This is a genomic window from Paenibacillus sp. FSL R5-0486, assembly GCF_037975155.1.
Taxonomy (GTDB): Bacteria; Bacillota; Bacilli; order Paenibacillales; family Paenibacillaceae; genus Paenibacillus; species Paenibacillus amylolyticus.
Genome location: NZ_CP150237.1, coordinates 4,210,010 through 4,325,352 on the forward strand (window position 1 = coordinate 4,210,010; position 115,343 = coordinate 4,325,352).

General features: G+C 43.8%; 88 protein-coding genes (1 of these 88 cut by a window edge). 23 read left to right on the top strand and 65 right to left on the bottom strand.

All coding sequences use genetic code 11. The features are described from left to right. The 3 genes from MKY01_RS18735 to MKY01_RS18745 all read left to right on the top strand — a co-directional run. A protein-coding gene (locus tag MKY01_RS18735) for an aspartate aminotransferase family protein (RefSeq protein WP_339283068.1) crosses the window boundary here: on the top strand, positions 1–88 show its final stretch. It extends 1,151 nt beyond the left edge of the window; 88 of the gene's 1,239 nt are visible here — the last part of the coding sequence; its start codon lies off the left edge, out of view; its stop codon occupies positions 86–88. Positions 89–364: 276 nt separating this feature from the next. Further along, the gene (locus MKY01_RS18740) at positions 365–1,414 is read left to right on the top strand and encodes an alcohol dehydrogenase catalytic domain-containing protein (RefSeq protein ID WP_339283070.1); all 1,050 of its coding nucleotides are present in this window, start codon (positions 365–367) and stop codon (positions 1,412–1,414) included. A gap of 70 nt (positions 1,415–1,484) precedes the next feature. Further along, the gene (locus MKY01_RS18745) at positions 1,485–2,222 is read left to right on the top strand and encodes an HAD family hydrolase (RefSeq protein WP_339283072.1); all 738 of its coding nucleotides are present in this window, start codon (positions 1,485–1,487) and stop codon (positions 2,220–2,222) included. Between the two features lie 142 nt (positions 2,223–2,364). Here the strand turns inward: MKY01_RS18745 and MKY01_RS18750 are convergent, their stop codons facing one another. The 8 genes from MKY01_RS18750 to MKY01_RS18785 all read right to left on the bottom strand — a co-directional run bounded on the left by MKY01_RS18750 (position 2,365) and on the right by MKY01_RS18785 (position 29,677). Continuing rightward, positions 2,365–2,547, bottom strand: coding sequence for a YjfB family protein (locus tag MKY01_RS18750; protein ID WP_017687882.1), 183 nt, complete (start codon positions 2,545–2,547; stop codon positions 2,365–2,367). Between the two features lie 53 nt (positions 2,548–2,600). Then, complete coding sequence (locus tag MKY01_RS18755; protein WP_339283074.1) at positions 2,601–2,828, bottom strand: hypothetical protein; 228 nt, start codon at positions 2,826–2,828, stop codon at positions 2,601–2,603. 280 nt (positions 2,829–3,108) lie between these two features. After that, positions 3,109–12,930 carry an amino acid adenylation domain-containing protein gene (locus MKY01_RS18760; protein WP_339283076.1) on the bottom strand — a complete coding sequence of 3,274 codons (9,822 nt, stop codon included), beginning with the start codon at positions 12,928–12,930 and terminating at the stop codon, positions 3,109–3,111. 18 nt (positions 12,931–12,948) lie between these two features. Next, on the bottom strand, positions 12,949–24,897 hold the full coding sequence (locus tag MKY01_RS18765; protein WP_339283077.1) for an amino acid adenylation domain-containing protein: 11,949 nt from the start codon (positions 24,895–24,897) through the stop codon (positions 12,949–12,951). 272 nt (positions 24,898–25,169) lie between these two features. Further along, a complete protein-coding gene (gene fabD, locus MKY01_RS18770) occupies positions 25,170–26,375 on the bottom strand; it encodes an ACP S-malonyltransferase (RefSeq protein WP_339283079.1) in 1,206 nt (401 codons plus the stop codon). A gap of 364 nt (positions 26,376–26,739) precedes the next feature. Beyond that, on the bottom strand, positions 26,740–28,005 hold the full coding sequence (locus MKY01_RS18775; protein ID WP_339283081.1) for a YncE family protein: 1,266 nt from the start codon (positions 28,003–28,005) through the stop codon (positions 26,740–26,742). Between the two features lie 176 nt (positions 28,006–28,181). Then, the gene (locus tag MKY01_RS18780; protein WP_339283082.1) at positions 28,182–29,039 is read right to left on the bottom strand and encodes a Cof-type HAD-IIB family hydrolase; all 858 of its coding nucleotides are present in this window, start codon (positions 29,037–29,039) and stop codon (positions 28,182–28,184) included. A 116-nt stretch (positions 29,040–29,155) separates the two neighbouring features. Continuing rightward, positions 29,156–29,677 carry a GNAT family N-acetyltransferase gene (locus MKY01_RS18785; protein WP_339283084.1) on the bottom strand — a complete coding sequence of 174 codons (522 nt, stop codon included), beginning with the start codon at positions 29,675–29,677 and terminating at the stop codon, positions 29,156–29,158. Between the two features lie 221 nt (positions 29,678–29,898). On the opposite strand from MKY01_RS18785, the gene MKY01_RS18790 reads away from it, so the two are divergent. Next, positions 29,899–31,056, top strand: coding sequence for a S8 family peptidase (locus MKY01_RS18790; protein ID WP_339283086.1), 1,158 nt, complete (start codon positions 29,899–29,901; stop codon positions 31,054–31,056). A 126-nt stretch (positions 31,057–31,182) separates the two neighbouring features. Here the strand turns inward: MKY01_RS18790 and MKY01_RS18795 are convergent, their stop codons facing one another. The 11 genes from MKY01_RS18795 to MKY01_RS18845 form a co-directional block, all read right to left on the bottom strand. Further along, entirely contained in the window at positions 31,183–31,581 is a 399-nt protein-coding gene (locus tag MKY01_RS18795; protein WP_047843450.1) for a RidA family protein, read from the bottom strand. 314 nt (positions 31,582–31,895) lie between these two features. Then, positions 31,896–33,338 (bottom strand): 6-phospho-beta-glucosidase, encoded by a 1,443-nt coding sequence (locus MKY01_RS18800; RefSeq protein WP_339283089.1) that lies wholly within the window; start codon positions 33,336–33,338, stop codon positions 31,896–31,898. A gap of 33 nt (positions 33,339–33,371) precedes the next feature. Further along, positions 33,372–35,285, bottom strand: coding sequence for a beta-glucoside-specific PTS transporter subunit IIABC (locus MKY01_RS18805; RefSeq protein WP_127547573.1), 1,914 nt, complete (start codon positions 35,283–35,285; stop codon positions 33,372–33,374). A gap of 445 nt (positions 35,286–35,730) precedes the next feature. After that, positions 35,731–37,668, bottom strand: a complete 1,938-nt coding sequence (locus MKY01_RS18810; protein ID WP_339283091.1) for a beta-glucoside-specific PTS transporter subunit IIABC — start codon at positions 37,666–37,668, stop codon at positions 35,731–35,733. A gap of 167 nt (positions 37,669–37,835) precedes the next feature. Further along, positions 37,836–38,675 carry a PRD domain-containing protein gene (locus tag MKY01_RS18815; RefSeq protein ID WP_036613486.1) on the bottom strand — a complete coding sequence of 280 codons (840 nt, stop codon included), beginning with the start codon at positions 38,673–38,675 and terminating at the stop codon, positions 37,836–37,838. 224 nt (positions 38,676–38,899) lie between these two features. Then, entirely contained in the window at positions 38,900–39,205 is a 306-nt protein-coding gene (locus MKY01_RS18820; protein ID WP_282321015.1) for a hypothetical protein, read from the bottom strand. A gap of 57 nt (positions 39,206–39,262) precedes the next feature. After that, the gene (locus MKY01_RS18825; protein WP_339283093.1) at positions 39,263–39,823 is read right to left on the bottom strand and encodes an AAA family ATPase; all 561 of its coding nucleotides are present in this window, start codon (positions 39,821–39,823) and stop codon (positions 39,263–39,265) included. Positions 39,824–39,988: 165 nt separating this feature from the next. Beyond that, positions 39,989–41,077 (bottom strand): acyltransferase, encoded by a 1,089-nt coding sequence (locus MKY01_RS18830; RefSeq protein WP_339283095.1) that lies wholly within the window; start codon positions 41,075–41,077, stop codon positions 39,989–39,991. Between the two features lie 140 nt (positions 41,078–41,217). Beyond that, positions 41,218–41,757 (bottom strand): GNAT family N-acetyltransferase, encoded by a 540-nt coding sequence (locus MKY01_RS18835; RefSeq protein WP_339283097.1) that lies wholly within the window; start codon positions 41,755–41,757, stop codon positions 41,218–41,220. Next, positions 41,732–42,205, bottom strand: coding sequence for a putative immunity protein (locus tag MKY01_RS18840; RefSeq protein ID WP_339283099.1), 474 nt, complete (start codon positions 42,203–42,205; stop codon positions 41,732–41,734). Before MKY01_RS18840 ends, MKY01_RS18835 begins: the two co-directional genes overlap by 26 nt. A 114-nt stretch (positions 42,206–42,319) precedes the next feature. Further along, the gene (locus tag MKY01_RS18845) at positions 42,320–45,049 is read right to left on the bottom strand and encodes a family 78 glycoside hydrolase catalytic domain (RefSeq protein ID WP_339283101.1); all 2,730 of its coding nucleotides are present in this window, start codon (positions 45,047–45,049) and stop codon (positions 42,320–42,322) included. 134 nt (positions 45,050–45,183) lie between these two features. On the opposite strand from MKY01_RS18845, the gene MKY01_RS18850 reads away from it, so the two are divergent. Continuing rightward, positions 45,184–46,053 carry an AraC family transcriptional regulator gene (locus MKY01_RS18850; RefSeq protein WP_339283102.1) on the top strand — a complete coding sequence of 290 codons (870 nt, stop codon included), beginning with the start codon at positions 45,184–45,186 and terminating at the stop codon, positions 46,051–46,053. A gap of 24 nt (positions 46,054–46,077) precedes the next feature. Here MKY01_RS18850 and MKY01_RS18855 read toward each other — a convergent pair whose 3' ends face one another. The 4 genes from MKY01_RS18855 to MKY01_RS18870 form a co-directional block, all read right to left on the bottom strand. Continuing rightward, positions 46,078–46,644 (bottom strand): hypothetical protein, encoded by a 567-nt coding sequence (locus tag MKY01_RS18855; protein WP_145322218.1) that lies wholly within the window; start codon positions 46,642–46,644, stop codon positions 46,078–46,080. A gap of 168 nt (positions 46,645–46,812) precedes the next feature. Then, a complete protein-coding gene (gene ascB / locus MKY01_RS18860; RefSeq protein ID WP_339283106.1) occupies positions 46,813–48,276 on the bottom strand; it encodes a 6-phospho-beta-glucosidase in 1,464 nt (487 codons plus the stop codon). A gap of 49 nt (positions 48,277–48,325) precedes the next feature. Continuing rightward, positions 48,326–50,245, bottom strand: coding sequence for a beta-glucoside-specific PTS transporter subunit IIABC (locus MKY01_RS18865; protein ID WP_339186843.1), 1,920 nt, complete (start codon positions 50,243–50,245; stop codon positions 48,326–48,328). A gap of 132 nt (positions 50,246–50,377) precedes the next feature. Then, entirely contained in the window at positions 50,378–51,232 is an 855-nt protein-coding gene (locus MKY01_RS18870) for a PRD domain-containing protein (protein WP_036613466.1), read from the bottom strand. Positions 51,233–51,504: 272 nt separating this feature from the next. Between MKY01_RS18870 and MKY01_RS18875 the strand changes: the two genes are divergently transcribed. Next, entirely contained in the window at positions 51,505–52,188 is a 684-nt protein-coding gene (locus MKY01_RS18875; RefSeq protein ID WP_339283107.1) for a hypothetical protein, read from the top strand. 484 nt (positions 52,189–52,672) lie between these two features. Here the strand turns inward: MKY01_RS18875 and MKY01_RS18880 are convergent, their stop codons facing one another. From MKY01_RS18880 to zwf, 4 genes are all read right to left on the bottom strand, one after another. Then, positions 52,673–53,776, bottom strand: coding sequence for a metallophosphoesterase (locus MKY01_RS18880; RefSeq protein ID WP_339283109.1), 1,104 nt, complete (start codon positions 53,774–53,776; stop codon positions 52,673–52,675). A gap of 246 nt (positions 53,777–54,022) precedes the next feature. After that, positions 54,023–55,441 (bottom strand): NADP-dependent phosphogluconate dehydrogenase, encoded by a 1,419-nt coding sequence (gndA, locus tag MKY01_RS18885; protein ID WP_036672842.1) that lies wholly within the window; start codon positions 55,439–55,441, stop codon positions 54,023–54,025. Between the two features lie 68 nt (positions 55,442–55,509). After that, on the bottom strand, positions 55,510–56,175 hold the full coding sequence (gene fsa / locus MKY01_RS18890; protein WP_036613461.1) for a fructose-6-phosphate aldolase: 666 nt from the start codon (positions 56,173–56,175) through the stop codon (positions 55,510–55,512). A gap of 36 nt (positions 56,176–56,211) precedes the next feature. Next, on the bottom strand, positions 56,212–57,735 hold the full coding sequence (gene zwf, locus MKY01_RS18895) for a glucose-6-phosphate dehydrogenase (protein ID WP_036613459.1): 1,524 nt from the start codon (positions 57,733–57,735) through the stop codon (positions 56,212–56,214). A gap of 112 nt (positions 57,736–57,847) precedes the next feature. On the opposite strand from zwf, the gene MKY01_RS18900 reads away from it, so the two are divergent. Beyond that, positions 57,848–58,732, top strand: a complete 885-nt coding sequence (locus tag MKY01_RS18900; RefSeq protein WP_036613457.1) for a LysR family transcriptional regulator — start codon at positions 57,848–57,850, stop codon at positions 58,730–58,732. Between the two features lie 98 nt (positions 58,733–58,830). On the opposite strand, the gene MKY01_RS18905 is transcribed toward MKY01_RS18900, so the two are convergent. From MKY01_RS18905 to MKY01_RS18935, 7 genes are all read right to left on the bottom strand, one after another. After that, complete coding sequence (locus MKY01_RS18905; protein ID WP_339283112.1) at positions 58,831–60,846, bottom strand: chemotaxis protein CheA; 2,016 nt, start codon at positions 60,844–60,846, stop codon at positions 58,831–58,833. A gap of 14 nt (positions 60,847–60,860) precedes the next feature. Next, complete coding sequence (locus MKY01_RS18910; RefSeq protein ID WP_017687852.1) at positions 60,861–61,286, bottom strand: chemotaxis protein CheW; 426 nt, start codon at positions 61,284–61,286, stop codon at positions 60,861–60,863. A 24-nt stretch (positions 61,287–61,310) separates the two neighbouring features. Further along, positions 61,311–62,900: a methyl-accepting chemotaxis protein gene (locus MKY01_RS18915; protein ID WP_127549461.1), complete on the bottom strand. Its 1,590-nt coding sequence runs from the start codon at positions 62,898–62,900 to the stop codon at positions 61,311–61,313. A gap of 558 nt (positions 62,901–63,458) precedes the next feature. Next, complete coding sequence (locus tag MKY01_RS18920; RefSeq protein WP_127549464.1) at positions 63,459–64,139, bottom strand: hypothetical protein; 681 nt, start codon at positions 64,137–64,139, stop codon at positions 63,459–63,461. A 207-nt stretch (positions 64,140–64,346) separates the two neighbouring features. After that, entirely contained in the window at positions 64,347–64,943 is a 597-nt protein-coding gene (locus MKY01_RS18925; RefSeq protein ID WP_076250084.1) for a cupin domain-containing protein, read from the bottom strand. 138 nt (positions 64,944–65,081) lie between these two features. Continuing rightward, positions 65,082–66,038, bottom strand: coding sequence for an aldo/keto reductase (locus tag MKY01_RS18930; protein WP_255319877.1), 957 nt, complete (start codon positions 66,036–66,038; stop codon positions 65,082–65,084). A gap of 135 nt (positions 66,039–66,173) precedes the next feature. Continuing rightward, the gene (locus tag MKY01_RS18935; protein WP_255319878.1) at positions 66,174–66,980 is read right to left on the bottom strand and encodes a helix-turn-helix transcriptional regulator; all 807 of its coding nucleotides are present in this window, start codon (positions 66,978–66,980) and stop codon (positions 66,174–66,176) included. 162 nt (positions 66,981–67,142) lie between these two features. Between MKY01_RS18935 and MKY01_RS18940 the strand changes: the two genes are divergently transcribed. Further along, positions 67,143–68,681: a hypothetical protein gene (locus MKY01_RS18940; protein WP_127549470.1), complete on the top strand. Its 1,539-nt coding sequence runs from the start codon at positions 67,143–67,145 to the stop codon at positions 68,679–68,681. 120 nt (positions 68,682–68,801) lie between these two features. Here MKY01_RS18940 and MKY01_RS18945 read toward each other — a convergent pair whose 3' ends face one another. Then, a complete protein-coding gene (locus MKY01_RS18945; RefSeq protein ID WP_339283116.1) occupies positions 68,802–70,364 on the bottom strand; it encodes an FAD-dependent monooxygenase in 1,563 nt (520 codons plus the stop codon). A gap of 125 nt (positions 70,365–70,489) precedes the next feature. Here MKY01_RS18945 and MKY01_RS18950 point away from each other — a divergent pair, with 125 nt between their 5' ends. After that, complete coding sequence (locus MKY01_RS18950; protein WP_339283118.1) at positions 70,490–71,128, top strand: TetR/AcrR family transcriptional regulator; 639 nt, start codon at positions 70,490–70,492, stop codon at positions 71,126–71,128. Positions 71,129–71,312: 184 nt separating this feature from the next. On the opposite strand, the gene MKY01_RS18955 is transcribed toward MKY01_RS18950, so the two are convergent. The 5 genes from MKY01_RS18955 to MKY01_RS18975 form a co-directional block, all read right to left on the bottom strand. Then, positions 71,313–72,665 carry a glucoamylase family protein gene (locus tag MKY01_RS18955; protein WP_127549476.1) on the bottom strand — a complete coding sequence of 451 codons (1,353 nt, stop codon included), beginning with the start codon at positions 72,663–72,665 and terminating at the stop codon, positions 71,313–71,315. 293 nt (positions 72,666–72,958) lie between these two features. Continuing rightward, positions 72,959–73,435 carry a hypothetical protein gene (locus MKY01_RS18960; RefSeq protein ID WP_127549478.1) on the bottom strand — a complete coding sequence of 159 codons (477 nt, stop codon included), beginning with the start codon at positions 73,433–73,435 and terminating at the stop codon, positions 72,959–72,961. 20 nt (positions 73,436–73,455) lie between these two features. Then, on the bottom strand, positions 73,456–73,833 hold the full coding sequence (locus tag MKY01_RS18965) for a DUF3784 domain-containing protein (RefSeq protein WP_127549480.1): 378 nt from the start codon (positions 73,831–73,833) through the stop codon (positions 73,456–73,458). A gap of 18 nt (positions 73,834–73,851) precedes the next feature. Then, positions 73,852–74,595 carry a hypothetical protein gene (locus MKY01_RS18970; RefSeq protein WP_127549482.1) on the bottom strand — a complete coding sequence of 248 codons (744 nt, stop codon included), beginning with the start codon at positions 74,593–74,595 and terminating at the stop codon, positions 73,852–73,854. Next, complete coding sequence (locus MKY01_RS18975; protein ID WP_127549484.1) at positions 74,595–75,902, bottom strand: SPFH domain-containing protein; 1,308 nt, start codon at positions 75,900–75,902, stop codon at positions 74,595–74,597. The genes MKY01_RS18970 and MKY01_RS18975 overlap by 1 nt, the downstream gene beginning before the upstream one ends. A gap of 805 nt (positions 75,903–76,707) precedes the next feature. Here MKY01_RS18975 and MKY01_RS18980 point away from each other — a divergent pair. Continuing rightward, positions 76,708–77,688 (top strand): serine hydrolase, encoded by a 981-nt coding sequence (locus tag MKY01_RS18980; protein ID WP_339283121.1) that lies wholly within the window; start codon positions 76,708–76,710, stop codon positions 77,686–77,688. Positions 77,689–77,771: 83 nt separating this feature from the next. On the opposite strand, the gene MKY01_RS18985 is transcribed toward MKY01_RS18980, so the two are convergent. Further along, positions 77,772–78,794, bottom strand: a complete 1,023-nt coding sequence (locus tag MKY01_RS18985) for a serine hydrolase (RefSeq protein ID WP_127549489.1) — start codon at positions 78,792–78,794, stop codon at positions 77,772–77,774. 143 nt (positions 78,795–78,937) lie between these two features. After that, positions 78,938–79,546 (bottom strand): TetR/AcrR family transcriptional regulator, encoded by a 609-nt coding sequence (locus MKY01_RS18990; RefSeq protein ID WP_127549491.1) that lies wholly within the window; start codon positions 79,544–79,546, stop codon positions 78,938–78,940. A gap of 169 nt (positions 79,547–79,715) precedes the next feature. On the opposite strand from MKY01_RS18990, the gene MKY01_RS18995 reads away from it, so the two are divergent. Continuing rightward, the gene (locus MKY01_RS18995; protein WP_339283124.1) at positions 79,716–80,654 is read left to right on the top strand and encodes an alpha/beta hydrolase; all 939 of its coding nucleotides are present in this window, start codon (positions 79,716–79,718) and stop codon (positions 80,652–80,654) included. Between the two features lie 141 nt (positions 80,655–80,795). On the opposite strand, the gene MKY01_RS19000 is transcribed toward MKY01_RS18995, so the two are convergent. Together MKY01_RS19000 and MKY01_RS19005 are read right to left on the bottom strand one after the other, a co-directional pair. Then, positions 80,796–81,524, bottom strand: coding sequence for a DUF1361 domain-containing protein (locus MKY01_RS19000; protein WP_127549495.1), 729 nt, complete (start codon positions 81,522–81,524; stop codon positions 80,796–80,798). 29 nt (positions 81,525–81,553) lie between these two features. Then, positions 81,554–82,090 (bottom strand): hypothetical protein, encoded by a 537-nt coding sequence (locus tag MKY01_RS19005; protein ID WP_127549498.1) that lies wholly within the window; start codon positions 82,088–82,090, stop codon positions 81,554–81,556. 421 nt (positions 82,091–82,511) lie between these two features. On the opposite strand from MKY01_RS19005, the gene MKY01_RS19010 reads away from it, so the two are divergent. Continuing rightward, positions 82,512–83,093, top strand: a complete 582-nt coding sequence (locus MKY01_RS19010; protein WP_235193902.1) for a spore coat protein — start codon at positions 82,512–82,514, stop codon at positions 83,091–83,093. Between the two features lie 241 nt (positions 83,094–83,334). Then, positions 83,335–84,288 (top strand): hypothetical protein, encoded by a 954-nt coding sequence (locus tag MKY01_RS19015; RefSeq protein ID WP_339283127.1) that lies wholly within the window; start codon positions 83,335–83,337, stop codon positions 84,286–84,288. A 99-nt stretch (positions 84,289–84,387) separates the two neighbouring features. Here the strand turns inward: MKY01_RS19015 and MKY01_RS19020 are convergent, their stop codons facing one another. Together MKY01_RS19020 and MKY01_RS19025 are read right to left on the bottom strand one after the other, a co-directional pair. Further along, positions 84,388–85,323 carry a sigma-70 family RNA polymerase sigma factor gene (locus MKY01_RS19020; RefSeq protein ID WP_339283129.1) on the bottom strand — a complete coding sequence of 312 codons (936 nt, stop codon included), beginning with the start codon at positions 85,321–85,323 and terminating at the stop codon, positions 84,388–84,390. Between the two features lie 31 nt (positions 85,324–85,354). Beyond that, on the bottom strand, positions 85,355–85,801 hold the full coding sequence (locus MKY01_RS19025; RefSeq protein ID WP_036672879.1) for a carboxymuconolactone decarboxylase family protein: 447 nt from the start codon (positions 85,799–85,801) through the stop codon (positions 85,355–85,357). A gap of 409 nt (positions 85,802–86,210) precedes the next feature. Between MKY01_RS19025 and MKY01_RS19030 the strand changes: the two genes are divergently transcribed. After that, positions 86,211–87,257 carry an aromatic ring-hydroxylating dioxygenase subunit alpha gene (locus MKY01_RS19030; protein WP_339283131.1) on the top strand — a complete coding sequence of 349 codons (1,047 nt, stop codon included), beginning with the start codon at positions 86,211–86,213 and terminating at the stop codon, positions 87,255–87,257. 462 nt (positions 87,258–87,719) lie between these two features. Here MKY01_RS19030 and MKY01_RS19035 read toward each other — a convergent pair whose 3' ends face one another. Together MKY01_RS19035 and MKY01_RS19040 are read right to left on the bottom strand one after the other, a co-directional pair. Then, entirely contained in the window at positions 87,720–88,541 is an 822-nt protein-coding gene (locus MKY01_RS19035; protein ID WP_339283133.1) for a cupin domain-containing protein, read from the bottom strand. Positions 88,542–88,694: 153 nt separating this feature from the next. Next, complete coding sequence (locus MKY01_RS19040) at positions 88,695–89,744, bottom strand: leucine-rich repeat domain-containing protein (RefSeq protein WP_339283135.1); 1,050 nt, start codon at positions 89,742–89,744, stop codon at positions 88,695–88,697. Positions 89,745–89,859: 115 nt separating this feature from the next. Between MKY01_RS19040 and MKY01_RS19045 the strand changes: the two genes are divergently transcribed. Next, positions 89,860–90,204 (top strand): hypothetical protein, encoded by a 345-nt coding sequence (locus MKY01_RS19045; protein ID WP_339283137.1) that lies wholly within the window; start codon positions 89,860–89,862, stop codon positions 90,202–90,204. A 91-nt stretch (positions 90,205–90,295) separates the two neighbouring features. Here MKY01_RS19045 and MKY01_RS19050 read toward each other — a convergent pair whose 3' ends face one another. The 7 genes from MKY01_RS19050 to MKY01_RS19080 are packed head-to-tail and all read right to left on the bottom strand — an operon-like array spanning position 90,296 to position 95,336. Next, a complete protein-coding gene (locus MKY01_RS19050; RefSeq protein ID WP_339283139.1) occupies positions 90,296–90,901 on the bottom strand; it encodes an SMI1/KNR4 family protein in 606 nt (201 codons plus the stop codon). Between the two features lie 21 nt (positions 90,902–90,922). After that, the gene (locus MKY01_RS19055; RefSeq protein ID WP_339283141.1) at positions 90,923–91,345 is read right to left on the bottom strand and encodes a hypothetical protein; all 423 of its coding nucleotides are present in this window, start codon (positions 91,343–91,345) and stop codon (positions 90,923–90,925) included. A gap of 32 nt (positions 91,346–91,377) precedes the next feature. Next, complete coding sequence (locus tag MKY01_RS19060) at positions 91,378–92,679, bottom strand: hypothetical protein (protein WP_253501217.1); 1,302 nt, start codon at positions 92,677–92,679, stop codon at positions 91,378–91,380. A gap of 21 nt (positions 92,680–92,700) precedes the next feature. Beyond that, positions 92,701–93,435 carry an SMI1/KNR4 family protein gene (locus tag MKY01_RS19065; RefSeq protein WP_339283143.1) on the bottom strand — a complete coding sequence of 245 codons (735 nt, stop codon included), beginning with the start codon at positions 93,433–93,435 and terminating at the stop codon, positions 92,701–92,703. Positions 93,436–93,480: 45 nt separating this feature from the next. Continuing rightward, positions 93,481–94,041, bottom strand: a complete 561-nt coding sequence (locus MKY01_RS19070; protein ID WP_100527293.1) for a hypothetical protein — start codon at positions 94,039–94,041, stop codon at positions 93,481–93,483. Next, on the bottom strand, positions 94,038–94,688 hold the full coding sequence (locus MKY01_RS19075) for a hypothetical protein (RefSeq protein ID WP_339283146.1): 651 nt from the start codon (positions 94,686–94,688) through the stop codon (positions 94,038–94,040). Before MKY01_RS19075 ends, MKY01_RS19070 begins: the two co-directional genes overlap by 4 nt. A gap of 39 nt (positions 94,689–94,727) precedes the next feature. Beyond that, a complete protein-coding gene (locus MKY01_RS19080) occupies positions 94,728–95,336 on the bottom strand; it encodes a hypothetical protein (RefSeq protein ID WP_315371776.1) in 609 nt (202 codons plus the stop codon). Positions 95,337–95,615: 279 nt separating this feature from the next. On the opposite strand from MKY01_RS19080, the gene MKY01_RS19085 reads away from it, so the two are divergent. Together MKY01_RS19085 and MKY01_RS19090 are read left to right on the top strand one after the other, a co-directional pair. Beyond that, a complete protein-coding gene (locus MKY01_RS19085; RefSeq protein WP_315371777.1) occupies positions 95,616–96,614 on the top strand; it encodes a multicopper oxidase domain-containing protein in 999 nt (332 codons plus the stop codon). Positions 96,615–96,670: 56 nt separating this feature from the next. Then, positions 96,671–97,372, top strand: a complete 702-nt coding sequence (locus MKY01_RS19090; protein WP_339283149.1) for a Crp/Fnr family transcriptional regulator — start codon at positions 96,671–96,673, stop codon at positions 97,370–97,372. A gap of 129 nt (positions 97,373–97,501) precedes the next feature. On the opposite strand, the gene MKY01_RS19095 is transcribed toward MKY01_RS19090, so the two are convergent. Further along, positions 97,502–98,224 carry a hypothetical protein gene (locus MKY01_RS19095; protein ID WP_017687819.1) on the bottom strand — a complete coding sequence of 241 codons (723 nt, stop codon included), beginning with the start codon at positions 98,222–98,224 and terminating at the stop codon, positions 97,502–97,504. Between the two features lie 177 nt (positions 98,225–98,401). Between MKY01_RS19095 and MKY01_RS19100 the strand changes: the two genes are divergently transcribed. The 6 genes from MKY01_RS19100 (at position 98,402) to MKY01_RS19125 (ending at position 102,199) form a co-directional block, all read left to right on the top strand. Further along, positions 98,402–99,103 (top strand): Crp/Fnr family transcriptional regulator, encoded by a 702-nt coding sequence (locus MKY01_RS19100; RefSeq protein WP_339283152.1) that lies wholly within the window; start codon positions 98,402–98,404, stop codon positions 99,101–99,103. 301 nt (positions 99,104–99,404) lie between these two features. Further along, on the top strand, positions 99,405–99,638 hold the full coding sequence (locus MKY01_RS19105) for a DUF2249 domain-containing protein (protein ID WP_036613358.1): 234 nt from the start codon (positions 99,405–99,407) through the stop codon (positions 99,636–99,638). 17 nt (positions 99,639–99,655) lie between these two features. Next, positions 99,656–100,030 (top strand): hypothetical protein, encoded by a 375-nt coding sequence (locus tag MKY01_RS19110; RefSeq protein ID WP_339283154.1) that lies wholly within the window; start codon positions 99,656–99,658, stop codon positions 100,028–100,030. Next, complete coding sequence (locus MKY01_RS19115; RefSeq protein WP_127549528.1) at positions 100,017–100,622, top strand: DUF2249 domain-containing protein; 606 nt, start codon at positions 100,017–100,019, stop codon at positions 100,620–100,622. The genes MKY01_RS19110 and MKY01_RS19115 overlap by 14 nt, the downstream gene beginning before the upstream one ends. 13 nt (positions 100,623–100,635) lie before the next feature. Then, positions 100,636–101,868 (top strand): hypothetical protein, encoded by a 1,233-nt coding sequence (locus MKY01_RS19120; RefSeq protein ID WP_339283157.1) that lies wholly within the window; start codon positions 100,636–100,638, stop codon positions 101,866–101,868. A 28-nt stretch (positions 101,869–101,896) separates the two neighbouring features. Continuing rightward, positions 101,897–102,199 carry a metal-sulfur cluster assembly factor gene (locus tag MKY01_RS19125; RefSeq protein WP_197997654.1) on the top strand — a complete coding sequence of 101 codons (303 nt, stop codon included), beginning with the start codon at positions 101,897–101,899 and terminating at the stop codon, positions 102,197–102,199. A gap of 226 nt (positions 102,200–102,425) precedes the next feature. Here MKY01_RS19125 and MKY01_RS19130 read toward each other — a convergent pair whose 3' ends face one another. The 9 genes from MKY01_RS19130 to MKY01_RS19170 form a co-directional block, all read right to left on the bottom strand. Next, positions 102,426–102,767: a cupin domain-containing protein gene (locus MKY01_RS19130; protein WP_339283159.1), complete on the bottom strand. Its 342-nt coding sequence runs from the start codon at positions 102,765–102,767 to the stop codon at positions 102,426–102,428. Positions 102,768–102,910: 143 nt separating this feature from the next. Further along, on the bottom strand, positions 102,911–104,869 hold the full coding sequence (locus MKY01_RS19135) for an ABC transporter permease (protein ID WP_339283161.1): 1,959 nt from the start codon (positions 104,867–104,869) through the stop codon (positions 102,911–102,913). Further along, positions 104,844–105,614: an ABC transporter ATP-binding protein gene (locus MKY01_RS19140; protein WP_017687815.1), complete on the bottom strand. Its 771-nt coding sequence runs from the start codon at positions 105,612–105,614 to the stop codon at positions 104,844–104,846. Before MKY01_RS19140 ends, MKY01_RS19135 begins: the two co-directional genes overlap by 26 nt. 189 nt (positions 105,615–105,803) lie before the next feature. Then, complete coding sequence (locus MKY01_RS19145; protein ID WP_339283164.1) at positions 105,804–106,802, bottom strand: sensor histidine kinase; 999 nt, start codon at positions 106,800–106,802, stop codon at positions 105,804–105,806. Further along, entirely contained in the window at positions 106,799–107,512 is a 714-nt protein-coding gene (locus tag MKY01_RS19150; protein ID WP_076328437.1) for a response regulator transcription factor, read from the bottom strand. The genes MKY01_RS19145 and MKY01_RS19150 overlap by 4 nt, the downstream gene beginning before the upstream one ends. An 83-nt stretch (positions 107,513–107,595) precedes the next feature. Continuing rightward, positions 107,596–108,570, bottom strand: coding sequence for a sugar kinase (locus tag MKY01_RS19155; protein ID WP_339287213.1), 975 nt, complete (start codon positions 108,568–108,570; stop codon positions 107,596–107,598). Between the two features lie 71 nt (positions 108,571–108,641). Then, positions 108,642–109,685, bottom strand: a complete 1,044-nt coding sequence (locus MKY01_RS19160) for an SPFH domain-containing protein (RefSeq protein WP_339283166.1) — start codon at positions 109,683–109,685, stop codon at positions 108,642–108,644. A 271-nt stretch (positions 109,686–109,956) separates the two neighbouring features. After that, positions 109,957–114,333, bottom strand: a complete 4,377-nt coding sequence (locus tag MKY01_RS19165) for a glycosyl hydrolase 53 family protein (protein ID WP_339283168.1) — start codon at positions 114,331–114,333, stop codon at positions 109,957–109,959. Positions 114,334–114,590: 257 nt separating this feature from the next. Then, positions 114,591–115,307 (bottom strand): YceI family protein, encoded by a 717-nt coding sequence (locus tag MKY01_RS19170; RefSeq protein WP_339283170.1) that lies wholly within the window; start codon positions 115,305–115,307, stop codon positions 114,591–114,593. Positions 115,308–115,343: the final 36 nt, after the last annotated feature.

Below are 115,343 nucleotides of genomic sequence, written 5' to 3' on the forward strand. Positions count from 1 at the left end.
TAAGGTTCGGCCTTCCCTTACCACAACCGAAGACGAACTGGTTGAGATTGTAGAGCGGCTGGATTCAGTGCTCGCCAGCGTTAATTAAAACATTTCAATGCAACTGTTCGAAGTGGTCGTTTCGGTTACGAATCGTTCTTATGATCGCTGTTATCCACGGATTTTCTTGATTTCCCTTTCCCAAGGGAAAAATCCATTGATAGCGTATGCTTCCGAAGCAGCTTTCTTTCAGAAAGCTTTGAGGCGAACGCTCCGCTTCTCCAGAATCGATTTCGTCCCCTTCACTACTTTCGTATCTTGTCTGAAACTGTTTTAAGATGAATCGCTATATTTATATTTTATATAATTACAAGGAGGTTATATCATGCTTGCATTGGTATACAAATCGGCTTGGGATGTGGCGCTTGAGGAACGGCCTGTCCCGGAAATTACAAAAGATAATCAGGTGTTGGTTCGTATTCGGGCGACAGGTGTATGTGGTACCGATCTCGGTATTGTCAGCGGCAAATATCATGCAGTTCCTTCTGTCATTCTCGGTCATGAGTCTGCCGGGGAAGTCATTGATGTTGGCGCTGCGGTAACGACATTACAACCGGGCGACCGTGTTGTGATCGACCCTACCTACTATTGCGGACAGTGTGACATGTGCAGAACAGGCAGACAAAATCATTGCACACATAAGTCTGTTACCGAGACAGGTGTGAGTGCTGACGGGACATTTACAGATTATTATGTGACCGAGGATCGCTTTTTGTACAAATTGAAGGACCATGTGAGCTATGAAGAAGCAACTTTGACGGAACCGCTCAGCTGTATGCTGACGGGGATTAATCAGATTCATCTACTGCCGAATTTCAGAACAATCATCCTCGGCGCAGGACCGATTGGCATTCTGTACAGCTATGCGCTCGCTTCCAAAGGGGTCACCGGCTGTCTGGTCGACATCTCCGAAGAACGCTTAGCCATTGCTGGTTCGATTGCACCTGATCGTTGGGAAGTTCATTCATCCTTCGAAAATGCAATAGAATCACTGTCACCCGCAACCCATCAGGTCGATATGATTGTTGATACAACGGGCGTTGTGGGCACACAAGTACTTTCCCAGCTCGCCAGCGGCGGTTATCTGATGCTGGTAGGTCTAAGAGATGGAACTACGTCCTTTAATCCAAAAGAAGTCGTGGACCGCAGTCTGAAAATTATTGGTTCCATCGATTCTCTGGGCACATTTGCAACCGCACATTATATGATTGAACAAGGGATTATTCCGGCAAAAAAAATCATCACCCACTCCTTCCCGTTGGAGGATTACGAAGAGGCTTTCCGCACACTTGGCTGCGATATTCAGGGACGCACACTTCAAGCTTCTTCACATGCTATTAAAGTAGTGTTGCAATCCAGTGGTTCCGGTTTCTAAGTGGAAAGCTAACCATGAATGAATTAAATTAGAGATCTATGTTTACACAATCCTGGAGGAGGAATACAACATGGTAACAAACCAAGAGTTTGGCGGACTGGGAGTGGCCGATGATGACATCATCCAAGCAGTCATTTTTGACATGGATGGTGTACTGATTGACAGCGAACCGATTTATTTCGAGATTGAGCGTAGCTCCTTTGCCCATTTTGGCGCAGTGATGACGGAAGAAGAACACCACACTTATGTTGGAGTTACGCTGGAATCCATGTGGCAGCAAGTATTGGACAAACATCAGCTGACCGCTACGCTGGAAGAAATATTTGCTTATCATCAGCATAATGTGATGCAAACGATGCTCGCCCATCCCAATTTGTCGGCAATGCCTTCCATGGAACGCTGGTTACGCTGGCTACATGAGCAACACGTACCCATAGCCGTAGCTTCTTCCTCTCCACGTGCACTGATCGATCTGATCATGGACAAAACCGGACTTGGACAATACTTTGAGATTCGAATGACAGGTGAGGAAGTTACGAACGGCAAGCCGGCACCAGATATTTTCCTGACCACCGCTGAGATGATTGGTGCATCCCCTTCAAATTGTCTGGTGATCGAGGACTCTCGCAATGGTGTTCAGGCCGCCAAAAGTGCAGGCATGCGTTGCATCGGATATCGTAATCCGGGATCAGGCAATCAGGACTTGTCCAAAGCCGATCTTCAGATTTCCAGTTACGATGAGTTATGGACATTGAAGAATACACTGCCCTTTGAAGGCAGATTGCCAAGCTTGTCAAAGTTTCGCTGAGAAGATTGTAATAAAAAGATCATAATTTCGGAATGTATTTAGAAAAAAAACAACCCAAACGGCTTCAATTCATTCGAATTGGAGCTGTTTGGGTTTTGCTTGCTGCAATGGGTGTTACATGAGGACACATGCTGTATTTCAACTAAACCGAAAGATCGAGACTTCCACCCAGATTGGGATGAGGAGCAGGCACTGACTTCAACATTTCTGCCATCTGCTGGCCTTGCTGCTGTGCCATGTCTTTCGTAATCGACATCACTTGCAAGCTTGCCGACTGCACTACTGAAGCTTGGCTCATCGCCATTGATAATGCTGCAATATCCATGTTCTGCACTCCTTTCACTTTCTGATTACATAGATGTACTTATTATATATCGGTCAGTAGAGAGGAATTGTTAAAAGGTCGATCAAAATGTATACGGAGGATTCTTTCGTTTCCACGATCTGTTGAATGAACATTCGCAATTTCAATAGTTGATCTGCCACGTTGGTGACATCACAATGTTGATCCGACCACGTCAGAAGCTTTATTTCTCCATCTACAGTAATTTTCCAGCTATCATCATTAACGGAGCATAAAAAGGGGATGCCATAAGTCATGAGCATGACTGAGGACATCCCTTATTAAAGTTATTTTATTCTAATGAACCTGGCACACGCTATTCGCTCTGATTTGCACAGGTCTGTGGTGTAACGAATCACAGAGACGTTATTTCGTCGATTGGGTCGTTTTTTAGGTTCTGACACCCTGATACGATGAAATAACGTTACTGAGGTTCGTTAAAGTTTGCCGTTCACATCGAATCTACTTCTTAAGACGCGTCAGATTCGTTAGCGCTTTGAGTGAGGAGGAAACTCACTTTTGGAGCGGACCATTACTTGTGCATTAATAACTGTTCGACGTACTCAACGCAAGTTCGTTTATTTTAACTTCCGGGTTACTTACCACCTGTTGAATCATGGAAATAAAGTGTTTTTGAATCTGTTCAACGGTAGATGGGTCATACACATTGGCATTGTACATCAATATGATCTTCATATTTTCATGAGGCTTGACGATCAAAGTAAAATCAAAACTATTGTGTTCTGTACCCCCAACATTCATAATCTCAAGCGGTGTTTCACCTTTCTGACCCAGACTCTCCATTCGGTTCTCTACCGGGAAGTTCTGATATACAACAACATGGTTAATCAGAGATTGTTTTTTCTTGGTCAGATTTTGAATATCATATAACGAATACGTATCATATGCATGTGACTCCACAGCTTGTGCCTGATTCCTTTTCATTAGAGATATAAATGACTCATCGACCTGAGCCTGGATCCGAACAGGAATTGCATTAATAAATAATCCAATCATGCTTTCGATCCCAGGAATGACAGGCGGTCTGCCCGATACCACACTTCCGAATACAACATCGTTGCTTTCATTGTATTGCTGCAACAATACACCCCAGACCGTCTGCACTAACGTATGGAGAGTAACATGCTGCTGTTCCGCAATCTGTTTCATTTGCTCGATTAGTACATCATCCAAATAACAGTTTAACGTTCTGGAATCCTGTCTTTCATGTTTCGGTTTGATTTTTTCTCCAGGCAATTTCGTTTGTCCTTCATAACCCTTCAGGTAATGAGTCCAATACGTTATTGCACCTTGATGATCTTGCTGTTCCAGCCATTCAATGAATTGACTATATGGGGTTAATAGAGTCACTTGAGGCTTTCTATTTTCCCGAATCGCAAAATAATTCTCAAATATCTCTTTGCTTACCAGAGACATACACCAGCCGTCCATCAAAATATGGTGAAAACTCCATATGACGCGGTATTCCTCATGGTTTGTTCGTAAAACAGACATACGTATTAGCGAATCTCGTTGTAAGTCAAATCCTCTTGCCTTGTCCTGCTCGATATACTCGTCAACATACGTTTTACGTTGCAGCTCACTTGTGCCAGCTACAACTTCATAGTTAAATTCAAATTTCTTCTCTTGATACACAATTTGAAGAGGGATGTCCACGAAATCACTGTAAAAATTAGTTCTTAATATCGCATGCCTTTGCATTAATTGATCCAAACTTTGCGCAAAAGAGGCAACATTCAAATCTCCATGCATATCAAACATGATTTGTACAAAGTAAGCGCCCGAAATTGGATTCCGTTCACTTTCGTACAACATTTCCTTCTGTAATGGTGTAAGTGGGTACACATTTTCAATTCGGCCGATGTGCCCAGTTTGCTCCACGATTTGATCCAATTGATCAATGGTTAATGACTTGCATGAAATATCACTTGGCGTCAGCTCGGTTTGTTCCTTCGTTACACAATGTTCAACGACTCTATTAAGACCTTCCTTATAGAGAAAAGCCAATTGCTCCATCGTTTCCCGGCGATATTGTTTTGAACTATAGTTAATGGACAGCGACAACCGCCCCTCTGTAACAATGCCATTGATATTCAGCACAAATGGTCTCTTGTTGTTTTCACTTACAGATGGCCCGCTGGAATAATGCGAGAATTTAATGCCATCTTGGCCCGAATCCTGATTCACCTGTCCCATATAGTTGAAACTAATTTCGGGATTTTTCTCTAACTTGAATCCTTCATTTCCATGTGACAAATACCTCGAAATCCCGTAACCAATGCCCTTGGTTGGGATCTGGCGCAGTCCTTCCTTGACGGTCTTAATCTTCCTTGATAAGTCAGCCCCGGACTCCATCGTAATCATAACGGGGTACATACTCGTAAACCATCCCACTGTACGCGTAATGTCCAGCTCTGGCAGGATGTCTTCTCTACCATGCCCCTCCAGATTTACGAGGATTTCTCCCATGCCTGTCCAATCATGAACAGCCATTCCTAATGCCGTTAGCAATATATCATTAATTTCCGTATGGTACGCATGATGTGTTTGCTTTAATAATTGCTCGGTTTCCGCTGCGGTCCAATGAATGGTGATCGTTTCACTATCTTTGCCAATCGTCTCATCACAATCCATATCTTTAGGCAGCGGGCTTAGCTGGGCCTGCTCCACTCGACTCCAGTATTGATTGTCTTGCTTCATCGCCGGGCTGTCTGCAAACGTCGACAATTGTTCTGCCCATTGTTTAAACGAGGTCGTTTTTTGAGGAAGCCGAATTTCTTCACCTCTCAAGAACTGATCTTGCCCTGTCTGAATATCTTCATATAAAATACGCCATGAAACCCCGTCTACCAACAAGTGATGGATGGCAATAAGCAGGTGATCCCCTTCAGCACATTGGAACAAACCAAGTTTGATCAAAGGTCCGTAAGACAGATCCATACCACTCTGAATTTCTTTTGCTTTATTTTCAATGAACGATGCATGATCTGCTACTGTTTTGAGGTCAACGATTTCAAGGCTGTATAATCCTTCTTCGTCTGCCCCTCGGTTCCACGCTTCATATCCGCCTTCAGGAGCTTGTCGATAAAGGATGCGGAGAGCATCATGCTGTTTCACGATCTTATCCATGATGCTGTGAATAAAGCGAACATCAAACCCTTTTTCACGAAAGAACATCATTTCCTGATTGTAATGATGTGCGTCCACCATATTTTGATCAAAGAACCAGCGCTGAACAGGTGTCAGCATCACTTGCCCCGTAACTTCCCCTTGGTCAGAAATAGTGCTCACAGATGTCACGTGTTCACTCAACTCCGCTACTGTCGGATAGGTGAAGAAATGCTTCATTTCCACTTTATACCCTGCTTGAAGCAGTCGTGAGGAAACTTGAATACATTTAATCGAATCGCCCCCGAGTTCAAAGAAATGATCTGATGTGCTAACCTTTTGAACACCAAGCACAGCTTCCCAGGCAGCGACGATTGCTTGTTCTACAGCGTTCTGCGGCGCCATATACTCGGTCCCTTTTTGCATATGTTCTTGTGGAGATGGCAATGCCTTACGGTCAACCTTCCCATTGGAAGTTAACGGTATATGCTCTAATTGAACAAAATAAGACGGGATCATATAATCCGGAATTTCATGAGATAATGCCATTCTGATTTTCTTCGCTGTCAGTGAGCTGTCGCCTTTCCAATACGCACACAACTGCTTCGAACCATCCTCATGCTCACGGGCAATAACGACTGCTTCCTGAATGGAGTCTATTTGCAAAAGCGCAGTTTCCACTTCGCCAAGCTCAATTCGGTAACCGCGAATTTTCACTTGATGATCGATTCGTCCCAGATATTCAATATTTCCATCCGGCAGCCATCTTGCGGCATCTCCTGTGCGATACATTTTCCCTTTTGTAATCGAGGGATGATCAACAAATTTCTCTGCGGTTAAATCAGGCCGGTTCAGATAACCTCTGGCAAGGCCCTCACCTGCTACAACTAATTCTCCCTGAACACCGATCGGTTGAATGCGCTGGTGTTTATCCAAAATATAGGTCTGCAACGTTGGGATTGGTTTTCCAATATTGCTCTTTCCAGCATGTATTTCAATGTCGGTTATTTCCTTATACGTTACATGAACCGTTGTTTCGGTTATTCCATACATATTAATTAACTGGATAAATGGATATTTCAGCTTCCATTCTTTCAATAACACGGGATTGAGGGCTTCTCCTCCAAAAATCACTTTTCTTAATTTCAGATCTGCTGCATGACCTGCCAGTTCTTCCTGAAGAAGATGATAGAAATACGTTGGCGTTTGATTCAATATCGTCACTTGCTCGTTTTTTAACAATTGTAGAAATTGTTCCGGACTTTTTGCCGTCATTTGAGGTACGATAACCAGTTTTCCGCCATAGAGCAATGCCCCGTACATTTCCCATACCGAAAAATCAAAACAAAAGGAATGGAATAATGTCCATGTATCTGATGCATTAAAATCAAACAAATTTTTACTATTGAACAACAATCGCACCACATTTTTATGTTCAATACATGTCCCTTTTGGTTTACCTGTCGTTCCTGAGGTATAAATTACATATGCCAGGCCTGTTGGTGTAGCAGTCATTCCCAAATTGGAATGATCTTCATGATAGGACTCAAGTAGATCCAGGCAAACGACCTCTCCTGCAAAAGAGATGCGTTCTTGCAAATGACTTTGCATTAATAATACATGTACACCCGAATCCTCAAGCATGTAGTTTATACGATCCTTCGGATATTCAGGATCAATCGGCACGTATGCGCCACCCGCTTTCAAAATCGCAAGGATTCCTACAACCATGTCTAGCGAACGATCAGCGATGATCCCGATTAACTGATCATTTTGAATGCCTTTAGCCTTCAACGTTCTTGCCAATTGGTTGGCTTTCTCGTTCAGCGTTTGATAGGTTAAATGTCGATCATCATATACAACCGCAACGTTTTCGGGAGTTCTTACTGCTTGTTCCTCAAACAGTCCATGAATCGTCTTGTCCATTGGGTATTCAGCCATAGAATCATTAAAATGTTCCAAAATTTGTGTTTTTTCCTGTGTTGTCGTCAAGTCAATGTCATGGATAGGGATAAGCGGATTGTTGACCACTTGCTCCAGCATTCGAATCAAATGCCCTTGAATGCGTTCTACGCTTGCGCGATCATAGACGTTAGCATTGTAATAGAACATGCATTTCATCGATTGGCCTGGTTTAATAATCAGGTTAAAGTCATAATTTGTTTGTTCATCTGCTTCTACATTCGTAATCCGAAGAGCTGTCTCTTCCTGATCCCCAAACTGTTCCATAATGCCCTGTACAGGATAATTTTCGAATATCAGGATATGATCAATCAAATTTTGCTTTTGCGATGTTTCCGCCTGAATCTCGTATAACGGATACGTGTCATGTGGATGCGAAGCCACAGCTTGTTCCTGATTCCGCTTCATAACCGCTGCAAATGTCTCGTTACCTTGAGTCTGAACGCGTACAGGAATGGTATTGATGAATAAACCAATGATTCGCTCAACTCCAACAATCGCCGCAGGTCTGCCCGACACCACGCTTCCGAATACAACATCCTCACTGCCGTTATATATCTGTAGCAATATTCCCCAGGCTGTCTGCATGAACGTGTTCAGCGTCACCTGATTCTGACTGGCCACTTGTGCGAGCTGTCCGGTTAATTCCTGACTAAGTGTACAAATCATATGCTCTGAATGATATTCATCACTCTTCGTAATTGAATGTTTTTTTGGCAAAGTGGTCTGCTCATCATAACCTTGCAGATAGTCACGCCAGTATTTCAGGGATTCTTCATGATCTTGGTTGTCCAGCCATTCAATATAGTGTTTGTATGGAATCGTACTCTTTGCCTCCAGTTTTCGTTGTTCCTGAATAGCAAAGTATCCATCAAACAACTCCTGGATTACAAGAGACAGGCACCAGCCATCCATCAAAATATGATGATAATTCCAAATGAAACGATAGGTTTGGTCATGCGTTTGCAAGATCGAAATACGCATTAACACATCCTGAGACAGGTCGAAACCTTTTATTTTATCTGCTCTTGTATATTCTGCCACGTATGCTTCACGATCTTTTTCATTCATCTCACGCAAATCTTCGTATGTTAGCCCATTCCGTTTATGACGGTATACCACTTGCAGAGGTCCATTATTCCATTTGCTATGAAAATTTGTTCTGAGAATCGAATTACGCTGCATCAACTGATCCAGACTCTTCGTAAATGCTTCCACGTCTAACGGACCATGAAGATCCAGCGTAGTTTGAAGGAAATACGCTTCCGATTTTGAATGAAGCAAATGATGAAAGAACATCCCATTTTGCATCGGTGACAAAGCATATATATCTTCGATTTCACCAATGTGTTCCGATTCTTGAACAAATCCTTCTAATTCTTCAATGGTAATTCCTTTTAACGTTAGATCACTTGGTGTACATTCCGGCTTCTCTTTTGTCACACAATGCATCACGATTTCTTGCAGATGATCTCTAAAATATGTTACCACTCGCTCCATCGTTTCTTTTTGATATTGGGTGCGACTATACCGAAGGGACAACGTCAATTTGCCTTCCACAATTAAGGCATTCATATCGATAAGAACATTTCTTCTGTGATTGTCGCTTGCTGTTGCTCCGCCTGGATAGGGAGAGATCTGCATCCCGCTATTCTGAAGATCCTGATCAAATTGACCCAAATAGTTAAAACTAATTTCAGGATTCAAGGTAAAGGGCGTTTCTTGCTGATGTGCACTTAAATATCGTAAAATACCATAACCAATCCCTTTTTTAGGGATTTGACGAATCATTTCTTTGTTTGTTTTGATGAAAAGAGACATATTTGAACTTGCTTCCATATCAAGTACAACCGGATACTGGCTCGTAAACCATCCGATCGTTCGTGTAATATCTAGATCCGGTAAAATTTGTTCTCTTCCATGTCCCTCCAGATTGACCAGCACTTTATCCATGCCCGTCCATTGGTGAATAGACATGCCTAATGCATGGAGCAGCAAATCGCTAATCTCCGTTTTATACGCACGATTCGCTTGTTTTAATAATTGTTCCGTTTCTGCCGCTGACCATTCTATCGTGATCTCTTCACTGTCTTTTTCCAGTGCATGATCCGCTTCGAAATCTGTAGGTAACGGCTTATAGGTTGCTTGTTCAATTTCATTCCAATAGGCTAGCTCTTGCGTTACCGCATCACCGTTCGCATACAACTGGAGCTGTTCTGCCCATAATTGGAATGAAGCCGTTTTTTGCGGTAGTTGAATCGATTCTCCATCACTTAATTGTTCATATCCCCTCGATAGGTCTTCAATCAAAATTCGCCATGAAACCCCGTCGATGACGAGGTGATGAATAACGATTAATAGATGATCTCCATCTGCACATTGAAACACGCCCAACTTCATCAAGGGCCCACGTTCCAAGGTAAACGTGCTTTGCATTTCATTTGCCTTCTTCTCGATTTCTTGAGACGGATCTGCTAATGACTTGAAGTCCATCACTTCAAGTGTATATAAGGATTCCCTTGCCAACCCTTCATTCCACGCTTCATAACCCTGTTCTGTAAAGCGATATACTGTACGAAGTGCATCATGATGCTCACTCAATTTATCGAATACACGGCGAAGTGTGACGTCATGAAAACCTTCTTTCCGATACAACATCACGGACTGATTATAATGATGGGCGTCTACCTTGTATTGCTCAAAAAACCAATGCTGGATTGGAGTCAGCATCACTTTTCCAGTGATGATCCCCTGTTCTGACAGGGTACTTATGGGTTGAACATAGGGAATCAAGCTTGCTATGGTTGGATTTTTAAACAGATGATCCATCTGCACCTGGTAACCTGCTTGATATAACCTCGAAGAAACTTGAATGGATTTAATCGAATCTCCTCCAAGCTCGAAGAAATTATCCAAAATCCCAATGTTCTCTACCCCAAGTACCTCTTCCCAGATCGATGCAAGTTGTTGTTCCATCATCGTTCGGGGTGCTTCGTACTCCATGCCCTTCAACATATGTTCTTTGGGAGCAGGCAGCGCTTTGCGATCGATTTTCCCGTTGGACGTGAGCGGCATCTGATCGAGTTCTATAAAATAGGACGGAATCATGTAGTTGGGTAGCTGCTGGGACAGCGCCTCCCGCAGTTCCCCGATCGTGATTGCATCCTCTCCTACCAGGTACGCACATAATTGTTTGGTTCCCGTTTCATCTTCTCTGGCTATGACGATGGCCTCTTTTATCTGGGTACTATTTAGAAGAGCCGTCTCCACTTCACCAAGTTCAATCCGGTGTCCACGAATTTTCTCTTGATGATCCACCCTTCCTATATACTCTATGTTCCCATCGGGCAGCCATCTTGCGAAGTCACCTGTCTTGTACATTTTTTCTCCCGAAACAAATGGATCATCCACGAATTTCTCCGCCGTCAGATCTGGACGGTTCAAATAACCTTTGGAGAGCCCTGCTCCTGCTACACATAACTCTCCCTGAACTCCAATAGGCTGCAATGCATTCCGTTCTCCTAAAATGTAGACTCTATTGTTCGCAATAGGCTTCCCGATTGAGATATTTTGATCTGCCGACTTGATCGACAGAACTGTGGATACAACACTATTTTCGGTTGGACCGTATTCATTACACACTTCGATGCGTGGATTGATGCGCTGCAATTTGTGTATTAAGGCAGGAACAATCTTCTCTCCCGCAGCCACCACATTTTTCATGGATGCCCAATCTTCTGCGTTCACTTGTTCCAATAGAGTCATCAAGAAACTGGGTGGACTTTGGATGTGCGTGATTTGCTGTTTTTTGACCATCGTATTGATGGCTATAGCATCTTTACACTGTTGCTGGTTTAACAAATACACTGTCGAGCCAGATATCATCGGACCAAAGAAATGAGTAATAAATGAATCAAAAACGAAAGGATTCAGCATTAATACCCGATCATCTCCGGTAAAATGATAAAAATCCGATTTCCATTGCAGGGAATTCACAATGCTGGCATGTTCAATCATTACGCCTTTGGGATGACCTGTTGTTCCAGACGTGTAGATCATATATGCCAAATCACTGGAGATCGCTCCATCGTCCAAATTTAAATGATCATCATAGTGATTTATTTCAGAATCCAGAATGACACATGTCCCCGCATAATGTTCCGGTTTCTGTATATGACTTTGATGCAGCAACCAAGCCACTTTTGAATCCTCAAGGATATAGTGAATACGATCTGCCGGATATTCCGGATCGATTGGGACATATGCCCCGCCAGCTTTTAGAATACCGAATAAACCTATGATCATCTCAAGTGAGCGCTCTGCCATAATGCCAACGAACTGACCCGCCTGCACCCCCTTAGCTTGAAGCAATCGGGCCAATTGGTTGGATTTTTGATTTAACTCTCTGTACGTTAACTGTCTATTCTCAAATACGACTGCCGGATGGTCCGGTGTTCGTTCCACCTGTTCTTCAAATAATTGATGCATCGTCTTGTTCTGTGGATACTCAACCCTTGTATCGTTAAAGTCATATAACAGCTTGTTTCGATGAAACTCTGATAACATATCGACATGACTTAACTCCAGATCAGGTTGGTTTAGAACTACGGAAAACAATTGGTCAAGATGTTCTACAATTTGTACCATATAATCGCGATCATAACGATCATCATCATAAACTAATCTTAACTGAATGGAGTCGTTCTTCAGATCAAAGTGGAACATTGTCGCCGCTTTTACGTTATTTTCATCAAGGGCAGGATGAATTTCATTCAACGAAACCAAGGTATGAATTAGTGGTACATGGTTCGAATCATACTGAACATTTAAACGTTCAACCATTTTTCTGAAAGGGATTCGTTGATGCTGAATGGCTTCGGTTAAACTGGTCTTCACTTGATTAAATAAGGATTTGAATGACATCACATGATTGATATTATTTTTTAAGACAAGAACCTTATTCGAGAGGGATAGATCAGTGTTCTTTTCTTCCATCGTTGGTATGCCAATAATCATCTTGGTTTCATTCGTGTATTTATATAACAGACACTGAACTCCCGTTAATAAGATCGTATAGATCGCCATAGGAGCATTTCGCGACATGGACTTGATTTTATATGAAACATCGGCTGACAAAGACTTATATATATCATTCTGGTGCTGCGTATCGTCTGGGTGTTTGGGGGTTGTCTTGCAATAAGGCAAATGAACAAGATGATCATCATCTTCAAATCGGCTTGCCCAATACGATTCCTGTTTCTTAAAAATAGACATACGGCACCCCGATCACATTTATATTTTTAGTTTATTTTTGAAATCTACTTCAATTAGATCAGCCAGCGTATCCCCATCTATTAATTCTTCAACCAATTGAATCTTCTTGATTTCAATACGAGGGTCGTTGGCAATGGTTGTTAATATGACCAACAGATTTTGTGACATCGCTTCAATCGTTGTTTTCTCAAATAAAATCGTACTGTATTCAAAGGCCACTTCTAACTTGTGTTGCAATTCGGTAACATACAACGTTAAATCGAATTTGGATACTCTCGTATTTGGAGCATAAGGCTTACAGGTTACTCCATCCATCTGAATCTCTGAAGCATCTGTATTCTGCAATACAAACATGGTGTCAAACAACGGATTCCGCCGAGCATCTTTGGTTACATTCACTTTCTCAATTAATTCTTCAAACGGATAATCCTGATTCTCATATGCGTTCAACATATTTTCTTTCACTTCCAGCAGATACTGCGTAAAAGTTTTATCCCCCGCAGGATAATTTCGAACAGCCAGTGTATTCACAAACATCCCCATAACCGGCTCCAGCTCAGCATGTGTCCTTCCTGCAATCGGCGTGCCCACGATGATATCTTCTTGTCCGCTGTATTTAGATAATAGAATGGTATAGGCGGCTAATAGAATCATATATAACGTTGTTCCTGTCAGAGCTTCCATGTTCCTTAAGCCTGGAAGGATGTCTTCCTGCAAAACAATGTCCAATACATCTCCCGCATAACTTAGGGTTTCAGGTCTTTCATAGTCTGTTGGCAGATCCAATAGCGGGATACTTTCAGCAAACACAGTAAGCCAATACTTCTCCTGCTTTTTCATCCGCTCACTATGAAGTTGCATTTGCTGCCATTCAGCATAGTCCTTATACTGAATTCGAAGAGGAGATAGCTCCTCTCCCTTGTAGAACTGGCTAAGTTCAGTCATCAGAAGATGCACGGATAGTCCGTCTGCAATGATGTGGTGGAGATCTACCAGCAATACATGACGCTCCTGCTGAAGTTCAATAAGTCCCACCCTCATAAGAGGTGCTTGCCCGAGATCAAATGTGCGAACAAACTGTTCAATTCGATCTTCGATCTCTTCTTCCGTTGACTCGATCAATTCAATTCCAAAGTTAACTTTAGGGTATACGATCTGTTTCGGTTCTCCGTGTATGACTTTGAATCCAGTCCGAAGCGATTCATGACGATGAATCAATTGTTGGAATGCTTCTTCCAATTTGATCCGATCGAGCGATCCTTCCAACATAAACATACCTGACATGTTGTACATGAGTTCCTTGCCGGCTTTGATGCTCATAATGTACATTCTCATTTGCGCCGAAGAAATAGGATAATATTCTTTTTTCTCCACTTGAGGAATGGAAACTGATACTTCCTGTTCCATTTGTTCAATAGATTGAGCCATCTGTTCAATGGTCTGCCATTCAAAGACGTTTCTTACCGATATGTGGATATTCAGCTTTTGATTGATTTTGGCGGCCAGCTTGGTCGCACGTAAAGAGTTGCCTCCTACATCAAAAAAACTGTCTTTTACACTGATTTTTTTCACGGCAAGCACATCCTGCCAAATAGGCAGCAACTGTTTTTCCACCCCAGTTTGGGGTTCTATATATTCACTTCCCGTTTGTATGTTCTCTTCTGGACTCGGAAGCGATTTGCGATCGATTTTCCCGTTCGCTGTGAGAGGCATGTGATCCAATTGTATAAAGTAGGCTGGAACCATGTAATTCGGCAACACCTTAGAGAGGCTTTGTTTTAACTCTCCCACCGTCAGCGTGGAATCCGCTGTAAAGTATGCACATAACGATTTGTCCCCGTGATCATCCTCATGTGCAATGACGATAACTTCTTTCACACACTCTAGATCTAACAGCGCCGCTTCGACTTCTCCTACTTCGATCCGGTATCCGCGAATCTTAATTTGGTGATCCATTCTTCCCAGATACTCGATATGGCCATCGGGAAGCCATCTCACCAAATCTCCCGTTTTGTACATTGTCGCTCCCTGGACAAACGGATCACGTACAAATTTTTCTGCTGTCAGCTCAGGTAAATTCAAGTATCCTCTACCAATCCCATCACCAGAGATACATAATTCCCCTACGACGCCTACAGGCTGAACTTTGCCATGTTTGTTCAATACATACAGGCGATTATTTCCTAATGTTCGACCAATCGGCAGGTGAGCTCGTTGATTCGCTGTATCCAAGTGTTCTGGAAGTACACGGTATGTCGCAACATCCACACAACATTCTGTTGGACCGTACACATTAATTATGGCTGGCGGCGTGATCTGATTGAGAGCAAATAATGATGTGATTTCATTTACACTTTGCTGAGAAAGAGCTTCACCGCCAATGAGCATATATTTTAGCGATATGCCTTGAACGTTTTTTGCCTTCGAAAGCAATTTCAGGTGCGCAGGTGTTCCGTCCGTCAAATCAATTTGGTGGTGCTGATAATAATTCATTAAATCTTGTCCATCCAGTACCGTGTCCTTGTCTACAATAAACAAGGCATGTCCTGACAGCAGTGCGCCAAAAATCTGCTTCACAGATGCATCGAAATAGTAAGGCGCAAGTAAAGCGACATGCATGCTGCTATGCTGATCATCTATAACTTGACTGTACAACGCTTTAACCAAGTGATGAACCTGACGATGTTCGATCATCACACCTTTTGGCATGCCTGTTGTGCCTGAAGTATAGATCACATAAGCCAACTGCTCGGAATTCCCTGCGGGTTCCAGATTCGACAGATTAGCTGCGTAGGTTTCTTTATCGTTCAAATCCATGATTTGGCCATTGAATGATACCAACTGCTTGAGATGGGTTTGCGTGACTAATAGTGTTGCCCCCGAATCATGCAGGATGTACCGGATACGCTCTTCAGTAGAATCCGGATCAATCGGTACATACGCCCCGCCTGCTTTTAGAATGCCAAAGATGCCAACGATCATCTCAATCGAACGATCTGTCAGAATACCTACAAATTGATCCTGCTGCACTCCCTCAGCTCTAAGCGTAAATGCCAACTGATTCGCCCGTTCATTCAATTGACGATACGTCCATCGCTCATCTCCAAAAGCGACGGCTAATTGATCGGGTGTCCGTTCCACCTGTGCTTCGAATAACTCCTGAATGGTCTGATCCCGGGAATATTCTATGTTGGTATCATTAAAGTCATATAAAAGAACGTTCTGCTCATGTTCAGACAGCATTTGAATATCGGACAAGGCAATATCAGGTTCGATCACAATGTCTCTGAGGATGTTGAACAGATGTGTTTTCATTCTGTCGATGGTATCCCGTTCAAACAGCTCCGTCTTGTAATTAAAGTGCATTTCCAGACACTCGTTATCATCCTCAACGATGAACATCAGATCATACAACGATACACCGACATTTAATTCTCTAACTTTAAAGCTGCAATCCTGTTCTTGCCGTTGATTCAACGCGGTATTTAAGAAGATATACATCGTATTGAAAAGTGCTGTCCCGGTTGTATCCCGATGCGTGTTTAATTTCTCTACAAGGTTGTCAAAAAGATAGTCCTGGTTATCCAATGCATCCAGGGATTGTTTTTTAATTTCCTCGAGATAGGATCGAAACGACTTATTTCCCACCGGCTGTGATCGAATTGCTACCGTCTGGATAAAGACACCTATCATATTCTCGACATCCGGATGGTTTCTTCCTGATGTTGGCGTACCTACAATCATGTCTTCTTGTGCTGTGTATTGATGAAGCAGCACATTATACGCTGCCAGTAACACCATAAACATCGTAGTTCCCGTTTGTTTCGCAAGCTTCTCCAGCGACTGCTTCAAGTGTGCGTCCAACACAAATGACAATCTTGAACCTGCCGAAGTCAAATGAGGTGTCCGAACAAAATCAGTAGGCAGATTAAGGTTCGGGAGTTCTCCTTTGAATTGATCCAGCCAATATTTTTCTTGCTGCTTATAAGACTCCCCCGCCAGAAATTCTTTCTGCCAAGCTGTAAAGTCTTTGTATTCAATCTCAATTTCCGACATGCTTCTTCCGTCATACGCATCAATCAATTCATTCGCAAGAATGCCAACGGAATAACCGTCCGATATAATATGATGCATCTCGATGAGAATCTCTGCATGGTCATCGTTTACACGAATGAATTCGGCACGTATTAATGGCGCTTTGGAGCAATCAAATGGTTTGGCAAACGCCTTAACATGTTGTTCGAATGAAGCAGAGCTTCCCTGAGATCGTTTCACTTCAAAATCAATCGTTGGAGCAATACGCTGGTAAAGCTCTCCATCCATCAGATGGAAACTGGTGCGAAAAGCTTCGTGACGGTGCACGATTTGTTCCAATGACGAAATCAATTTAGCTTCATCGATATTTCCTGTGACCGTAATATGGCCGCACATGTTCTGAAACACACTATTCGGCTCAAATTGATCCAAAAAGTAGATCCGCTGTTGTGCAGATGATGTCTCATAGAATTCCTTGACGTCCAATGCCTTAATCGGAATGAATGTTTCCTCGTTCTCGCCTGTAATCAGACTGGCCAGCTGCTTCAGACGTTGATTTTGGAAGAATTGAACGATTGAAATTTTATGTTGAAACTGCTCATGTACCTTGGATAGCATTACTGTCGCCTTGAGCGAGTTACCTCCGAGATCAAAAAAGTGATCATGTCTCCCCACTTGATCGAGGGATAATACGTCCTCCCAGATCAAAGCCAGCTTTTTCTCCACGTCATTGACTGGAGACTCGAATATGGCTGCATGATTAACGTGAGGAAGACGCTCCGTAACAAACCGATTATATATTTCCTGTAATTGGTCCTGTTGCTCGGATGAGAACAACGTCAAAGACGAAATTTCAGCCTCTGGATGACTCACCATTTTTTGCAGCAAACCCTTAAATCCTTCAGACCACAATTTCATCATCTCAGGTCCAATAAGCTCGGTATTGTAATCAAAATCCAGGTACAATTCATGGCTAACATCCGTAATATTAAGAAATAAATCGTAAGAAATATGTTTGATCGGATACGACATGAATCCAGTCTTGATATTTTCAAATTGGAGATGATGAATCGTTCTGTCCATATTGAATAAAATCCGGGTATCCGGTGCAGGCATATGAGCAAGCTGTTCGGATACGAGGGTCAATGGAACATGCTGATGCTTCATGACTAGAGCCAGCGTTTCCTTGAGCTCAAGGACATGGTCTACAACGGATTGCTTCGTTAACAAGGCATGATGAACAGGCACAATGTTGACACAGTTGCCAATGAGCGCATTTTTTCGCATATGAGACTGACCCGCTGTAGGCACGCCGATGACAAGGTGAGACTGCCCTGTTAGTTGATGCAAATATAAATGAAACGCTGCAAACATCGTTACAAACAAACTGCTCTTATTATTGATGCTTAACGTTCGCAAAGACTCTGTTAATTGATGATCCAGCTTGATGGAATATCTTTCACCGTCATATCCCTTGGGCACATCATCGGACGGTGCCGTTGGAAGTGTAATGTTGGGATAGGATAAGGAAAATTGTTCTTTCCAGAACTGGACTCCTTCGGTAAATGAGCCTTTTTCATGTTCAAGTCGTTGCCAGCTTAAATACGCTCGGAATGGAGTGGCTTCAGGTAATTGAACCGGAACTCCTCGGACCAGAGCAGAATAGGTATGTTCCAACTCTTGAATGAATACTGCAATCGACCAGCCATCTACAACAATATGATGAAATGTCAGCACCATAAGGTATTGATCAGTTGCCTTTTTAAGCAAGGTGATTCTAAATAGAGGTTCCCCAGACTGTAAATCGAAGGCTTCATTTGCATCGGCAGATAACCAATTGGAAATTTCCCGTTCTTGATCCTCACCCGCATATGCTGAGAAATCCAACCATGTACATCGAAGTTCCATTTCGGATATGATTTGTTGTGTTTCACGATCGGCATGAATGACTGTTCTCAGAGCTTCATGACGCTGTGCGATTTGATTCACGGCCTGATCCAGTGTGGAAGGTTTTATTCCACCTGTCATTTTTAAAATAACACTCTGATTTAATGCAGCATTCGCATTTTCCCCATGTAATGAAGTTAACAATAATTGTTTTTGCTCTAAAGAGAGCGGATATTCCGAAACAGGCGATTCACCAGGGATAAACCCCCACTCGCGTAGTTCATGGATCGTCTCTTTCACGATTCTGATTATCGTATCCATGTCACCCATGGAATGCACAGTTGATATAAAACAGTTACGGCCTTCCCAAATATATAAACCTTTATAGATTAAATGGTAGAAGAATAATTCCATATCCCCAAATGAAATAAATCTAAATAAAGATCCATAGTTCACCATTTGCATCGGTACATTCGCTGTTTTGAAAAACGCATTTAATTCTTTAACAAGATAATCTGTTTTTTCATTTAATTCTTTATATAAAGTTCCTGCTTCAGATTGAAGATACTGTAGTACCGTTAACATCACTCTCATCGTAAGAGGGTGTGTACAGAAGGTTCCACCGACAAACGTTTTCTTATCTGCGTCGGAAGGGTAAGAATCATCACCAAAGTTCCAGGTTCCACCATCTACCGGATTCATAAATTCAGCTTTACCCGCGACTATGCCAATAGGCAACCCGCCACCGACCACTTTTCCATACGTAACCAAATCTGCTTGAACCCCAAACCAATCCTGTGCTCCACCCAGACCAATTCTAAATCCAGTGATGACTTCATCGAAAATAAGTGCAGTCCCAGTTTGATTTGTTATTTCTCTAAGTTCCCGTAAGAATTGTGTTGGCTGCATATCAGGTCTTCGACTTTGCACCGGCTCTACAAGCACAGCAGCCAATTCACCACCCAGGTTCTGAATCAGATCCAGGGATTGCGGATGGTTATAATTAAGAATAATCAAATCTTCCATAGCGCTATTTACAATACCAGGAGCCATAGGCAGTGCAGATGATAAAGCATCCCCAGGATTCGCTACACCCAACACGCCGTCATGTGTACCGTGGTAAGATCCTGAAAATAATACAACTTTGGAACGCCCCGTTGCTGCCCGCGCTAAACGAAGTGCAACCATGACAGCTTCTGTTCCTGAATTATAAAATGCGACACGCTCTACACCCGTTAGCTCGGAAATTTTAGCTGCAACATCTCCTGCCAAGTCTGACATAGGGCCTAATGGAGGCAATTGTTCCTGGAGGCTGTCTGCTATTACATTTTGGATAAACGCTGGATTATGGCCAAATAGATTTACTCCAAATCCCATCGTCAGATCCAAATACTCATTCCCATCCATATCCCATAGCTTAGATCCCTCTGCACGCGTTGAAATGATGGGATACACCATTTCCTTCCAATACGAGCGAAATCCAGATACATTGCGATTATTCGCATGAACCAAACGTGTTTGGCCTGTTTTTAATTTGGAGCCTTTGGTTCTTGCGGTATACTTTGTTACAAATTGTTCAACATACTGGTTCTGAAGCGGTGATAATCCACTCTCTTCATGAATCTTCAACGATTGATACGGTATAAAAGGTTTTTCTTCCTTCGATTCCGAATCCGGTTGGATCTTTTTGGGTTCATTGGTTTTATTGATTTCATTCATTACCGGTGAAGCTTGAACTTTTTGGGTTTCATGATGTTTCATTTCCGGAAGCGGGGATTGAATTGTATTCACTTGCTCGCCTAACAGCACATTCAAACTTTTTAATTGGGACTCCATGAGCTGAATGGCAGACATCACAATTTGTTCCGACACATTCCCTGATGATTTTACCGTGTTTATATTGTTCACAGATGCCAGATTTTGTTGTTCAGTACGCTCCTGATCGGTTTCATTTTTTATGTTCTCAGATACATCATGTTGTTTTATATTCTCTGACACATACTTAACTAAGGAATTAATATTTGTAAGGGTTTCAAAAAACATTTCCATCGGGATATTCAAACGGAACAGCTCTGAGATCTCCTTCTGAATCTGCACAAGAATGATGGAATCCAATCCCATTTGGAGAAAATGAGCTTGATGATCCAGCTCTTCCAACTTCAAACCAGATGCACGACTGATGCTTGTTTTAATCTTTAATTCAATATCGTTTGTATTCATCTCCATTTGAACCTCATTCCTCTCTGACCTATGTCCCGCTGGTATCGTATGTTTGACTTCAATCCAACAGCGCTTCTGCTCAAATGGATATAGAGGTAATGGAATTTTCCGAATGAATTCATGACTATAAAACCTTTCCCAATCAATCACTGCCCCCAGTGTAAATAACTGACCGAGTTCATTTAAAGCTTCTGCCTTTTCCTGAACATAGAGATGATCGCTAACAAGCGTTTTGTCTTTTTTGGCATAACCAAAATAAACATATGGCAGTTTACCCTCTCCGCTTGCAATTCGTTTCAATTTTTCATGTAATTCTTGTGTACTCGTGACTATGATGGCAAGCCGATAATCCAGATTGGCCCTTCCCGTACTGGCTGTATAACAGATTTGTTGAATGAAAACATCCGTGTGATCGGTTAGATATTCATGATACGTTCTGACCAATTCATCCAGCGCCCGTTCCGTGGCAGCAGACAGAACAAATAGATGAGGCTCTTGGGACATTCTTTTATCTACGGTTGGGGAAGGAACATATTCTTCGAGAACCACATGCGCATTGGTACCACTGAAACCAAAAGAACTAACCCCGCATCGTAATGGACCCTCTTTTTCACCAAAAGCCATTAGTTCCTGATTCACATAAAAAGGTGAAGCTTCAAACTTAAGCAGGGGATTAGGCTTGTCAAAGTGAACCAATGGTGGAATCTTTCTATGTTGAAACATAAGAATAGATTTAATTAATCCAGCGATCCCCGCCGCTTCAAAGCCATGTCCAATGTTAGCTTTGGCAGATCCGATTGCACAAAATTGTTTCCGATCCGTATATTTCTCAAAAGCTTTACGCAAAGCATTGAACTCAACCGGATCACCTAATTTTGTCCCTGTTCCATGTGCTTCAATAAAGTTAAGTGTATCAGGAGAAATGCCGGCTTCTTTCCATGCCTGTTCGATCACATTGGTCTGTGACTCCGGGTTAGGTGCTGTGATTCCTACCGTCTTGCCATCCTGATTAATCGCACTTCCCTTAATCACACCATAGATATGATCCCCGTCCTTAATCGCTTGCTGCATTGGCTTCAACATGACCGACCCAACACCTTCGCCAAATCCCGTGCCATTGGCATCTTCGCTAAACGTTCTCGTCAATGCATCTGGAGATTCCATATCCAGTCCGATACTTATCGGTAATAATGCCGTTCGAATGCCGCCTGCGATTGCCATTTCACAGTCTCCAGCGAGCAATCCTTTACATGCCATGTGAACAGCAACAAGTGAGGAGGAACAAGCGGTATCAATCGTTAAGGCCGGGCCTTTTAAATTCAAGAAATATGCAATTCTGCTCGCCAGTACAGATGGTAAATTTCCAATGATATAATTTTTGGGTTCTGCGGGGTAACTCGCCGTCACGAGCCGTTCGTAATCATACCCAACTTTGGAATATCCCACGTACACGCCCACATTTCTTCCATTGATTCCTTCCCCTGCATACCCAGCATCTTCAATCGTATGCCATGCCGTTTGCAAGAACATCCTTTGATTCGGGTCCATAAATTGTGCAGTTTTTGGGGTTATGCCAAAGAAAGAATAGTCGAATTGATCAATTTGATCCAAGTAACCACCCTTGATCCATTGAACTTCGCTCATTTCACTTCGCATGGATTGTATATAATCCGCTGCGTCTTTTATCCGACTTTCCGGGTAGTCCCGAATGTTATGCGTTCCATTTTCCAAAACACGCCAAAAATCGCTTGCATTTGATGCACCAGGGAGATTCAAAGACATACCGATAATAGCAATATCTTTGGATGGCGTATGATCCTCTTGAGTTTTGTTGACTTGCATGGTCTCGCTGTAGCCTCTAGCCAGATATGCTGCCAATTCAGTTATCGAGGGATAGGTAAAGAGGTCCGTAACAGCAAGCTCTTCTCCGTATTTTTGTTCTATACGTTCAGCGATTTGGGCCAGCTGTAATGAAGTTGCACCCATATCAAAATAGCTATCCTCAAGTTCAACCTTTTTCCCAACCAGCACTTCAGAAAATAGTGAAGTTAATTCACGTTCTATGACCCGAACCGAAACAGCAGCCTTTCCCTTTGCCTTGTCATTGTCATTCTTGATCCAGTCATGGATGAATGCAGATTCTGTTGAGAATTTGCCTGCTTCATACTGCTTGGCTAACTGATACCGCTGGATTTTCCCACTTGTTGTTTTGGGTAATTTTTTGATGGGCAGTACCTCTTTGACACTCCATCCCCCATGTTTATATAGATGTCTTTTGATTTCTTTAACAAGCGTCAAGAAGTGTTCGATCTTTTTTTTGTACACGACAAACACAATAATTTCTTCACTTTGACTATTCGAATCATACACACCACAAGCAGCAACTCTTCCGAGTTCAATATCATCTAATTGTATGGCGACACGTTCAATGTCATGGGGATATACATTTTTACCATTGATAAAGATAATGTCTTTTTCCCGCCCTGTTACAACCAGTTTTCCATTCATGATAAAACCCAGATCTCCTGTATTCACCCATCCGTCGTTCGTTAATAACTTCTCCGTTGCAAGTGAATTATTATAATAACCTTGGGTGACGTTATCCCCCTTGATTTGAATTTTTCCAATAACCAAATCGGGAACACTGTTCATTTCCTCATCGCAAATTCTAACATGGCAATAATCAATTGCTTCGCCAACGGCAACAAATGATGCTACATGTTCAGCATGTTTCTCGACTTCGATGACACGCTCCCCTAAGTTCAGATGATCCCGGTGAACGTACACCGCAGTAAATTCTTCTTCTACCTTGGGAAAGGAGACGGCAACAGAGGCCTCTGCTAATCCATATACGGTAAACATGGCTGTTTTCTTTAAGTGATATGCTGACAATACATTTAGGAATTCATCACACACTTCGGGTAATATAGGTTCCGCCCCATTATAAATGACTCTGACAGATGACAGATCCCATCCCTCCGCTTTGTCTTCGCGAAAGAAATTCAGGAAGTATTTATAACCAAAGTTAGGAGAAGACAGTATGGTTGCTTTGTGTTCATTTACTTTTTTCATCCATAGAATCGGTTTGCGAATAAATAATTCCGTTGGGAGCAAGTACTGATGAATTCCTGCCACGAGGGGTACGAGATGAAATCCAATCAAACCCATATCATGGGTAAGGGGCATCCAGGAGAGAAAACTATCGTTTGAACTAATTTGTGTGCCATTAATAGCAGCACAAGTATTATAAATCAGGTTTCGATGGGTGAGCATGACGCCTTTGGGATCACCAGTTGATCCAGAAGAAAATTGAATAAATGCCAAGTCATCAGACTGAGGTTCAACTATATTATTAATAGATTCATAATGATATATGGTATCTTGGATCAGATCCGTTCTGACTTCTAATTGATGATGGAAATCAAGCATGTCATGTTCCAAAACAAATCTCTTCATTTTATCCAGCACCTTCTCAGATGCAATCATGAAAGGGTTATTTAGCAAATTCCAAATACGGCATACTTTCAAGTTTTGTTCTTCATCTTCACCAATACTTACAGGGATAGGGATCATTCCACCGAGTATACAAGCCCAGAATGCGACTAAAAACCGTTTGTTTTCTTGAATCTGAAAAATAATCTCTTGTTTAGGTTTAATTCCGATGGCTTGTAGATAACCTAAATACCCTTGTGCCTCAGTAAATAATTGATGATAAGATATAAAAGTTTCACGTTTGTCCGCATCGATAAAACGAATACCGCGGTCCGTTATTTTACCTCTGTCGCGGATAATATCCACTAGTGTTTGAAACTGATTAGTATACATATCTCTCCTCCAAATGAATCATCTCTAACATGCTTATCTAATTATTTACACATATTTCAAGCAAAATTTTACCATAGAAATATATGTAAAATCAATCAGTTTATTGTTACTATATGGTAAAAAATAGAGATTGATTTGTGAGTTATTGACATATTTATTACCAAATATCTGAAATTTCAACAAGTTCAGATGCATTAAAAGACAAAAAGACTACCTTATAAAAAGGCAGTCTGTCGCTGTAATATAGATCTTGCAAAAGAACAGATCGGGTACTAGATTGCATCAATCAACGCGGTTCCATCCAATGGAATTTTTTTTGCAATAATAATGGAATGACATACCTGTAGAGCATCATTTATCTCTTCTTCACTAAGTTCACATTCATTGTTGTTTACTTGTTCCTTTGCCCGTTGTAATTGGTGAAATAATGGCTCAACCGTTTTGGCATATGATATCGAATCTGGGTTATAATTCCGTGAAATGAGTGCCGTTACTATTAGTTCTGATAACAACTTTTTAAGAATCGTTAACCGCTTATTTTTCCTTTCTTGTGTATTTGTAAGCATTAGTAAATCAGAAGGCTGACTTAGCGAGTACGGTACAATACGCTTCGTTATTTTACTCATAAGACTAACTAACACATGTTTAGAACCCAACTCTATAACTTCAGTAACCCCATTTGCAACCAGATAGAGCATAGACTCTGACCATCTTACAGGCATCGTCATCTGCATGGTTAAATAATCCACGACAGATCGATCAGACTCATAGGGTGCTGCTGTAACGTTGGAAATAACCGGGTATTTTGCATGGGCATATTGATATTGATCCAATTCAACTTTGAATTGTTCTGCTGCGGTTTGCATCATGGGAGAATGATAGGGACCACTTACATTGATATACGAATGTTTCGTTCTCAGGGCTTCTGTCCTTTTAATAATTTCTTGTATAGAGTGCCGATGTCCCGAAATGACAAACTGCTGGTTAGCGTTCACACAAGCCACACAAGCAGGGCGCTCGATCGTGGAAACTTGTTCACATATGTTTTGAATTGTATCTAAATGAATACCTGAAATGGCGGCCATGGTACCTTTCTGATCCGGGTCTGCATTGTGCATAATGATACCCCGTTGTCTTACCAGTTTAATGGCGTCATGAAATGATAGAACACCTGCGCAGACCAGAGCCGAATATTCTCCCAAACTATGCCCAGCCAAATAAGCGGGTTCCATCCCTATTTCTTGCATATACACCTGATATGCTATGACACTAACAGTCAAAAGTGCAGGCTGAGCGTTCATCGTCATTGTCAAATCAGCCATGCTACCTTCAAAACATAACTTTCTCAAATCGAAAGAAATGGCATCACTGGCTTCTTCAAATAACTTCTTAGCCACATCGAAGTTATTCCAAAAGTCTCTACCCATCCCAACCATCTGAGAACCTTGCCCAGGAAACAACAGAGCTACATTACTCATCCAGCATCCTCCATGTATCAACTTTATATTTCATGCACTTCGACAAACGAAAACCAATAAATTCCTTGTTTGCAAAATTTATATTAAACTTTCATTAGGAGTTATGCAATAACAAAGTCAAAAGGAGGGGCATCTATTTCTATTAACGGAAAAAAATTCGTCATTCTTTTTGGGCTCCTTAATGCAAATAGACACCCCCATTGAGGAGATGCCTGTTCCATTCTGATCTGATCATTCAAGACTCACGATTCCCCTTACCTGGAATCCTAACTTGGCATACAGAATTTTCTTTGTTCATGGTGATCAGCTACTCCATTAAGTCTGATGCCGTTATAACTTCTTTCATCCAAATCCCCTCACCTTTCTACGGATTTACACCTACTGCGAACGGACGTGCCCCCACCGGAATAGTAGCAATCACCGTATTTGTTTCGCCATCGATCACAGAAATGGTATTGTCATCTTGATTGCTTATATAAACTCGATTAGTTAACGGATTGGCGCCCGCTCCGTTTGGATTATTCCCGACCGGAACAGTAGTAATCACGGTATTTGTTAATCCACTAATTACTGAAACATTATCCGTGTCTCGATTGGGTACGTAAATGGCGTTTGTGGAGGTATTAACCGCTACTTCAGCTGGCGTAACGCCGACCGGAATGGTATCAATGACGGTATTCGTCAATCCATCAATAACGGAAACCGTATTACTGGTTAAATTCGATACATAAATACGGTTGGTGGCTAGATTGACACCTACACGGAATGGATTGACCTGAACGGGGATTGTAGCAATCACCGTATTCGTTTCTCCATCGACCACAGACACCGTATCAGAATTAAAATTAGCTGCATAGATGCGATTGGTTAAGGAATTGACACCTACTCCAGTTAAAAAATTGAGCCCCGGAATAGTGATCGCATCAATCACCGTGTTAGTTAATCCATCAATGACGGTTATATCTTCAGTTGTGTCCAATGAATTAAAATTCGCCGTATAAATAGCATTGGTCGCTATATCGACCCCTATGTCACTTGGCTCGCTCCCAACCGGAACAGAAGCAATCACTGCGTTGGTTATACTATTAATGACGGAAATGGTATTACTGCTTCTGTTTGCGACATATATACGACTCGTTAATGGATTGACATCAATCCCTGCAGGATTCGTCCCCACAGGAATGGTAGCAATGACCGTATTCGTATCGCCATTAATGACGGAAACATCGTTACTATTAAAATTGGCTACATATATGCGGTTGACTGACGTATTATCCCCCTCTATTTCAAGTTCGGAAGAAACTAATCGATGTGCAGCAACAAGCTGGCCGTTTTCATTTTTGCCCCACACGGAAATCTCTGTCTGCTCTATAGCTACACCTTCAACTGTAAAGACAAATTCAAATGCATCAAGATTGGCAAAATAAGTTCTTGTCACTACCTGATCCGGATCAATTGAAATCTGCTCGCTGACATATAAAGTCCTCGTAGAGGTCAGATTATACCCTTGTATCAAAACAACGGATCCATCCAGAGAATTCCTGTTATCAATTTTAACGGTAACTTGTTGTGTTGGCCGTACATCACTGACGGCATTATTCTCGATAGGTCCGGTGGATAGAATGGCCATTTCGATTCTCTCCTTCACTTAGATGTTATGGTTTGATTAGAATCCTTTTGTAAAAATATAAATTGATCTGTTTTAAACCAAAAAAAGACCCTGCAATAATATATGCAGGGTCTAAAATAAGGTTTGGGACAAAGGGTGTACGTATTAACTGTTTTCCAGATTGCCTCATTTCTTTATCAAGTGATCAATCCATACTTCACAAAACTATGATACAATCCATCTTCCTCGACTGTTCCAGTAATATCATCTGCAATGGCTTTCAGTCCAGGCTTCGCATTACCCATGGCAATTCCGATGTTACAAAATTCCAACATCTCGGCATCATTCATGCCATCACCGATGGCAAATGTATCTTCTTGGGACATGCCCAGATGCTTCAGCAGATCGGCGATTGCAATGGCTTTGTGAATGCCAGGGATCATCAGTTCACCACTTCCTTCACCAAAGATCGGCACAGTGCACTGAATGACTTCGAATTTCCCTTCAAACTCTTGCTTGATCCGCTCAAACGGGATGGCAGAGCTCTCCAAGAAACATACTTTGTTCACATCATCCTTGTACAGGTCGGCCTCTCCATACGTTAATCCGGCAATAAACGGGTGCGGTTTCAGCTCCTTCTTCTCTCTGGCTACAGGGTCATTCTCCACATCGCCATAGATACGGCGTTCCAGGTGAGGTTGAAGATTGCTACTCGCATACAATGCCGAATTGGATTCAAGGTAAAAGTCAATGCCATTTTCATTAAAGAAATCGACCATATGTCGAACATCTTCCGCTGTTACCCTTTTGTGATATAACACGTCCTTGCCAAACTCCACATAACCCCCACCTGCACCAATCAGACCATCGAATCCGACATCCCAGATGGAATCATAAATTTCTGCTTTGGATCGGCCTGTACATAAATAGAGCAGATGTCCGTTCTCTCTGGCCTGTTTACAAGCCTTCTGTGCTGACAACGGGATGTTTCCGTCATCATCTACCAATGTCCCATCAATATCAATAAAAACAATTTTCCGCTTCATTTCTTGCATCTTCTTATGCCCCCATCATGTATCTCGTATATGTCTATGTTGTTGTATACAAGAGTTATAGTATCATCAATCAATTTTTCCAAAATGTGGTCAGAATTTCGGTTCTGTTACAATGGTCACTTACATGCCAACTTGTCCATATGTACGGTTTGCCAATCATCATCCTGCTCAGCAATAACCGTAAACCCTTGGCGTTTCCAGAAATCTACGGCTCCTGGCAAGAAGCGATGTGTGTGCAAATACAGCGTCGTATAGTGCATATCCTTTACCACGCTCTCCAGTTCGTTCATCAACATCGAACCAATGCCAAACCTACGATACGCGGGATCTACATAACACTTTACTATTTCGGCAGCCGATCGAGCTGCATATCGACCTTCCACAGCTTCGATACGTCCATCATATGGTAATATCCCAATAGAACCGACGATGCCCGCATCCTCCATCATTGCAACAAGAAAGATCGAATCATCGGAGTCCAGATAATGTTCTCTGAACTGCTCGAAGTCTACAGGCAATTTCGTATGATCCATCATCGGAAACACTTCTCTGCGTACACGCATGGCAAAATCAATGGCATCATGAATCTGGTGTGACTGAACTGGTGTGACTGTCGGTATACTCTGAAGTTGTGTCAATAAAACCACATTCCTTATCCTCTGTATTTAGGAGTTACCTCTCGGCCCTGCCTTAAATCTTGTTCATGCCAAAGCGGCTCTCTTCATATCATCTTACCGAATTTATCCCTTCCTATCAATCTATCTACACTACTATCCAAATTGCAAGAGTGCCCGCGCAGTCTGATAGAGTTCGCATACGATAAGGCGTGTCACAAATCATATTGGAGGGATAAACGCTCATGTGGTTATGGTTAGGTGTTTTTGCTTTCATTGTGCTAGTAATCGGGTTCGTGTATCGTTATCTGAACCAACTTGCCCAGAGGAAGTTTCACCCTCACGCTCCCAAGCAGCTCTTCGTCAAATTCAAGGAAGGTACAACCGAGGATGAGATGCACACCCTTCACAAAAAAGGGAGATGTAAGGTCGCTGAGACCTATGAAGATTTAGGATGGTACCGTGTGGAATCCCGCAAAAAAATGCACCGGATGCTGAAACATTACAAAGATCATGAGCTTATTGAACATGCAGAGCCGAATTACCTCGTTGAGGCATCCTTCACTCCCAATGACCCTTTCTTTCCTTATCAGTATAACTTGTCCAAAATCAATGCACCCGCTGCATGGGATATTACTCAGAGTAACAGCTCTGTCAAAATCGCCATTATCGATACCGGTGTACAGCTGAATCATCCAGAATTGGCCTCCAAGCTCCTCCCCGGTTATGATTATGTTGATTATGATAACATTGCTGAGGACGGGAACGGCCACGGCACCCATGTAGCCGGGATCGCTGCCTCCGTTACCAACAATGGTGTGGGCATCGCAGGCGCTGCTCCACTCGCATCCATCGTTCCGCTCCGGGTACTGGATAACAACGGGCAAGGAACGATAGGTAATGTAGGTAACGGGCTTGTCTTTGCTGCCAACAACGGTGTACAGGTTGTTAACCTGAGCCTTGGTGGGCCGATGGGAAATGCTTTCCTACAAGCTGCCGTACAGTATGCTTGGGATCGAGGAGCTGTGATTATTGCTGCAGCCGGTAACGACAACACTTCATTCCCAATCGTACCCGCCTCGTATCCCAACGTGATTGCTGTCGCTTCAACCAATCCCTCCGATCTCAAATCCAATTTCTCCAACTATGGTTCCTGGGTGGATATGGCCGCACCGGGTGATACCATACTATCCACATACCTGGGAGGTTCCTATGCCTACCTTAGCGGTACGTCCATGGCTGCCCCTCATGTGGCAGGAGTAGCTGCACTTCTCGCTACACAAGGGAAAACAAATGCTCAGATTCGTGATGGGCTGTGTTTCGCTTCTGATCCGCTATCAGGCTCCGGGATCTACTGGACATATGGTCGACTGAATGCTTATCAGAGCTTGCAGGTGCCATAATACACCCACCTACTATCGCTCATGATTGTCACACAGGGCATATCCTTTCCATTTTTACACAAATTAAAAAACGAAGGGGCATCTGTAAGTAAGATGCTCCTTCGTTTGGTTAAAAAGTATTCGATGTTACACTTTTGCTGCCCAAAGCTCTATTTCAATTTTAATCTCTGGGAGACCTAACGCCGTAATATATCCAATCGTCATTGCAGGGTAATCCGTACTAAATAATTGTCCCCACTCGGCATATAAGAAATCCCAATCGATTTCCTCGGTTGCCCATACGTTCACTTTGATAATATGTTCAGCATCTAAGCGCTCAGATTCGAGCACTGTTTTAATATTATTAAATGTATTAGTGACTTGCTCATTCAGACTCTCTGGAAAGAGTCCATTATGATCTGCTCCAATTTGACCCGAAGTCACAAATAACTCTGCATTTCTCGGAATTCTTGTAATATGCGTGTACTGACCTACAGGAGCTGGCATATTTTCTGGATTTTTTCTAGTAATTTTGTCAATATTCATTTGGATTACCTCATCATTCTTAAGATTTTTCTGCGTTATTTCCTAGTTTTCTTCCGATTTTGGGCAGACTTCACCCTTGGAATAGATTCTAGAAAAAGACAGCAGTGGAGTATCCATATCCCGAAGATATAAACGCAAGTGATTTTTTCTTCATGAGTGGATGCTCCTCCCTTCTTAAGTGACAAGATTCTCTTCATTTCTTTATTATATCTGAAAGCCACATCAAGGGTCAAATTCATCCCCTCATAAACAAAGAGCAATCCCATAATAACGAGACTGCTCTTTGTTTATTCTATAGCGTCGGACATCTTGTATCAGAAATATTGTGCGCCATTACTCGCAATGACATCTTTGTACCAGTGAAAACTCTTCTTTTTCACTCTGCGAAGTGTGCCCGTACCATCATTATTTCGGTCTACATAGATATAGCCATAACGTTTCTTCATCTCTCCGGTACCCGCACTGACCAGGTCAATCGGTCCCCAGCTTGTGTAACCTATGAGCTCTACACCGTCTTGAATCGCTTCAGCCATCTCGGCAAAATGACTATTCAAATATTCGATGCGATAGTCATCTTCTACGGAGTCATTGTCTAACAACACATCGGTTGCTCCAAGTCCATTTTCTACGATAAACAAAGGTTTGCCATAGCGGTCATGCAGTTGATTAAGCGTAATTCGAAGCCCCTTAGGATCAATGGTCCACCCCCACTCGGAAGCTTGCAGATAAGGGTTCTTCACCGAACCAAATACATTGCCTTCTGTCGAATCTTTCAAAATCTCAGGGTCTGTACTGGTGCACCGGCTTGCATAATAGCTAAAACCGATATAATCGACCGTGTTCTGCATCAAGATATCTGCGTCTTCCGGTTGCATGTCAATCCAAATGTCATTTTCCCTGAAAAATCTTTTCGTATAACCTGGATATGCTCCCTTCGACTGCACGTCGATGAAGAAGAATGACTCACGATCTTTCTCCATAGCCTTCCACACGTCATCCGGGTTAGAGCTGTATGGATACACCATTCCAGCGGCTAACATACATCCAATCTGTGCATCCGGAATGATCTCATGACAAGCCTTAACAGCAAGTGCACTCGCTACCAATTCATGATGTGCTGCCTGATACAGAACCTGATCTTTGTTTTCACCATCCTGAAGGACAATTCCCGCTCCAATATACGGAAGATGCAGCAACATGTTGATCTCGTTAAACGTCATCCAGTATTTCACTTTATTCTTATATCGATTGAACAAAGTCGTCGCATATTTCTCAAAGAAACCGATCATCTTACGATTCTTCCAACCGCCGTAAGTTTCGACCAGATGTACAGGTACATCGAAATGGCAGATCGTCACGACAGGTTCAATGTTGTATTTTAATAACTCATCAAAGACATCATCATAAAATTGCAAGCCTGCTTCGTTTGGCTCCGCTTCATCGCCATTAGGGAAAATCCGTGCCCAGGCTATGGAAAGCCTGAGGCACTTAAATCCCATTTCTGCAAATAACGCAATATCTTCCTTATATCGATGATAGAAGTCAATGGCTTCATGTGAAGGATAGAATTCCCCTGTTTTTGGTTCATATGAATCCAGGTTACCCAGAGCAATATTCCATCGATTAGCACCAATCGGAATCAGATCTACCGTTGTTAAACCTTTGCCACCTTCCAGATAAGCACCTTCCAATTGATTCGCTGCGGTTGCTCCTCCCCAGAGAAAATTCTCCGGGAAGGCTGTAAACTTTTCATTCATTGAGGAGTTCCTCCTTACCATCCTTAGTTTGAATTAGCTTAATACCGTGATCAATTTATCTTTCTCATGAACGGATGCATCTTTTGTTCCTACAACGTCCAGATAATTTGAAGTATTAGTCACAATGATCGGTGTAACCGTCTCATACCCTGCATCCTTAATGGCTTGCAGATCAAACTCAACAATCAGGTCACCTGCGTTAACACGGTCTCCATCTTTCACATGGGTTGTAAAATGTTGACCTTTCAGTTTGACCGTATCCTGTCCAATATGGATCAGCATCTCTACACCATCATCGCTTACAAGACCAATGGCGTGTTTGGTACGATATACGGTTTGAACGACACCTGTGATTGGAGATACCACTCTACCACTGGTTGGACGAATTGCAATCCCTTTACCCATGTGCTCTCCTGCAAACGTTACGTCATTAATTTCGTTCAGTGCAACAACTTCACCAGCCATTGGGCTTACAATTTCGTATCTGCTGTTCGGATTTGGATCAAGTACTGGTGCAGGTGCAGCTACTTTTTCTACCGGATCTTTGAATCCAACCACATACGTCAATACGAAACCAAGAACGAATGCAATCAATGAAGCAACTATAGCCATGTAGAACGCGAAGTCTAATCCTGTTTCTTTATTAATAAAAGTTGGATAACCGAATACGCCAAGTCCGCCAATCATGTATATCTTCGAACCTGCATAACCGAGAATACCGCCTCCGATCCCCCCAGCAATACAACTCATAATAAAAGGTTTTTTCAATGGAAGCGTAACACCATAGATCGCAGGCTCTGTTACTCCAAATATACCGGAGATAAATGCTGGTACACTGAGTGTTTTTATTTTCGTATTTTTTGTTTTGAGTAATACGGCAAGTACAGCACCGATTTGAGCAAAAGAAGCAGCAAATGACATTGCGATAACCGGATCAGCGCCTGACGTACTAAGATTCAATAATGCAACCGGAACCAGTCCCCAGTGAAGTCCGAATAATACAAACACTTGCCATAGTCCACCGATAATCAATCCTGTAACAATAGGACTTAATTCATAAATATTAGTAGCTCCCGCGCCAATCAATTGTCCTGCCCATGTGGAGATTGGACCAATGACCAAAAAAGTCGCTGGAACAATTACAAGCAAGGTGAAAAAGGGAACAAGGAATGTGCTTACCACTTTCGGAATAACGTTCTTGAAGAATCTTTCTAGTTTTACAGCAACAAATGTCGCTATAATGATTGGGATAACCGATGAAGCGTAGTCCATCAAGATAACCGGCATACCCAGGAACGTAATGTGGATAGGTGATTCAAACAATGTACCTGTAAACAAGGTGTACAGTGGATCTCCTGCCTTAAGACCGCCCAATGTCGGATAAACAAGAGATGCACCTATCGCCATACCCAGAAACGGTGAACCGCCAAACTTCTTGATTGCAGTGTAACCCAGGAAGATCGGGAAGAAGTAGAACAGACAGTCCCCCGTTGCTTTCAATAATTGATACGTTCCGGAATCCTGAGTTATCCAGCCAAAGGCTACAAACATCTCGTTAAAACCTTTGATCATACCTGTGGCAGCCAGCAAACCGAGTAGTGGTGTGAACACACCGGAGATCATGTCGATAAATCGGCTGAACAACCCTACTTTTTTGCCTGAGTTGTCCGTTTCCTCTTCCACTTGTCCTTCACTTGGGAAATTCCCTGCTTTAACAACTGCTTTATATACATCCGGCACTTCGTTGCCGATAACAACTTGATATTGTCCACCACTTTGCATGACGGTAATAACACCTGGCAGATTTTTAAGTTCTTCCGTTTTGGCTACGCTTTCATTTTTCAGTTTAAACCGCAGTCTTGTTACGCAATGGAATACACTGTTTACGTTCTCGCGACCACCTACACGTGACAGAATGTCCTTAGCTAATTGATCGTAGTTGCTCATTGTAATTCTCCCTCTCTAAGTAGACTCCCCATGACTTTTGAAACAAATAAAACCTGAACCACTGAACATACACAACATACCGGATCGTCCGGAAATCAGTCGTGTTATTCAGCAATTCAGGTTTTGCCCTTAACGGTTGCAACCCTGTAAGGCTGTACACATTGGTATTTAATTATTTGGATAACGAAAGTAAGTTACATTCCATACCCTCTGAACTGAGGGTGGTCGGCATTGCCTGATTGAACAGTTACAACCCGACTAATGTATGCGCTTACTTCTTGAACTCATCATAGTACATCTGAACTACGTTTGCAACACTTATTTTTATTAATTTCACAAATACATTTTAGTGACCGAAAATGAAAAAAAGAGACCACTTCGAAAACATCAAAGTGGTCTCTATAGAGCTAATGCTCAGATTAATAAAATACGCACTAAAGCAGAATTAACCTATAACCGTAACCAATTTATCCTTTTCTTGCACTTCACGACTTGTTGTAGCAACCACGTCCAAATAATCAGCCGTATTCGTTACAATAATCGGTGTTACGGTCTCATATCCCGCCTCAATAATGGCCTGCAGATCGAATTCAACGATCAGATCGCCAACACTCACACGATCTCCATCTTTCACATGTGCAGTGAAATGTTGACCTTTGAGTTGTACCGTATCCTGACCGATATGGATCAGAATCTCTACACCTTGATCATCTACAAGTCCAATTGCATGTTTGGTACGGTAAATCGTCTGTACCACACCATTAATCGGGGATACAACTCTCCCACTGGTTGGGCGAATAGCAATCCCTTTACCCATATGTTCACCAGCAAATGTAGCATCATTAATTTCTTGCAAAGGAACCACCTCACCCGTCATCGGGCTGGCAATTTCGTAGCGATTGTTTGGATTAGGCTCAAGTGCAGCCTTCTCTTCTTTTACTGGCTCTGGAGCCTGTTTGGCAGCCTCTGGATTAGCAGGATCTTTGAATCCTACAAAATAAACGAGAACAAAGCCTAGTACAAAAGCAATGATAGTGGCAATCATGGCCATCCAGAATTCATAGTTGATTCCCTCTGTGGGACTAATCAGCGCTGGAACACCAAAGATTCCTGAAGCAAATACAAACATTTTGGAGCCAGCGAAGCCAATAATACCACCAGCGGTTGCAGAAGCAATACAACTCATAATAAATGGTTTTTTCAATGGCAAAGTAAGACCATAAATAGCAGGCTCAGTTACACCAAAAATCCCGGACACAAAGGCAGGAACACCCAGTGATTTGAGTTTGGTATTTTTCGTTTTAAGCATAACGCCAAGAACGGCACCAATCTGAGCAAAGGAAGCAGCAAACATCATTGCCAGAATCGGATCTGCTTTCAGTGTGGACAGATTGAGCAACATAATTGGTACGATACCCCAGTGTAACCCGAAGATCACCAATACTTGCCACAATCCACCAACAATAATACCGGTTACCAACGGACTCAAGTCATAGATGCCCGATACCCCGGCACCAATCAGCTGACTTGCCCATGTCGCAATTGGACCAATCAAGAGGAATGTTACAGGGACAACAATCAGAATCGTAAAGAATGGCGTGAGGAACGTTCTCACAACAGAAGGAATGATCTTTTTGAAGAACGCTTCTACCTTTGCTCCAAAATAAGCAGCAATAATAATCGGAATGACGGATGAGGAATAACTCATCAAGATAACGGGAATACCCAGGAACGTGATATGAATCGGTGATTCAAACAATGTGCCTGCAAACAGCGTATAGAGCGGTTCCCCACCACTAAGACCGGATAAGGTCGGATATACAAGTGAGGCTCCGATGGCCATCCCGAGGAATGGAGATCCACCGAATTTTTTCATAGCTGTGTAACCCAGGAAGATTGGGAAGAAGTAGAACAGACAGTCACCTGCAGCATTCAACAATTGATATGTTCCTGAAGACGGGTCCAACCATTCGAGAGAAGTAAACATGGACAGGAAACCTTTGATCATCCCTGTTGCAGCTAGCAATCCGAGAATTGGTGTAAAGACACCTGAGATCAAGTCGATAAACCGACCCAAGAGACTCTCTTTTTTACCGGAAGATTCTGAATCATCACTTGAGACCGGTTCATCCGCATTCATATTACCCACCTGTAACAAGGCTTTATAAACATCAGACACTTCGTTACCCACAACGACCTGGTATTGCCCCCCGCTTTGCATTACCGTTATGATTCCAGGCAGATTTTTGAGTTCGTCTGTTTTGGCATTATTGTCATTTTTTAATTTGAAACGAAGTCTGGTCGCACAGTGCACCACGCTGTTAATGTTCTGTTTTCCACCAACGCCAGACAGAATGTCTTTGGCTAATTGCTCGTGTTTCATGAAGTCTTTTCTTCCTTTCTGGCTAGACACGGATTCAAAGCATATTGGAGAGAATAAAAAAACCTGAACATCTGAATGTATGGAACACCCGGTTAACGGTATGTTCAGTCATTCAAGCGTTCAGGTTTTGCCCTAGTGGTTGCAACCCTGCAAGCTGATCTATGGGATTATTCAGAAGTTGCATTCACAACTCTCTCAATATGAATCGTTAAGTACATCAATTCTTCGTCAGTTAGTTGATACGTGTAGTTGCTTTCAATGAATTTCTTGATTTTCTCCGAGCACTTGTGCGCTGCTGGATACTTTTTCTGAATCATCAGGAACAATTCATCATCGTTGTTGCTCTTGTAATGTTTTCCCTTCACCAAACGTTGGGCGAAAAACTTCAAATGTGTCACAAAGCGATAAAATGTCAGTGAGTTCTCATCAAAATCAATCTTGAAATGATACTTGATGATTGTCAAGATTTCCTGCATGACCTGGGTCATACTCTTGATGTTGGGCATTTCCTCGTTCAAAGCTGCATTGACAAAGTGAAGTGCCATAAAACCGGCTTCGTCCTCAGGCAAGATCACACCAAATTGATCACAGATCATATTGAGCGCTTCCATTCCGACTTCATATTCCTCTTTGTATAACTGCTTTGTCTCCCAGATTAACCCGTTGCGTATGGGCAGATTCTTGCGATACCGCTCAATGGCAAAGTGAATATGGTCTGTGAGATGTAAGTAAATGCTCTCATTTAATTTCTTGCCAAGTTTTAATTTGGCGTAAGCGATGATTTCCTCGGATACTTTCATGTATTCCAGAGGAATGCTTGAGATTAATGCCTTGAAGTTTTCCTGAATATCTTCATTCTGTAAAGTAAATATCTTGTCGATATGCTGCTCGGAAACCATATCACCCGCCCGCTTCTGATAAGCAATCCCCCGGCCAATGATAATAACTTCCTGCTCGTCATTCATTGCAACTACAGCATTATTGTTCAGCACCTTCTCGATTTTCACTTTATCACTCCAATATACAGAAAAAGACAAACCAATCCCTTTTCTCAAGGTATACGGCTTTGCCTGATTCAACAGTTACAACCCGATATGTTGTACGCGCTTCCCTCATAATATTACAAATTTCTACACAGTGCAACAAAAAGTTAATATCGAATTAGCATGACTCCTGATCTAGGTAAATATACTCACAGGAGTGAGCAAATAAAGAATTATTTTACAGGGATTCACGGTTTATTGTTTTTGTTGTCTTTCTCCAGCTCTGCTTCAATTTTTCGATTAATCATATCCATTTCTTCTGAATCCAAACGATCGACATCTTTAAATTGCTTATCCATCTCGTACTCTTTCGCCTCACCTTTGTTCATTAGCCCCAGATGATTCTTGATGTCTCGGATATCTTCACGCATATGCATCGTCTGACGGTAATGATCTATCACAAGTGCGAAAACAATGCCCCCAGCCAAAATAGGACCGAATGGGATCAGATAACATAAAACAAGTCCTATGAGCAAAAATATAACAAAGTACATGATGTAGTGCCCCTCTCATATAAAGTATCTACTTTGCTAAGTTAGACGTTTCTCAGATTACAAATTAAAGCGTTCCTGGATTAACTGTGCCACTTCATCCGGACTCTTGTGTGTGTTATCAATCCTTATGTAGTGCTCATGCTTGATTTCTCCCGGTTCCGAATTCAATCGATAATGCTTCATCGTATCTAGCAAATCTCGCTCAGACCACGCAATGTCACGCTTTGTTGGTTTATGTAACAGACGATGCGGACTTTTATTGCGCTCTAGTCTTTCCGATGCATCGGCCTCCAGTTCCACATAACAGACCTGACCTCCATTAGATGTAAACAACTCACTGATCTTACGGATGTATTCACCATCTGACTCCGCGTCCAAAGCCCACACAAATGTAAAAATCAGACCCGGCAAATCACTCTTTGCCACTTCTTCAAAAATCTCCTGCCGGAACAGACTCACCAGTCTTTTGCCTTGTGGTGTACCATAGCTGAAATAAGGAGACACCAATTCAATGGTCATATGGTTATGAAACAATTTAAGCTTTGTTATCTTCTCCAGTTCTTGCCCAACCGTCATTTTGCCCACAGCCTGCGGACCAAAAATAATCACCAATTTCATTTGATCACTCCTGACAAAGTAGTGTTCATTCCATTAATTCAATTTTATGGACATTAAACTCTATAATACCTTCATTAGGGCAAATAAAAAAGAGGTTTCAAGTGATTCCCTCAAGGCGTGAGGGCTTGAAATCTCTTATCTTAAATTACATATGTTTATTTATACTTACCGTCCGATCAGTACCCATCCCCACTTCATCCGGCGCAAACCCATTGCGCAGATCCATGAGATCAGGAGCGCCACAATATAAGATAGTATGATGCCTACGCTGAAGTGCCGAGCCAGTTCATCTGTGAATTCACGCCTCCAGAAGAGCAATACGAGTGGATGCATTAAAAATACACCGAACGCAACTGTACCCAAGGAGTCCAGAATACGCGTAGCTTTACGAACCTCGGTATGTTTTCCTGTGCCGATTCGTTCACTAAAGATCAGTAGGAGCAGGCAGGCTGACAAGGTAAACAGATTACGGAACAGGAACAGCACAGTATAGGTTATAACCGGGTATGCAGCAAAAGCGGTTTTGATATAAGCATTACCATATATAAAAATGGCACCTCCACCTATCAACGCAGCTATGAGCACATAACGGTGAGTATACAGTTTGTTCAATGCCCACTCAAAGTTCAACCCAACCCATGCGCCAAATCCAATCACGATCAGATAACTGGGTAACAAACTTCCTGTCCGTTCGAAGTGAAACTGCAAATGTAGTGCATAGAAGATCGCTTGGCCCGCAATAAAGAATAATGGCAAATAACGATTAAACAAACGATGGCGTGTAAGGGACAGAAGCCATGGAAAAACAATATAGAATTGAAGAATAATCAGAAAAAAGTACAAGTGCGTATGAGCAGTTCCCATCACTAATTGTTTAGCAAATTGAACACTATGGGTCAAAGGTTCTTTGCCCGCAAGCAACTGTTTAATGGCAAAATAGATAAGGGACCACACCACATAGGGTACAAATACATTAAATAAACGCTTTTTATAAAAAGCGAGCATCCAACCCTTCTCATTCACCTTGGAGCTGTAGTTGTAGAACAAGACCAGGGAGGACAGGAACAGAAACGCTGGAACGGCAAATTGCAAAAACGTGTTCCAGAAATAATACACATCATGATCTAATGTATGCTTGGGGTAATGCGCAACTGCTGTTGAAGTTGCATGAATAGCTACCACTGCCATGATGGCAAAAGCACGATAGAGATCCAGATACTCAATTCGCCGGGGCCGATTAACCGGTTGATTCATAAAGATAACCTCACTTGTGCCTGATATGGGATGATAGTTTCCGGCCGCAATCCAGATTCTATGCTTCATTTTAATCAGCACACGAGGGTAATACAATCATAATCCATATTATTTTCGTTTTATTTCATCATTATTCTGCATTATTCGACATTCTCTATCCAGAATCGTTCAACAACGTTGCCATTGGACTCCACATAGTCTTCATCCCGAATGCCACCATTTCGAAGGATAACCCTTCTGGAAGGCTCATTAACCGCATCACATACGATCAATACTTTGGTGATTCCAAGCTCTCTCGTTTTCTCCAAAGAAAGCCTGAGAATTTCGGAACCATAGCCATTGTGCCGCTCTCCTGGACGAATACCATATCCAATATGTCCTCCACTGTTGAACAATTTATCGTTAAGCTCATGCCTTATATTCACAGCACCCACGATTTGTTGACTCTCCGTGACCAGCCAATATGTACTGTCTTTGACCCAGCCCTCCGGGATGTCGATCCCTTGTTCATTGCGTTGCAAAAATGCCAACATCTCATCGAACGCATAAGGATCTTTGGAAATGACCCAAGGTACCATCAATTCTCCACTTCTGACCCAGTCTTCATAAAATGCCAAATACGCTTCCTTATAGGCTTTTGATGGTTTAATTAATCTAACGTGTTCTTTCCCCATGATCATTACATCCTCCCAACAGATATTGATATTGCCACGTTCTCTCTTCCAAGACACGACGTTCTTGTTCTTCCATCAGAGAGTCATAAAAGATAGCTTTCACTGCATAGGTTGCGGCATGTACCGCATGGCCTTTGACATGGGCCGTTGCAGCTGCGTGTCCCGCCGCACGAGAGGCAGCAGAGGCAGCGACATGATCGGCTTCCCGTGCAGCAGCATGAGCTGCAAAAGCCGCCTTTCGTGCATCAACCATGGCAATCTCTCCACGGATCCAACCTCTTCCTGCAGCAATGGCATCACGTGCGCGGAGATCCTCCGTCTTCTTCTCAAATATATACAAGACACGTGCCGCACACTCCGTAGCCCAACAGGCCAATGTATGGTGATCCTGTTGCTTAGCCAAATCCTCTATTTCACTACGTAAAGGTGCATCTTTGAATGCAGGTTTTGCCATGGTCATGCTCCTTTCATTGTTCAAATACTACAAATTTACTCTCAACAAGTTCGAAAAAGGACCTGCGTGTGTGCAGATCCTCTTCAAGTGTACATCTTACCACTTATTCTATCATTATACGGACTCTGTCAATGCAGCCTCCTGAACATCCCGATCCTTTTTCGCATCCGTGTCTTTGTACGTAAATTGGTAATTCCCAGATCCAAGTGTGACTTCAACATCGTCTCCAATGTTTTGAATATCCTGAACTCCACTTATCTGATCCAACTGATTCAACGGTTTCCCTTGTTCCAGAACGATCTGTGCACCTGCTCCAGGAAGACGTACCGTACCTCTCGTGTTGGCGGGAATATGCACCCGTATATCCATTTTACCATCCGCCAACCGGTGCCAGCTTGAAGCAACATGACCATACATCGTCTCCAGACTCGCTTCCACCCAATCCAGTCCAGGTCCGGGTTGTGGCTCGATATGCACCATTCGGAATCCTGGCTGATGTTCATCGGACCGAATGCCGGCAACGTAACAATACAACCATTCTCCAATCGCTCCGTACGCATAGTGGTTAAATGAGTTCATATCAGCACTCCAGAGACTTCCATCCTCTTTGATCCCATCCCAATGTTCCCAGACGGTCGTTGCGCCTTGAGTCACCTGATATAGCCAGGACGGATAATCCTCTTGAAAAAGTAATGTATATGCCAGGTTGTGAAGACCTGCATCACTCAATACCGGATTTAGATAAGGTGTGCCCACGAAACCTGTAGTAAGATGATTGCCCGCCTCTTTCACAAGTTTGGCCAATTGATCAACAGTACGAGTTCGGGCAGTCGCGTCCAGCAGGTCAAATTGAAGCGCCAGAACATGTGCTGTTTGCGTAGGAACAGCAATTTTGCCGGCTGGAGTCACGAATTCATTTCTAAACGCATGAACAATGTTTGTGTGCAACTCCTTGAAATATTCAGCATCATCTGTCTTTCCAAGAACCTCAGCCGCTTTTTGAGTTAACGAAACCGAATAGGCATAGAAGGATGATGCCACATAATCTGTGTCCGTTGCGCCAACATAACTATCAGGCTTGGAGTCCAGTCCCAGCCAATCGCCAAAGTGGAATCCCGTGTTCCACAGATACGGATTGTCACCCTGCACATGAATATACTCGATCCACTGCTTCATACTCTCATATTGTTCGGCCAATAATCTGACATCCCCATACATCTCATAGATGGTCCAAGGACAGATAACTGCTGCATCCCCCCAAGCGGCGGAAGAATGACTGGTGTCTCCCCATCCTTCTGACGTGGAACTTCTCAGATCCGGAACGAAGAATGGAATACCGCCATCTTCTCCCTGATCCGCTTCCAGATCCCGCAGCCATTTGGTGAAGAAGGGAGCCGTATTCATCAGGTAGGAGGACGTGCGGACAAACATCTGTGCATCCCCGGTCCATCCGAGCCGTTCATCCCTCTGTGGACAGTCTGTCGGCACATCCAGGAAATTCCCCTTTTGCCCCCACAATATATTGTGATGCAGTTGGTTTACCAGCGAACTGGAGCATGAGAACTGACCTGTTTGCTCCATATTCGAGTGCAGTACGATTCCGGTAAATTCATCCAGACGAACGTGTTCCGGGAAGCCAACCAGCTTCACATAGCGGAACCCTTGGAACGTAAAATGTGGTTCAAATGATTCCACGCCATCCCCCTTGCACGTGTAGCTAATACACTGCTTGGCGGCGCGAAGATTATCGGTGTAAAAGTTACCTTCATGATCCAATATCTCAGCATGGTGCAGCTCAACCGTCTGACCCGCCTCACCTTGAATGCTGAATCTCACCCATCCCACCATATTCTGCCCCATGTCTACTACACGATCTCCCTGTGGGGTTGTTAACAAAGCGATTGGCTGTAGCTGTTCTACTTGGGTGACGGGTACATTCTCCTGCGCAACGATGATATCTTTCTGATGCTCCAGTACGTTCACGGGTGACCAATTCGTCTGAGATGAATCCGACCAATCGGACTCCATTCGTGCATCATACGTCTCCCCCATATAGATGTCCGACATACGAATGGCACTTGGAGCAGCCGTCCAATCCCCGTTGGATAAAATACATTCCTCTGATCCATCTGCGTATTTCATATGCAATTCCAGCAGCAATGCGGAAGTCGAACCGAATATCTCCCGTTCTTTGTTCCAGCCAAGATATCCTCGGTACCAGCCATCTCCCAGATTAGCCCCTAAAGTATTCTGTCCATCCTGAAGCAGGTGGGTAACATCATAAGTTTGATATTGTAATCGCTTACGATAAGAGGTCCAGCCAGGTGTAAAATAATCTTCTCCTACTCTTGTGTTGTTCATATGCAACTCGTATAATCCAAGTGCTGTTACATATATTCTTGCAGATGTAACAGGTTGTTTCACATTAAACTGCTTGCGCATACGCGGGCATGACGTATCTCCATCATCTGATGGTTGAGCTGTGATCCATTCTGCTTGCCACTTATTATGACTATCCATAAGTCCCATCTCGAAATAAGCCGTTTCGGACCAGCCCGAATCACTTCCTGCATCATCCCATGCCTGAATCCGGTAGTAGTATCGCGTTCGCGGAGAAGGCTGAAACTGGTTTAACTCCACATGTATGGATTGATCCGTACTTATCTCACCAGAATCCCATGCAATTCCATCAAAATCTTCCGTCAATGACAGCTGCATCTGGTATGCGGATTGCATGCAGTTCCGACGATCGGATTGCAGCTGCCAACTTAAACGCGGTGATTTGACATCAAGGCCTATCGGATTGATTCTATACTCACAGCGAAGGTGACTAACGTTGAACATTAGCAGATCGTCCTTTCTATCTTGGCTTCCCATTCGGGGTTACGATATAATTATATCGATCCTGTTGCCCTAAATACCCGGTAATCAGGACTATTTCATCCGGTGATTCAGCCATCTGTGCGAGGAGGTTGCTTGTGAATTCATCTATACAGCTCATGAAAAGTGAATACTTCCTGCATAATCATCTGCAACTTTTTGTCAATCGTTGCTCTGAAAATTTTGTGCTTCCTTTTCACGCACATGATTTTATTGAGTATAGCTATGTTGCCGAAGGAAAGGGCTTTCATCATATCGGTGAAGATGTCATTCCGGTGAGGAAGGGCATGCTGTTTGTTATTCCTGTCGGCGTTCCTCATGTCTTTCGTCCTGTCAGCACCAACGTAACCGAGCATCCGTTAATTCTATATAATTGCTTATTTAATGCTGAATTGATCCACACGCTGACAGCAATCATTCAGGAAAAAGAAATCATTCAACATCTGATGGATCTGGCACAAAATCAGGTTCCTTATATATCCGTTGTGGATCACAACGATCGGATTGAAGAACTAATGGTGAAACTGTACCGTGAATCCTCTGTTCCGGGAATCGGTTCGTCTACCATGTTATACACCTTGGTGAGCCAGTTGGTATTGATGACCTACAGACAACTTTATCAAAAGGATTATGATGAAGAGCATCATTCCACCGGTTTTGATTACATCCTTCACTATATCAAGGAACACGTAAGCACTCGTATTCGGATGTCTGATCTGGTCCGTATATCGGGCTGGAGCGAAAAACAGATTGGCCGAATGTTTCTGAGACATACCGGACAGACCTTTAGCGGCCACATTCAACACCTCCGTATACAAAAAAGCTGCGAACTTCTAAAGAGTTCACAGCACAAAGTCAGCCTGATTGCAGAACTGGTCGGATATCGGGATATGGATTCATTCTATGCTGCATTCAAAAAAATAACAGGCGAAACACCTCTCGCCTATCGCAAAAAATCCAGAGCATAGCACTCTGGACAATAAGATTTACTTTCAGACACTAACAACTTGTAACACTTCATCTATGTAAGCCTTGGCCTCTTTCCATGAAGACATCAACGGAAAGTTGTATCGCTCACGCTCCTGTATATTCCACGGATGTGGGATACAGATGACCTTTTTGCCGTCCTCATGCGCGGGGATCAGGTTATGTGCTCCATCATCAATGAGCAGATCGAAACCGAGCAAGTTTTTTCTTTTGCATGTAATAAACTGTTCTGCGGTTATAAAAGGCATATGCTGCTGAAGCCAGTTCCACTTCTCAACAACTGTTCTTGGTTCTGCTGCCGTCACAACAATAACATCATAAGCATCGTTCAGCTTTCTCATTTCATCTACAACATACTCGTCGTATAATTCCAATTCCTCGAACAGACCCGGCCGACCATAAAATACATCGTGCGTGCTCTCTGGATGACGCAAATGGGATGTATCCCAATGAATCATATCCTCGTAGCGCAACGGATGGGTCGGGAAGTTGAGGTTGTTGTGATATATAGCCCGCTTGACCAGATGACATATCGTGTCATCCATATCTACAGCAATAATAGGCTTCTTCATGGTTATCCCTCCCCCAATACGAACACAGTATACCATCCAGAATGTTATGTAGTCATCTTTTTTACCTTGAAATACCAATAGCGTTGATAAGAATTCTACCTGATTATATTAAAAAGGCGCCCCGGCGCCGTAATACCAGCTACGCCCGGGGTGCCTATATAGATTAATCTATTCCAAGTTCTCGCCATTCGAGGCAATGACTTTTTGGTACCAGCCAAAGCTCTTTTTCTTATACCGATTCAGTGTGCCTTGTCCGTTGTCATCCTGATCCACGTAGATCACGCCATAACGCTTGGACATTTCCGAAGTGGATGCACTGATGATATCAATCGCTCCCCAGTTGGTATATCCCATCAGGTCCACACCATCCATAACGGCTTCTTTCATTTGTGTAATATGTTTTCTCAGATAATCAATCCGGTAATCATCGTTGATGGAACCGTCTGCTTCAACGGTATCTTTGGCACCAAGGCCGTTCTCTACCACAAACAATGGCAGTTGATAACGGTCATACAGCTCTTTCAGTGCAACGCGCAGGCCGATCGGATCAAGCTGCCAGCCCCACTCTGTACGCTCCAGATTCGGGTTCTTAATTGTACTGTACAGGTTACCTCCAGTTACTCCATATTCCTCTGGGTTCACTGCGGACACCAAGGATGTGTAATAACTGAACGAGATGAAATCAACCGTGTGCTCACGCAGGATCTGCTCGTCCCCAGGTTCCATGGCAATGGTAATCCCGTTCTCTGCCCAATACCGAGCCATAAACGTTGGATAACTACCACGAACTTGTACATCTGTATGCAGCAGGTTCAGCTGATTATCGATCTGAGCTTGCAGCACATCCTCTGGCTTCGATGTCGCCGGGTAGTGAATCATACGCGCAAGCATACATCCGATCTGGAAGTTCGGGTTAATCTGACGTGCTTTCTCTGTCACCAGGCTGCTGGCTACAAATTGATGATGAAGTGCCTGATAAGAAGCCTGCATCGTGTTCTCAACCCGGTCTTCAATAATACCGCCGCCTGTGAACGGTTCAATAATGGTTGTATTAATCTCATTAAACGTCAACCAGTATTTGACCTTGTCCTTGTATCGGTTCATCACGGTTTCCGCATATCTTACAAAATGTCCAATCACTTCGCGGCCAGCCCAGCCGTTATATTTCAGGACAAGTGCCATAGGCATCTCGTAATGCGAGAGGGTTACCAGTGGTTCGATATCGTATTTCCGGAGTTCATCGAACACTTCGTCATAGAAACGCAGTCCCTCTTCATTTGGATCGGCATCATAACCATTCGGGAAAATACGCGGCCAGTTGATGGACAGACGGAATGTCTTGAAGCCCAGCTCTGCGAAGAGTGCAATATCTTCTTTGAAACGGTGATAAAAATCAATCCCGTAACGCTTCGGATAACCTACTGCACTGTGATGTGCCATTGCTTTCTCAACCGTTGCACTGGTAACATGCATCAGTTCTCTAAGGTTGGTGTAGTCCTTTTTCTCAAAATAAGGAACCATGTCGGCTGTCGACCATCCTTTGCCGCCAGCGTCGAATCCACCTTCAGCCTGGTTGGCGGCAATAGCGCCGCCCCATAGAAAACCTTCCGGAAACCCTTGTCGATTAATCATTCGAATCTCTCCTTCTTTTGTTGATATTGTTAGTCCTAAGACGGACAGTTTAGATCTCAGCTTTCAAGACGTCTTCACCCATCGTGATTTCGCCCAATTTCACAGGTAGAACCTGCTTGTAATCAGCCGTATTGGTAACAACCATAGCGGTTGTGATATCGTATTCTTTTGCAATCTCGGCCAGTTCAAACGTGAGTAATTTGTCTCCAGCCTGTACACGTGCTCCTGTAGCAACATGTGCATCAAAATACTGTCCACGCAGCTTCACCGTGTTAATTCCAACATGAATCAGCAATTCCATTCCGTTATCACTGCGGACAACGATCGCATGTTTTGTTTTGAACACATTCATGATGGTACCTGTCACTGGAGATACCAATTCGCCCACCGTTGGAACAAATGCCACACCTTTACCCATCAATTCATCACCAAATGTTGGATCGTTGACTTCTTTGAGCGGGATGGATTTACCTGTCATGGGTGCAACAGCTACTGCATCACTCGTTGGTGTTGGATCGCCCATGTCGTCTACATTTACGGTTGCAGCGTCATTGGAAGTTACTTTCGCTGGAGCTGTAGAAGCACCCGGTGAGAATTGAGCTAACGCCTCTGCGTCTCCCTCTTCTTCTTTGATACCAAATATCGTAGACATGATTGCACCCACGATAAAGGCCAAAATCATACCCCCAAAGGAATACCAGAAGGTTTGTCCGATCAGGGAAGGAAGTCCTGGCAGACCACCGTTACCCGCAAGTACATACGCTTTCGCGCCAAAAGCAAGGGCGAATCCGCCACCCACTGCACTACCAATCATGGCTGCAGCAAATGGTTTTTTGTATTTCATATTTACGCCGTACATAGCCGGCTCCGTTACACCCATGAGTGCGGTGAAGCTCGTTGACAATGCCACGGTTTTGAGTTTTTTATCTTTTGCCCGGAAGAATACGCCGAGTGTTGCACCAGCCTGACCCATATTGGAGATAAAGGTCAATGGCAAGAATTTATCAAAGCCCAGTGTAGCGATATTACTCAGGATGATCGGCACAAGTGCATAGTGCATTCCTGTCATAATAATGAGCGCCATCGCGCCGCCAAGAACAATACCTGCAATCAATCCGCCTTCATTCAGCAGCCAGTTGATGCCGCCAGACAATCCGCTACCTACAAATGTACCCAATGGACCGATCGCAATCAGCGTTACCGGAACCATGACAAGCAAAGTAATCAGTGGCACAAGCAATAGCTTGAGTGCAGCAGGGATAACACGGTCAACCCATTTCTCAACATAGGACATCAACCACACTGCAAGTAAAATCGGAATAACCGATGAAGCATAACTTACAGCCGTAACCGGGATTCCCAAGAATCCAACAGATTCACCGCTAGATAACAATGCTGTCATGTCTGGATACATGAGTGCTGTACCTAGTGCAATCGCAACAAACGGGTTACTGCCGAATTTACGAGCAGCACTGACTGCAATCAGTAAAGGCAGGTAATGGAATACGCCGTCACCGATGGCTGAAAGAATACGATACGTATCCGTTCCGGCAGACATCCAACCTACGGACACAAATAGTGCAAGTAATCCTTTGAGCATACCTGCCGCAGTAATCGCTGGAAGCATCGGGGCAAAGACACCTGCGATTGTTTCAAAAATTTTCAATACTACATTTTGTTTTTTATCCGACTTTGGCTCTTTGTTTTCTGTTGTTTGCTGGATTGCCGGATTTTCCTTCACCATGGCATCGAATACTTTTGCCACATCATTACCGATAATGACCTGGAATTGATCTCCGGAAATATTTGTTCCCATGACCTTATCCAGTTTCTTGAGTGAGCCGTTATCGACTTTCTCGTTGTCTTTCAGATCAAAGCGCAAACGTGTGACGCAGTGATAAACGGAGTTAATATTGTTTGTTCCTCCAACGGCTTTAATGATTTCCTGCGCCGTTTCCTGATGTTTCATGATGTTTTCCTCCTCATTTTTCCAATAAAAAATACCCGAACGAATCTAGCGCATATGGATGGCGCCATCTCATTCGGGTATTGCCTGATTGAACAGTAACAAGCCCATAGGATATCCAGTTGTGATTTGATTCTATTGCGTGGACTTTTCGTCCCGCTTGGTTTTCATCAAACGTTCCAGATGGAGCGTTAGATATAACTGCTCAGAGTGAGTCATGTCATACTGATAGTTCTTATGGATAAAAGTCTCGATCTTGCCAATACATTTGAATGTCTCCGGATAGTTTTTCCGAACCACTTCATATAAATACTCCTCGGCATCATCATGTGAAGAATGAGTAATGACACGCTGACAGAAATATTTCAAATGGGTGATAAAGCGGAAATAATTGACGCTATCTTCATCCAATTCGACGTTGAAGTGATATTTGATGATATTCATAATCTCCTGCAACAGCTGCATCAGATGGGTGACATCGTTCATGGAATCATTGACTTCCGCATTGATGAAATGTAAGGCAATATTACAGATTTCATCTTTGGGAAACTCAATATCCAGTCTTTCTTTCAGCAAGGTCAGTGCTTCTCTGGCCACATCGTACTCCGCCTTATAGAAGTGCTGAACTTCCCAAGAAAGTGGATTACGAGTAATCATTCCTTTTTCCAAGCGTTGAACAGCAAAGTGAATGTGATCAGACAGCGAGACATAGATCCCGTCACTGATGGTTTTGTTCAATTGCGTTCGTGCCAGTGTCACAATATCATCGGTTGCCTGCAGAATCTCAATCGGCACTTCAGCTACGATGGATTTGAATTTCTCATAAATCGATGCATCCTGAAGACGAAATACCTTCTCAATCCGCTCTTCATCAATCTCATCGCCTGCTTTGAACTTAAATCCGATACCCCGGCCGAGGATCAGTAGTTCCTGATTTTTGTCATCCACGGTACTGACAATATTGTTATTAAATATCTGTTTAATAATCATTATGGACCCACCTGGTTTTTTTTGAGGAATAAAAAAGGGCAAAACCAAAACAGAAATAATAAAATCATTTCCATAGTGGTTTTGCCCGCATTACCGGTAACAAGCCTCGGATATAATTTATCATAACCTGAAAACGGTGTCAACCCAAAAATAATACCGCTCTATTCCACTTTTTTAGATCATATGAAACATTTACCTTTTATGTTATGTTGAAATGCGATATACCCTTTGATATCTAATAATATGACCCAAACTAATCAGGAGGATTCACTTTGAAAAAAATCACTTCGTTTACCGCCGTCATTGCTGCCATCTCGCTATTGTTATCAGCGCCGCCCACCTTGGCCGCAAAATCCAATGAACTCTCGTTAATAGAGAATTACATGTCCGCTGACCAGCTGGATCGGAAGACACAACAACTTTTGAGTGATGAACTAGTTAAACTCGTGGGGAAACAGAACATTCAATTCACCACAATAGACACATCATTTGATCCGTGGGTCATTAACGGAACTATAGATGGAACTGGATTCGCAGATTTCACACAAAGATACGATCCTGATACAAATCATGTCGCGTCCACCCTTATCATGTATGATACCGCTGATCTCAATAAAGTCATGAATAATGCGCTACGCCTGAAGCTTGATGCCTTCTTAAAAACATTTGAGGATGAAGATATCTTCATTAAAAGTGGATTTTTGCGTTTCAAAGCCAATGATCAGGAACATGGACATTTACTCCAAAACTACTGGGTCATCTTTGGACCAAGTCAACAACTTTACATCGATGTGGACAAAGGTAATCAAATGTCGGCAATCCTGCAATATAAAATCGATGATTCCTATGCCTGGATGACAAACATAGCACGAAATTCACTCAAAACACTTGGAATACCCTCAGTAAAAGCTTTTGATTACACCTTATTTACCGTAGAAGGGATGACGACAATCTAAATTACGTACATATCGGCAGCAAGACCGGAAAGGTATGGAAAGTCACCAACGAACTGGGTATCAACTGGAAAAATGATGCTGATTTCAAAAAGTCTTTTGCCAAGCCCAAGCTCAGCAAAAACAAAGCACTATCCATCGCTGTACCTACAGTCAGATCTATATTTGGTATTGAGCTAAAAGGTTATTCCGTTCGTATCCAAGAGAACGAGTACACCTTCACGAAAAAAGGAGCCACAACGATTATCGGTAAAATCAATACAAAAGGCGCATTTTATTCGTTTGAAGCCATTCCTTCAAAAGGGGTAAGAAACTAACTTACATAATAAAAAACAGGCGGCTTGAAGCGCCGATTTAAAATTGCATAAAAAATACTCCGCTTTATGACGACAGTAGATTTAATCTTGTCATCATAAAAGCGGAGCCGGTATCATCAATCTACGCTTGACGTGCTTATTAGGCAGCCCTTCTTTCGAAGGGCCTTTCATCATTGCTGGAACGTCACATTAATCTGTACAATCTCCGAACGACTACTAGTACGAATTGGAGGTCCCCAGAATCCAAATCCTGAGGTTACGATGGAGTGCATAGAGCCCTTTTGCAGATAACCCCAATCGTTCTCATAAATGGCCTGTGTGATGAACTGAGCCGGTGCAATCTGACCACGATGGGTGTGACCGGATACGACCAGATCTACATTGTTCTGCTCCGCAATATCCAGATCATACGGCTGGTGATCCATCATAAGTACCGGTTGGTTCAAGTCAGTACCTTGCATTAAAGTAGCTACTTCTGCACGATCCTTCTCTGTGCGATCTTTCCGACCAATGAGGGTGATCTTGTTATCCAGAACGATCTTGTCATCGTACAGAACTTGCATGTTGCTCTTCTCCAGCGCAGCAATCAGATCTTCAATCGGACCATCGAACTTATCGTGATTCCCGAGAGAAGCATAAACACCGTATGGGGCCTGGATATCACTGATAATATCGGCAATTCCGCTATTGAGGTACATATCCAGATTGTCATCAATAATATCTCCAGGATATAGCACCAGATCCGGCTTCAGTGCATTAATTTCCTCCACCATGCGTTTGGCATGTGCAGGGCCAGACAGAAGTCCGAAGTGCATATCGGCAGCCATGACAATGTTGAGCTTGTCTACACCTTCTACTTTTTTATCAATCTGGATATTATATGTTCTGACTACCGGGCTGTAAGCGTTAAAAATTCCATAACCCATTGTGGACACTAACAATACCAGTGTAACGACACCTGCCCACTTCTGTGTATGATGTCTCGGAATGCGGGTTAATCTCAGCAGCCACATCGTCAGGTGAATAACGGGCAGGATCAACAATAACAATGAGAAGATTGCCAGCCAGTAGGAACCGATAATACCGAGGAACGAGATGCTTCCAAATAATCGTGCCAAAATGAAGGAAGTGGCAAGGAATACAAGAGCTATAATATACAACCATCGAAATCTGGCGGACACAACTGGTTTCATCCAACTCCAACCGCTCCAGCCTATGTAGAACACTAATAAACCGTATACGACCAAAAATAATATACCTGCTAATACAAACATGCCCGGTCTAACCTCCACGTCAATAAGTTGTATTCTGAATTTTCATTACGGACACAGGTCCGTCTGAACAAGTATAACGTAGTTGAAGGGTCAGATCATCTGTTTGCCAAACCCAGATTCGTACATTTTATTACAATTTGATGATATTCAAATTCGAACCATTAACGAGAAAAAGCATTCCCGCTGCCGCCCTGAATAATTAAATTCAAGGACAACTGCAGGAATGCTATATTTTCGAAATTAAAATTACTCGTTAGTGTCCATCCACTGGAAGTGGAATGAACCTTCTTTGTCAACACGTTTGAATGTGTGAGCACCGAAGTAGTCACGTTGAGCTTGCAGCAAGTTTGCTGGCAAACGCTCTGTACGGTAGCTGTCGTAGTAAGACAGTGCGCTGGAGAATCCAGGTACTGGAATACCTTGTTTTACAGCAGCCGCTATAACTTCACGCCATGCACCTTGATAAGATTCAACGATGTTTTGGAAGTAAGGATCCAAGAGCAGGTTTTTGAGTTCTGCATCTTTGTCATATGCTTCTTTAATGTTTTGCAAGAACTGCGAACGGATGATGCAACCACCACGGAAGATCATGGCAATGTTACCGTATTTCAGATCCCAGCCGTATTCATCGGAAGCTGCACGCATTTGTGCAAATCCTTGTGCATAGGATACGATTTTACTTGCAAACAATGCTTTACGCACGTTCTCGATGAACGCTTTTTTGTCGCCGGAGAACGCTTCAGTCGCTGGTCCATTCAGGATTTTGCTAGCTGCTACACGCTCGTCCTTCATCGCAGAGAGGAAACGGGAGAATACGGATTCCGTAATCATGGACAATGGAACGCCGAGATCCAGCGCACTTTGGCTTGTCCATTTACCTGTTCCTTTTTGTCCAGCCGCGTCCAGAATAACGTCAACCATTGGTTTGCCTGTTTCTGGATCGTATTTGGAGAAAATATCTGCCGTAATTTCGATCAGGTAGCTATCCAGCTCCCCTTGATTCCACTCGGTGAAGATCTCATGCAACTCTTCAACGGAAACGTTCAATACGGATTTGAGCAAGTGATAAGCTTCACCAATCAACTGCATATCTCCGTACTCGATACCGTTATGCACCATTTTCACATAGTGTCCGGCACCGTCTGGTCCGATATATGTGCTGCAAGCGTCATCGCCAACTTTGGCAGAGATCGCTGTAAGGATCGGTTCTACCAACTGATAAGCACTTTCCTGACCGCCGGGCATGATTGCCGGGCCTTTCAGTGCGCCTTCTTCACCACCGGATACACCTGCTCCGATGAAGCGGAAACCTTTTTCTTCCAGTTCTTTACTGCGACGTTGTGTGTCAGGGAAGTAAGCATTACCTCCATCGATAATAATGTCGCCTTGATCCAGATGAGGAAGCAGTTGCTCGATCGTTGCATCTGTTGCTTTACCTGCTTGCACCATGATCAGAATTTTACGCGGAGACTCCAGGGATTCCACGAATTCTTCAATAGTGAACGCACCTGTCAGGTTTTTACCTTCTGCTTCTTTCAGAAGATCGTTCGTTTTCTCCGGGGAACGGTTAAATACCGATACCGAGAAACCTTTGCTTTCAATATTCAAAGCCAGGTTTTTACCCATTACTGCCAATCCAATAACACCAATCTGTTGTTTACTCATTATGTCCTCCCAATGCTCCATGATTTATATAGTTTTATTGTAAGTTGAAACGAATATATGTTCAGTGATTATTGTACTGTTTTTTTCCAGTCAGCTGCAAATTTGTCCATACCTTGATCTGTCAGTGGGTGTTTGGAGATTTGTTCAATGACGGAGAATGGAACAGTAGCAATATGTGCTCCAGCCATCGCTACACGTGTAACGTGATCCGGATGTCTTACAGAGGCCGCAATAATCTGTGCATCCAGGTTATGTGTACGGAACAATTCAGCAATTTTGGTAACCAATTGTACGCCATCCTCAGAGATATCATCAAGACGTCCCAGGAATGGGGATACATATGTCGCACCAGCACGAGCAGCCAGAAGCGCCTGGTTCACAGTGAAGATCAACGTTACGTTGGTTTTCACGCCTTTTTTGGTCAAGTAACGGCAAGCTTCAAGTCCTGCAAGTGTCATTGGCAATTTGATCGTAATGTTTTTGTCACTGTTGTTAATTTTGATCAATTCGTCTGCTTGCGCGATCATTTCTTCAGCAGTAAGGGCATCTGGTGTCACTTCCGCAGAAACGGACTCCACTTCAGGTACCAAACGCAAGATTTCTTCAATACGATCTTCGAATTTCACGCCCTCTTTGGCTACCAAAGATGGGTTTGTTGTTACGCCAGATAATACGCCGATTTTGTATGCTTTTTGGATATCTTCCACGTTAGCTGTATCGATAAAAAATTTCATGATTAAATTACCTCCAGATATATTTTTTATTTTGGTTTAGAGATTCGCATTAACCGCCAAGGGTATGCTATTTGTAACTACAGACTCCTGATCCGCCGGCTCATCAAACCACCAGTGGTGACCTTCTTCTTCAAGCATAACATCTGATTCAACCGGTCCATAGCTACCCGCAGGATACAGGTGAAGTGGCAACAGATTTTCCTGGAATGCATCCAGAATTGGCTGCACCCATGCCCATGACAATTCTACTTCATCCCAGTGGGCAAAGAAGGTTGGATCACCCAGCAAAGCATCACGAATCAGATTCTCGTAAGCTTCCGCAAGGTCACCTTTGTCCGGAGAAAGATCAATATGAACCGGTTTGAATTCACCTTTATTCTCAGGATCACTTGCATTCAGTTGCAATGTCATGCTCTGATCCGGACTCATCTCAATGACAAGCAGGTTTGGCTTGGAACCCTTATTTTTCAGCACATTTGTCTGTCCTGAAGGTTCTTTGAATTCAATCACGATACGTGTTGATTTCTCCTTCATTCTTTTACCCGTGCGAATGTAAAACGGAACACCACGCCAGAAGAAATCATCAATTTGCAATTTGGCAGCAATGAATGTGTCATTCATCGTATTCTCGGCTACACCCGGTTCAGCAGTATACGCATTTACCGGTTTACCTTGAATGTTGCCTTCTGCATACTGTCCACGGATGATGTTTGCGCCCACAGTTTGTTTTTGTAACGGCTGGATCGATTCCATAATGTGTTTTTTCTTCAATCCAACTTTTTCGGAAGTACTGTTGTATGGAAGCTGAATCGCCATCATCATGAGCAATTGCAACATATGATTCTGGAACATGTCTCGCACTGCACCAACATGATCATAATAGGATGCACGTTCTTCGACACCTACAGTCTCATTCGCCGTAATTTGCACATTGGAGATGTAACGGTTGTTCCATAACGCCTTCATGATTGGGTTACTCTGATGCAACGTCTCCAGACGCTGTACCATCGGTTTGCCCAAATAGTGGTCAATCCGATAAATCTCTTCCTCCGTGAACGATTCGCTTAATTTGCGATTAAGGTCTCTGGCGGACTGTAGATCGTGACCAAATGGCTTCTCGATAACGAGACGTTTCCATCCCTCTGTGGAACCCAGTCCACTTTCTTGAATGTTCTCGGCAATCGGTTCGAAAAATTCCGGACCAACCGAGAGATAAAACAAGCGATTGGACGGAATGCCAAGTTCAGCTTCTCTTTGTTCAACTAATCCCAACAGCTTTATATAATCTTCCTTATGGCTTATATTCAATACACTGTAGCGGAAAGCTTTCACAAATGACTTCACAACTTCAGGATCAGCTTGGCGTCTGGAAAATTCATTTAATGATTTTTCCACTTGTGCCTGAAAGAATTCATCAGACCAATCTCTACGCCCCAGACCAATCAATGAGAAGGTTTCAGGAAGCTTCTGCTCAAGATATAAGTTATATAAGGCAGGATATATTTTTCTTTTGGCTAAATCGCCAGTTGCACCAAATAAAACAATGGTAGTTGGTTCCATCTTACCGTTCTCCTTCCAAGTAACTCTGGTTTCTTTGTTGTAGTTACACTATAATACGTTTTATAGCCATACAAGTAATTAATATATTTCACAGGAGCTATAGACCACATCTATGACTACAAATTACGAACTATATAAAGTCTTTTATTGGGCCGCCAAAACGGGAAGTTTGACACAGGCTGCGAAAGCACTGTATATCACTCAACCCAGCGTCAGTCATGCCATTAAGCAATTGGAAGAGAGCTTTGGTCTTACCTTGTTTTATCGAAATTCCAAGGGTGTAGCGCTGACACAGGAAGGTGCCAGTCTATACTCCTATATTGAACAATCCCAGATTCTGATCTCACTTGCGGAAGAAAAAATGGCCGCACTGAAGAATCTCGACAATGGTGAATTGAGAATTGGTGGCAGTGACTCTCTGTTCAAGCATTACATGCTGGCGTATCTAGAGGAATTCCACACCTTGTACCCTAATATCAAGCTACATCTGAGTCATGGAACTACGCCGGAAGTCATCACCTTTCTGAAAGAAGGCAAGATTGATCTTGGTGTTGTTCGGATGCCCATTGTTGATCCACAGCTAGAAGTCAGGGAAAGTATTCAGTTGAAGGACTGTTTTGTAGCTGGGGAACGTTATGCTCAGTTGAAGGGTAAAATCATGACACTTGAGATGCTTCTGGAGCATCAACTGATCCTCTTCTCCCGGAACAGCCGTGTTCGGATGGCTATAACTGAGTTGTTTAACAGCTATAATTACACGTTAAAACCTGAGATTGAGGTTGGTAGTGTTGATCTGTTGATTGAGTTTGCGCGTCGAGGACTGGGTATTTCCTATGTCACACGTGAATTTATCTCCAAAGAGCTGGAGGAAGGCTCTCTCTTCGAAATTCAGCTTGATGTCCCGCTCCCCCCTTCCCATGTGGGGATTATGACCAAACGCAATATGCCGATCTCTCTGGCAGCCAACCGGTTTATGGATCTCATTTTCAAATCCTGAGTGGTCACAATGTCAAAAGGTTCAACAAATAGCCCCACCGTCCAGTTATGGATGATGAGGCTTTTTGTCCTGCATAAAAATTTGTGTTTATCTAACGATTAAACACTCACCAGATAGGACGCGTCCAATATAAGGGCAACCTTACCATTACCGAGGATCGTTGCTCCAGATAGATGGTTCATCGCTCCCAGATACGTACCGAGTGTCTTAATAACGACTTCCTGATTTCCTATAATCTCATCTACTGCGTAAGCTGCAATTTTATCAACGGAACGCACGATCACCAGTGGAATGGTCTTGGATTTGCGGTCTGTTCGTGGATAGTTGAGCCTGTCACACAGTCGGTGAAAAGGTACAATTCGTCCATGATTCAGGATCGCTTGTTGCCCCTGGATCATCTGAATATCTTCAGGTGAAATTCGAACAATCTCAGCAACATTATACATCGGCAAGATCAGCACACGACCCGATACTTTGACTAACAGACCTTTAATAATCGCCAGTGTGAGCGGTAGACGAATCGTAAACGTGGTGCCCACACCAACCTCCGTATCAATATCAATGATACCGTTGAGTCGCCCGATCTGACTACGCACGATGTCCATTCCAACACCGCGTCCTGATACTTCACTGACAGAAGAAGCCGTCGAGAAGCCAGGTTCAAATATGAGGTGGACAGCTTCCTGTGTTGTTAGGCGTGCAGCCTGTTCCTCACTAATGATGCCCTTGCCCAAGGCGGAAGCTTTAATCTTCTCACCATCGATACCTTTGCCATCATCCGAATAACGAATGACAACATGATTTTCTTCATGAAACGAAGTTAATGTAATACGTCCTTTGGACGGCTTACCGTTCTCCGCCCGAATCTCTGCACTTTCAATGCCATGATCTGCACTGTTGCGGATGAGATGGATCAGCGGGTCACTCAGTTCTTCAATAATCATCCGGTCAAGCTCAGTCTCTCCACCTTGAATAACCAGTTCCAGATCCTTACCCAGCTTCTGTGATAGGTCACGAACCAATCTCGGGAAGCGACTGAATAGTTGATCAATGGGTAACATCCGTGTCTTCATTACACCTTCTTGGAGTTCCTTGATTACCCTGCCCATATGATCGGATACACCACTAATACTCCGGATGAGTGTTGAAGACTCCTTACGCGCACCCGATCCACTCAGATCTGCAAGGGATGTCTGATCAATTAACAGTTCACCGACCAAATTCATCAAATGGTCCAGACGTTCAACACTCACACGAACTGTAGGTTGAGCAGCTTTCACTTTCTCATCCGGCCCAGTTGTATTCACGGTAGGAAAGCTTTGTTTCGTTTGCTCTGTTTCAGAGATTAATTCAAGTGGTGCAGACGTCGCTGCAACCTCATTGGATTCCAGCAGATATGGATCAATCTCCAGCATATGAATATCCGAGTCTGAAGACAGCTCTGCCTTAAGCTGCTGTTGGTCATTCGACGTTGCTACGATGATGATGAACTGACCATAATGATCATCTTCATTCTGTGCGCCCGGCTGACTCTCCATGAGCGAAGTAGCGACAACCGTACCACAGATATCCTCAATGCGTTGTCGTAAAATATGATATCTGGCCGCTTTCATCATGCACTTCTGCTCCAGCACAACATGAATGGACAATAACTGCTTGCCTGACACAATAGCTACCTGTGCCATAATCGACTCTGCTGGTTGCAATTGAGGTGTTTTAAGTTGCTCGACTACTGTCGGGGTATGAATTAAATCCTTTATTTCTCTTACTACTGCTCGAAAATCTGCATAGGCTTCCCCACGGATGTACTGATCACGAAGCACCTTCATGGCGTCCAAAGAGCGGAACAACGTATCAATTAGCTCCGAAGTCATCTCCGGTTTTTTCTCTCGGACCCATTCAAGAGCATACTCCACTTCATGCGTAAGGTCGCTTAATTCACGGAAATCCATAGTGGATGCCGATCCCTTGATGGTATGGGCTGCCCGAAACAGCGTCTGAACCAGTTCTACAGAAGGCGAAAGCTCCAATGCCAATAAAGACTGATCCATACGTTCCAGTTGATCATTCAGTTCTTCGATAAAGATGTCACGGTAGGCAGACAAATCCATCATTCGTGTATTCCTCCCTAACCGCCCAATATTTCGTCCAGTTTCAAAATGCCCACAAGCTTGTCTTCCTGTTGACCCACACCATGGAATAAACCTTCACGGTTACGACCATATCCGCCGGTTGGCGGATGTATTTCGGAATATGTGGTTACCTTGTTCACGCGATCCACGATCAAGCCAATATATTCTTCCTGATGTCGAACTACGATAATACGCGTTGCTCTGGTGTCCGGTTCATCCGGCATACCCAGCAGGTTCCGCAGACTCATCACACATACAACCTTGCCACGCAGATTAACTACCCCTTTGATCTCTGGACGGCTAAATGGAATATCTGTAATGCTAAGCATTTTAATAATTTCGTGAATTTCTTCGATTCGAATGGCGCAAGTCTCTGCACCTACAGACAGTTCAATATATTGTTCCTTCTGAAGTGAAGACATCGATTCACCCTCAATTCAATTTTATTAATTTGTTTTGAAGGCAGCTGCCGAATTCGCCAGTTCTTCCGCAAGATGTGCCAAAGACTGGCATGTTGCCGCTGTCTCTTCAGACGCTGCAGCGGATTCCTCACTGGAAGCCGAGATGGATTCAACAGAGCTCATCACCTCTGCGGCTTGGGCTGCTTCTTCTTCACATGCAGCAGCAATTTCGTTTACTTTCTGTGAAGAGTTATTGACCATATCAATGATCTGATCAAACGCCTGTCCAGTCATGGAAGACTGCTCAACACTGGCTACTACAGCCTGTACACTTTGTCTCGTATTTTCCTGCATTGCTTTGATGATGGCTGTAATTTCTTTGGTCGCCTCGCCACTTCGTTCGGCAAGCTTCCGGACTTCATCTGCTACTACGGCGAATCCTCGTCCTTGTTCTCCGGCACGTGCCGCTTCAATTGCAGCATTCAGCGCTAGCAGATTGGTCTGCTCAGCAATATCGTCAATCACTTCAATGATGTCACCGATTTTACGAGAATCATCTTCAAGTTTAGTCATTTTTGTATTAACAGCTTGCATACCTTCCAATGAAGTCTGTACAACAAGTCCACCTTCACGAGCAGTCTTCACCGTATCGTTGGACAGTTCAGCCGCTTCTTCCGCACTTGCAGCGACGGAGTTAATGGCAAGTGAAAGCTCCTTGAACAATTCGGAGATATTTCCCGCCTCACTGGATTGGCTTGTGCTGGTGCTCGCAATTTCCTGTGTGCTGGCTGAGATCTGTTCCGAAGAAGCAGCAACACTTTGGGAGTTCATCACGATATTGTTAATTAACTCTTTCAGATTATCGACCATCCGATTCAGTGCCGCGGCTAGTTGACCCACTTCATCTTTGCTGGATATTTCTGACTTAAGGGTGAGATTTCCGTTGGCAACTTCCGTAGCTAGACCCAGCATAGCCATGAGCGGCTTCGAAATGGAGCGAGAGATGATATATCCAATGAGAATACTGAAGAGTACGGACAGAACCACAAGAATTATCGTTACTTTAAATGCTTGTGAATAGGCAGCCTGAGATTGTATATTCGCCTGTTCAGCCATACTTTCATTAAGGTCGATCAAATTGGTAAGGAGTTCTACAATCCTGTCTCCTTGTGGTTTAAGCTCAGATTTAAGGAAGGTATTAAAGGCACTTTGATCATCTGCGACAGCCAGATTAGTTGCTCGTTCAAACATTGTTAAATATCCTGGATATTCCGCATCAAAATTACGGAGTAACTCTATTTCTTCAGGGGTTGTTGCAAGCGGACGATAGATGGTCAGGCGATCATTCACACTCTGACGGATCGAAGCGATGTTCTCCGTGATCCGAGTTTTTTCGGTTTCAACGGTTTCGAAGCTCAAATCACGCACGTTCACACGCATTCTTTGATAATCAATCTGAGCAGATGATAATTCTTTGACAGAGATTAGATTGTTGTTATACATCTCTTGCATTCGTTCATTCGTACTTCTCAATGTTACTACAGAGTAGACGCCAAGCGCCGCAAGGATTATCGACACAACTAAAAACGCTGAGATAATCTTTGTTGCTGTTTTCAAATTTCCAAACCACTTCATGTAATCTCCTCCTAGGCATCGTAGTGTCCAGTTATGTATATAACGCTTGGTAAACCCTTCTCTAGGTCGCGCTCCAGACAACTTACGATCTATTTCGACATAAATATATTAAAACTGAATAGGAGATTTTTATTTCTATAAATTTGCACTATTATGAATTTTTATTTCAGATATAAAGAATCTTCTTTTTAATATAAATTATACTTTTTACCTATTAAATTGTTTTTTTAATTTACATATATACGTATAATCAACATTCTGCATTGACTTACACATACATCTCCATACAAAATTTCATGTGACATGATCTTCTTTTATTTATACAAGAAGTTATATAGTTCTTACGTCTAACAAATATCATTTTCCACACAAAAAATTATGTATTTTTTCTGTACACACTCAACATTTCAAGACCTTAGTCTAATAAATGATTACTTATACTGAGTCCATTTTCCCATAAAAAAAAAAAAAAAAAACCAAACCCGAATCAACAAAGTTTGGTTCTGAAGCGAAAAAATACACTTTAAATTAACATAAAACCCGTTTAAAACTAATTATTTATGTGTTATATAGCTGCTCCAGTTCCATTAGGCGGTCCTTAATCCTGTGCGGAATAATTCCAAACAGATTATCCCACGTCATGAACATCTCCGGTTTTAGTAAATATTCTTCGAACTCCATGGTAGGTACAAACGCTTTGGTCTGCAGATAACGCTCTACCTGATCATCGATCTGTTCATTTGTTTCAAAATAATCTTGAAACAACTCATTCACAAGTAGCCCATCACATCCAGCTTCGGCACCTGCTGCACTATACAGGTTTGGCAATAACTCAAATACAACCGGAAGTGGTGAGAAAGCATGTTTGCCAGGCTGTGAGTACAGACATACATGATGTCCAACCACATTGACCCGTTCCTTCAATAATCCGCGCAGCACCTTCCCATGAAAGCTGGCTTCACAGTCTACTACCTCTCCGTCATGACCCACATAAACCCATACATGCTCCATTTCATACAGATGTCCAATCTCATAATCCCACCAGATTGCATATTCAATTACATATTGTACTACCTCGGTCGGAAACTTAATGTCCCTTCTGAACGATGGTGAAGGCCCCGATTGATGCAACACAGAAATGCCAACAAAATCAGGATAAAAAGGTTCGGCTCTGTCAAACATCAAAATAGGTGCATAACTCATTGCAGTTTCAAGCGTTTTCATTTCTGACATGTTCATTCATGAGTCCTCCGTTTTTGTTGGATGTTCATACTATACTAACAGAGAACGTAACCCACTGACTCAGGCATTTTGAATTTTTTTCTAATATAATACCAACCCCTCCATGGACTTCATACGATTATTACATCGACACATCAAAAAGCCTGCAACTGATATTCTCCAGTTACAGGCTGTGTACTTTGATAATAAATAAGGAATCTTGAATTAAGATTTCAGCTTATTGGATGGTGACACGGACGTCTTGGAAGGTGAAGTCGATTGATCAGAAACCTGCGTATCACACCCTATTGGAGGGCCCAGAATCGCATCATTTTTAATGGAAGCAACAGCTCTCGTATATGCCTCTTCATCCAAACAGTACGCGCGGTGAGCCACTTCCGGCGGTGTAGCTGCCAAGAAATCCGCTCCAAATACAATATCAGGCGTTGGTTGATCGAAGATAGTTAATACATATACATCATCTGTCTCAGCCACAAACCAGTGAAACCAGCCTTTCGGAAATACCACAACCTGACCTGGTTTCAGACGATATGTCAATCGTTCACGCGTAAACGGATTAAAGACTGACGCTGTAATTTCACCGGTGATGACCACAACCATCTCCGTGACATTGGTGTGCCAGTGTGGCTGCACAATGATTCCTTTGCTTAAGTACACGTTGAAGAACCCATTTGCAATGGTCGGCAGCTGTTCTCCAAACAACTGGGTTACATAGTTGCGTGAATCCCTCTGATAATTGACAACCGCATTGGAATCGGCTGCCAGCGGAACATTCGGGGCTTGTAAAATCGGATTCATCATACGATCATTTCTCCTCCTTGGGCATACATCTCATTGTTGTACTGTATGCCGGAGAATAGAAAGATAATACCGTTGACACATGTTATATATTGTTTTTAATCCTGAACTTTAGGTTTCTTAGAATCTTGTATAAACAAACTAGACTTGACCAGGGAATCTGCCTCCGGCTGCAATGCCTTGGGGAGATATGTGATCTATCTGGTTCATCTCATCATCCGTAAGCGAAACCTGTAGCGCCCCTAAGTTCTCGTGAACTCTTTCCAGATTGCGAGTCCCCGGGATCGGAACGATATGTTCTCCCTTTCCAAGCAACCAAGCCAGAGCAAGTTGAGAGACCGTACACCCTTTTTGCTTAGCCATCTCTTGGATCAATCCAACAACCTCCAGATTTTTCTGAAAGTTCTCACCTTGGAAACGCGGATAGTGACGACGATAATCATCTTCCGGCAGATCGTCTATAGAACGGATCTGACCTGTCAGGAAGCCCCGCCCCAAAGGGCTGTATGGAACCAAGCCAATGTTCAATTCATGCAGGACAGGCATAATCTCATCCTCAAGCTCTCGACTCCATAATGAATATTCGGTCTGCAACGCTGTAATCGGATGAACAGCATGTGCACGCCGAATGATCGCTACTGGCGCTTCGGACAAACCAATATATCGAATCTTCCCCTGTTGAACCAGATCGGCAAGTGTGCCTATGGTCTCTTCAATGGGTGTATTCGGATCAGGACGATGTTGATAATACAGATCGATATAATCCATTCCCAGGTTGTAGAGACTTGCATCTACTGATTTTTTGATGTAGGCCGGATCTCCCTTGGGGCCCTGCGTGTGTGTTATACCAAATTTGGTGGCAACGATTGCTTTGGATCTTCGACCTTGAAGCGCGCGTCCAAGCAGTTTTTCATTCCCACCAAATTGCTGTTTTTCATACGCTCCGTACAGATCCGCCGTATCAAACATGGTGACTCCTGCATCCAGCGCACCCTGAATGGTATGTACAGATTCGTCATTATACGGCATCATCATCACACCCAGGCCGAGCGCAGATATTCGTAATTTATCATTTCCCAGTGTTCTTGTTTTGAGCATGTGGCTCCCTCTTTTCATCTTGAAATAGAAACGTTAACTAGATACGTATGAACTTGAGTTCATTCTATTTCACTTCCGAGACCCCAACCACACTCTGTTTATGCTAGTAAAGAAATTACCAGTTTGATTAACTTTCTATATGGCAGCAGGAACGTAAATACAACAATGAATGCCTGATTGGCTGTTCAGATTATTCATGGAAAAGATATCGTAAGCATGCACAACGCCATCTGCCCGATCCGTCGTTTCAAGCAGGACACGATTGACTTGTTTGAGTTCAACTTGGTGCAGGTTCCAGATCGTTCGGAAGTCTATACTTTCTTCACTCAATTGTTTCACGATTCTGCTAAATTCGGGGTCACTCGGATACTTGTCATAATACGTACGGAATACGGCTACCGAGTGCCGCGCGAATTCCTCCCAGTTGTGCATACGCTCCCTGAGCGCTGTATCCAGAAATAAAATCCGCATCATTAAACGCTCATTCACATTCATCGACGAGAAGTTGAAGAGGTTCGTGTCTGCAGCTTCATTCCAGGCAAGTACCTCAGAACGTTCATTGGTAATAAATGAAGGATGAGTCAACTGGCCAATAATGCTCTGCCACCCTGGCTCCAGTTGCGAATACGAAGCAAGGAATTCATGTTCCGTATTAGGGTCCCATAAGTCAAACAGATGACTCTTCTCTTCCAGGGTTAAACGGAGCGCATTCGCTATACTCTGCATCACTTCTCGTGAAGCCGCCAACTCTCTACCCTGTTCGAGCCACGTGTAATACGTTGCACTGACACCAGCCAATACTGCCACTTCTTCCCGCCGTAGACCGGGTGTTCTTCGCTGTCCATGAGATCCTGACAATCCAACTTGTTCCGGTTGAATGCGGCTCCTCCGTGATTTCAAAAACTCACCCAGTTTTTTGTTGCGGCTCATACTTGTATCCATAGACATCGTTCCTTTTTTATAAAAGTATTCAAGCCTATTCGACTCTATCCAAAATGGTAGTCTCTGAATGACTTTGATATAATTCATCTATTATTAGTTCTGCAGAATACTTAGTTTACAAGTAGCTTAGCATCGATTGATGCAGAACGAAAGGAGCATAACATGATCCCCAATGTTGGAGATGTGTACTGCGTGTACGTCGAAAAATTACAACAATATACAGCCTGCCAGGTAACTGGACTGAAAGAAACAGAGGGTAAAACTTCTGACACGCTTGCCTCCGTCCTTCAGTTGGATTGGACTGGTGATCAACTGCCTAATGAAATGCATCTTCATCAGATGAAACCATTGATCTGTAACTTCTATTTCTGGAATGATCGACTTGCCCATAGTTTCGTGAGTGCTAATGTTCCTTCACAGTATGTGCTTGCAGGCAATATCCCCCCTCTCTACACCGAGGAAACAAATACGTATGGCGGAGGCTGGCCGATCGGAGAAAGTCTCTATCTCCAGCGTGAATGGGAAGGTATCGATTCGATCCGAAGAGCGCAGTTCAAACAAGCTGCGGATGATGACGAAGATGTGATGATTGGGGATCGTGTAATGCGGCGCAGTACGAGTACACTCCGCGATTTCAGCCCTAGATCTTCTGAAGATGTAGCCGAACTCGCAAAGCTACCTTGTCTGACACATATTGAAATGGATGGATATACGGAATCAATCTTTTCATTTATAGAGGACAACCCGTTCATTAATGAACTTCATATCATACATCATGGTCAAACGATGCTCGATATCAGCAAGAGCCATCTGACCAGACTTATCGTGGATGTCAGTGGGTTGAAGGAATTAATTTTGAACACAAAGATGAAAAGTCTGAATTTCACAGGAGAGTTGTCTCCTGATCTGCGTATCTTGGCTTATGAAGACGGTAGATGCATCACTCTCAATGTTCCATCGGGCCTGCCACAGGTTAGGGGTATCTCACGACTTGAAGGTCTGTATATCAGAGATATCACGGAGCTCAATCTGAAGCCACTTGTGCAGTATTATCCTGAGCTTTCAGAGTTGCGACTGTGGGGTAAACCCGGCAATGTATCCCATATAGAGTCGATTCAGCATTTGGCAAATATGCAAACCTTCACTACATATGACCTGTTCGGCTTCAATGGTGACGAATTCCCTGATCCAGAGCAACTTCCACAATTGGCTACGCTGTGGCTAACCAGCCTTCCTGCCGATGCAGCCAAATCAATCAAAACAAGATATGAAAAATCCGTTGCTGCCGGACTTGATATGGAAATCACCAAAGCACGCAAACCGGAATGGCTTGCGGAGAACCTGAACAATCCGTTTCGGGATTGGGATGGGCGGGACCACATCAAGGCAGCACACACCAAAAAAGCAGCTCAATTGTACAAGCAGTGTTTGAAGGAAATACGTCAGTTAAGTCAAGATTTTAATAATCAGGAAGCTATGCACAAACGGCTCGTCTCCCTGGTTGAGAACTACACACAGACCTTCAACAAGATGGATGCCAAGACCGGCTTTATTGAAACTGTTGAGCGGGAAGAGATTTATGTTGTTCTAACGGAGTTGCTGGATCAATTACAGCAGCATTTGGAACTGCGTCAAGATGATTTGATTAAGGTTAATCACGAGGAATTATATGAGGTATTTGATCGTTTGAGGGATTTTTAGTTTACGCAAAAAGGGTCCTGTTATGAAAATGGCAGGACCCTTTTTTGCATGAATAGAATTTCTTGCACTCTATTTTCAATAAGACGATGTGACTCGGGCAGAACCTTGGGTCGCTCGATCCTATGATAAGCCACACAAATTCAAGTAATTCAGGATCGATGCGGTATCATCAATGGAGGTGCGCAAGGCGATGTAACCGTCAGGACGAATCAATACAAGTTCTTTACTTGCGACATCGTAAATTCGATAAGCATTCCCGGCAGTGTCTATTATGCCTTCCGCCTCCTCCACCTTCGATGGAAAGATATAATGCAAATGGAGTGCATCGTTGGTGAAGTTCTTCAGAGAAGGATCGATGTAGTTTGCAAAAGCCAAAAGCGTCCAGTGTGGGCCGCGCAAGAGGTCAAAGACACTTCCTGCAAACCCGGTGCCTTGTAGTCCAGTAGCATTAGGAGCACGATCTCCAGGAAGTAAACGGGTAGCATTTGTTCGAGCAGACGGACGGGTAAGCGAACTTGAACGATAGGAAATGAGAAGCCCGCTCGTCAGATCGTCGGATATGGTGCTCAAGGATTGGGACAACCCTCCGCCTTCAGTCGCCGTTCTTATAACGCCTCCCATTTTCTTTGTGCTGTCTTTGAGCACGGCCTGTGCCACTGGGCGGCGCTCCTCATCGTAGGTATCGAGTAAGGCGGTGTCTGCTCCGCGTATGACAGCCGCCAGCTTCCAGCCGAGGTTGTATGCGTCCTGTATTCCCGTATTCATGCCTTGACCACCGGCCGGCGAATGAACATGAGCCGCATCACCGGCAAGGAAAACCCGGTTGTTTCGGTAACATTCAACCATACGAACGTTGACCCGGTAGATGGACAACCAAGAAGCATCCGTAAGCCGAACACGTCCGGACCCGGCACGACGGTCAAACATGGCTTGATACGCCTCTAGCGACGGCTGCTCTGGTTCATCGATGGCTGCCGGAATTGTAGCCTGCAGTTGCCAAATATCGGATTTTGGCAGCGGCGTCACCCCGATCATCCCCTCCGAAGAAGTCCAGATATGGATATGGTCACGATCTAACCCTTCCAATCGTACATCGCCAAGATACCATCGCTCATGATCATGTGTTTCCCCAACCAACGGTAAGTGTATAAATTTGCGTATATTGCTTTTGCCCCCGTCAGCGCCGACTACATAACGAGCACGAATTTGCTCTTCTCCTTGTGCTGTATTCAACGTTACCGATACACCATCCACATCCTGAACAAGCCCTACAGCTTCCATGCCCAACTCAACTTGACCGCCAAGCACTGCATATCGGTCGCGCAACGCTTTTTCCACATCAAATTGAGCAATCCAGACCGGATCACGATAGGGTGTCTCAAGTTCGGCGCTGGCTGCAACAGTAATAGTCGGCTTGTCCACACTTCTGCCATCTGCGGTATAATAACGAACAGGCAAGTCCACAACACCTGTATCAACAATGTAGTGAACGGCTTCCAATTCATCAATGACTTCAAGCGAGCGAGGCTGGATTCCTTTGGCGCGAGATGCAACGTTATACACGGTGCTTCGTTCAATAATACGATGGTTGACGTTTCGACGGGCAAGGTCGCAGGCAAGTGTAAGCCCTGTGGGTCCGGCCCCGACAATGAGAACATCAACAACAGACGGTATGGTATTCATGAATAAAAACCTCCTTGATCATTGATTTGATACGCTACATTTGTTACACTACACCGTACAGTGTAGTTTGTAAAGCAGGACCTAATCCATTTCTGAAATACACATATAAGGGGGAAAACGTAAGAATGGATCATACAGAAAACAAGAAAATCCGCAAAGGCTCTTCAGACAAGCGAGCTAAAATAATTGCGGCGGCACGAGAGCTGTTTCTTTCAGACGGGTTTGATCGTTCCAGCGTCGATACGGTCGCAACTAAAGCGGGAGTTTCCAAACGGACAGTTTATGATTATTATGGCGACAAACAGAATCTACTACTTGCCGTTGTGGAAGAATCCAGTTCAGCGGTTCTGGTCATGATTGAGCAAGGGATATCAGACCACCTCTTGAAATTCGAAGATCTTGAGCAGGCGCTCATCTTATTTTGTGAGCAAATCGTAGCTTCTGCAAACGGTTCGGCAGACTACAAGGCTTTGATCCGTCTGGTTATGGTGGAAGCTGCCAACCTGCCAGACTCGTTTTTTGAAAGGCTGGATAACGCAACTGAAGAGGGGATTATCAGAAGGTTTACAGCGTTTGGACAAAACGGACTGCTCCATGTGATTGATCCTAAAATGGCTGCAAAGAACTTCGCTGCATTAACGTTTTTATTGGTATTCAATCAACCGGGAAAAATCGGGACATTAGATGAGGAACAAAATAAACATATCATCACTGAAGGCGTACGCGTCTTTCTTTGCGCTTATGCCCCACAACGTAAGTCTTAAAATCGCCATTGTAAATGCCTTGTCTTTTTCCGGATAAATTCAATAATCTAATCGATCTGCGACTTCATTATCAGTGGTAAACGCAAAAACGGAACGAAGCATGCTGATACCCTGCTTCGTTCCGTCCATCTTTTAATCTTCGTCCCATTTCGTTAGTGATCTTGCTCTAATCTAAAGCAGCCCTTCATTGAATGGAAAACACTTCTTTTTTCAATAATTCTTCTGGCTTCTGCCCTATCACATCACTGTGAAAATAATCGCGGATAACGCCATCTTGAAGATAGTTGGCGATCGACACCATAATCATCCCTTGATCCAGTGCCAGATAAGCTTTTGCAAGTTCTCCCGTTTCAACATTGACTGAGTCATAGAACCCATATTTGCCAAACATTTTGAAGTTCTTTAAAGCTTTAATGTTCTTTCGAACTGCTTCAGGGGCATAATCCAGAGCAAGGAATGTTGCGTGTGCTGTTACCGTTGCTCCATCTTTGTAACCTGAGGTACCTAACGGTGTTGCTGCAAACTCACTGTAACCTGTCGGAGTGGCAGAAGGTGAGAAGCCCCATGCGGCATACCCTTTTTCTTTGGCGTATTCGATTTGCAATTCGACATGACGCTGGTTGTTCAATCCCAAAGCTTGAGTACCCAGGTCTTTTTCCTTTATGACCATACCGGGCATAAGAGCTTCAAACATACTGCCTCCCCAGCTTGGTACGAACTTTTTATCCTTGTATACATAACTTCCTTCAAACACATCCACTCCATCGTACTTAACGGATTTGCCTTGAGGAATCTGAGCTTGCCAATCCCATTCTTGAGGTAATGTGCGATACATCTTCCACCAATGATCTTGAGGAACGTCACCTTTCCCAATAGCAATATAGCTGCCTACACGTGGTTCCGTATAAAACATCCCATAATGGTGGTCCGTCAGCGCGCCTTTAGCCACATCATAACCGCCGCGGAATTGGCCGACTTCAGGATCATATAGCGGAGTATAATTCATATTTTTAACCAACTTGCTTGTTTCCCCATGAAGTTCTTCATAGGCTTGCCCAACAACAATTAAACCAGCGGATAACCAGCCATTATCGACTTGGGAAATAAATTGTCCCCAATCTTTCTTCACTGACCCGTCATCTGTGTTATACCAGTTATAAAATAGGCCGTTCCACTTTTCTAATTTTTCGAGGGAATTTATTGTCGTTTGCAAGCGATTTACAGCTTCTTTCTTCGAAATAATGCCCAATTGTTGCGCTGAAACGGTACTCATCATATACATTGCGATGTTTGTGGGTGAGGTACGTTTAGCTTCTTCTATCCCGTTTTCAGTGTGCCGTACTTCATCGTAAGTCAAGCCAGTATTTTGATCCGTATAGTCCTCAAAAAACGTATAGGTCTTATATGCAATCGCTTTCAATTCTGCTCGAAATCCAATTAAATTGCTTGAGTCACCTGCTGAAGCCATAGGAGTTAAAGCTAGATTAGCTAACAAACAAAAAGTTAAAATGAAGCTGAATTGTTTTACTTTTTTCATGATTTTCTCCCTTCAAATGAATTCGAAACGTTTCGTGTACATGTTATCATAATTTTCCCATTTCCGTAAACAAGAAAATAGAACGCTTACAAATACTGAATATAATGTGGCTTAATTATAAATGTGAAATTCGAAACGTTTCATTAAAAGGACCACATTAAGGTAATTCACGTGGAGTTATATGACGTATTTGATCGTTCGAGGGTCTTCTAGAGATTCTAAATTGAGGAGATTAAAAGCCTGACTCCATAGGAATCAGGCTTAATCCTTTCTCGTATCCATTCTGAACCGTTCTAATTTGCTACAACTGTTGTTCCGCAATACTCGCAATCCGTTGATTGTTTAGGAAGCACTTTTGCCTTCGCCCCACACCCCTGGCAACTCACTGAAACAGGCCTTTGTGGCTCTTCAACTTTTTCTTCGACTTTCTCTTCAGTGTTTTCCTTATCCGAGAAATTGATCTCTGTATAGTTAATTGTATTATGACTACTGTAACTCACGGTGTTGCTATTGTAACTTGAATAAGTATGCGGATTCACATTTTCGCGATCAAGATGACCTCCATAGTCTCCTCCATAAAACTTTCGTTCCGGGACACGTTTTTTCCTAAGCAATTTAATACCAAAATATAAAAACAAAAATTCAACGATAATAAATCCAGCCATAGCAATGAGATTTTTAGTACCTCTGAAATTATTTGCATTAAACATGGCAATCGGGATCGCAATGGCATAAAACATAAAAAAGAGTCCAAATAACTTCCTTAACAACACGATTCCTCCTATGCAGTTTAAGAGATCCTCATTGTCGTTCCACAATACTCACAATCCGCAGACAAAGTAGGATATACCTTTACCTTGGCCCCACACCCTGAACAATTCACGGATACAGATTCTTGAGGTTCATCTTCTCTATCTTCATATTTCTCATTATGCTGATCTTCGTAATATTGATTATCATTAGAATTGTGATGGTATTGATCAGTGTTAGAACGAGATTTAGGTCGACCACACATTTTAATTCCAGTAACAAGTACGATAACCCCTGGTATAAAAAACACAATTGTACTAAAAATGGCCATCTCCGTTCCTTCAGACAGCATGATTAAAGAGAACAGGATCGTCAGACACGAAATGATAATTAATATAATTCCAAAAAATCTTTTCACGGCATTTCCTCCAGCAATTTATGATTTGCTTGTCATGATCTGTTGATTTCGCTCTTTCAAACGGAACTTTAACTGGGATAGTTGCGAAGCAAAACGTTCACTATTTACCAATTCCCCTGCTTCGTACTGATTTGCAAGCTCACTGTTCATCAATTCAATGTCCAGCAAGATCTGGCGGTCATTTTTCTCAAGGGAATCCGGAGTGATTGGGTCACTATACTTTACAAGTTCAATTAATGATTGAACGGTTTTGCGCTCTTCTTCCACAGTTAGGACGGGATGTTGCACCATGGTATGAAGCAATTGTTGTAAAGCTTTTTCGATTAATTCTAAGTTTGCGATTTTTGTATGTTCATCTGTTTCATGACGGCGCGCACTTTGAATATAGATCATAATGATTCCGCACAAAATAATTGCGATCGCAATCGTTAACGTGTGTAACAATACGAACCAGCGAAGCGCATGATCTGCTGAACCTGTTAACAACGTGTAGATCATCACACAAATCAGATAAATACCCAATACTACACCTAAAGCTGTGTAACCTGGAACAAACCGTTTAAACCGATCCATATTTTGCATGATGAACCGCGCGTAGATCCAAATAGCCGTAATCGCTACATAAGAAGCAACGAGATTCATCCAAAAAGAAAACGACAGAAGCGCATGATTAAACAGCGTAAAAGAAACGATTGACGATACTAACATGCATATTAAATAGATGACATCTAAAATCAAGAGATTGCTCCGTTTTACCATCACTATGCCTGTCCTCCTTCTTGCAGATTGTTTCCGCAATTGAGACAGAACTTCTGGCCGGGTTTTACTTCATGTTGGCACCGACTACATTTCAAGCTTAAACTTGTGCCACAGTTGCCACAGAATTTTGTATGACCGGAATTCATATGGTTACAATTTGGGCATGGGCTAGGCATCGGTTGATGACATTGGATACATTCCAATGCGTTCTCCGCATTATCCGCCCCACATGAAGGACATGCATGGTATTTGTCACCACAGTTAGGACAGAATTTGGTTCCCTTTGGCAAGGCATGTCCACAATTGTTGCAATCTGTTGTTGCTACCGATTTTTCGGCTAATGAATTGCCACATTTGCTGCAAAAAGAGCTGTTCTCCTGATTCGGATGATGGCACTGCTTACATATACTTACTGCAGGCGTTTCCTTCGTAGACATCACTTTAGACATCTGGGACATCTCGCCACTGAAAGAACCCCCCAGACCAACCCCCATGCCCATACCAAGCCCTGCGCCCATGATGTCTGACTGCATGCTTCCTTCATTCTTCGCTGCACCTTCAAGCGTATCAAACGAACGTTCTTGCTGATATGTGTACCCAATAATATCCATCTCAGCTTTGCGTGCCAACGCTTCTCTTAATCGAATGACTGAAGGGTCTTCTTCAGGCAGATTAACATTGTGAATATACAGGTTGATTAACTCAATACCAAATTCTTCAAAAGTAGAAGCTACCGTATCTGCAAAATGTCGTGATATTTCGGCGATATATGCATTGATCTCCAAAACACTTACTTTTCTATGTATTAGATATGATGACAACATGGAGTTAATATTCATAATAATCAACCCACGGAAGTAATTAATCATATTAGCTTGGTTAAACTCAGGCAGTGTTCCCACAAGCTTGACCAGAAATTTTCGTGAATCCGAAATTTTAATTCCCATTTGTCCAAATGTTCTTACGGGAACAATAATATTATACTTGGGATCCTGGATCTGAATCGGATTCGCCGTTCCCCATTTAACGTCCAATGCGCTTACTTGATTGACATACCATACTTCTGCTGCAAAAGGTGACTTTCCTCCGAACGGAAGGTTAACGAGACGGTTCAAGATTGGGATATTCGCAGTACTCAGCGTATGCCTTCCGGGTCCAAACATATCAAGCGCTCTTCCATCCTTGAAAAGAATTGCTTGTTGAGATTGATTCACAATTAACTGAGTCCATGTTCCCAGTTCAGTCTCGGGATGTTTCCAAGCAAATACATCAGGTGAGCCATCATACTTAATTACGTCAATAATCGCCATGTTTAATTCCTCAATTCAGTATTAGATTACTATAATTTACTATAAAGTTTTTTGCTAAAACACTGATTCTACACTATTTCCTATATTTAATTATCTTTCATCTACTTGTTCCATGTTTAGGCATTGATATTTTACCATTTCTAACCTTAATACGCACTAACATAGTTCATTTTTCATATGATATTTTTCCTATATTAGCATATTCATAATGGTAAAGACCTCTTCCATATGTTCATAGGAAAGAGGTTAACTATGTAACCACAAATTGTGAAAAACCAAAATATTAGCTTGTGAAACCACTCTCGATCATAATCAACGTCCCAATTTTGAAACCACTCGCAAAAGCTTCTTTTGAATGTATAGAGTGAACTTGATCCATCATATCAAACAATACCTCGAGTTGTTTAAAGTCATCCTCGAAAGCTTGCTCTGAAATTTTTCGATAGAAGCTGTAATCTCCTTATGAATAGAACGATACTCCGAATCTTTAGGAACAATATTCTCCTCTGGTCTCAGGTTACCGTAATATAATTCTTCTATTATATTTCCCACATCACAGACCCCTTTCTCTTATACATGTCTGGTACTCTTCTCATGACAATTATATAAGATTGACAGACAATGCTGGGAATTTATGCGATATTCGCATATGATTCTTATCGCTTTCATAGGATATCGCATTTTGCATGCTTGCTTTGACATAATAATGTAGCGCTTGTTGAGCCCTACCTCGGGAGTATGCTAAGATAATGGACACCTATTTCTACAAAATCCTATAACAAATCAACCGTACAGAAAGGACACTATGAATCCTTCATCACTGTCACCCAAATTACAACAGATCGTTCCGCAACTGGATATGCGAAGCTGCCTCGTCAGCGTACGCGGTGAGATTATGTACGAACACTACCGCAACCAAGAGGCTGCGACCGATATTGCAAAAATCAATTCATGTACCAAGAGTGTGCTGTCCGCGCTCATCTGTATAGCGATGGATAAAGGCTTGTTGCCAGAGGCATCAACCCCAATCTCCACCTTTTTTCCACAGTTGACATCCGATCCTGACCCGCGCAAACCAGCGATCACACTGGAACAACTGCTCACGATGACAGCCGGATTCAACTGGGACGAGTTCGGCGGGCAGAATTCATTCCCTCGCATGACCCGCACCGATCATTGGGTGGATTTTGCGTTGGAACAACGCTTAAGCCATGTACCGGGTACATATATGGAGTACAACTCAGGAGTATCACAGATTCTATCCGCCATCCTGATGCAAAATGCAGGTATGAACGTAGCCGAGTTCGCAGAGCGTTATCTTTTTGACCCGCTCGGAATTAAGCATTACGAATGGGAAAGTGACCCTCAAGGTGTACATACTGGCGGATTCGGTCTTAAGATGTTACCCGTAGATCTGCTGAAATTCGGTCAGCTGTTTCTACAGCAAGGTATGTGGGAGGGGCAGTCTCTCATTTCAAGTGATCTCGTATCTCGTTCGACGCAGACTTTTATTACAGTCACTCCACCGAATCACGGCAGTTATGCTTGGCATTGGTGGGTGGATGTCTATCCGAACGAAAGGTCTGACTTCGAAAATATTGCTGCTGAAGACGACAAATCCAATCTCCATTATTATTACGCGCGAGGATTTGGTGGTCAGTATGTATATATTGTCCCAGAGCTCGAACTTGTTACGGTGTTAACCAATGACAAACGAAAGAAAGAGAAACCTCCGCTGGATGTTTTCCCTCGATTAATTGCCCCTGAGCTATGGAAAATGTTATAAACGCAGGCAATCCTTCTTTCCTGTTCGATCAATTAACCCCCAACCTTGTGGCCATAACCTGACCATAGGTTGAGGGTTATTCGTCATGCCAAAGCTTCTTCGATAGCAATTGTTATTGGATACGGACCAGACTCTTGATTAGAGAGCACAACCAGTTGTAGGTCATAGTCCGGATACACGGAAGACATGAACGACACCCCTGGATCAAACCCCATGACATGAAATTTGAAAATGTCTTCCTCTTTACGGTCAATCCAGATACCCTGCCCATAATACTCTTCATCCTCTTGATGAGCATGTGGAGTTAATAACTGCTGTGTCGCCTCTTCATTCAACAATTGGTGACCCAGCAAAGCATCCCAAAATCGAATCATATCCGGTGCCGTAACATAGGCTCCACCATCTGATCCACCTTTGACAGGAATAGAGAACATATTGGTGTTCCAAGAGCCATCTTCATGATCGATATACCCTAAAGCTGTGTTACGCGGGAGCTGATCTGTTACGAAATAACCGGAGTCCTTCATACCACACCTTTTGAAAATGTGCTCTTCCACATAATCTGTAAACGACAGTCCTGAATGTTGTTCCACGATAAGTCCCAGCACAATGAAACCCGCATTGTTGTAGTGAAAACGTTCACCCGGAGCAGACTTCATTGGCAGATGCTGAAACATGGGCAGAAAGTCACTTAAACGCCGCATCGCGTAGACGGGTCTGTCTTTCCATAATTCTGAAAAGTCATTCATCACTTCTTCATCGAAATAATCCGGAATGCCTGACGTGTGTGTTAACAATTGCTGGATGGTGATCCCTTTGTCCCATAGTGGAAACTCCACATCCAATACATCCGTAAGCTTGGAATCCGCAGACAGCTTGCCCGCTTCAATTAGTTGGCATATACTCACTGCCGTGAAGATCTTACATCCAGATGCAATTCCGAAGCGTGTATCCACCTGATTGGCAAGTTCTTCACTGCGATTTGCATAACCACGTTTCATATTCAAAAGGGTTTTCCCGGCTTGTTGGAGTAATACAACACCCGAAAAATTAACGCGTTCCATGACTTCTTCTACTTTTGTTGTCAGCTCTACTGCATTCAACATTTTGTTGTTCACCTACTTTCCTATGTATTCATTACATTCTCATTCTTAATTCTTCGTCATCTCCTGCATACCTGCCAAATTTTCATAAAAAGAAGGATTACTCCCTTATATAAGGAAATAACCCTTCTTCAGACAACGTAAGATTAAGTTTGACAAAGCATGCACAAGTGCTGTTCAATCACTTGTTCCACTCGTTTTACCGTAAGTCTATCTGGCTGCATTAGAATATGAATGGCGAGCCCATCCACAAGAGCATATAACTTCTCTATCTCCATCTCAGCATCCAGTTCAGGATGTGTCATCCCCTGCTTCTGCAACTCCTGTATTACCCACTGAACAGACCGATACATCCCTTGATGCATCTGATCACTTAACTTTTTTAATTCGGGGTACACCAATAATTTGGCTGTAAACGAAAACCAGACCTCCATTTCCATCATTCTGTCTTCGTCCAACGGGAGAAATTGCAAGAGCAGATTCTTCATATCCAGCATTACAGATCCACTCATCTGTAATTCCTCCACCCTTTTCTGTACCCGTTCTGCAAAAAGATTCATGCAAAAGGTGAACAATTCGGCCTGTGTGGCAAAATAATGACGCATGGAACCTACAGATAGTCCCGCTTCCTTTGCTATATTCCGAACGGTAGCATGCTCAAGTCCATGCTCTTGAATGACCCGGATTGCTGCATCAGCAACGATTTTCCTTTGAGCTTCATGATCTACGATTTTTGGCATGACAACATTATACAACAAACTTCTCTTTTTGTAATACACTGTGCTATAATCTTTTTAATACATTGTACTAAAATATAAAAACAGCTGTAGGAGAGGAATTCATAAGATCATGCATACAACTACCCCAGCCTCAACACGCAAGAAATTCAGAGTTTTCACCTTCATAGTAAGGTTATTCTGCACAATGCTACTACTGATAGGTGCCGCTTTCGTCTATGAGTGGTTTGCTTCGTCGCAGGCCAAAAAGGGCTTTCCACCTCCAGGTACACTCGTTCAAGTCGGCGGTTACCAACTACACATTCATAAACAAGGCAATGGTTCACCGACCATACCTATGGAGGCTGGAAGTGGTGAAACCAGTTTGTCGTGGAGAGACATTCCTGTGGAACTAGCCCAGCATGCAACGGTGGTCACGTATGATCGCGCAGGATATGCCTGGAGTGAATCTGCACCTACAGAACGTACAGGTGCAAATATCGTCAAAGATTTACATGCTGCTCTGGAGAAGGAGAACATACGCGGCCCTTACGTTATGGTAGGTCATTCTCTTGGGGGTATGTATGCTAGACTCTTTGCACAGACCTATTCAAATGAGGTTCAGAGCCTTGTCCTCATTGATGCGCGACCTGAGGATGATGAACGGAACACAAAGGCTTTGTTGGAACAGGCTCAGTTTCAGGGAAACCCGCCTGCCTCCTTGTTATCTTTACTGAAGGTATCTGGAGCTTTCAGATTATTTCCAGACTTTATGCTTGATGGTCTGGTTGCCAAGCAAGATCGGGATACCTTTGTTAATGTGATTGCTACCCCTTCCTATTTTCACGCCAAAGAAAAAGAAGCCCTCCTCGCACATTCAACAGAAGATGCCATTCGTGGCCAAAGTCTTGGATCAATCCCTGTACGTATCATTGCACGCGGACGTCCTCAAGACTATGCTAGTGCAGGGATTCCGGTTGACATTGGGCAGAAGCTCGAATCCATATGGCAATCGGGGCAACGGAACATGTTGAATATATCGAAGGATAGTCAGCTCATTGTGGCCACCCGCAGTGGTCATATGGTTATTCATGATGAACCTGAACTGGTTGTGAAAACAATCCTTGAGTTAATCTCTGATAAGTAGAGGCATTTTTCTTCAAAACATCCTCCGCTCGATCCAATGTTAAAGGGCTCTTCCAATAGCCATGGGTATGACTTGGAACAGCCCTTTAAGCAGTATACATTAAGATTAGATCTAATGAGTTCGGCCTTAAGAAAATATTAGTTAGCGTAACGCTTGCAGGTCCGATTCGGGACTTCCTGCACTCTTCTTCGTTTCACGGGGAGCCCTCGTATTGATCAGATAATACAATGTGGCATAGATTGTAGTGATAAACGTGCCAAAAAACAGGCAAAACGCCAGAGACGGACGGCTTACACTTTCGTGCATCAGTTCAATCAGCGTCTCGCGATTCGTCAGTGCATCCCAGCTATTCAGTCGATATACACGTCCAAGCAATACCCCGTAACTTCCCAAAGCACAACCTGCCAGTACAAAGGTCCAGGATGCCCAGCGTCCAATTCGGTGATAGATCACTTCCTGAAGCTGATACATCGACAGGAATCCAAGCAGAAGTCCAGTCCAGACAAACATTAATAGAACACTTAAGTCGTACCAATACGTGTAGTCCACCCCGTTCCCACCATAATACCGGGAACTTCTCGCTGTCAGATGAACCAGATCCGTAACAATGTAAGAAGAGTTCGGGAAAAATAACAACCACAGCAGACCACTTGCAACTGCAAGCCATGCGGCACCTTTCCATTTCACATCACTTAGAAGATAGGCTGCATAAGAGAACACAAAAGGAATCCAGCCCAAGAACAGATTCCAGATCAGGAAGCGGAAATAACGCTGATCCAGCCAATCTGCGGCTACGTAGTACAAGCCAAGCGTTACTATAGTAACCACACTAAGGAAAATAAATATGCGAATATAATTCAGTTTTCTCAATGATTCTGACCTCACTTGATAAAATTCAATTAGTTTCGAAAATAGCGGATGATTTCTTCCTTATTCTTTTCCACACGCAAATTTAATCCTCGTTTATCCTTTAATCCATACTGCTGTAATTCATGCCCTGGATCAAGCACCAACGGTTTAGTCGCCACATCAACCAGCAAATCCATCGTCAGTTGATAGGTTTCCCGTAACTTGTCCATCGGCAGAGAAGATTCATACCGTTTAATCAGCTCAATCAGACGTTCAGCATACACGAGACGAACCATACTGTCCGCACTCTTCAATTGTCTTGAAGCGAATGCAGTAATTGCCGTAACAATTGTCGGTTCTGTCCGATGTTTGGCAATCAACGCAAGTTCATCCACCGCATCCCAATTCATGATAGACAGCTCGGAACTTAATTGTTGAATTCGCTCTCCTATCCATTGTTCCTCTAACTCTTGGGGTACGTCCCATCGCTTATAGTCGGCATACACGCCTTCTCGATGCATCTGTATAGCGCTCCCGTAATGTTTGACGAACAAATCCTTTGCTACATCCCAATTGGTCTCTTCCATCTTAACCACCACCATGCCTATTCCTATTTGTGCGTATACTCCTAACACTTTACATAAGTTTACTACTTTCCAAGCATACTATAGAAGTTGAACTATACATTTGCATCGAGAACGCAGAAGACAGAAACAAACTGCAGAAGCGAAGCGTTCGCTAAAAGCTTTCTACAAGAAAGCTACTTCGGAAGCATAAGCTTATCACCGGATTTTCACCTTTGTAAAATGAATTAAAAATCTGGGGATAACAGCGATCGGAAGGTTGTTCTGTCATCGGAGTGGCAAGTGTAAATATTCTTTCGTTCAACTTATATAGAATCATACCATTTACCAAAGGAGAATCAAGATTACAATGAATCCAAATTCCATGAACCCTCAGAATGTAGTACAACCCACATTGAATGCTAATCCAAATGTCACCCCTAACATGAATCATGGCGGCCATGAGATGTTCGATGTACATGAGATTCTGTCCTCCACCATTAACGTCCTGGATCAATATATGATCTTTCGTACATTTGTGCAGAGCCAGGAACTGATTGGCATTCTGGACCGACAGTACAATTTCATATTATCCCAGTACAATCTGACAGCAGAGTGTTTTGCATCCGGACAGAAGCCTCATCAAGAGACAGCTACCTATATGATCCCCAACATGGTACCACCGGTATATGGCCTTAAGCCATCAGCACCGAAAAAGCCAAACCAGAGCTTAGCTGATGTAAAGGATGCCGGGATTAGCGGTCATATGCTGGGACTGATCAAGTCACATGCGAGTCTGCTCGGCATGTCCTGTAGCGAGATCACAAATGGAACGGTTCGCCGAGTCATTGCTTCACAGATCCAGCATTTTATCGAGATGGCCTATGAAATTTTCATGTTCCAGAATAAAAACGCCTATTACCAAGTACCTCAACTCACCCCAAGTGATACACAACAGATGCTTCAGGCATACATTCCAGCAACCGGAGCACCTCAGATGCCTATTAACAATAAACCACTTCATTAATTAGAAAATAAAGTCCGATTCCCCAGAACAGTCTCTTCAACCCATGCGGGTTTTAGGGGCTGTTCTTTGGTTATTTATAATCATTTCCTGCTTAAGACTCTTGATTTGGTTACCAGAAACTGGTTTAATCAAAGACAAACCCGTACATATTCTACTTACGGATCATACATATAAAATAGGGTGAAATGCCGTTATACGTGAATTCAAATGGCTTTTTCTTCATTAATGGGGAGGTATACAAATGAGATGGAAGCAACCTGCTAAACTTGGTTTACTAGCTATGGCTCTCGGCTGTACTGCCATTGGCGCAATAATTACACCTTCAACAACACTCGCTGCATCTGTCCCCGCTTCCAAAGCGGTGTATCATCAATTCCAAACCTATCGAACAGAAGCAGTGAAGTCCACAGAAAGTCTGGTTAAAGCGCGTAAATACCTGATGAATCATATCGATAAAGTCGGACCTTGGCAGGCCACACTAATGACGCTGCAATTGGAGAACATGCAGAACGTGAAATTAGCTAATATGGATTACCAAATGTATACGGAACAATTTCAACAGGCCATATCTCAAGCCCATGAACAACTTGGTTACGAACAGAAGCTTACATATAGTCGTCTGCTCAAAGAAATTAAAGATCCGACCGTGAAGAAGCTTCTGCAGGAAGCTTCAGATCTCGGGTTCAAACTGGAAACCAGTGAAGGCTTGTATTACCCCATCATCAATTATGAGATATATCAAAAGTTCAAACCTTTTGTTAAGGCTGATATTGCTGCATACATTAATATTATGGCTACCGAGTCCAACCAAATGACGACTTCAGATGGGGGCATTATCATCTCTTGGAACGAATTAATCCAGCGTGCATTGGAGAAAGAAGCCTTTTTGAACAACTTCCCGAATTCCAATCGTACATCAGCAGTGAAGCAAGGGTTATTTGTGGATTATCTGTTTTACGGAAGTGACAACACGCCTGCTTATGATTGGTACACGGATGAAGAAATTCGCACCATGGACCCTGTGGTGAAACAGGCTTACGAGAAAGCTTTGGCTAAGCGGGAGCCCAATACGGAGAGTGTTCTTCTGGACACTATGGAAAAGATTTTACTGCTTCTCAATCAGAATAATGATGAGCTTACACCTGAAGTCAGAGCAATCATTGAACCTGTTCAACAACAATTTGCCCGTGAATAATCAGATGCTGAATCGCAAAATGTGAATGCCAAAAAAGCGGCAATCCTCGTGACAGAGGTTGTCGCTTTGAAGTTTACATATCAAGTCCTTATGTTTGGATCAAAAAGTTGAAGTGTCTATTGATGTAAGTTTGTTCGGATTTACAACGAGATACACACCCTCAATCCGCTCTCCAGAAGCGTCCAGCTCCAAACAGAGTACCTCGGACAACTGCCCTTCTTTCATCAACGCGAGTTGAAGTTCGCCATTGATCCACATGGGCACCCATTCTCTTTCACGCAATCGCGTAAGGACTCGCCGTGAGGTCAGGAGTGCAAGCACACCTTTGTGCACGTTCATTGTTCTCATAACCGTATGCACAACGCCACCGCCATCTGCTGTAAATACAGGCTGATCCGCCAGTAACTCGAGCATGGCAGAGACGTCATAACGAAGGAAAGCCGTTGTAAAACGGCTCAGCAATTCACCTTTGGCTATCATATCCGCATCACTCTGCTCGATCGGCGGAAGTCTTTCGGGCAGATTTCGTCTGGCGCGGCTAAAGATTTGACGGCAGTTACTCTCCGTTTTGCCCAGCCAATCCGCTATTTCGGAATAATCATATCGGAACGCTTCACGAAGGACAAAAACAGCCCGTTCCATGGGCGATAGACGCTCCAACATGACCAGATAGGCGTAGGAGATCAGCTCTTTTTTCTCCATCGTTTCCTCTGGCATGTTCTCCTCTTCACTGTCACCCATCGGCTCTGGCAACCACTCACCAACATAACTTTCCCGCTGATTACGGGCGGAATTTAGCAGATTCAAACTTCGGTTCACAATCAATCTGGCGATGTAGGACTTGGGATTACGAATATCCTGAGTAGACGTGCTCTGAATCCCCGCAAAGCAATCCTGCACAATATCTTCAGCTTCTACCACACTGCCAAGCATGCGGTAAGCTATTGAAAATGCATATTTTTTATAACGAATATACAACTCACCAACATCCAGAGAAGACACTTCTGGTTCATTGGCGTGGAAATTGGAATTCATAAGAAGCCTCCTCTGGCATGGTGCGTGTATTTTAGTTAAAGCAACCCGGATACATCCCTGTTGTAATCGCAATCCGGTTCCAGTTGTTAATCGTGTTAATGGCCAGGATCAGATCCACCAGTTCGGATTCACTGAAATGTTCACGGACCTTATCGTACAACGCAAGGGGTACACCGTGTTCTGAGATTCGGGTCACCGCTTCAGCCAGCTCCAGCATAACACGTTCTTGATCCGTGAAGAAAGGCACTTCACGCCACACACTCAGCAATAAAATATGATCCGCATAATCTCCCAGTTTCATCAGGTCTTTGGCATGCATATCGAGACAAAAGGCGCAGCCATTAATCTGGGACACGCGGATTTTCAACAACTCGTATAACACTTTATTTTCAAATTGCCCGGATATATATTGCTCCATTGCCATCATCGCTTTAAAAGCACCTGGACTCGCTACTCTGTAATTCGTTCTTAAATTCATTTCTCATTCGCCTCCGTCATTTGGTTTACATACTGTAGACAAATGACAGCCGGGATCTGTGACATTCTTTGCGAAAATCTTTTTATGCCCACAAGAATGGTTGCTCAACAAACGAATATTCACACTGAGATTCTGATGACAGGACAACCTCCATGGAGTTAATAATCAGTAATGGAAAAAGATACTGGAAAGGTTGTTCTCTTTTCTACAATTAACATCTAATGTAAGAAAAATCCGCGTTTTCCCGTATTCATGTACGGTTTTTGCTGTACCGTTTGTAATTTCAACCAAAAGTAGGTTGGATATATTGATATTTTGACCAAAAGAGTAGTAACATACGGCTAATCAAGTTAACTTTTCTGACATTAAAAAGAGAATCGTTTATCCATATCAGCAAGGAGTGTTTCCTATGATAACTTCCAACGCAAACCATACGATGACTTCCGAATTACCTAGAGGGTGTACGTTCACTGCTGAAGACTGGCATGTATTATCCCAGTATTGGTACCCGGTAGCCCAAGCAACCGAAGTAACAGACAAACCCCTGGCTGCTCAATTACTCGATGTGAAGCTGGTTCTCTACCGCAGTAATGATCAGGTTGTGGTAGCCAAGGATCTTTGTTTTCACCGCGGGGCCCCACTTAGTAAAGGCTGGGTAGAAAATGGCGAGATTGTCTGCCCTTATCATGGTTTCCGTTATAATTGTGAAGGAAAATGTACCGCAGTACCTGCGCACCCAAGCTCCAAGATCTCGCCTAAGCTCAAACTTATCGTGTACCCGGCAGTCGAACGTTATGGCTTGATCTGGACCACTTTGGCAGGAACGGAAGAACAGATCCCTTCCTTCCCTGGATGGGATGATCCGGATTATATCAATATTTTGCCACCCAACTTTGACATTGCTGGATCCTCTGGACGACAAATGGAGGGTTTCCTGGATGTATCCCATTTTGCCTATGTGCATACCGAGACGTTTGGTGATCGAAACAACACCGAAGTCCCCCAATACAAAGTGAAACGCGAAGGTAATGAGTTACTGGCGGAGTATTGGAGTACTGTAAGTAACTATGGCAAAGGGCAAGATCTTGTTGCACCTGAAGGTTTCCAATGGCTGCGCGAGTTTCGAGTGTTCCCACCTTTTGCGGCTTCTCTTACGGTACATTTCCCAGGAGACGACAAGCTAAATATTCTGAATTGTGCTTCGCCAATCTCTGCCCGTTATACACGTTTATTCTGTCCAATCACACGCAACTTTGACAAAGACGCTCCGATTGAAGACACAATCAAGTTCAACTTGCAGGTATTTGAAGAAGACCGCGAGATGGTCGAGTCACAGAAACCGGAGGATCTGCCCCTAGATCTGTATGCCGAGGCCCATATTCCTGCGGACCGTACTTCGATAGCTTATCGTCAATTATTAACGGAGATTGGTTTGGGACGAAATTACACATCGTAAATTAAATAGGTGTTCTTCAATCTCAGGCAAGCTATCGATGATGGATGTCGCGCCTAAAAAGTCTTGAAGTACTATCCTGCGGTCTCTGGGGAATGGGTTGAAAATTTTCTTAGGAACTCAGGACATCTTATTTGGCCTCTAGGTCCTCATTTAAAATTGTAAGGAACCTCAGACTCGTTATTTCCCAAAATCCCCCGATAAAACACTTCATACGGCTTTTTATTCTGATATAACATGTCTCAGATTCTTTAGATTTCTGGGCGCTCCTTAAATCCTTGATTAAGACGCCTACGATTCGTTAGCACTCCATGCTCCGGACTCGTTCAGGTATGCATCGGCTTTCAGCAGGTTTGGAGACACCTTTAATCAACAAAAGAAGCGTTCCTTTGCGGACGCTTCTTTTGTTATACCTAATTTAACTGAAATACTTATGTGTATTAGATAAACCTCGCCTCATGACCGTCATCTGTCCTCTTGATTATTCGTATTCATAGGAAGCTCTCTATAATACGGACAGCCCGGCTCATGAATAATACGTGGATCAACCCAAGTGCCCCAGTACGGAAGACGGTTCACGTAAGGTTGCATGTTTGGTTGGTTGTTTGGCTGTGTATTGGGCTGCATGTTTGGTTGTACATTGGGTTGTGTGTTTGGTTGCATGTTTGGCTGTACATTGGGTTGTACATTAGGCATTACGTAAGGCTGATGATTCACATTTGGAGCACTGTTAGAGGCAGGAGCAATTGAAGGCTGGCAATCTGCCGGCGGGCCAATAATCACTGTTTTTTGAATGGGAGCAAGTGCTTCTTGAACTTTTTTCTCATCCAGACAGTACGTATAAGCCAAAAGTTTTGCAGGTGTAAGACGTAAGGTGTCTGAGCCAAATATCGCTTCAGGAACCGGTGCATCAAAGATTGCGAGTAAGTGCGTGTGATCTGCAGTGGCCACTTCATAGTGCCACCAGCCTTGAGGAACGTTAGCCACCTGCCCCGGAGTAATCGGGAAATGAAGAAGCTCGTTGGTAAATGGATTAATGAGGGAAACAACTGCCGCACCGCTGATGCAGTATACCAACTCCGTTGCATTCTGATGCGTATGTGGTTCAACCACATTGCCCGTGTTGAGGAAAATATCCAGTAAAGAAACATCGCCCAGTGTGTTTAACTGCTTGATGGAAAGAGCGTTAATATAGTTGTTCTCATCCTTCTTGAATAACGGGTTATTGCTCAAATCGTAAGTAAATTCGGTGGTTGGTAAAGTGTAATCCATGTATGAGGTTGCCAAAATAAAACGCCTGCCCTTCGCTCTCGGTTTAGGTCATAACCTATATGCCAGCTTATGCCCAGCGCCCAGATACGTGAGCCCATTTCCGCCAAGTTCTCATCGCATAACAAATATCCCTGACTCGGACATCCCGAGAGCAGGGCTCATTGGCTATTAAAGTTCTGCTTCGTCGGAGATGTCATCACAACTAATCCCTAATGGAGTACTGTTCAAATTTACACTCTGAAGCCAACTCATTCGCTTGACCATGTCTGGCATTCCCTCGATCAAACCATCAGTTACACTCAAATAACGTAGTTTCTTTAGTTTCTCCAGTTCAGGCGGAAGCTCACGTATGCCCGAATAGCCTATATCCAGAGTTACGAGTTCGCTCAATTCACCGATCTCGGATGGAATATGTTTCAGACCAAGATCCGACTTTTCCTTTGGCTTCCACCCGGTAGGAACATGATAAGAACTACCGCAATAAATTCTAAGATCTCGAAGTTGTTTCAATTTTCCAATGTCTTGGTGAATACCTTCCAAATCCGCCGTCATGATCTCCAATTCTTCCAATGATGTCAGTTCGAAAAGGGCTGGAGGAAGCGTATAAACATCCTGCTCAAAAATTGTCAAACGTTTCAAGTGCTTTAATTCCCGAATACGTTCCGGAATCTCTTTCAAGTAATGTGAACTAATATTCAGCACATCCGTCTGATGTCTAATCGCATCGTCCAGTAAACAATGAATGTCTTGATGCAGATCTAATCTAAAAAATAACCCAGTGATTCGCTCCATTAGCTCAATTGCTTCTTCTTGTGTAATATGCATGCCATACATATTCTCATGAGCAACAGTGTAGAAGTAGTCACTTCCATCCTCGTTCAAAAAACAAAGATCATCTGGCATTGAGGGATAACACCAGTCATGAAAGCGGTTGGCTTCCTCCTTGAGGATCTGCCCTGATTCCGGCGTGCAACGATATATGTAATAAATCCCCTCTGAATACATGGCGCCACTTTTCATCATCATTTCTTCCATCGTACTGCTCTCAATCAAATACGGATCCAATCTCCGTAACACTGTAGTAACTCTTTCAGGTGTAGCTTCCTCAGCATACTTTCTATCAACCAGCATAAACCGGTCTGTCTTCTCGATCAATTCGTCAATCAACAGTTCATAGGCAGTTCCTCTTGGATCAGTGTGAAAAGCTACGGCTACCATATGTTCCCCCTCATTACTCATTATTCATTATTCATTAATCTTCAATCTGCTGTATCATCTGAAACCACTGTGGCATAGGCTGATATCATCAATCCAGTCATTGGAGGCTTATTACATGGCATACGGCCCTGGTTCAGTTTCATCCCCGCAATCTGCGGGTTATCCTTACCCTTATTATCCGTCACCCCCACCGTATCCTTACCCTTATCCCTATCCATACCCGCCCATCGTTCCTGTTCCACTACCATATCCGATCGGTGGTCCTTGGTGGCATGGTGGATATCCCGGCGGTGGTTACCCCGGTGGACACCCTGGTCATTTCCCAGGAGGTGGCTATCCCGGTGGACCTCACGGAGGTGGCTATCCAGGCGGACCTCATGGAGGCAGGCCGGGTGGTCCAGGTGGACACGGAGGACCTCCAGGCGGAGGATTTCACGGACATCGTTTCTTCCAGTGGTAATCATTAGACTCATTCAAAGTACTTGTTCAGATAAAGGAGCTGCTTCGGCAGCTTCTTTATTATTGAAGGAATTGTCTAATCGTGCAGGATTTTAATAAGTGATCTCATCCATCATCTTCAGATTACGGTTCGACATGCTTAGGAGATCCGTGAAGGTAGGTGTAATGTAATAAACAAAGTCCGGATCGTGCACGTACATAATAATCTGCCCATACGTGCCTTCCGCCGTTGGATCAAAATCGAGCATCAGATACAGTGAACCACCTGCAATTGTTGCAAAAGGAATCCATGGTTTATGGAAAAGGTATGGTTTGATCTCCGGGTCCAGCTGGCTGATCTCTTCGGCAGAATAATACTCTTCAAGCTTCTCATCCACTTCACAAAAGTATTGTTTGGTCTCTCGAATCTCTTCCAATGACATCAGATAAAAGGGTGTACATCTGCCCGTCTCGGCATCACCCGAGTACAGCACATGCAACCCGTAGCCACTGCCGTCTTTCCTTTGGTAAAAGGCACGAAAATCGCCAGGCAGCCGGACGCCATACTCCTTTTCGAATAGATCCAGACTTTCCTCGGATGCACCTTCCCGATGTTGATATTCTTCAAACAATTGCCGAATCTCTTGATCCTGTATTCTCTCATCTAACAAGTGATTCAACTCGTCCATTAGCACGTTTAATGATACATTCGGCTCCAATCTCACCACACCTCCCCTAACTCAGTTCTTCTCTTCTTGTAGATATTGATGATATTCCCAAAACGCTTCTTCCTCTCCGCCGCCTTCAATTAGAATCATGACTGCGTAAGATAACAAATTAAGCCATTGTTCCATCAATGTTACCTGTTCGTCGGAAATGAGGTTGTTGCTGCGAAGCATGCCTTCGGGTTCAACGGCCCAAGCACGGGCCATATGAGTAATTCCCCATAGACATACCATGACTTCCCGATCCAGTGAAGGCCGTGCAAGTTCGGACGCCAGAACACGCAGTATCTCCATCAACTCATGAAAATTCTCCTTAATCAAATGTCCACGGAAAGGCCGCAGACTGCCAATAAAACCGTTCTCCATCTTGGGATGACTCAGATCATCATAAGAAAAGGAGTGACATTTTAATAACGTTACAGCCTCTTCACGTTCCATCCCTTCACCCCTAACTAGGTCAAAATGCTACCTCACCAGCGCAGAAGTTCTTCTCCACGCCACAACACATACCGCTCCAACTCACGAAGAGTGCCTGTACCGATCCCGTACTCGTCCATTTCTTTGGAACGAAGATCGAGCACATGCAGCATGCCACCATATGTGCCAACTGCAAGTTTGGATCGCTCTGGTGATACGGCGAAAGAATAGATCGTACTACCCACGAAATGGCGCCATACTTCCTCTCCCTTGTTATTCACACAATACAGATAACCATATGCATCTCCAAGCACCATGCCTGCCTCTATTTCCACTGCTGCATACACACGTGCATTCTCATCCATCACTGGCCAATCTTCCTTCGTTTCGTTGCCTGCAATTGATTCCAGCGGGACCTGTATGGTGACCCCGTTATAGAAATGACATGCGTTAAACCAGACGTTCTGGTTATCACCGGTGAATGTTGCATAATGAGGGTAGCTCGATTCTGGATAGAGAGAGTATGTCTTGCTCAGCCGACGGTCCATCACCATATGATTGCTTCCTTGGCTGCCATAGGCAATCCATCTACCATCCCTTGATACAGCTGCATGTCCCATATCTATCTGTGTATCCTCTAGCTCATACTCTTCGATCTCTGCCAGATCGGGATGAAGCAAGGTCACCTGGGCTTGTGTGACGAGATATATCCCGTATCTTGAATGTATGAGTAGTGCTTTGCCTTCATCGATAGGTATAAGTCCTTCAAGTGTCCGTTCGGGATGCTCACAGTCCGCAAGTGATTCAATCCGAGTTAATGCCGAGTGTATCCGGGCTTGAATATCTTCCCATTGATATGTCGCTATCTCCTGTCCTTCCAACTTGCGATCTGGCTGACGAATGATACGAATCCCATCCGGTCCTGCAAGCGCAAAGTCAATTCCATCCGCTGAGCAACCTGCAAAAGTATATGGAGAGATCAACTGCCATCCGTGCTGATCCATCGTATATATCTGACTATTCTCCGTGAAAATCCCCGTATTACATACAATCGTTTCCTCGTTCAGATAACCTACAACTTTGACCGCTTGCATGGAAGCCTGAAACGCCTCGTTCAATGGCCACGTCGCTGCGGGTAGCTCATGTCGAAGCACCTCCACATCACCATGGAGATTGGCCTGTCTCACCATATGGAATACTTCAGTACTCATTCCGCTTCTGGAGTCTACCTCCAACTCGGATTCATCCGGTTGCTCTCCCTGCATACTTCTCCGGACAAATGCATTGACATCCCTTGCATAACGCTTGCCTTCATTGCGCCATTGTTCCGCAATGTCTTCCTTTAACCAACTCATAGGTGTCCCTCCACTCTGCCCCTATTCATATGCCGTACAATGATGTGCCTGCAAGAACATACTGATTTCGTTATCCGTCGCCTCCTCCGCACCATTCTTTTCTTCATAGAAGAGGGCAACTTCTCTCCCAGCTGCATAGTTAAATCGTAAATATCCTCCCATCGACACCATAAACATCTTGCACATGTACTCATTCTCCAACACAGCATCCCACTTAAATTCTGTTTTGCATGTATCGGCGAGTTCCTTCATGGAGCTTCCCTGTTCCGTCCCTGAAAAATGGTAAAACGTATGTTTCCGCAGCTCATTCCACGGCTCAAAGTAAAGTGGCGTTATTGGTTTATCCTGATGGTAATACCCACAATAGATCCGGTCTAGCGTTTCGCCAAATTCAGTCTCCGAGCATGTCCATAAGGTGATATTTTCATCATGACGCGGTAGCCACAACAGCCCCTCAACTTCCGGATGAACAGCAAGGAAATCTCCATCTACAGAACTGCCGATGGAGATGCACTGCTCAAGTTGCTGCTGACTTATAGGCGAATCATCCGTATGTATCCAAAAATCATAATCCACAAAAGGCTTCAACACTTCCGGGTCTGGCCTCTGCACATTCATCCATCCCGTGTATGTACCTTCCCCATATTGTTCAATCCAGGTACGGTATGATAAAGGTAGCGAGATGGCGTGCTGTTGTTCAAAGTGATCCAGTTCCTCCGCTGGAACCGGCTTAAGTACACGGGATACAATATACATTTGTCGACATCTCCCATCTCAGTTTGGTTCATTCGTTTTCAGGATCTAAGCCAGTTCTTCCTGTACAATTTCAGTCCATACTCCTTTACGATTCAGAATGCGAATGGCAAAAGCATCATATCCATCACGCTTGACCTGATCAAAATGCATGCGCTCTCCCGTAATCAGTTCATATGCACCATTTTCATCTACATCTTCGCCAAACTCTTCATCCCAAGGCACATTGTAGTAAGCCGTCAACTCTACTTCAAAGATGTCCTCTCCTTCAACATCCAGGTAAGGACGAAGAGGTCTGTCATGTAGTGCGTCTTCCGAATAGGTCTCACATAACATGGCATCATATCCGTGCTTGGCGGTATCAATGAGCAGATAGCGCTCACCCGTGACCGTATGCTCCGCATATACAAGAAGAGGTGTCGAATCATGCCAGGCAATCAGATCATCTTCCGTCAAGTCACCATAATAAAAAATATGGAATTTATCATGACCGTCACTCATTTGAAGTTTGCCTTTCCACTCCACTTCATCGGACTTTATGTTCTCTTCCTTCCTAATTAATCCTTCCAGATAAGCAGGTCCGTGTTGTACACCATACTCATTCATCATCTCGCCTCCAATTTGTTCATTCGAATAGTAACTACTTTGTGTTCCTCATCCACCGTCAGTTTCACATCAATGTTAAGCTTGTCGCGAAATAACGCCGTAATATTGATATACGGATCGCGGGCAGCTTCGCTACTACCGCCACTATTACGGCTCATTCCCTGATGAATGATGGATTCTACCAGCTGTTTATCTCCCTTGCCGGTGTTATTGTATGTGTAGATCACCTGCCCATCCTGATCATACAGATTCAAAACCGTTGTGAAATCATTGGCGTTCTCATACTGTCTCTCGGTCTGTACATAGTTGTGATCTGTACGTTGATAGTTTACAGTACCAGCCAGATACGGATTGTCCCCGCCTGGCTTCACATCATACTCCTTATAAGCCAGATTAAACAGGTATTGGATATGATTCATATCAATCCGGTAATAAAACTGACGGTTATCTTCCTCTTTGTCCATCGCTGCAAAACTGTTAATCAGCGGCCAAGCCCCATAGGACTTCCCATTAACATCAACGGCCAGAGCATAGTCAGATAATACTGTCTCTTTTTGAAATACACCGAATGTCTGTAAAATAAAATAAGCCGGAATCATCAACATACCCAGAATGACTGCAAAAATAGTAAGTTTAACTCGTAGTTTCATGTCTTCTCTCCTTGCGGCTTTAACTCTTCAATTTCAGTCTCATCCAGTCTTGTGCTGAAGCTTCGACAGTGTACGAACAACCACATCCCTGTTCTTCGCATCCTTGATATATGCCGGAATACTATGTGAAGCCGTTCGTATAGGCATATTTCCGTATTTTACACGCAGGTCTGCGGAGACATAAGCGATGAGATAATTCAGATGCTCCCGATTCACAGCCCATATTATTTTTCCTCTGAAATTATCCAGGAAGTATAATTCCAGCCCGAATACAGGATCTTTCCCAGCACAAATCTCGGAAAAACACCTTTGGTATGTCGGCTTGGCGTGTAATTCAACCTGATTAACAGAACTACAATGCGGACATTCCACATGCGTCGATCGGTGAGACGTCTTCTTCTCGTCTGTGACTTCCACGTTAAACCAACGTTCACATACAGCACAATTCCCCTTGGCTTTATATTGATATACTGGTTCTTCAAAAGCTTGAGCGTAACATTCGTAACACTTCCATCCGAGTTGACCATTCCGTTGATCAATCGAAGCGTGCCCACCGCATTTGGGACATTTCACATCAATCCGCTCTCCCCGTCGAAGAACCGAATAGAAACTATACTTATACACACCTTCATCTTCGAAACGTTTCATCCTGTATCCACCTTTCTTCTAAAAGTACGACACACACAGCGTCAAAATACTCAACATTTACCAATCCATCTCTCTAAAATTATATGAAACTCCGTTGCTCAGCACAACAATTGAAGACAGATTGTTGGAAATGCCTCTAATACGACATACCCAAGTGTGTGCCTCATCACACCCGTCTCCACCTCAATAACGTAATCTATAACTAAATAACTACTGAAATGAAAGAAAACCTGCTTCTTAGATTGTGAAAAACATCACTTGAGTAAAGGTTGTGCAACTATGTTCTCCTTACTGAATGTATACAAATGGTCACTCGTATTTGCTATATTCACAGCAACTCTCTCTCACTGTAGTTCAACCGATACAGTTAAACCTGTTCACCACGATGAAGTCTCCTCCTCCTCCTCCTCTGCGATCAGTCAACCTCCGGTGGACCCGATCATTCGCAGAGAAGGTACCACGGTATATATTGAAATGACGGCTCAAGTTACCGATATCGAAATCTCCAAAGGTGTGATATACAACGCTTGGACATTTAATGGTACCGTACCCGGACCCGTCCTACGAGTGACAGAAGGCGATACGTTGGTGTTCACGTTGAAAAATAAAGATTCCAGCCTGCCTCACTCCATGGATTTTCACGCTGTACATGCTGCTCCCAGCAGCAAATTTATTGATGTTATGCCAGGCGAGGAAGGCACGTTCACTTATCCCACCTCCTCACCCGGTGTATTCATGTATCACTGTGGAACCAAACCGGTCCTTGCCCATATCGCCAACGGGATGTACGGCATGATTATTGTGGAATCCAAAGCAGGATACCCTTCCGATCACTTGGTTGATCGTGAGTATACCCTTGTTCAGAGTGAATGGTACAAAGAACATGACTACGAAGCTTTTTTGAACGGGGAACCGGATTATGTCGTATTTAACGGCAATGATTATGGATTAATAAAACATCCCCTGTTAGCCAAAGTAGGAGATACGGTGCGAATCTATGTCAGTAATGCCGGACCCAATGAAGTCTCATCCTTCCACGTTGTGGGTACCATTATGGACCGTGTGTATACGGATGGAAATCCACGCAACATCCAGTATGGAATACAGACGGTTATGCTTCCCGCAAGTGGTGGAGCTGTCGTAGAGTTCACCGTGACCGAAGAAGGCGATTATGCGATTGTAACCCATCAGTTCAACCATGTAGCCAAAGGCGCTGCCGCTGTTTTGCGTGTGACCAAGGATGGTGCTGATCATGGTGGACACGCGATGTCTCACTGAGACATGACAATAGATAATGGCTATACCTATCCTGAACAATTCGAGGTGATTAAACGATGATCTGTACACACGAAGCGAAGGATGCCTGTTTCTCCAAAGTATCTCTGTTCCAGCATCTTGATCCATCCGAAGCTGCCTTGTTGATCTCCCTTCTGCATACCCGCAAATATAACAAAGGCGAAGTTGTCGTCCAGGAGGGAGAACGCTCAGATACGCTTTATGTGGTTCACCAGGGATGTGTGAAGTTATCCAAATACAATGAAAATGGCAAGGAACATATTATCCGGTTTCTGTTTCCCGGAGATTTCTTCGGACAAGATTCCCTGTTACACCAAAAACCACATGCCGCAAACGCCGAAGTTCTGGAGCCTTCAGCCATCTGCTCTATTAGCAAGCATGACTTTGACCAGTTACTCGAACATGATCCAAAGCTTGCTTATCATTTCCTGCTTGCCATTACCAATCTTCTCCGTGAAACGGATGAATGGAATAGCTCGCTCAGTGCGATGACAACGGAACAGAAGATTGCCAAGTTGCTTTTGTATTTTCATACCCGAAATCATGCAAAACATGAGATCCGCTTGCCTGTTTTCAAAAAAGATATGGCTCTGTTACTCGGGATCACACCCGAAACACTTAGTCGTAAACTTGCCATGATGCAAACCCAGGGACTGCTTCAGGTTACAGGGAACTGTATCCTTATTCTGCAATTGGAGCAGCTCAGGGAAAGAATTGAACCGCCTGCCCGAAGCCAATGAACTGGGTAAGAAAGCTTGTGGATGCGAGGAAGCTGTTTTGGCAAAAAAGAGTATCCGATCAGAAATCACGCTGTTCGGATACTCTTTTTATATAAATTCAACTCATAGATCGGAAGCTTATTCTGTCATCTACAGATCCAACAACAGCGACACAAGCAATCCCATGGATGCAATCAAACCTACAACAGGCCCACCCTCTTCAAAGGCTTCCGGCATCATCGTCGAGCAGATCATGGCAATGATTCCGCCACCTGCAAATGCACCAATCGCTGCCCCCATCTCCTCTGGAAGCTGCTCCAGAAACAGATATCCACCCAGTGCTGCAATCGCGGAGATCAACAGTACACTCAGCCACATTAATATGATTTTGCCACGACTGTATTTCCCCTGAAGTCCAACCGTACTGGACAGACCTTCAGGAATGTTGCTGACAAAGATCGATACTACCAGGACCACACTGACACCGTTACCGGCCAGCAAGCTGGCACCAAGCATGATGGATTCCGGGATAGCATCCATTACTGTTCCTGCAAAGATCCCAAGCCCGCTTTGGTTCGAGTCTCCCGACTTTGCCGAACGTTTACGCCCCGCCCCTCCCTTTGCAGAAACGAGCAAGTCAAACAGCGTGTACACGACGGCACCCGCCGTAAATCCAATGGCGGTAGGTATTATTCCTCCATCATTCAGCGCATCTCCGAGAAGTTCAAAGGTCGCTGCACCAATTAATGTTCCTGTCCCAAAAGCCATGATCCATCCAATGACTCGTTTGGGAATCTTCAGAAACAAGGCTGCGAGTGCGCCAATGACAACCGCTGAGGCAGAGATGCCGCCCCACATGAATGCAGTCCACATCCGGGCCGACCCCTCTCTTGTTTAATCATATTCTATCATTCCATTAACCCAGGTTGAGTAATCAAAAACAGTGATGTGGCTTTACGGTGATCTATATCACCTGATGTGTTCAAAAATCACGCTATGATGAAATGATGTCGTCGTTCAGAACTATGAACACAGAGAGGAGAGATTCTCATGAGTAGGGTAAACAAAGATACAACAGCGGAGTTTCTACAACAGTTCCCCATCTTCCAGGACCTTAGCCCCGAGGAATTAAAGCAAGTCGAAGATATCGCCATTTCCAGAAGCATTCAGAAGAAATCGGTTATTTTCAGCGAAGGAAGCGAAAAAGAAGCTGTCTTTTTTATCCGTACCGGCATTGTAAAGGCCTATAAAACCGATGAGAACGGGCATGAACAGATTGTCTCTTTCCTCAAAACAGGAGATATGTTCCCACACACTGGCTTTTTTAATGCGCATCCTTACCCGGCTACCGCAGAAGCCATTACCCCTACCGAACTACTAGCCATACCTGTCCGACTTTTCGAACGATTAATGCTGAGCACACCTTCAATTGCGATCAAAATTATGCGTGTACTCGGTGACAAAATAAGAGAATTACAGGATAAATTACAAGTGCTCTCCGGTCAGGATGTACGCAATCGTGTACTTTCCTTCCTTCTTATGCTCGCAGATCAGCATGGACAGATACATGAAGACCAAGTTATCATCAACCTGCCCATGACACATCAGGAGTTTGCCAATTCTATTGGTACAACAAGGGAAACAGCAAATCGGCTTTTAAACCAGCTTACAAAAGAGAATTTGCTCGAAGTGGATCGCAGCCGGATCATCATTCATGATTTGCAAGCATTGAAGGAACAAAGGGATACGTGACCACCCTGCACCCAGATACACTGTTTTCTCCTACGCTATTACATTAAACTGTGTGTGCACAAAGAGACCTTAACGACCGTATTCGATGTTAAGGTCTCTTTCGCATGCACAATTAGCAATATACGTATCAGGATATTGTTAGTTTTGGCTTGCTCATGGCAATATTTCCATACAAGATTCTGACTCAAATAAGGCGAGACTATGACATTAAAAAAGGTGTGAGCAGGCTCACACAGTCCCCTCCTCACGTTTTCTATAATCAAATTGCAACACCACACTATCCCATTTGGAGGAATGACACATGAACACATACGCAGCAACCATTAATGCCACGGAGTATCCACCGCATTTGAAACATAAAGTTATTTTCGAAACGTTTGATCAGTTGCAACCACAGGAATCCATGTTGCTCATTAACGATCACGATCCAAAGCCACTTCGATTCCAGTTTCAATCCACACATCCTGATGGCTTCAACTGGGAGTATATTGAGCAGGGTCCTACAACCTTCCAAGTCAAAATCAGTAAATTATAGATTGGAGCTGAACGGCTATGGCGCACGTTGAAATCATTGACGATACTACACTTCGCATCACGCTGCGGCTGGATGACGCCACAACCATAGTTCAATTGGCACAGCGTGAGCAAGCAGAATATGCGCAAGAGATTATCACCATTTACGAAAAAATGCCTGTGTTCGAATACACTCATTTCTGTTTTTACGCCTATGACAGTGCAAGACTTTTTGAACGTGTGCTCGGCATGGACCCCAAAGCCTATCTGTCCTTCTCCCTCGATGCGCCGGAGTCATTCTTCTATGCGCTGTACGGTGGAATGGCCGCCCTGTATGAATCATCTCTACAGTTGGTACAGCAGGCGGATGCAGCTAGCGCAAGATTGGATGTGAACGCACATGTCTCCATCTGATGTCCATATTGTTGAATTGGATGTGCGTCCTCATCTGAGTAAAAAGTTAGAGCCGTTTCAGCTGATCATGGACACGGTCAAACGCCTTCAGCATGAAGACGTCTTTGTACTCCATGCTCCATTCAAACCAACGCCCCTGCTTGGTATTCTCAAGATGAAAGGATACTCCAGCACATCGGAACGAAAAGGTTCAGATCACTGGGTTACCACGTTTGTGCACAAAAAAAATAAAACCGGTGCCAAAGCATTATCAGCAATGGTTCTATCTGGATCGGAAGTCGATTCTAAGCCCGGTTCAGACGAAGAATCAGCTTCATGCAAAGGACATTCAGAGGAGCAAGCTGTTGCAATTGAAAACTTTGAATCCCTACAGGCACCCACCGTTATACTGGACAATCGCGGATTGGAACCGCCACAACCCATGATGCGAACACTTGCCGCACTGGAGCGTTGCAAAACTGGGGAAGTCGTACTTATTCATAATGACCGTGTGCCAGTCTTCCTGATTGAAGAGTTGAACAATCTCGGTTGCACCTACACGGTTGAAGATCAAGCCGATGGCACAGCCAAAGTGAGAATTGAAAAAGGGTAAGGAGGCGAGAGCCATGTCCAGGTTGCCGTTTCTTTTTATCATTACGGGCATCTTTGGATTTGTAATGTATCACGCATTCTCCCTGCTCTCGCTGACAGGCTGGCTTGGTGATGAACTCAGAGGACCCGAAGGCTGGTTTCATGCCCATCTGTTTGTGCTCGGGTGGGCAACCATGCTAGCTATGGGTGCCGTTTATCAGTTGATACATGTTATTTTGCAATCCAATATTTACAGTCTGTTTCTTGGTCATTGTCATTATTTCTTGTTCAGTATCGGAATCGTGGGCATGTTATACGGCTTCATCCGTGCAGATGTCATCTGGATTGCGGGTTCTGCTACACTCGCGCTCTCGGGCATTCTGTTGTTCGGATGGAATATGGCCGTTACCCTCTTCCGTGCCTCACAGTGGAATCCGGTAACGATCAGTGCAGCGTGTTCCTGTCTTTATCTGGTTCTTACCGGGCTATCCGGTATGCTGATGGGTCTGAATTTTGCCTTTGGTGATTGGAATGGTCTGCATGAACGATTATTCGGTGCACATATCTGGATGGGAACCTTCGGCTGGTTTGGCATGTTAATTACCGGCTTCAGTTACAAAATGCTGCCCATGTTCTACCTGTCCCACGATTATTCCATTCGACTGCAAAAAGTGGTCCTGGTTCTGTGGAATGCAGCTGTAGTTACAGGTGTTGTCGCATTTCTGACAGGTATCAAGGGAGGATTGCTCTGGCTTGCGCTCTTACTTCTAACCGCCGCCCTTCTCTTCTATGTGTATCACTTGGAGCAAATTCAGGAGAAACGGCACAAAAGTAATCCAGGTCCGGGCATTCGCTGGTCTGTCTATGTAAGTCGTGCGTTTGCTGTATATGCTGTTGCCCTACTGATCTATTCCTCGCAAGGGACTGAACTGCTGCTCCATCCAAGGGTTGTTCTGCTGTCTGGATGGGTATATCTCGGGGGCTGGGTGTCTCTCACCATACTTGGTTATGCCTCCAAAATCGTGCCTTTTCTATGGTGGACCCACAAATATGGCAAGCAGGCAGGCAGACCCGGAACACCGCTAATGGCTGGTATGCTGAGTGAACGGAACGTCCATTGGGGGATGATCGCCATGGTCGTTGGAAGCCTTTTGCTTATCAGTGGAATTCTGATTAATCTGGCTGAGGTCATGATGGTTGGAGGGACGATACTGTCTCTTGTCTCCATCATTTATATAACAAATATTGCTCTGGTATTCAGACGTTAACATTAATAAGGTGGACTGGAGAGTGAACATGATGGAACAAACCACGCATTTGCTGGAATGTCTCAAGGAAGTATATGACCCTGAATTAGGTGTCAATATCGTTGACCTGGGTCTGGTGTATGAAGTAAGGGAAGAGCCTGAACGGGTACATGTACGGATGACGCTGACTACACCAGGTTGCCCGCTGCACGATACGATTGTCGGTGCGGTGAAATGGGTTTTGCAGGAAAATACGAATAAAACCGATATTGATGTTCAAGTCGTGTGGGAGCCACAATGGTCTCCACAGCTAATGTCGAATGAAGCCAAGGAAATGCTGGGATACTTCTAGGCAGAATGACTATAGACCGGATGAATGAACAAGTTGCTGGCGGAATACAAAGAAGCGTACTTAAGATCTGATGTTCTCAGACCTCGGTATGCTTTTTGTTTTGCGATGGAAGCCACACTTGGTCAAGGTATTCTTGAAAAAAACAAATAAGGAAACTCCAGAATAGAGTTTCCCTTATATTAGTGCCGATCAGTGAATCATTATATCGATTCCTTGATATTAGATGTTAGATGTCCTTTACATAGGATGCTGCTGGCACTTTGTTTAACACCACGAACAAACGAACTTCCTGATCTCCTGTATTATGGAATGCAAACTCCACTTCACCGCCGCAATGAATTACATCCTCTTGTTTCACCTCTTGTTCTTTTCCATCCAGAATAAGTGTGCCTGTGCCTTCGACTACCAGCAAAATAACGTCTGTGCCCGGATGTTTATGAACGGGAAGCTGCTGACCTGGCAGAAAATGAAGTACAAAGGTCACTCCACCACCCTGTTGGAATAAAACTCGTTTCGTGAAACGGTCCTCACTGAATGTTTTGACTTCTTGCAATGACGTGATACTCATGATAATCGTCCTCCTCGATAATATAATCTGTGAATACATTCATCTTATCGCAAGAAAGCCCGCGTTTCCTTGATCTGAATCAAGAAATGCGGGCAATGAACAAATCATGGGTCGGTCCTCATGACCGCTTGTTTCTAAGATGGTTACACCATCATTTTACGCAAAGAAGCGATATATCTCGAACGTATAATGATAAAATAAAACGTCTGTGCAAGTACAAAGGCACCAAATACAGTCAACACGGGCATCGTATAATTGGTAATACCGAATTCAGTCAGGAATGGCTTAACTACGACCAAAGTTTCAATGATGGCTACCCCGATCGGTAAAAAGAACAAAATGGCAATCTGAACGGTGGATGATCGTTTCATTTCCTGGAAACTGAGACCCATTTTCGAAAGAGAATGCACCATCTTTCCATCCGCTTCAAGATCGGTATGCAGTCTGAAATACAGAAAGCTTGCAGAGGAGATCGAGAAGATTAATCCGATAAATATGCCCAGGAAGGTAAATAGTGCTGTACCCTGTCTGTATCTCTCAAAATCTCCATATCGAGTGGTCAGAAATCCGGAGTAATTCTCATCCGAAGCATTATCGCTTCGAATGGTATCTGCGGACGACAGTAGCTGATCGCTAACCATGGCTTCCGAGGAGTGCCGGTCAGGTACAGCATGACCCCATGCCGGAATCTGGTACAGAACTTTGCCTGATAACCTATTTGCATTGAACTGTTGTGTGATCTCTTCAAACTTCTCATCTGGGAGAACGACTACACCTGTAGAATAGATCAAGGTTGCGAAACGTGGCTCTACATCCGTAGCTGTAACTCTTGCTTGCAATGAGCCATCCTCCAGATTCAGAGTCAAGGTTTCTCCTTCCGCATAATTGCGAAACCTGTTTCGATCGATCTGATCCTGATCCTTCTCATTACGCGAATCTACGAATAATGCTGATGCTGAATCCAATTGGAACGTCTTTTTTCCTTGGATCGCATTGAATCGGTTGTAATGACTGAGCGGCATAACCGAGACAGCACTCTGATCCGCATCAGACCAAAAGTACTCCAGATACACTTGCTGATAATTCAAGCCTGCTGCTTCAAGTGTCGAATCAATATAGCTCATATCCATTTGATCCGAAGGAGTGTACACATTGTATTTGACTGGAAAATCGTTGTTTGTAAACTGCTCCCGGTTCTCTTGATCCAGTGACAAAATTACAACTGCACTCATTGAAGCAATCGCAATCACCACGGTCACCATAAAGAGCATGCGGGCATTATCCTTCATTTTATAGCTCATCTCTGAGATCCACAACAGACGTGTACCATGCCATACCGTTTTACGATTACGCTTCAATAAACGGATGATGAGCACGGAAAGTTGTGAATAGAAAAAATACGTCCCGGCTATCCCTGTTACTGCTGCAAGCATGATTGTTCCGCCATTTAACCCGCTGCGGAGTACCACAAAACCTACTGTAAGTAATGCAAAACCCAGAAGTGAGAAGAACCATGAAGCTTTGGGCTCTTTTTTAGGTTTGTTGGTTCCCGTCAAAAGTTCTAACGTCCGTTTGTTTCCGATAAAAACCAATGTGAAAAGTGAAATGCAGAAAAATAATAACAGAAAGGCCCCGATCGTAATCAGAATCGCTTTCACAGGAAAATAAAAATGCAGATCATCCATCCCGATAAAACGAGTGGTTAACATCAGGAACAGCTTGGACAACAACATACCTCCGCCGATACCGGCAATAATGGACAGGGAGCCGATCAACATATTCTCCAGAATGACCAATCTCCGAATCTGCCTGGGCTCGGCACCAAGTATGGTCAGAATACCAAACTCTTTGTTCCGTGATTTGAGAAAAGCACTGATGGAATACATAACAAAGAAAAATGCAAACACATATACGATAATTGAAGCGATCTGCATTCCCGTAGCGGTTGTGTCACCCATTGGCAACTCTGTCACATACGGATGATAAATGAACACCGCATAAGCGAAGAATATCATGACCATAAACACACTACTTAGAAAAAAAGCAATATACGCTCGCCCATTACGGCGGATGTTATTAAACGCGAACTGAGGAAAGCTCATGTGAATTCCCTCCCCAGAAGGATAAAGTATCAATAATCCGCTGGAAAAACGTCTGTCGATTATCTCCGCGGTGTACCTCGGCTGCCAGTTTTCCGTCCTTGATGAACACGATGCGGTTGCAATAACTTGCAGCAAGCGGGTCATGTGTGACCAACATAATGGTCGTTTTCTCCTGCTGGTTAATCTGTTCAAGCGACTCCATGACCGCTTGGGATGACGTAGAATCCAGGGCACCGGTTGGTTCATCCGCCAAAACAATCGAAGGCATATTGATCATGGATCTCGCAATGGCTGTCCGTTGTCGCTGTCCGCCCGAAATTTCATAGACTCGTTTATCCAGAATATGATCAATCCCAAGCTTCGCTGTAATGCGATGTAGTCTGCTCTCCATCTCCTTCAGCTTGACCTTGTCCAGTGTCAATGGAAGTACAATATTCTCAGCAACAGTCAGCGTGTCCAACAGATTGAAATCCTGAAAGACAAATCCGAGTTCTCGACGTCGGAACATGGCAAGTTCTTTCTTTTTCATATCAAACGGGTTCATGCCATTAATCAGCACCTTGCCTGAGCTGGGTTCATCAATGGTGGAGACCATGTTTAACAATGTGGTTTTGCCACTGCCCGACGGGCCCATAATACCCACAAACTCACCTTGCTTGATTGTCAGATGAATATCACTAAGGGCTTGAGTCTGCACTTTGCCCTGATATACTTTGTTCAGTCCTGATACCTGTAACATTTCCATGCGTAATTCCCTCCTGCTCCATCATTCTTTATACGTTAATTCTATTCTTATCCTAACTGACCTCCCGTAACGGTGCTATCGAATTACCTTAAACTTCTCTTACAACGCGTTTAAGGTTCTGTTCCCCTGCCTGCTCTATGACACTTCTGTCCATTAAAAAAAGCACCTCGCCCATAGGCAAAGCACTTTTCACTTCGGATATTTCGAATGAATCCAGCTGAATCTGACCAACGTTCCCTCATTTGGCTCCGAAAACAACTCGACACGGTTATCCAGGCGGGCACTGATCTCACGGACCAGATATAATCCCATTCCCGTAGATTCGTGGTATTGCCTGCCCCGTTCACCTGTAAAATAGGGATTGAACACGCGATGAATATCCTCGGAAGAGATGCCGATTCCCTCATCCTGAATGTCCAAGATCGTACGCTCTTCCTGTTTATAGCCGGTAATGATCACTTTTTTGCCTGATTTGCTATCGGAATAGTTCACGGCATTGGTCAAAATCTGGGTGAACATGAACCGCAGCCACTTGGAGTCACTATATATCTGAAGGTCGCCCTCCATCCGGATATCCGGCGTAATGCCTCTACGAATAAATAAACGTCGGTTCTCCGCTATACTGCTCCGAAGCACCTCATGCAAGTATAACAGTTCCACCCTGAAATCCCCTTCGAACTGTTCAAGCCGTGATGAATGCAAGACCATTTCAAGTCCTTTGCGCATTTTATCCAACTCATCCTGAATACTGCCCGCCGTCTCATCGTCCACATCTTCCAGGGTTAGCTGGATAATGGACAAGGGTGTCTTCATCTGATGAACCCAACGATTCATGAATACCACCTGTTGTTCCTTGCTAGTACGTAACTGCCCCATCTCGTTCTGCCGATTACGCTCCAGTTCATGTAACAATTGCTGGATGGCTTCCGCCACGACCGAATTTCCAAGCGTTTGGAAAGGTTCGTTTACCAGTTTTCGTGGTTGTTCAAGCAGACGATAATACACTCGCAGCTGGAAGTAACGTATGATCAGATAGACCAACAGCACAACAGTACTGATCAGCATGCCATAGAGAACAATCTTCATCGGACGGCCCTCACCAGAGAGCCAGTACACACACGGAACCAGCAGCATCTGTAACACATAAAATCCAACTAACATCTGGTGGTCTTTCAGGAACAGTCTCATTTCCCTTTCCCCTGTGCGGATGAATCCAGATCCAACACACGATAACCCGCTCCGCGAACCGTCTCCAAAATCTCTTCTGCACCCAGCTCCTTCAACTTCCGGCGAACACGTGTAATATAGACATTCAACGTATTATCATCAATAAAATGCTGATCTTCCCACATCTGTTCTAACAATTTTTCTCGGCTGACAACTCGCCCTGCCTTCGCCATCAGCGCTTCCACCAGTATCGCTTCCTTCTGTGTCAGCTCGGTAGAACGCTCATCATATTCCAATACAAATCGCTCAGGATAAAGGATCATGGGACCGTTCTTCACCTTCACTTCCTGTTGAACAGCAGCGTAAGAACCATAGGCTCTGCGCAGCTGACTACGGACTTTGGCAAGAACAACTTCATATTGAAAAGGTTTTGTAATATAATCATCCGCTCCATGTTCCAACGCCATAATCTGATCCATACCACTATCACGAGCCGATATGAATAAAATGGGACATATGGAATGTGTGCGTATCTGCCTGCACCAGTAGTATCCATCATATTGAGGCAAATTCACATCCATCAGCACAAGGTCCGGCTTCACTTCCACAAATTCATCCAGTACATGACGAAAATCATCTGTGACCTGTACCTGGAATCCATTTCGGGTCAGATAAGCCGCCAGCAATCCTGCTAACTTGGCATCATCTTCAACCAACAATATCGACTGCATCGTTAACCCTCTTTCCGTTTCCTGACGTCAGTGTATCACATCTAGTTACCCATTTTAGTCGGAAACGGCTTGAAAATAAAGCTTTAGACCACGAGACGCCCTCTCTTCTCTGCCAACCCAATGATGGCTTCCACCCCTGAGTTAAACTCAAGAAAGTCCTGCTCGACCCCATCGCTGAAAATAACACCATCCTCCGGCATCTGGGATACAATGTGCAGTGGTTGTTTTGAATGGATCTGTCCAAACACGAGATTGACCGCAGTCGTCCGGCTCGGGAACGGTTCACGTACTGAAAAATATAAATAAGGCGCATCCCAGTTAAAATGATTCAGCTCTTGCCTGCTCCCATGAATGGATGCCGATGCTGTAGCGACCTCTGCTTCAGAATTCATGTTCTGCCATGCAGCCGATCCAACAATTCCCGTGGCTCCCGCCAGCACACTTTTGAACCAGCCTGTCGATCCCATGCCTGTGGATACAATAATACCACTAGAGGATTGTTGTTCTGTGGATGAACCCAAACGCACTTCATAACGAGCCGATACATGTGTCTTCCGACCAATGAACAGATCATTCACACCATATAGATACTGTCCATCATTGAGTTCCACTTTGGCGAGAGTGACTTCTTTCAAGGTTCGTTGCTTTCGAATGACATCAGGAACAATGAAGCTCAGATCCTCCACGGTAAAAGGTAATAACACCCCATCCCAACGCATCGGATCCGGATTCACACCGATGAGCGGATGCTCGGTTACGTATTTGAGGGTGTTGGCTACAAGCCCATCCTGTCCAACCACGACCACGATATCCTGATCTCCAAAGATAAAATTGGGCACATGTTCCCGATCAATCGTCTGAACCCGTCCCAATTGACCCAGCTGCTGCTGGGCCTGCTGCACAGATAGCCGATAACGACGGTCTTCCTCCATATAATCACTGAAGTCTGCGCCCAGACGTTCAATATAGAACTGAGCTTGCTGCACCGTGTTATATCGAACCACCAGCTCTTCCAGTCGGGTCCGGCGTTTCACCAGAATCAGCTTGTGTTCACTCATCCGATCATCTGCCGTGGCCTGCTGACGTACTGATTTCCCTGCTTGCTCTGCTTGCTCTCTTCTTCCTAGCCTCATCTCGCTCTACCTCCCTGATCTCTGCCTGGCGCAGGAGACATTAATCCTTGCAACAGATCCGGCGAGATATTTAGTTGCCCAATCTTGCCTGCATTTTCAGCCAGTTCCTGGAACGCGAGTGCGATCAGCTTATCAGAATTCATGCCCATATTCGCCATTGCTTGCAGTACATTGGGCTGTACATTTTGCAATGAGTTCATCACGGCAGCAATCTCATACGCTTTGGCATCTGCCTCGGCATTGTGATTAGCAATAGTTAACTCAATCAGTTGCTGCTTACGTTCCTCCATCGCTGTATTGAACTGAAGCTGCTCCTGCTCCATCTCGTTTTGTTTCTGTTTCACCGAGCGTTCTGTCTGCAATTGGGTCTCACGAATTTGCTGTTTCTTTGTCTCTACGGCAATTTCGGTGTTCAGTTCGTTCTCTTTCACTCGTCTTTCCTGTTCAATCGATGCATTCCGACGTACATAGAGCGCTTCATCTGCCTGACGCAAAATCTCTTCCCGCGCCTGTGCTTCCAATGCACGCATCGTCTCTTTATTAGGCAGAATGGCCAGAATCGATAGACTCATCAACTCAACGCCCAATTTCTCCAACTCTTCACTTTGCACAACCTCGCGTTTCATGCTGCTTGCCAGCCGTTCACTGGATTGAATAGCTTCTTTCAGCGGCATTTGTTCCAGATGTTTCTTGGTCAGTACTTTGGCTGTGGTGATCACCCGTTGATCCAGCTTGCCGGGGTCGTCGGAGATATACCGATTTTTGCGCAAATTGTACGTGTAATTCAGGCTCTGGGTTATTTTCAAATAATCCACAATGCGATAACTTAATTGCCCCTGCACAGTAACCGTCTGATAATCCGCCGTAATCTCTTCGAACATAAACGGTACATCCACCGAGGATACGGGTAGAACTACTACCGATGTGGTCGGCTCATAATAATAGAAGGACAATCCTACACCTTGATGCTGTACCTCACCATTTTTCACTTTCATGACATATTCACTGGGTTGAAACTTCGCAAATCGGAATCCAAACATGGCTCATTCCCCATTTCTTAATATTGTCGTTTTGATATTATCGAAATGATAACAAATGGATTCAATATTGTCAATACGACATTAACAAAATGTTTATATGCCTATTTAGAGAAAGGGATGAAGTCTGAACCTCATTTTTTCCGCAAAAAATAAAGAGACCGAATCATATGATCCGATCTCTTTACCTGCTTTGTTATTTTCTATTCATGCATGCTGATAATGCCACCAAGCATCATCCTTCATAATCAAGAGCGCGCTTTTTGAACTATCTCTAATACAGTTGTTCCATCATTCTGGCGACTGCAACAGTTCCCTGTGCACGGTTCGCTGTTTCTTTCGGAGCAAACGTGCCATCAGGCATGCCATTTAGCAGCCCAAGTTGTTGCATCGAGGCTACAGCTTCTTTGGCGTATGCTGCGATCTCGGCGTTGTCTACAAACACCATATTTCCTTGAACAGAATTGGTCGCATCCTCACGCTGCACAACCTTCAGTGCTCTGTTCAGCATAACGGCCATTTCTTCTCGTGAAATGCGTTCATTCGCTCCAAAGCTTCCATCTGCTCGGCCTTGAATTATTTCCATTTCCATTCCAAGTCGTACTGAATCGGTATACCACTGCCCTTCCTTCACATCCGTTGGTGTTGAAATAGATGGATCCGGCTGGCGTGCATCACCAATACCTTTAATAATCATTTGCAAAAATTGTGCTCTGGTCAGTTCACCTTGCGGGGCAAAACGAGTTGCGCTCATCCCCGAAATAATCCCTTTACCGTAGAGGTTCTGTACCTCTTGGATTGCCCAATTGTGATTTTGCAAATCATGTAATGGCACTTCAACTTCTGCAATGACATAACTGCCGGATTCCAGCGGTTTGAACGCCATCGTTTTGGTCTTATCATCGTACTTGGAATACGCAACAGGTTTCATTTCTCCACTTGGAGATATGGAATGTACAACCATAACTGCATCATTCTTCTTAGGTTGCTCCACATTGGATAGAGCAACTTCAACTGCTCTGTTTGTCCATTGCAATGGCTTATTGTTCATTAACAGATTCACATCAACAATTGCATGATTACCGATCGTTGCTTTTTGCGATGTGGACAATGTATCTGTCGATCCTTTTGCTACTACGATGTCGAACGTTCCCTCAGTCTCCGCAATAGTTAGCGGGAGTGATCTCAGAGGAACACGAACGGTAGTCTGTCCTACAACTACATCCAGGGATTTCACTTCCTCGGAACGAATCCATTCCGCCAGTTGACTTGCAGCCAACTGGAATGTGACTGTCTTGGCTGTGTCGGGTACATCTGCAAGCAGTTTCAACGTACCATTTCCTGCATCCATGGATTGCAGTATCTGGGTTAATTGAGATACATCTGGACGAATCGAATACCTGTCATTCCCGGTTGCTGTTCCTTTTACCGTTATTAGACCCTTAACTGGCGGATTACCAGGTTCAACCGGTGGTGTTACAGCCGGATTCCCCGTTGAAGGAGCTGTTCCCGGGTTGAAAGGTTGTGATGGTACACTTGGTTGTGATGGCTGGCCAGGGCCAGGTGTTACATCTTGACGTACAAGCTTACTCACAGCATCTTGTAACGCACGATCCGCATTGCTTACATCTTGCGTTGAAGATTCAACATCCAGAATGAATGCCTTCGCTTCAGAAAGTGCCTTACTGAACACATTCCAGCTTGATGTCGTGTATTCGGTTTGTTTTAATTTCTCAGCGGTATCTACAGTAGTTTGCAGTGCAGATTTGTCCGCTGGGAACGTACCGTATGCTTCAAATTCCATGAATCCTACCCATGTGGGACCTGTTTTAATCGTTACCCGAATGTAACGTCCCTCCGTGCCTTCTGGAAGTACATGGCTAGGTGCGGTTGATACAACTACATCACTTGTGGTGTCCACTACTTTCACAAAATTTTTGTTATCGTTGGACACTTCGATCGTATATTTGATGCCGCCACTCCACATCGACATTTCGATTTTACGGAGGTTAGCAACCTGACCCAAATCCACTTGCCACCAGCTATCCTTACTCTCGTCTGTTCCCCATGAAGTGTTCGGATTGTTGTCAATTGCACCTTCAGGAGAGTTGGCTTGATTGCCTCCTGTCCCTGCACTACTTGAAGCCGTTGCCGTTTTGCCCGTTGTTAAAGCCTCCAGAGAGACTAGATTAGTAAAGGCTTGTTTCAACGTACTTAGTGCTGAATTCACCTCAGACTGGACAACAGCATTGTTATCTCGGACCTGAATCGCTGCCTGCAAAGACTGTTCCAATACAGACCAGCTCCGGCGTGTATAGGAAGATTTAGTCTGCTGCTGCATTTGTTGAATGTACTGGTGCAGTTGTGTTTTGTCCACATTGGATAGACCTTGAATGGCATCATGCAAACGTTTAACCGCTGTATTCGCATCCGTCTGTGTTGCTCTTGGATCATTCAAGATCTGATCAGCGCCTTCCAGCGCTTTGGTCAATACCGCCCAAGTGGCCGCAGACCAGTCAGCCTGCTGATACGTACGCGCTTCCGCTATTTTAGCTCTGAGCTCGTCAAGCTGCGGGGTGATAACCTGCATCTGCTGCATCACACGTTCCAATGCTGTTGTCGCTGCATCTGTATCTAATTGAGTTACCCCACCCGGCGTGTATGCCTGTTGGTATACATCATTCGCTGCCGAGATTGCCGGAGCCAGAGTCACCCAGCTATCCAGAGTAAAATCAGTCCGTACCAATGATTTGGCTCGTGTAAGTGCCGCATCCAGTTGCTGGCGGTCTGCGGGCAGAAGCTCCAGTCCGCGTTTGTAAACATCCAGTGATGGCAAGGCACGTCCTTCGTAGGAGTATCCACCATTCCCCGGAAATTCATCATAGTCGAACATGGCATGATTTTCCCATGCATCTCCCTCGGAATCAATCCAGCCTACATTGGCGGCAATCCATGCGGGCTCCCAATAGAAGAAGCCTGCTCCGCGGTTTTCCGGCACGTCAGCAATCATATCCATAATGCCAGCAATAGCATCATATTGCCCCTGTACCGTTGCAGGGAATGTTGCTCCCCCAACATGAAGTGCTTCATCCGATCCGATGATATTTCCATGAGCGTCCCCGTTTTTGTAGGAAAACGGATAGGACGTTTCAGCGATAATGACATCTTTGCCAAACTCGGCTGACACTTCATTCATCGTTTTCTGTACATCTGCAAACGTCCCATGCCAGAACGGGTAATACGAAAGTCCAATGATATCGTACTTCAGTTCGCGTTTCTCCAGCTCACTGAAATACCATTTGAACGTATCCACCTTGCCACCTTCAGCCAGATGGATCATAATCTTCACCTTATCCGCGTTATTGGTGATCTCTCCTTCTACTGCACGTACAGCATCAATTCCGCTTTTCAGCAAGGCAACATTTTGCTTAAAATCCACGTCGCTGCTCAAGCCGTTCAGAACACCACTGTTGATCTCATTACCAATCTGTACCATATCAGGCATAGCGTCTGCGGCTTTCATTTCTCCCACAACTTCATACGTATAGTTGTATACGGCCTGCTTCAGCTCTTCGGGCGAAAGACCTTCCCAAGCTTTTGGACGAAGCTGCTGACCCGGGTGCGCCCACTCATCCGAGTAGTGGAAATCCAGCAGGATCTTCATACCTTTTTTCTTCACCCGTGCGGCTAACTCAATTACATCTTTCTTATCGTTGTAGCCCCCTGATTTCTGTGGATCATTCCACAAACGAAGACGTACATAATTGACACCGCGGTCCTTGAGTATATCGAGCAAGTCCCTTTCTGTGCCATTACTATCCAGATACTTCCCTCCATTAGCCTCAATGGCGGTTAACGTGGAAATATCCACTCCTCTTACGTAATCCGTCCGATATCCTCCAACTGTTACAGTGGCCTCCGGTTGAACAGGGGCTCCATATACTGCACCCGTCACGGTAAAGCTGCCCGCATGTGCGTACTCTGAAGGGTCGATACTTTCCCATTCCACTGGAACCGAACCAGATTTGTCGTTCAGATACTTCGCTGTCACTTTTGTTGGCAGAACAGGTGCAACCCCAGCTACTGTATTGACCTTAACGGGATCGTAACTTGTAATGGTTGCTGGATCAATTTTTTCCTCTTTTCCCCAGACTTTAAGCTCGGATATCCCGGGCCACCAATTTGCTCCCGCATAGTACGGAATTGTAACCTTCACATACTGGACAGGTGTATTGGTCTGGAACTCTTCACTGGCAACAGTCTGTTTTATTTCGTTAGTCGTTTGGTCCACAACAGTTGACCAGTTGTTACCATCATCAGATACTTCAATCAAATATTTTACAACTTGGTCTTTGTCCTTCCAAGTCAATTCCGCTCCAGATAGATCATATGGCGCACCTAGGTCTATAGTCAACCAATGAGGATTACTCTCAGAAGTAGGTGAGCTCGCACTCCAGTGAGTATTCACATCACCATCCACCGCCTTTTCTTTTTGCCCCTCATTCAATAGATCTTCCTCTCTTACCGTAACCGCCTTGTTAAATGCCACGTTCACTTTTGCATCTTCTGCAGCCGCTGGACGAACCATCAACCCCAGATCACAGAACAGCATTAGTAATACCAGACACCCGCTTATGTACCTTTTGTTCACTCTTGATCTCCCCCTTTTTGTGTTTGATTGTGCATGGATCAATGAATGTTATGATTCCTCCTCATTGTAAGCGCTTAATAGCGATGGGTAACACGGCATTTTCCAAAGGAAACAGCAGTTATTTTAACAATATGATCCTGTGACAGTTACATTTGAGTTATATTAATCACACTATTTTGTAAGAAAAACAAAAAAATCTGTCCGTCTACCGTAAGGCAGAACAGAACAGATTTTCAGGTATATGATCATTGTTACACTTATTTAGAAAGTTTCAATTCAAGTTGTACCTGGATATCATTTTCAGTCGAGAGCACAACGGAGTGCGGATTTTCCATTCCGAAATCTTCGAACGTTACCATCGATGTTGCCGACAACAATACTGCATTATTCTCATAAGCAGCTTTTGCGTCAAAGGTTACTTCTTTTTCAATACCTTTAACCGTAATGGTACCATTCATTTTGATATCAACCGTTTGACCGACAGGCCATTCCGCAGGTACCCCTTCAAATGAAGTCGCTGTAAATGTAGCTTGTGGATATGTAGCGACATCGAAGAAATCGGCTTGCTTCACGTGACCATCACGCTGTCCATTCCCGGAATCAATTCCGTCCATCTCGATCTGTCCTTCTGCCTTCATCTGAGCAGCAGCATCCACATTAATTGTCCAATTGCCTGTTACCTTCTCGTCCACAAAGTTAACTGTCTCCTGTGATGTGGTTACGGAGAAGTATACTTTGGAACCTTCGCTGATGCTCCAGTCTCCGTTCAGTTGCTCTGCTCCAGCAGTTTCATTGGCTACAACCGTTCCTGTGCTATCTACAGCTGTGGTGGAAGTCGCTGTGCTCGCAGGAAGCACCTGCTCAATCTCCACGTTGTTCCCCAAGTAACTGTTTGTGATATAGTAACCACCGCCACCGATTACGGCAACCGCCGCTACACCTGTAATAAGCCATGCTTTTGCTTTCTTGTTCATCTCTATGTTTCCTCCAGTACATGATTGTTTAGGTTG

Bases quoted from the DNA above. Each gene is read 5' to 3' on its own strand.
- MKY01_RS19170 (WP_339283170.1), bottom strand. From the start codon at position 115,307: ATGAACAAGAAAGCAAAAGCATGGCTTATTACAGGTGTAGCGGCGGTT.
- MKY01_RS18830 (WP_339283095.1), bottom strand. From the start codon at position 41,077: ATGAATCAACCGGTTAATCGGCCCCGGCGAATTGAGTATCTGGATCTC.
- MKY01_RS19030 (WP_339283131.1), top strand. From the start codon at position 86,211: ATGATAACTTCCAACGCAAACCATACGATGACTTCCGAATTACCTAGA.
- MKY01_RS18920 (WP_127549464.1), bottom strand. From the start codon at position 64,139: ATGAACATGTCAGAAATGAAAACGCTTGAAACTGCAATGAGTTATGCA.
- MKY01_RS19090 (WP_339283149.1), top strand. From the start codon at position 96,671: ATGATCTGTACACACGAAGCGAAGGATGCCTGTTTCTCCAAAGTATCT.
- MKY01_RS19085 (WP_315371777.1), top strand. From the start codon at position 95,616: ATGTTCTCCTTACTGAATGTATACAAATGGTCACTCGTATTTGCTATA.
- MKY01_RS18870 (WP_036613466.1), bottom strand. From the start codon at position 51,232: ATGATTATTAAACAGATATTTAATAACAATATTGTCAGTACCGTGGAT.
- MKY01_RS19065 (WP_339283143.1), bottom strand. From the start codon at position 93,435: ATGTATATTGTATCCCGTGTACTTAAGCCGGTTCCAGCGGAGGAACTG.
- MKY01_RS19140 (WP_017687815.1), bottom strand. From the start codon at position 105,614: ATGGAAATGTTACAGGTATCAGGACTGAACAAAGTATATCAGGGCAAA.
- MKY01_RS18945 (WP_339283116.1), bottom strand. From the start codon at position 70,364: ATGAATACCATACCGTCTGTTGTTGATGTTCTCATTGTCGGGGCCGGA.
- MKY01_RS19130 (WP_339283159.1), bottom strand. From the start codon at position 102,767: ATGAGTATCACGTCATTGCAAGAAGTCAAAACATTCAGTGAGGACCGT.
- MKY01_RS19160 (WP_339283166.1), bottom strand. From the start codon at position 109,685: ATGTTTGGATTCCGATTTGCGAAGTTTCAACCCAGTGAATATGTCATG.
- MKY01_RS18740 (WP_339283070.1), top strand. From the start codon at position 365: ATGCTTGCATTGGTATACAAATCGGCTTGGGATGTGGCGCTTGAGGAA.
- MKY01_RS18810 (WP_339283091.1), bottom strand. From the start codon at position 37,668: ATGAAACACGAGCAATTAGCCAAAGACATTCTGTCTGGCGTTGGTGGA.
- MKY01_RS18745 (WP_339283072.1), top strand. From the start codon at position 1,485: ATGGTAACAAACCAAGAGTTTGGCGGACTGGGAGTGGCCGATGATGAC.
- MKY01_RS18775 (WP_339283081.1), bottom strand. From the start codon at position 28,005: ATGGCCATTCTATCCACCGGACCTATCGAGAATAATGCCGTCAGTGAT.
- MKY01_RS18805 (WP_127547573.1), bottom strand. From the start codon at position 35,285: ATGAGCAACTACGATCAATTAGCTAAGGACATTCTGTCACGTGTAGGT.
- MKY01_RS18855 (WP_145322218.1), bottom strand. From the start codon at position 46,644: ATGAAGAAGCCTATTATTGCTGTAGATATGGATGACACGATATGTCAT.
- MKY01_RS18780 (WP_339283082.1), bottom strand. From the start codon at position 29,039: ATGCAAGAAATGAAGCGGAAAATTGTTTTTATTGATATTGATGGGACA.
- MKY01_RS19010 (WP_235193902.1), top strand. From the start codon at position 82,512: ATGAATCATGGCGGCCATGAGATGTTCGATGTACATGAGATTCTGTCC.
- MKY01_RS18845 (WP_339283101.1), bottom strand. From the start codon at position 45,049: ATGTTCAACGTTAGTCACCTTCGCTGTGAGTATAGAATCAATCCGATA.
- MKY01_RS18910 (WP_017687852.1), bottom strand. From the start codon at position 61,286: ATGTCTTCACTTCAGAAGGAACAATATATTGAACTGTCTGTAGGTGCA.
- MKY01_RS19070 (WP_100527293.1), bottom strand. From the start codon at position 94,041: ATGATGAATGAGTATGGTGTACAACACGGACCTGCTTATCTGGAAGGA.
- MKY01_RS19045 (WP_339283137.1), top strand. From the start codon at position 89,860: ATGGCATACGGCCCTGGTTCAGTTTCATCCCCGCAATCTGCGGGTTAT.
- MKY01_RS19120 (WP_339283157.1), top strand. From the start codon at position 100,636: ATGTCCAGGTTGCCGTTTCTTTTTATCATTACGGGCATCTTTGGATTT.
- fsa (WP_036613461.1), bottom strand. From the start codon at position 56,175: ATGAAATTTTTTATCGATACAGCTAACGTGGAAGATATCCAAAAAGCA.
- MKY01_RS18985 (WP_127549489.1), bottom strand. From the start codon at position 78,794: ATGTTGAATGCAGTAGAGCTGACAACAAAAGTAGAAGAAGTCATGGAA.
- MKY01_RS18935 (WP_255319878.1), bottom strand. From the start codon at position 66,980: ATGGATACAAGTATGAGCCGCAACAAAAAACTGGGTGAGTTTTTGAAA.
- MKY01_RS19025 (WP_036672879.1), bottom strand. From the start codon at position 85,801: ATGAATTTAAGAACGAATTACAGAGTAGCGAGTCCAGGTGCTTTTAAA.
- MKY01_RS18905 (WP_339283112.1), bottom strand. From the start codon at position 60,846: ATGATGGATTTGTCTGCCTACCGTGACATCTTTATCGAAGAACTGAAT.
- MKY01_RS19080 (WP_315371776.1), bottom strand. From the start codon at position 95,336: ATGAAACGTTTCGAAGATGAAGGTGTGTATAAGTATAGTTTCTATTCG.
- MKY01_RS18975 (WP_127549484.1), bottom strand. From the start codon at position 75,902: ATGGCGATTATTGACGTAATTAAGTATGATGGCTCACCTGATGTATTT.
- MKY01_RS19055 (WP_339283141.1), bottom strand. From the start codon at position 91,345: ATGGAACGTGAAGAGGCTGTAACGTTATTAAAATGTCACTCCTTTTCT.
- MKY01_RS18790 (WP_339283086.1), top strand. From the start codon at position 29,899: ATGTGGTTATGGTTAGGTGTTTTTGCTTTCATTGTGCTAGTAATCGGG.
- MKY01_RS19040 (WP_339283135.1), bottom strand. From the start codon at position 89,744: ATGGTAGCCGTAGCTTTTCACACTGATCCAAGAGGAACTGCCTATGAA.
- MKY01_RS18880 (WP_339283109.1), bottom strand. From the start codon at position 53,776: ATGTTTGTATTAGCAGGTATATTATTTTTGGTCGTATACGGTTTATTA.
- MKY01_RS19145 (WP_339283164.1), bottom strand. From the start codon at position 106,802: ATGAGACTGTTCCTGAAAGACCACCAGATGTTAGTTGGATTTTATGTG.
- MKY01_RS19005 (WP_127549498.1), bottom strand. From the start codon at position 82,090: ATGGAAGAGACCAATTGGGATGTAGCAAAGGATTTGTTCGTCAAACAT.
- MKY01_RS18835 (WP_339283097.1), bottom strand. From the start codon at position 41,757: ATGATCATGGGGAAAGAACACGTTAGATTAATTAAACCATCAAAAGCC.
- MKY01_RS19110 (WP_339283154.1), top strand. From the start codon at position 99,656: ATGGCGCACGTTGAAATCATTGACGATACTACACTTCGCATCACGCTG.
- MKY01_RS18955 (WP_127549476.1), bottom strand. From the start codon at position 72,665: ATGAAAAAAGTAAAACAATTCAGCTTCATTTTAACTTTTTGTTTGTTA.
- MKY01_RS18825 (WP_339283093.1), bottom strand. From the start codon at position 39,823: ATGAAATTGGTGATTATTTTTGGTCCGCAGGCTGTGGGCAAAATGACG.
- zwf (WP_036613459.1), bottom strand. From the start codon at position 57,735: ATGGAACCAACTACCATTGTTTTATTTGGTGCAACTGGCGATTTAGCC.
- MKY01_RS18930 (WP_255319877.1), bottom strand. From the start codon at position 66,038: ATGCTCAAAACAAGAACACTGGGAAATGATAAATTACGAATATCTGCG.
- MKY01_RS19125 (WP_197997654.1), top strand. From the start codon at position 101,897: ATGATGGAACAAACCACGCATTTGCTGGAATGTCTCAAGGAAGTATAT.
- MKY01_RS18980 (WP_339283121.1), top strand. From the start codon at position 76,708: ATGAATCCTTCATCACTGTCACCCAAATTACAACAGATCGTTCCGCAA.
- MKY01_RS18900 (WP_036613457.1), top strand. From the start codon at position 57,848: ATGACTACAAATTACGAACTATATAAAGTCTTTTATTGGGCCGCCAAA.
- MKY01_RS19155 (WP_339287213.1), bottom strand. From the start codon at position 108,570: ATGAGTGAACACAAGCTGATTCTGGTGAAACGCCGGACCCGACTGGAA.
- MKY01_RS19100 (WP_339283152.1), top strand. From the start codon at position 98,402: ATGAGTAGGGTAAACAAAGATACAACAGCGGAGTTTCTACAACAGTTC.
- fabD (WP_339283079.1), bottom strand. From the start codon at position 26,375: ATGAGTAATGTAGCTCTGTTGTTTCCTGGGCAAGGTTCTCAGATGGTT.
- MKY01_RS19015 (WP_339283127.1), top strand. From the start codon at position 83,335: ATGAGATGGAAGCAACCTGCTAAACTTGGTTTACTAGCTATGGCTCTC.
- MKY01_RS18940 (WP_127549470.1), top strand. From the start codon at position 67,143: ATGATCCCCAATGTTGGAGATGTGTACTGCGTGTACGTCGAAAAATTA.
- MKY01_RS19135 (WP_339283161.1), bottom strand. From the start codon at position 104,869: ATGAGCTTTCCTCAGTTCGCGTTTAATAACATCCGCCGTAATGGGCGA.
- MKY01_RS19105 (WP_036613358.1), top strand. From the start codon at position 99,405: ATGAACACATACGCAGCAACCATTAATGCCACGGAGTATCCACCGCAT.
- MKY01_RS19060 (WP_253501217.1), bottom strand. From the start codon at position 92,679: ATGAGTTGGTTAAAGGAAGACATTGCGGAACAATGGCGCAATGAAGGC.
- MKY01_RS18755 (WP_339283074.1), bottom strand. From the start codon at position 2,828: ATGCTCATGACTTATGGCATCCCCTTTTTATGCTCCGTTAATGATGAT.
- MKY01_RS18795 (WP_047843450.1), bottom strand. From the start codon at position 31,581: ATGAATATTGACAAAATTACTAGAAAAAATCCAGAAAATATGCCAGCT.
- ascB (WP_339283106.1), bottom strand. From the start codon at position 48,276: ATGATTAATCGACAAGGGTTTCCGGAAGGTTTTCTATGGGGCGGCGCT.
- MKY01_RS18840 (WP_339283099.1), bottom strand. From the start codon at position 42,205: ATGGCAAAACCTGCATTCAAAGATGCACCTTTACGTAGTGAAATAGAG.
- MKY01_RS18760 (WP_339283076.1), bottom strand. From the start codon at position 12,930: ATGTCTATTTTTAAGAAACAGGAATCGTATTGGGCAAGCCGATTTGAA.
- MKY01_RS19075 (WP_339283146.1), bottom strand. From the start codon at position 94,688: ATGAAACTACGAGTTAAACTTACTATTTTTGCAGTCATTCTGGGTATG.
- MKY01_RS19095 (WP_017687819.1), bottom strand. From the start codon at position 98,224: ATGTGGACTGCATTCATGTGGGGCGGCATCTCTGCCTCAGCGGTTGTC.
- MKY01_RS18915 (WP_127549461.1), bottom strand. From the start codon at position 62,900: ATGAAGTGGTTTGGAAATTTGAAAACAGCAACAAAGATTATCTCAGCG.
- MKY01_RS18750 (WP_017687882.1), bottom strand. From the start codon at position 2,547: ATGGATATTGCAGCATTATCAATGGCGATGAGCCAAGCTTCAGTAGTG.
- gndA (WP_036672842.1), bottom strand. From the start codon at position 55,441: ATGAGTAAACAACAGATTGGTGTTATTGGATTGGCAGTAATGGGTAAA.
- MKY01_RS19115 (WP_127549528.1), top strand. From the start codon at position 100,017: ATGTCTCCATCTGATGTCCATATTGTTGAATTGGATGTGCGTCCTCAT.
- MKY01_RS18925 (WP_076250084.1), bottom strand. From the start codon at position 64,943: ATGATGAATCCGATTTTACAAGCCCCGAATGTTCCGCTGGCAGCCGAT.
- MKY01_RS18995 (WP_339283124.1), top strand. From the start codon at position 79,716: ATGCTACTACTGATAGGTGCCGCTTTCGTCTATGAGTGGTTTGCTTCG.
- MKY01_RS18765 (WP_339283077.1), bottom strand. From the start codon at position 24,897: ATGTATACTAATCAGTTTCAAACACTAGTGGATATTATCCGCGACAGA.
- MKY01_RS19150 (WP_076328437.1), bottom strand. From the start codon at position 107,512: ATGCAGTCGATATTGTTGGTTGAAGATGATGCCAAGTTAGCAGGATTG.
- MKY01_RS18865 (WP_339186843.1), bottom strand. From the start codon at position 50,245: ATGAAACATCAGGAAACGGCGCAGGAAATCATTAAAGCCGTTGGAGGA.
- MKY01_RS18820 (WP_282321015.1), bottom strand. From the start codon at position 39,205: ATGTACTTTGTTATATTTTTGCTCATAGGACTTGTTTTATGTTATCTG.
- MKY01_RS19020 (WP_339283129.1), bottom strand. From the start codon at position 85,323: ATGAATTCCAATTTCCACGCCAATGAACCAGAAGTGTCTTCTCTGGAT.
- MKY01_RS18800 (WP_339283089.1), bottom strand. From the start codon at position 33,338: ATGAATGAAAAGTTTACAGCCTTCCCGGAGAATTTTCTCTGGGGAGGA.
- MKY01_RS18950 (WP_339283118.1), top strand. From the start codon at position 70,490: ATGGATCATACAGAAAACAAGAAAATCCGCAAAGGCTCTTCAGACAAG.